Source organism: Chthonobacter albigriseus (assembly GCF_013839445.1).
Classification (GTDB): domain Bacteria; phylum Pseudomonadota; class Alphaproteobacteria; order Rhizobiales; family Pleomorphomonadaceae; genus Chthonobacter; species Chthonobacter albigriseus.
In genome coordinates this window covers 1,337,641-1,446,237 of sequence record NZ_JACDIT010000001.1, presented here as the reverse complement: position 1 = coordinate 1,446,237, position 108,597 = coordinate 1,337,641, and the positions used below count along the sequence as shown (strand labels likewise).

At 68.1% G+C, this 108,597-nt stretch carries 114 protein-coding genes (2 of these 114 cut by a window edge); 54 read left to right on the top strand and 60 right to left on the bottom strand.

The window, feature by feature from the left end; genetic code table 11:
- Together gloB and HZ321_RS06525 are read left to right on the top strand one after the other, a co-directional pair.
- Positions 1-335, top strand: partial view of a hydroxyacylglutathione hydrolase gene (gene gloB / locus HZ321_RS06530; RefSeq protein WP_181701344.1) — the 3' portion only. Its footprint begins 436 nt before the window's first position; 335 of the gene's 771 nt are visible here — the last part of the coding sequence; its start codon lies beyond the left edge, outside the window; its stop codon occupies positions 333-335.
- Positions 332-778 (top strand): cupin domain-containing protein, encoded by a 447-nt coding sequence (locus HZ321_RS06525; RefSeq protein WP_181701342.1) that lies wholly within the window; start codon positions 332-334, stop codon positions 776-778. Before gloB ends, HZ321_RS06525 begins: the two co-directional genes overlap by 4 nt.
- A 3-nt stretch (positions 779-781) precedes the next feature.
- Here HZ321_RS06525 and yddG read toward each other — a convergent pair whose 3' ends face one another.
- Positions 782-1,678: an aromatic amino acid exporter YddG gene (yddG, locus tag HZ321_RS06520; protein ID WP_342343815.1), complete on the bottom strand. Its 897-nt coding sequence runs from the start codon at positions 1,676-1,678 to the stop codon at positions 782-784.
- 139 nt (positions 1,679-1,817) lie between these two features.
- Between yddG and HZ321_RS06515 the strand changes: the two genes are divergently transcribed.
- Positions 1,818-3,989 carry a bifunctional diguanylate cyclase/phosphodiesterase gene (locus HZ321_RS06515; RefSeq protein ID WP_181701340.1) on the top strand — a complete coding sequence of 724 codons (2,172 nt, stop codon included), beginning with the start codon at positions 1,818-1,820 and terminating at the stop codon, positions 3,987-3,989.
- Positions 3,990-4,004: 15 nt separating this feature from the next.
- Here the strand turns inward: HZ321_RS06515 and HZ321_RS06510 are convergent, their stop codons facing one another.
- From HZ321_RS06510 to argH, 5 genes are all read right to left on the bottom strand, one after another.
- On the bottom strand, positions 4,005-4,562 hold the full coding sequence (locus tag HZ321_RS06510; RefSeq protein ID WP_181701338.1) for an HNH endonuclease: 558 nt from the start codon (positions 4,560-4,562) through the stop codon (positions 4,005-4,007).
- Between the two features lie 131 nt (positions 4,563-4,693).
- The gene (locus HZ321_RS06505; protein WP_206682727.1) at positions 4,694-5,548 is read right to left on the bottom strand and encodes an SDR family NAD(P)-dependent oxidoreductase; all 855 of its coding nucleotides are present in this window, start codon (positions 5,546-5,548) and stop codon (positions 4,694-4,696) included.
- A 16-nt stretch (positions 5,549-5,564) separates the two neighbouring features.
- The gene (gene lysA, locus HZ321_RS06500; protein ID WP_181701336.1) at positions 5,565-6,833 is read right to left on the bottom strand and encodes a diaminopimelate decarboxylase; all 1,269 of its coding nucleotides are present in this window, start codon (positions 6,831-6,833) and stop codon (positions 5,565-5,567) included.
- Between the two features lie 52 nt (positions 6,834-6,885).
- Positions 6,886-7,104, bottom strand: a complete 219-nt coding sequence (gene lptM / locus HZ321_RS06495) for an LPS translocon maturation chaperone LptM (RefSeq protein WP_181701334.1) — start codon at positions 7,102-7,104, stop codon at positions 6,886-6,888.
- Between the two features lie 78 nt (positions 7,105-7,182).
- Positions 7,183-8,568 (bottom strand): argininosuccinate lyase, encoded by a 1,386-nt coding sequence (argH, locus tag HZ321_RS06490; protein ID WP_181701332.1) that lies wholly within the window; start codon positions 8,566-8,568, stop codon positions 7,183-7,185.
- Positions 8,569-8,596: 28 nt separating this feature from the next.
- On the opposite strand from argH, the gene tlpA reads away from it, so the two are divergent.
- Positions 8,597-9,232, top strand: coding sequence for a thiol:disulfide interchange protein TlpA (tlpA, locus tag HZ321_RS06485; RefSeq protein WP_244635596.1), 636 nt, complete (start codon positions 8,597-8,599; stop codon positions 9,230-9,232).
- A 31-nt stretch (positions 9,233-9,263) separates the two neighbouring features.
- Here tlpA and HZ321_RS06480 read toward each other — a convergent pair whose 3' ends face one another.
- The 4 genes from HZ321_RS06480 to HZ321_RS06465 form a co-directional block, all read right to left on the bottom strand.
- Positions 9,264-9,509 carry a hypothetical protein gene (locus HZ321_RS06480; RefSeq protein WP_181701328.1) on the bottom strand — a complete coding sequence of 82 codons (246 nt, stop codon included), beginning with the start codon at positions 9,507-9,509 and terminating at the stop codon, positions 9,264-9,266.
- Between the two features lie 241 nt (positions 9,510-9,750).
- Complete coding sequence (locus tag HZ321_RS06475) at positions 9,751-9,954, bottom strand: hypothetical protein (RefSeq protein ID WP_181701326.1); 204 nt, start codon at positions 9,952-9,954, stop codon at positions 9,751-9,753.
- A gap of 83 nt (positions 9,955-10,037) precedes the next feature.
- Positions 10,038-11,285, bottom strand: a complete 1,248-nt coding sequence (locus HZ321_RS06470) for a CobW family GTP-binding protein (RefSeq protein ID WP_181701324.1) — start codon at positions 11,283-11,285, stop codon at positions 10,038-10,040.
- Between the two features lie 57 nt (positions 11,286-11,342).
- Complete coding sequence (locus HZ321_RS06465; protein ID WP_181701322.1) at positions 11,343-12,614, bottom strand: serine hydrolase; 1,272 nt, start codon at positions 12,612-12,614, stop codon at positions 11,343-11,345.
- A 343-nt stretch (positions 12,615-12,957) separates the two neighbouring features.
- Here HZ321_RS06465 and HZ321_RS06460 point away from each other — a divergent pair, with 343 nt between their 5' ends.
- The 8 genes from HZ321_RS06460 (at position 12,958) to ureG (ending at position 18,853) form a co-directional block, all read left to right on the top strand.
- Positions 12,958-13,812, top strand: coding sequence for an urease accessory protein UreD (locus tag HZ321_RS06460; protein WP_206682726.1), 855 nt, complete (start codon positions 12,958-12,960; stop codon positions 13,810-13,812).
- Positions 13,813-13,845: 33 nt separating this feature from the next.
- Entirely contained in the window at positions 13,846-14,148 is a 303-nt protein-coding gene (locus HZ321_RS06455; protein WP_181701320.1) for an urease subunit gamma, read from the top strand.
- Between the two features lie 10 nt (positions 14,149-14,158).
- Positions 14,159-14,464 carry an urease subunit beta gene (locus HZ321_RS06450; protein ID WP_181701318.1) on the top strand — a complete coding sequence of 102 codons (306 nt, stop codon included), beginning with the start codon at positions 14,159-14,161 and terminating at the stop codon, positions 14,462-14,464.
- A 59-nt stretch (positions 14,465-14,523) separates the two neighbouring features.
- A complete protein-coding gene (gene ureC, locus HZ321_RS06445; RefSeq protein ID WP_181701316.1) occupies positions 14,524-16,260 on the top strand; it encodes an urease subunit alpha in 1,737 nt (578 codons plus the stop codon).
- An 87-nt stretch (positions 16,261-16,347) separates the two neighbouring features.
- Complete coding sequence (locus tag HZ321_RS06440) at positions 16,348-16,803, top strand: DUF29 domain-containing protein (RefSeq protein ID WP_206682725.1); 456 nt, start codon at positions 16,348-16,350, stop codon at positions 16,801-16,803.
- A gap of 40 nt (positions 16,804-16,843) precedes the next feature.
- A complete protein-coding gene (locus tag HZ321_RS06435; RefSeq protein ID WP_181701314.1) occupies positions 16,844-17,533 on the top strand; it encodes an urease accessory protein UreE in 690 nt (229 codons plus the stop codon).
- Complete coding sequence (locus HZ321_RS06430) at positions 17,454-18,236, top strand: urease accessory protein UreF (RefSeq protein WP_244635595.1); 783 nt, start codon at positions 17,454-17,456, stop codon at positions 18,234-18,236. The genes HZ321_RS06435 and HZ321_RS06430 overlap by 80 nt, the downstream gene beginning before the upstream one ends.
- Positions 18,233-18,853, top strand: a complete 621-nt coding sequence (gene ureG / locus HZ321_RS06425; RefSeq protein ID WP_181701312.1) for an urease accessory protein UreG — start codon at positions 18,233-18,235, stop codon at positions 18,851-18,853. Before HZ321_RS06430 ends, ureG begins: the two co-directional genes overlap by 4 nt.
- On the opposite strand, the gene HZ321_RS06420 is transcribed toward ureG, so the two are convergent.
- Positions 18,843-19,712, bottom strand: coding sequence for a LysR family transcriptional regulator (locus tag HZ321_RS06420; RefSeq protein WP_181701310.1), 870 nt, complete (start codon positions 19,710-19,712; stop codon positions 18,843-18,845). The genes ureG and HZ321_RS06420 overlap by 11 nt on opposite strands.
- Positions 19,713-19,808: 96 nt before the next feature.
- On the opposite strand from HZ321_RS06420, the gene HZ321_RS06415 reads away from it, so the two are divergent.
- The 3 genes from HZ321_RS06415 to HZ321_RS06405 all read left to right on the top strand — a co-directional run bounded on the left by HZ321_RS06415 (position 19,809) and on the right by HZ321_RS06405 (position 22,808).
- Entirely contained in the window at positions 19,809-20,267 is a 459-nt protein-coding gene (locus HZ321_RS06415) for a tautomerase family protein (protein WP_181701309.1), read from the top strand.
- 129 nt (positions 20,268-20,396) lie between these two features.
- On the top strand, positions 20,397-21,344 hold the full coding sequence (locus HZ321_RS06410; protein WP_181701307.1) for an AEC family transporter: 948 nt from the start codon (positions 20,397-20,399) through the stop codon (positions 21,342-21,344).
- Between the two features lie 87 nt (positions 21,345-21,431).
- Positions 21,432-22,808 (top strand): MFS transporter, encoded by a 1,377-nt coding sequence (locus tag HZ321_RS06405; RefSeq protein WP_181701305.1) that lies wholly within the window; start codon positions 21,432-21,434, stop codon positions 22,806-22,808.
- 5 nt (positions 22,809-22,813) lie between these two features.
- Here the strand turns inward: HZ321_RS06405 and HZ321_RS06400 are convergent, their stop codons facing one another.
- From HZ321_RS06400 to HZ321_RS06380, 5 genes are all read right to left on the bottom strand, one after another.
- Complete coding sequence (locus tag HZ321_RS06400; RefSeq protein ID WP_181701303.1) at positions 22,814-23,083, bottom strand: sulfurtransferase TusA family protein; 270 nt, start codon at positions 23,081-23,083, stop codon at positions 22,814-22,816.
- Entirely contained in the window at positions 23,083-23,256 is a 174-nt protein-coding gene (locus tag HZ321_RS06395; RefSeq protein ID WP_181701301.1) for a hypothetical protein, read from the bottom strand. Before HZ321_RS06395 ends, HZ321_RS06400 begins: the two co-directional genes overlap by 1 nt.
- A gap of 10 nt (positions 23,257-23,266) precedes the next feature.
- Positions 23,267-23,413, bottom strand: a complete 147-nt coding sequence (locus tag HZ321_RS06390) for a hypothetical protein (RefSeq protein WP_181701299.1) — start codon at positions 23,411-23,413, stop codon at positions 23,267-23,269.
- A 96-nt stretch (positions 23,414-23,509) separates the two neighbouring features.
- Entirely contained in the window at positions 23,510-24,118 is a 609-nt protein-coding gene (locus HZ321_RS06385) for an SCO family protein (RefSeq protein ID WP_181701297.1), read from the bottom strand.
- Positions 24,115-24,624 (bottom strand): copper chaperone PCu(A)C, encoded by a 510-nt coding sequence (locus HZ321_RS06380; protein WP_181701295.1) that lies wholly within the window; start codon positions 24,622-24,624, stop codon positions 24,115-24,117. Before HZ321_RS06380 ends, HZ321_RS06385 begins: the two co-directional genes overlap by 4 nt.
- Before the next feature lie 210 nt (positions 24,625-24,834).
- Here HZ321_RS06380 and HZ321_RS06375 point away from each other — a divergent pair, with 210 nt between their 5' ends.
- Positions 24,835-26,631, top strand: a complete 1,797-nt coding sequence (locus HZ321_RS06375; RefSeq protein ID WP_181701293.1) for a long-chain-acyl-CoA synthetase — start codon at positions 24,835-24,837, stop codon at positions 26,629-26,631.
- A 23-nt stretch (positions 26,632-26,654) separates the two neighbouring features.
- Positions 26,655-27,197 carry a DUF924 family protein gene (locus HZ321_RS06370; protein WP_181701291.1) on the top strand — a complete coding sequence of 181 codons (543 nt, stop codon included), beginning with the start codon at positions 26,655-26,657 and terminating at the stop codon, positions 27,195-27,197.
- A 2-nt stretch (positions 27,198-27,199) separates the two neighbouring features.
- Here the strand turns inward: HZ321_RS06370 and HZ321_RS06365 are convergent, their stop codons facing one another.
- The 3 genes from HZ321_RS06365 to HZ321_RS06355 form a co-directional block, all read right to left on the bottom strand.
- Positions 27,200-27,721 (bottom strand): disulfide bond formation protein B, encoded by a 522-nt coding sequence (locus HZ321_RS06365; RefSeq protein WP_181701289.1) that lies wholly within the window; start codon positions 27,719-27,721, stop codon positions 27,200-27,202.
- Between the two features lie 376 nt (positions 27,722-28,097).
- Positions 28,098-29,351 carry a vWA domain-containing protein gene (locus HZ321_RS06360; RefSeq protein WP_181701287.1) on the bottom strand — a complete coding sequence of 418 codons (1,254 nt, stop codon included), beginning with the start codon at positions 29,349-29,351 and terminating at the stop codon, positions 28,098-28,100.
- Between the two features lie 296 nt (positions 29,352-29,647).
- Entirely contained in the window at positions 29,648-29,863 is a 216-nt protein-coding gene (locus HZ321_RS06355) for a DUF1674 domain-containing protein (protein WP_181701285.1), read from the bottom strand.
- 150 nt (positions 29,864-30,013) lie between these two features.
- On the opposite strand from HZ321_RS06355, the gene htpX reads away from it, so the two are divergent.
- From htpX to purH, 4 genes are all read left to right on the top strand, one after another.
- On the top strand, positions 30,014-30,982 hold the full coding sequence (gene htpX / locus HZ321_RS06350) for a zinc metalloprotease HtpX (protein WP_181701283.1): 969 nt from the start codon (positions 30,014-30,016) through the stop codon (positions 30,980-30,982).
- A 374-nt stretch (positions 30,983-31,356) separates the two neighbouring features.
- Positions 31,357-32,655, top strand: coding sequence for an RsmB/NOP family class I SAM-dependent RNA methyltransferase (locus HZ321_RS06345; protein WP_181701281.1), 1,299 nt, complete (start codon positions 31,357-31,359; stop codon positions 32,653-32,655).
- Positions 32,656-32,900: 245 nt separating this feature from the next.
- Positions 32,901-34,640, top strand: coding sequence for a heparinase II/III family protein (locus HZ321_RS06340; protein WP_181701279.1), 1,740 nt, complete (start codon positions 32,901-32,903; stop codon positions 34,638-34,640).
- A gap of 85 nt (positions 34,641-34,725) precedes the next feature.
- Positions 34,726-36,315, top strand: a complete 1,590-nt coding sequence (gene purH, locus HZ321_RS06335) for a bifunctional phosphoribosylaminoimidazolecarboxamide formyltransferase/IMP cyclohydrolase (RefSeq protein ID WP_181701277.1) — start codon at positions 34,726-34,728, stop codon at positions 36,313-36,315.
- Positions 36,316-36,604: 289 nt separating this feature from the next.
- On the opposite strand, the gene HZ321_RS06330 is transcribed toward purH, so the two are convergent.
- From HZ321_RS06330 to HZ321_RS06290, 9 genes are all read right to left on the bottom strand, one after another.
- Positions 36,605-37,483, bottom strand: coding sequence for a 3-hydroxybutyryl-CoA dehydrogenase (locus HZ321_RS06330; protein ID WP_181701275.1), 879 nt, complete (start codon positions 37,481-37,483; stop codon positions 36,605-36,607).
- A gap of 81 nt (positions 37,484-37,564) precedes the next feature.
- Positions 37,565-38,494 carry an electron transfer flavoprotein subunit alpha/FixB family protein gene (locus tag HZ321_RS06325; RefSeq protein ID WP_181701273.1) on the bottom strand — a complete coding sequence of 310 codons (930 nt, stop codon included), beginning with the start codon at positions 38,492-38,494 and terminating at the stop codon, positions 37,565-37,567.
- 14 nt (positions 38,495-38,508) lie between these two features.
- Positions 38,509-39,258, bottom strand: a complete 750-nt coding sequence (locus HZ321_RS06320; RefSeq protein WP_181701271.1) for an electron transfer flavoprotein subunit beta/FixA family protein — start codon at positions 39,256-39,258, stop codon at positions 38,509-38,511.
- 172 nt (positions 39,259-39,430) lie between these two features.
- Positions 39,431-40,132, bottom strand: coding sequence for a rhomboid family intramembrane serine protease (locus HZ321_RS06315; RefSeq protein ID WP_181701269.1), 702 nt, complete (start codon positions 40,130-40,132; stop codon positions 39,431-39,433).
- 26 nt (positions 40,133-40,158) lie between these two features.
- Positions 40,159-40,737, bottom strand: coding sequence for a cob(I)yrinic acid a,c-diamide adenosyltransferase (locus HZ321_RS06310; RefSeq protein WP_181701267.1), 579 nt, complete (start codon positions 40,735-40,737; stop codon positions 40,159-40,161).
- 97 nt (positions 40,738-40,834) lie between these two features.
- Positions 40,835-41,419, bottom strand: a complete 585-nt coding sequence (locus HZ321_RS06305) for an acyloxyacyl hydrolase (protein ID WP_181701265.1) — start codon at positions 41,417-41,419, stop codon at positions 40,835-40,837.
- A 139-nt stretch (positions 41,420-41,558) separates the two neighbouring features.
- The gene (locus HZ321_RS06300) at positions 41,559-41,750 is read right to left on the bottom strand and encodes a twin transmembrane helix small protein (protein ID WP_181701263.1); all 192 of its coding nucleotides are present in this window, start codon (positions 41,748-41,750) and stop codon (positions 41,559-41,561) included.
- A 59-nt stretch (positions 41,751-41,809) separates the two neighbouring features.
- A complete protein-coding gene (locus tag HZ321_RS06295; RefSeq protein WP_181701261.1) occupies positions 41,810-42,463 on the bottom strand; it encodes an alpha/beta hydrolase in 654 nt (217 codons plus the stop codon).
- Positions 42,464-42,493: 30 nt separating this feature from the next.
- Positions 42,494-43,138 carry a DNA-3-methyladenine glycosylase family protein gene (locus HZ321_RS06290; protein ID WP_181701259.1) on the bottom strand — a complete coding sequence of 215 codons (645 nt, stop codon included), beginning with the start codon at positions 43,136-43,138 and terminating at the stop codon, positions 42,494-42,496.
- Between the two features lie 128 nt (positions 43,139-43,266).
- Between HZ321_RS06290 and gluQRS the strand changes: the two genes are divergently transcribed.
- Positions 43,267-44,148 (top strand): tRNA glutamyl-Q(34) synthetase GluQRS, encoded by an 882-nt coding sequence (gene gluQRS, locus HZ321_RS06285; RefSeq protein ID WP_181701257.1) that lies wholly within the window; start codon positions 43,267-43,269, stop codon positions 44,146-44,148.
- Here the strand turns inward: gluQRS and HZ321_RS06280 are convergent.
- Positions 44,145-48,974, bottom strand: a complete 4,830-nt coding sequence (locus tag HZ321_RS06280) for an NAD-glutamate dehydrogenase (RefSeq protein WP_181701255.1) — start codon at positions 48,972-48,974, stop codon at positions 44,145-44,147. The two genes, gluQRS and HZ321_RS06280, sit on opposite strands and share 4 nt — an antisense overlap.
- A gap of 124 nt (positions 48,975-49,098) precedes the next feature.
- On the bottom strand, positions 49,099-49,584 hold the full coding sequence (locus HZ321_RS06275; RefSeq protein ID WP_181701253.1) for a MarR family winged helix-turn-helix transcriptional regulator: 486 nt from the start codon (positions 49,582-49,584) through the stop codon (positions 49,099-49,101).
- Positions 49,585-49,717: 133 nt separating this feature from the next.
- Between HZ321_RS06275 and HZ321_RS06270 the strand changes: the two genes are divergently transcribed.
- A complete protein-coding gene (locus HZ321_RS06270; RefSeq protein ID WP_181701251.1) occupies positions 49,718-50,644 on the top strand; it encodes a DMT family transporter in 927 nt (308 codons plus the stop codon).
- Between the two features lie 65 nt (positions 50,645-50,709).
- Here HZ321_RS06270 and ppa read toward each other — a convergent pair whose 3' ends face one another.
- Entirely contained in the window at positions 50,710-51,252 is a 543-nt protein-coding gene (gene ppa / locus HZ321_RS06265) for an inorganic diphosphatase (protein WP_181701249.1), read from the bottom strand.
- A gap of 283 nt (positions 51,253-51,535) precedes the next feature.
- Between ppa and HZ321_RS21625 the strand changes: the two genes are divergently transcribed.
- Entirely contained in the window at positions 51,536-52,540 is a 1,005-nt protein-coding gene (locus tag HZ321_RS21625) for an ImuA family protein (RefSeq protein WP_244635593.1), read from the top strand.
- On the top strand, positions 52,482-54,005 hold the full coding sequence (locus HZ321_RS06260) for a Y-family DNA polymerase (RefSeq protein ID WP_244635698.1): 1,524 nt from the start codon (positions 52,482-52,484) through the stop codon (positions 54,003-54,005). Before HZ321_RS21625 ends, HZ321_RS06260 begins: the two co-directional genes overlap by 59 nt.
- A gap of 33 nt (positions 54,006-54,038) precedes the next feature.
- Here the strand turns inward: HZ321_RS06260 and HZ321_RS06255 are convergent, their stop codons facing one another.
- From HZ321_RS06255 to HZ321_RS21915, 5 genes are all read right to left on the bottom strand, one after another.
- Positions 54,039-54,551: a GNAT family N-acetyltransferase gene (locus HZ321_RS06255; RefSeq protein WP_181701245.1), complete on the bottom strand. Its 513-nt coding sequence runs from the start codon at positions 54,549-54,551 to the stop codon at positions 54,039-54,041.
- Between the two features lie 133 nt (positions 54,552-54,684).
- A complete protein-coding gene (locus HZ321_RS06250) occupies positions 54,685-56,094 on the bottom strand; it encodes a L,D-transpeptidase family protein (protein WP_181701243.1) in 1,410 nt (469 codons plus the stop codon).
- Between the two features lie 280 nt (positions 56,095-56,374).
- The gene (locus tag HZ321_RS06245) at positions 56,375-57,334 is read right to left on the bottom strand and encodes an acetyl-CoA carboxylase carboxyltransferase subunit alpha (protein ID WP_181701241.1); all 960 of its coding nucleotides are present in this window, start codon (positions 57,332-57,334) and stop codon (positions 56,375-56,377) included.
- Between the two features lie 139 nt (positions 57,335-57,473).
- Complete coding sequence (locus HZ321_RS06240; protein ID WP_181701240.1) at positions 57,474-58,415, bottom strand: site-specific tyrosine recombinase XerD; 942 nt, start codon at positions 58,413-58,415, stop codon at positions 57,474-57,476.
- On the bottom strand, positions 58,408-58,623 hold the full coding sequence (locus HZ321_RS21915; RefSeq protein WP_342343814.1) for a histidine kinase: 216 nt from the start codon (positions 58,621-58,623) through the stop codon (positions 58,408-58,410). The genes HZ321_RS06240 and HZ321_RS21915 overlap by 8 nt, the downstream gene beginning before the upstream one ends.
- A gap of 151 nt (positions 58,624-58,774) precedes the next feature.
- Here HZ321_RS21915 and HZ321_RS06230 point away from each other — a divergent pair, with 151 nt between their 5' ends.
- Together HZ321_RS06230 and aroB are read left to right on the top strand one after the other, a co-directional pair.
- Positions 58,775-59,398, top strand: coding sequence for a shikimate kinase (locus tag HZ321_RS06230; protein ID WP_181701238.1), 624 nt, complete (start codon positions 58,775-58,777; stop codon positions 59,396-59,398).
- Complete coding sequence (gene aroB / locus HZ321_RS06225; protein WP_181701235.1) at positions 59,395-60,525, top strand: 3-dehydroquinate synthase; 1,131 nt, start codon at positions 59,395-59,397, stop codon at positions 60,523-60,525. Before HZ321_RS06230 ends, aroB begins: the two co-directional genes overlap by 4 nt.
- 77 nt (positions 60,526-60,602) lie before the next feature.
- Here aroB and HZ321_RS06220 read toward each other — a convergent pair whose 3' ends face one another.
- Positions 60,603-60,872: a BolA family protein gene (locus tag HZ321_RS06220; RefSeq protein ID WP_342343813.1), complete on the bottom strand. Its 270-nt coding sequence runs from the start codon at positions 60,870-60,872 to the stop codon at positions 60,603-60,605.
- A 126-nt stretch (positions 60,873-60,998) separates the two neighbouring features.
- Between HZ321_RS06220 and HZ321_RS06215 the strand changes: the two genes are divergently transcribed.
- The 4 genes from HZ321_RS06215 (at position 60,999) to HZ321_RS06200 (ending at position 65,771) form a co-directional block, all read left to right on the top strand.
- Entirely contained in the window at positions 60,999-61,625 is a 627-nt protein-coding gene (locus HZ321_RS06215) for a J domain-containing protein (protein WP_181701232.1), read from the top strand.
- Positions 61,626-61,719: 94 nt separating this feature from the next.
- Positions 61,720-62,706, top strand: coding sequence for a cobaltochelatase subunit CobS (gene cobS / locus HZ321_RS06210; protein ID WP_181701229.1), 987 nt, complete (start codon positions 61,720-61,722; stop codon positions 62,704-62,706).
- Positions 62,707-62,784: 78 nt separating this feature from the next.
- Positions 62,785-64,737, top strand: coding sequence for a cobaltochelatase subunit CobT (gene cobT / locus HZ321_RS06205; RefSeq protein WP_181701226.1), 1,953 nt, complete (start codon positions 62,785-62,787; stop codon positions 64,735-64,737).
- 8 nt (positions 64,738-64,745) lie between these two features.
- Positions 64,746-65,771, top strand: a complete 1,026-nt coding sequence (locus HZ321_RS06200; RefSeq protein ID WP_181701223.1) for an esterase-like activity of phytase family protein — start codon at positions 64,746-64,748, stop codon at positions 65,769-65,771.
- A 10-nt stretch (positions 65,772-65,781) separates the two neighbouring features.
- Here the strand turns inward: HZ321_RS06200 and HZ321_RS06195 are convergent, their stop codons facing one another.
- Together HZ321_RS06195 and rpmB are read right to left on the bottom strand one after the other, a co-directional pair.
- Positions 65,782-66,339, bottom strand: coding sequence for a queuosine precursor transporter (locus tag HZ321_RS06195; protein WP_181701220.1), 558 nt, complete (start codon positions 66,337-66,339; stop codon positions 65,782-65,784).
- A 32-nt stretch (positions 66,340-66,371) separates the two neighbouring features.
- Positions 66,372-66,668 (bottom strand): 50S ribosomal protein L28, encoded by a 297-nt coding sequence (rpmB, locus tag HZ321_RS06190; protein ID WP_181701763.1) that lies wholly within the window; start codon positions 66,666-66,668, stop codon positions 66,372-66,374.
- A gap of 456 nt (positions 66,669-67,124) precedes the next feature.
- Here rpmB and HZ321_RS06185 point away from each other — a divergent pair, with 456 nt between their 5' ends.
- From HZ321_RS06185 to HZ321_RS06155, 7 genes are all read left to right on the top strand, one after another.
- Positions 67,125-67,967 carry a DUF3108 domain-containing protein gene (locus HZ321_RS06185; protein ID WP_181701217.1) on the top strand — a complete coding sequence of 281 codons (843 nt, stop codon included), beginning with the start codon at positions 67,125-67,127 and terminating at the stop codon, positions 67,965-67,967.
- A gap of 675 nt (positions 67,968-68,642) precedes the next feature.
- The gene (locus HZ321_RS06180) at positions 68,643-71,834 is read left to right on the top strand and encodes a helicase-related protein (protein WP_181701214.1); all 3,192 of its coding nucleotides are present in this window, start codon (positions 68,643-68,645) and stop codon (positions 71,832-71,834) included.
- Between the two features lie 10 nt (positions 71,835-71,844).
- Entirely contained in the window at positions 71,845-72,276 is a 432-nt protein-coding gene (locus HZ321_RS06175) for an RNA-binding S4 domain-containing protein (protein WP_342343812.1), read from the top strand.
- Positions 72,277-72,445: 169 nt separating this feature from the next.
- Positions 72,446-72,784: a ferredoxin FdxA gene (gene fdxA / locus HZ321_RS06170; protein ID WP_181701212.1), complete on the top strand. Its 339-nt coding sequence runs from the start codon at positions 72,446-72,448 to the stop codon at positions 72,782-72,784.
- Positions 72,785-73,219: 435 nt separating this feature from the next.
- Complete coding sequence (locus HZ321_RS06165; RefSeq protein ID WP_181701210.1) at positions 73,220-73,813, top strand: CarD family transcriptional regulator; 594 nt, start codon at positions 73,220-73,222, stop codon at positions 73,811-73,813.
- A 155-nt stretch (positions 73,814-73,968) separates the two neighbouring features.
- Entirely contained in the window at positions 73,969-74,427 is a 459-nt protein-coding gene (locus HZ321_RS06160; RefSeq protein WP_181701208.1) for a hypothetical protein, read from the top strand.
- A gap of 141 nt (positions 74,428-74,568) precedes the next feature.
- The gene (locus HZ321_RS06155) at positions 74,569-75,438 is read left to right on the top strand and encodes an RNA polymerase factor sigma-32 (protein ID WP_181701206.1); all 870 of its coding nucleotides are present in this window, start codon (positions 74,569-74,571) and stop codon (positions 75,436-75,438) included.
- An 11-nt stretch (positions 75,439-75,449) separates the two neighbouring features.
- Here HZ321_RS06155 and HZ321_RS06150 read toward each other — a convergent pair whose 3' ends face one another.
- Both HZ321_RS06150 and HZ321_RS06145 read right to left on the bottom strand, forming a co-directional pair.
- The gene (locus HZ321_RS06150) at positions 75,450-76,970 is read right to left on the bottom strand and encodes a M48 family metalloprotease (protein ID WP_206682724.1); all 1,521 of its coding nucleotides are present in this window, start codon (positions 76,968-76,970) and stop codon (positions 75,450-75,452) included.
- Between the two features lie 20 nt (positions 76,971-76,990).
- On the bottom strand, positions 76,991-77,566 hold the full coding sequence (locus HZ321_RS06145) for a thermonuclease family protein (RefSeq protein WP_181701204.1): 576 nt from the start codon (positions 77,564-77,566) through the stop codon (positions 76,991-76,993).
- 816 nt (positions 77,567-78,382) lie between these two features.
- On the opposite strand from HZ321_RS06145, the gene HZ321_RS06140 reads away from it, so the two are divergent.
- The 5 genes from HZ321_RS06140 (at position 78,383) to HZ321_RS06120 (ending at position 84,901) form a co-directional block, all read left to right on the top strand.
- Positions 78,383-78,895: a GNAT family N-acetyltransferase gene (locus HZ321_RS06140; protein ID WP_342343811.1), complete on the top strand. Its 513-nt coding sequence runs from the start codon at positions 78,383-78,385 to the stop codon at positions 78,893-78,895.
- A 177-nt stretch (positions 78,896-79,072) separates the two neighbouring features.
- Positions 79,073-79,375, top strand: coding sequence for a hypothetical protein (locus HZ321_RS06135; protein ID WP_181701200.1), 303 nt, complete (start codon positions 79,073-79,075; stop codon positions 79,373-79,375).
- Between the two features lie 146 nt (positions 79,376-79,521).
- Positions 79,522-82,218, top strand: coding sequence for a bifunctional diguanylate cyclase/phosphodiesterase (locus tag HZ321_RS06130; protein WP_181701198.1), 2,697 nt, complete (start codon positions 79,522-79,524; stop codon positions 82,216-82,218).
- A gap of 103 nt (positions 82,219-82,321) precedes the next feature.
- Positions 82,322-84,205 (top strand): molecular chaperone HtpG, encoded by a 1,884-nt coding sequence (gene htpG, locus HZ321_RS06125; protein ID WP_181701196.1) that lies wholly within the window; start codon positions 82,322-82,324, stop codon positions 84,203-84,205.
- Between the two features lie 93 nt (positions 84,206-84,298).
- Complete coding sequence (locus HZ321_RS06120) at positions 84,299-84,901, top strand: flavodoxin family protein (protein WP_181701194.1); 603 nt, start codon at positions 84,299-84,301, stop codon at positions 84,899-84,901.
- A gap of 19 nt (positions 84,902-84,920) precedes the next feature.
- Here HZ321_RS06120 and HZ321_RS06115 read toward each other — a convergent pair whose 3' ends face one another.
- The 7 genes from HZ321_RS06115 to HZ321_RS21820 all read right to left on the bottom strand — a co-directional run bounded on the left by HZ321_RS06115 (position 84,921) and on the right by HZ321_RS21820 (position 89,300).
- On the bottom strand, positions 84,921-85,697 hold the full coding sequence (locus tag HZ321_RS06115; protein ID WP_181701192.1) for a DUF1223 domain-containing protein: 777 nt from the start codon (positions 85,695-85,697) through the stop codon (positions 84,921-84,923).
- 124 nt (positions 85,698-85,821) lie between these two features.
- A complete protein-coding gene (locus tag HZ321_RS06110) occupies positions 85,822-86,226 on the bottom strand; it encodes a RidA family protein (protein ID WP_181701190.1) in 405 nt (134 codons plus the stop codon).
- Positions 86,227-86,239: 13 nt separating this feature from the next.
- Entirely contained in the window at positions 86,240-86,872 is a 633-nt protein-coding gene (locus HZ321_RS06105) for a LysE family translocator (protein WP_181701189.1), read from the bottom strand.
- A 93-nt stretch (positions 86,873-86,965) separates the two neighbouring features.
- Positions 86,966-87,571, bottom strand: a complete 606-nt coding sequence (leuD, locus tag HZ321_RS06100) for a 3-isopropylmalate dehydratase small subunit (protein WP_181701187.1) — start codon at positions 87,569-87,571, stop codon at positions 86,966-86,968.
- A gap of 99 nt (positions 87,572-87,670) precedes the next feature.
- Complete coding sequence (gene argC / locus HZ321_RS06095) at positions 87,671-88,621, bottom strand: N-acetyl-gamma-glutamyl-phosphate reductase (protein ID WP_181701185.1); 951 nt, start codon at positions 88,619-88,621, stop codon at positions 87,671-87,673.
- A gap of 100 nt (positions 88,622-88,721) precedes the next feature.
- On the bottom strand, positions 88,722-89,147 hold the full coding sequence (locus HZ321_RS06090; RefSeq protein ID WP_181701760.1) for a metallopeptidase family protein: 426 nt from the start codon (positions 89,145-89,147) through the stop codon (positions 88,722-88,724).
- Between the two features lie 30 nt (positions 89,148-89,177).
- A complete protein-coding gene (locus tag HZ321_RS21820; protein WP_280514456.1) occupies positions 89,178-89,300 on the bottom strand; it encodes a hypothetical protein in 123 nt (40 codons plus the stop codon).
- 123 nt (positions 89,301-89,423) lie between these two features.
- Here HZ321_RS21820 and thpR point away from each other — a divergent pair, with 123 nt between their 5' ends.
- Positions 89,424-89,963, top strand: a complete 540-nt coding sequence (gene thpR, locus HZ321_RS06085) for an RNA 2',3'-cyclic phosphodiesterase (protein WP_181701184.1) — start codon at positions 89,424-89,426, stop codon at positions 89,961-89,963.
- Between the two features lie 140 nt (positions 89,964-90,103).
- A complete protein-coding gene (locus tag HZ321_RS06080) occupies positions 90,104-90,811 on the top strand; it encodes a DUF1013 domain-containing protein (RefSeq protein ID WP_181701182.1) in 708 nt (235 codons plus the stop codon).
- A gap of 99 nt (positions 90,812-90,910) precedes the next feature.
- Here HZ321_RS06080 and HZ321_RS06075 read toward each other — a convergent pair whose 3' ends face one another.
- Positions 90,911-92,806 (bottom strand): propionyl-CoA synthetase, encoded by a 1,896-nt coding sequence (locus tag HZ321_RS06075; RefSeq protein WP_181701181.1) that lies wholly within the window; start codon positions 92,804-92,806, stop codon positions 90,911-90,913.
- Between the two features lie 182 nt (positions 92,807-92,988).
- Here HZ321_RS06075 and HZ321_RS06070 point away from each other — a divergent pair, with 182 nt between their 5' ends.
- On the top strand, positions 92,989-93,780 hold the full coding sequence (locus HZ321_RS06070; protein WP_181701180.1) for a sulfite exporter TauE/SafE family protein: 792 nt from the start codon (positions 92,989-92,991) through the stop codon (positions 93,778-93,780).
- Between the two features lie 53 nt (positions 93,781-93,833).
- Positions 93,834-95,012 carry an OpgC family protein gene (locus tag HZ321_RS06065; RefSeq protein ID WP_181701178.1) on the top strand — a complete coding sequence of 393 codons (1,179 nt, stop codon included), beginning with the start codon at positions 93,834-93,836 and terminating at the stop codon, positions 95,010-95,012.
- A 149-nt stretch (positions 95,013-95,161) separates the two neighbouring features.
- On the opposite strand, the gene HZ321_RS06060 is transcribed toward HZ321_RS06065, so the two are convergent.
- Together HZ321_RS06060 and HZ321_RS06055 are read right to left on the bottom strand one after the other, a co-directional pair.
- Positions 95,162-95,347, bottom strand: coding sequence for a YdcH family protein (locus HZ321_RS06060; RefSeq protein ID WP_181701175.1), 186 nt, complete (start codon positions 95,345-95,347; stop codon positions 95,162-95,164).
- 709 nt (positions 95,348-96,056) lie between these two features.
- On the bottom strand, positions 96,057-96,773 hold the full coding sequence (locus HZ321_RS06055) for a hypothetical protein (protein WP_181701174.1): 717 nt from the start codon (positions 96,771-96,773) through the stop codon (positions 96,057-96,059).
- 427 nt (positions 96,774-97,200) lie between these two features.
- Between HZ321_RS06055 and HZ321_RS06050 the strand changes: the two genes are divergently transcribed.
- The 6 genes from HZ321_RS06050 to HZ321_RS06025 all read left to right on the top strand — a co-directional run bounded on the left by HZ321_RS06050 (position 97,201) and on the right by HZ321_RS06025 (position 101,284).
- Positions 97,201-97,407 carry a YdcH family protein gene (locus tag HZ321_RS06050; RefSeq protein WP_181701172.1) on the top strand — a complete coding sequence of 69 codons (207 nt, stop codon included), beginning with the start codon at positions 97,201-97,203 and terminating at the stop codon, positions 97,405-97,407.
- Positions 97,408-97,521: 114 nt separating this feature from the next.
- Positions 97,522-98,028 carry a 5-(carboxyamino)imidazole ribonucleotide mutase gene (gene purE / locus HZ321_RS06045; RefSeq protein ID WP_181701170.1) on the top strand — a complete coding sequence of 169 codons (507 nt, stop codon included), beginning with the start codon at positions 97,522-97,524 and terminating at the stop codon, positions 98,026-98,028.
- Complete coding sequence (locus HZ321_RS06040; protein WP_181701168.1) at positions 98,018-99,106, top strand: 5-(carboxyamino)imidazole ribonucleotide synthase; 1,089 nt, start codon at positions 98,018-98,020, stop codon at positions 99,104-99,106. The genes purE and HZ321_RS06040 overlap by 11 nt, the downstream gene beginning before the upstream one ends.
- Before the next feature lie 231 nt (positions 99,107-99,337).
- On the top strand, positions 99,338-99,565 hold the full coding sequence (gene rpsU / locus HZ321_RS06035) for a 30S ribosomal protein S21 (RefSeq protein ID WP_181701166.1): 228 nt from the start codon (positions 99,338-99,340) through the stop codon (positions 99,563-99,565).
- 198 nt (positions 99,566-99,763) lie between these two features.
- On the top strand, positions 99,764-100,609 hold the full coding sequence (locus tag HZ321_RS06030; RefSeq protein WP_181701164.1) for a tetratricopeptide repeat protein: 846 nt from the start codon (positions 99,764-99,766) through the stop codon (positions 100,607-100,609).
- Between the two features lie 264 nt (positions 100,610-100,873).
- Positions 100,874-101,284, top strand: a complete 411-nt coding sequence (locus HZ321_RS06025) for a hypothetical protein (protein ID WP_181701162.1) — start codon at positions 100,874-100,876, stop codon at positions 101,282-101,284.
- Between the two features lie 81 nt (positions 101,285-101,365).
- Here the strand turns inward: HZ321_RS06025 and HZ321_RS06020 are convergent, their stop codons facing one another.
- The 5 genes from HZ321_RS06020 to HZ321_RS06000 form a co-directional block, all read right to left on the bottom strand.
- Positions 101,366-102,763, bottom strand: a complete 1,398-nt coding sequence (locus HZ321_RS06020; protein WP_181701160.1) for an NAD(P)(+) transhydrogenase (Re/Si-specific) subunit beta — start codon at positions 102,761-102,763, stop codon at positions 101,366-101,368.
- Positions 102,764-102,776: 13 nt separating this feature from the next.
- Positions 102,777-103,256 (bottom strand): NAD(P) transhydrogenase subunit alpha part 2, encoded by a 480-nt coding sequence (locus tag HZ321_RS06015; protein WP_181701158.1) that lies wholly within the window; start codon positions 103,254-103,256, stop codon positions 102,777-102,779.
- Positions 103,257-103,268: 12 nt separating this feature from the next.
- On the bottom strand, positions 103,269-104,402 hold the full coding sequence (locus HZ321_RS06010) for a Re/Si-specific NAD(P)(+) transhydrogenase subunit alpha (RefSeq protein WP_181701156.1): 1,134 nt from the start codon (positions 104,400-104,402) through the stop codon (positions 103,269-103,271).
- Positions 104,403-104,549: 147 nt separating this feature from the next.
- A complete protein-coding gene (locus tag HZ321_RS06005) occupies positions 104,550-104,681 on the bottom strand; it encodes an aa3-type cytochrome c oxidase subunit IV (RefSeq protein WP_425305374.1) in 132 nt (43 codons plus the stop codon).
- A gap of 105 nt (positions 104,682-104,786) precedes the next feature.
- The gene (locus HZ321_RS06000) at positions 104,787-106,148 is read right to left on the bottom strand and encodes an ABC1 kinase family protein (protein ID WP_181701154.1); all 1,362 of its coding nucleotides are present in this window, start codon (positions 106,146-106,148) and stop codon (positions 104,787-104,789) included.
- Between the two features lie 197 nt (positions 106,149-106,345).
- On the opposite strand from HZ321_RS06000, the gene HZ321_RS05995 reads away from it, so the two are divergent.
- Positions 106,346-106,756, top strand: a complete 411-nt coding sequence (locus HZ321_RS05995) for a DUF4440 domain-containing protein (protein ID WP_181701152.1) — start codon at positions 106,346-106,348, stop codon at positions 106,754-106,756.
- A gap of 14 nt (positions 106,757-106,770) precedes the next feature.
- Here the strand turns inward: HZ321_RS05995 and HZ321_RS05990 are convergent, their stop codons facing one another.
- From HZ321_RS05990 to HZ321_RS05975, 4 genes are all read right to left on the bottom strand, one after another.
- Entirely contained in the window at positions 106,771-107,175 is a 405-nt protein-coding gene (locus HZ321_RS05990) for a type II toxin-antitoxin system death-on-curing family toxin (protein ID WP_181701150.1), read from the bottom strand.
- Complete coding sequence (locus HZ321_RS05985) at positions 107,172-107,396, bottom strand: AbrB/MazE/SpoVT family DNA-binding domain-containing protein (protein WP_181701148.1); 225 nt, start codon at positions 107,394-107,396, stop codon at positions 107,172-107,174. The genes HZ321_RS05990 and HZ321_RS05985 overlap by 4 nt, the downstream gene beginning before the upstream one ends.
- A gap of 99 nt (positions 107,397-107,495) precedes the next feature.
- Positions 107,496-108,377: a heme-dependent oxidative N-demethylase family protein gene (locus HZ321_RS05980; protein WP_181701146.1), complete on the bottom strand. Its 882-nt coding sequence runs from the start codon at positions 108,375-108,377 to the stop codon at positions 107,496-107,498.
- Positions 108,378-108,457: 80 nt separating this feature from the next.
- A protein-coding gene (locus tag HZ321_RS05975) for a M3 family oligoendopeptidase (protein ID WP_181701144.1) crosses the window boundary here: on the bottom strand, positions 108,458-108,597 show its end. Its footprint extends 1,708 nt past the window's final position; only the last 140 of its 1,848 coding nucleotides appear in the window; the start codon falls outside the window, past its right edge; the stop codon is at positions 108,458-108,460.

The following is a 108,597-nucleotide window of genomic DNA, read 5'->3' as shown; positions in this document are numbered from 1 at the left end:
AGGGAACGCCGGAGGCGATGTGGCAATCACTGTCGACACTTGCCGGACTGGCCGATGAGACGGCGGTCTACTGCGGGCACGAATACACGCTTTCCAATGCGCGGTTCGCGCTGACGATCGAGCCGGGCAACGCGGCCCTGATCAAGCGGGCGGAGGCGATCGCCGCCGCACGCGAGGCGGGCCGGCCGACGATCCCGACGACGATCGGACTGGAGCGGGCAACCAATCCGTTCCTTCGGGCGGGGCAACCTGCCGTGAAGGCTGCGGCCGGTCTGCCGAACGGATCGGACGCCGACGTGTTCGCCGCGCTTCGGCGGATGAAGGACCGGGCATGAACCGGCTCGGGGCGAAAGAGATCATCCGGCTGTTGAAGATGGAGCCGCACCCGGAAGGCGGCTGGTACGTCCAGACGTTCCGGGACGAGCCGCCCGGCGGCGGGCGGCCGTTCTCGACGGCGATCTACTTCCTGCTCGACGTGGGCGACGTCTCTGCCTGGCACCGGGTCGATGCCGCCGAGGTCTGGCATTGGTATGCCGGCGGGCCGCTGGCGCTGACGATCTCGCCCAACGGGCACGATGCGACCTCGCTGCGGCTCGGGCCGGACCTCCTTTCCGGGGAGCGTCCGCAGGCGGTGGTTCCGGCGGGCCACTGGCAGACCGCGACCAGCCTCGGGGCCTGGACGCTGGTCGGGTGCACGGTCTCGCCGGGGTTCACCTTCGACGGTTTCGAGATGGCTCCGCCCGACTGGCGGCCGACGCCAAGGCCTGCGAGAGGCTGATGGTCAGGCCGGTTGCCGGTCGGCGCGGCCCCTCAGGAAGAGGTCCTTGGCCGCGAGCAGCGCACCGCCGGTGACCAAGAGGCAGGCGATGCCGGAGACGAGCGTCAGCCGGCCGTAGCCGGTGGCTACGAGCATCAGCGTGGAAAGGACCGGGGCGGCATAGGCTGCGGCGCCGAGCACCTGGATGTCGCCCCGCTTGACACCAAAATCCCAGACGAAGAAGGCGAGGCCGACCGGGAAGACGGCGAGCAGCCCGACCATGGTCCACTGGAAGGCGCCAACGGGCCAGACAGTTGTCTCCAGGAACACGTGGCAGACGAGGCTGAGCGCCGCCGTCGCGAGGCAGAAGCCCGCGACGGCCTCGGTCGGCACCGACGCCATGCGCCGGGAGACCACGGAGTAGATCGACCAGGTCAGGGCGGAGGCGATTGCCGCGGCATAGCCGAGCCCGTGCTCCGGTCCGAGGTCGAAGCCGCCGCCACCGCCGACCAGGAGCGCCGCCCCGACGAAGCCGATCGCGACACCCGCGACGTGATGGGCCTTCAAATGCTCTCCGGGAAGCAGCCCGGAGAAGAGCACGATCAAGAGCGGCCAGAGGTAGTTGATGAGGTTGGCCTCGACCGGTGGGGCGTTCCGGAGCGCTGTGAAATAGAGGGCGTGGAATCCGAACAGGCCGCCGACGCCCACGATCCAGACCGATAGCGGCTGCCGCAGTGCACCGAAACCGCGGCCGCGCAGGCCCATGGCGATGATGGCCGCCAGCCCGGAAATGCCGAAGCAGATCCCGTTCAGGAGAAAGGGAGGCACCTCGCCGGATCCGGCCGTGAAGACTCCCAGCATCGACCACATCAGCACAGCGGTCAGCCCGACCAAGGTGGCACGCGTTCGATCCAGCGACACTGAAAAGCCTCTCCGCTCACCCAGCCGAAAGGCCCGACGGCCCCGGCGAACCCGGTTCCATCAAACGCTGCCGCGGGCATGCGTCAAGCGTTAAGGGCTTCGGTCCTATGATCGCGGTCATCGCAACTTGATGACGACCATGCAAGTCCGACGAACAGACCCGCACAGTCTCGCGCATTTCCTGGTCCGGATCGCCGTTCCGGTGTTCCTGACCCTTGGCCTGACGATCGGGATCGTCTTCCTGGCGCTGCATCGTATGGGCGACGCCGTCACGCGGATCGACACGGAGTACACGGCGCGGACCGTTTCGCAATCGCTCGCGACGCTTCTCGATCGGTTGCGGACCACACAACAGGATTACGCCATCTGGGACGACGCCGCGGAGAACCTCTACGGCACGCCAGACGCCGATTTCGTCAACGAGAACATCCGCGATTCCACCGCAAACGAGAATATGTTCGATACCTCGCTGCTGTTCGACGAAAACGGTCGGACGCTGTTCGTCTTCCACAAGGGCGTGAAGGTCGAGGCGCAGGCCGAGCAGCTTCTCGGGCCGGCCTTCGGGCCACATCTGAAGCGCGTGCTCGCCAACAAGGAAGTGCTGCCAACCGCGCACTTCGGTGGGTCGCACTGGGGGCTGATCGGCTACTCCGTCGGACCGGTTCTTCCCTACGACCAATCGGTCGAGCTGCCCGAGGGCGAGAAGCGCTTTCTGCTCGTCGGCAAGCTCCTTTCTCCGGAGGCCATCAGCGAACTGGGCCGGACCTACTCGGTGGACGACCTCCACGCTGTCCCCGACCGGGCGGAAGCCCAACCCGGCTACGGCGTGGTCGATGCCGATGGGAAGGTGCTGACCCATCTCGTCTGGACGCCGCGCGAGCCCGGCACGGTCGCCTTTGCCGAAGCGAGCACGCTGGCACTCAGCGTCACGGCCGTACTCTTCGTCCTCGTCGGTTTCCTTCTCGCCGGCATCTACCGGATGCTCCGCGCGATCCGGGTGGGTGAAGAGAAGGCGCGCAAGGATTCGTTGCACGACGCTCTCACCGGGCTTGCCAACCGGGCGGCATTCCACGCCGACATCGACGTGCGGCACCTCGGAACGGCGAAGGCCCAGCCCACGATCGTTCTCTTCATCGACCTCGACGGCTTCAAGGAAGTCAACGACATCTACGGCCACGAGATCGGCGATCGGCTCCTGAAAGCCGTTGCGTCGGGCTTCAGCCGCATCATCGGCGCCGGCGGATTTCTCGCCCGCCTGGGCGGCGACGAGTTCGCCGTCATCCTTCCGGGCACGCTCAGCGACGGGGAAGCCGAGCGGGTCGGCGCGCAGCTGATCGCGTTCCTCGCGCACCCCATGGAGTTCGACGGGCGTATCATCCAGGTCGGCGCCTCGATCGGCATGGCCGGGGTGCGGGACGGGTCTATCAATGCCGTTGAACTCGTGCGCCGGGCTGACGTTGCGATGTATGCGGCCAAGGAGGGCGGCAAGAACCGGCTGGAGCGCTATGATCCGGTCCTCGACGAGGAGCGGACCGAACAGCACGCGATCGCTGTCGCGCTGAGGCAGAGCCTGGAGGATGACGCGTTCGACCTGGTCTACCAGCCCGTGATCGATGCGCGGTCCGGCCTGGCGACGTCCGTGGAGGCGTTGCTGCGATGGACGCGCCCGGGTGTCGGACCGGTTCCCCCGCGCGACTTCATTCCGATCGCCGAGGAAACCGGCGTGATCGGCCAGATCGGCGAGTGGGTGCTCAGGCGGGCCTGCCGCGACGCGCGCAACTGGCCGGATCTCAACGTGTCGGTCAACGTCTCTCCGGCCCAGTTCAGCGACCCCTCCTTCGACCGTCAGGTTGCCCGGATCCTGCAGGAGGAGCGCTTCGATCCGAAGCGGTTGGAGCTGGAGATCACCGAAACGTATCTTGTGGCCCACCCCGACCGGGCGCAGCGAACCATCGAGGCGTTGCGGGCACTGGGGATCTCCGTGTCGCTCGACGATTTCGGTACCGGCTTCTCGTCGATCGGATATCTGCGGCGCTTCGCCTTCGACAAGCTGAAACTGGACCGTTCCCTGATCACCGGCGTAGCGACGAGCGACACCTCTCAGAGGCTCGTGCATGCCACCGTGGCGGTCGCCGATGCGCTCGGGATCCGGGTGACGGCCGAAGGGATCGAGGGAGAGGACGAGGCGATGCTGCTCCGGATCGCCGGATGCCAGGAGCTGCAGGGCTTCCATTTCGCCCGGCCCAAGCCGGCGCGGGAAATCGACGCCATGGTGCAGCAGCGCGGCGGGATGTCGTTCATGGTCGCCTGAGGCGGCGAGGGACGATCACGGATCGAGTTCGGTATCCCAGTAGAGAAAATCGAGCCAACTGTCGTGCAGGTAGTTCGGCGGGAAGAACCGGCCGTTGTTGTGGAGATCCTGCACCGATGGCGCAAAGGGATGGAGGTGCAACTCCATCCCGGCCTCCTGAACCGTCTTGTTGGCCTTGCGCAGGTTGCAGGGCGAGCAGGCGGTGACGACGTTCTCCCAGGTGGTCTGTCCACCCTTGGAGCGCGGCAGCAGGTGGTCGAAGGTCAGGTCTTCCTTCGACGCGCAGTACTGGCATTGAAAACGGTCGCGCAGGAAGACGTTGAACCGCGTGAAGGCGGGGTGACGCGACGGCCGGACGAAGGTCTTCAGCGACACGACGGACGGCAGCCGGAACTCGAAGCTCGGGCTGCGGACGACCAGATCGTATTCGGAGACTATGTTCACGCGGTCCAGGAACACAGCCTTGATGGCGTCCTGCCACGACCAGAGTGACAAGGGATAGTAGCTGAGCGGACGGTAGTCCGCGTTGAGGACCAGCGCCGGATGGGCGTCCGGCGAGACGGCAATCGTCACCTACGCTCTCCTCGACAGAATCCCGATGCGGGTCACCGGGATCGCGTCGCGGATAATGTATAGCGTCTGTGTCAGGCCTGTGAAGCGGCTCCGGCAGGATTTAACAACACCTTGCACCGAATCGTGAACGGCTACTGCTCCGCGTCGGACGCCTTGGCCAGGAAGGCGTGGAAGGCCCGTGTGGGCAACAGGCGCTTCAGGATCCACAGCGCCTTGGTGGGAGTTGTCACCCGGTAGGCGGGGCGTGGGTTGGGGTTTTCGCAGGCTTGGATCAAGCAGGCCACAACCGCCTCGGGCGGCAGCTTGAAGCGGTTGGCGCCACCGCGCTTCATGCGCTCCAGCCGGCGCAAGTAGACCTCGCGGTGGGGCGAGCCGTCTATGTCTATGTTTTCGTGGAACTTCTTCATCGATGATGGGACGAAAGCCGTGGCGATCGGGCCCGGCTGGATCGAGATCACGTCGATCCCGGTACCCCTCAGCTCCAACCTGAGCGTGTCGGTGAGGCCTTCCAGAGCATGTTTCGAGGCGTTGTAGGCGCCGCGGTACTTCATGGCGATGAAACCGAGAATCGACGAGCATTGGACGATCCGACCGTGACCGCGGGCCCGCATGGCGGGGATCAGGCGGACGGTGAGGTCGTGCCAGCCGAAGACGTTGACCTGGAACTGGGCGCGCAGGACATCCGGGCGCAGATCCTCCACGGCCCCGGGCTGGCCGTAGGCGCCGTTGTTGAAGAGGGCGTCGATCCGGCCCCCCGTCGCCTGGAGAACGGTGTCGGCACAGGCGGCGATCGAGGCAGGATCGGCGTAGTCGAGATAGACCGGCGTGACGCCCGGGACTGCGGCAAGGCGCGCGAAATCCGTTTCATTCCGGACAGTTGCGAACACCCTCCAGCCGCGCGCGGCCATGTCCCGGGCAGCGGCGAAGCCGATCCCGGTGGAGGTGCCGGTGATCAGGATGACACGCTGGTCCGCCAAGTCGGCCATCCGTTCACCTCTGCGGTCAGTCGAGCCAGGGCGGCAGGCGGTCGAGGCCGATCAGGTCGTCGTAGGTCGGCCTGGGTCGGACCACGTGGAAGCAGTCGCCGTCGACCAGGACCTCCGGGGCAAGCAGGCGCGAGTTGTAGGTCGAGCCCTGGACGGCGCCGTAGGCACCGGCGGAGAAGATGGCCAGCATTTCACCCGCGTGAACATTTGTCAGGCTACGTCCGAGAGCCATGTAGTCGCCCGTTTCGCAGACCGGACCGACTACGTCGCCTACAAATCTCTCCGAGCCGGGGAGCGGCTCGATCACCGGCCGGATCTCGTGCCAGGCCTCGTAGAGGGTCGGGCGGATGAGATCGTTCATGCCCGCGTCGATGATGACGAAGGTGCGCTCGCCGCCCTTCTTCAGGTACTCGATCGTGGAAACGAGGATGCCGGCATTGCCGACGATGAGGCGGCCCGGCTCGAACAGCACCTCGCAGTCGAGTTCCTCGACGTGGCGGCGGACAACATCGGCGTAGGCGCGGGGATCGGGCGGCGGGGCATTGTCGTCGCGGTAGGGAATGCCGAGGCCGCCGCCGAGGTCGACATGGTCGATGGCGTGTCCGTCGGCCCGCAAGCGCCTGATCAGGTCGCCCAGGCGGCCGAAGGCACTGTCGAAGGGACCGAGTTCGGTGATCTGCGAGCCGATGTGCATGTCGATGCCGGTCACCCGGATCCCCGGCAGGGCAGCGGCGCGGGCGTAGACCCTCGGTGCGTCGAGGAAGGGGATGCCGAACTTGTTCTCCGACTTGCCCGTGGAGATCTTGGCGTGGGTCTTGGCGTCCACGTCGGGATTGATGCGGAAGGAGACCGGCGCTTCGAGGCCCTTTCCGGTCGCCACGGCGGAGATGCGCTCCAGTTCCGGCTCGCTCTCCACGTTGAAGCACTTGATGTCGACGTCGAGCGCGAAGGCGATCTCGGCGGCCGTCTTGCCGACGCCTGAGAACACCACCTTGGATGCGGGGATGCCGGCGGCAAGGGCGCGCCGCAGTTCGCCTTCCGACACGATGTCGGCTCCCGCGCCGAGCCGGGCAAGGGTGCGGATCACGGCCTGGTTTGAGTTCGCCTTCATGGCATAGAAGACATGCGCCTTCATGCCGGAGAAGGCTTCGGAGAAGACGCGGTAGTGCCGGACGAGGGTGGCGGTGGAGTAGACGTAGAAGGGCGTACCGACGGCCTCGGCGATCGCCGGGACCGGAACGTCCTCGGCGTGGAGGACGCCGCCTCGATAGTGGAAGTGGTGCACCGGTCGGGCTCCTGGATCGTCCGCAGGGACGATCGATCAAGGGATCTGACGATCAGATCAAGGGATCGAGGACGAAAGGCTTGTCCGGCTTGGGGGCAGCCTCCTCCTCGCTGGAGGCGGGCGTCGCGATGACGCCGATCAGCGAGCTCGGCGGATTGGCGGCCTCCGGCGCGCCGCCGGGGGGCTCCAGCGCGCCCTTGCGGCCGCAACCTGCCGCGGCGAAAGCCACGCAGGTGAGGATGAGGACGCTTTTCAAAGCCGAACTCGACATCAGGGCCGTCCGATTCTTCTCCGGTGCGGGGCGATCATACCCAAAGGGCAAGCGTCGTCACGCAAAAGTCGCTGCTATTCAGCTGGAAGCGAGTTCCCGCCGCCAGCGGGCGACCTCGCGGCGGACGTTCTCGGGCGCGGTGCCGCCGTGACTGACGCGACTGGCGACGGATTTCTCCACCGAGAGCACGTCGAACACCGCATCGGTGATGCCCGAATGGACCGCCTGCATATCGGCCAGCGGCACCTCATCCAGCGTGATCCCGCGCTCGGCCGCGATGGCCACGATGCGGCCGGTAACGTGATGGGCGTCGCGGAAGGGAATGCCGAGAACGCGAACCAGCCAGTCGGCGAGATCCGTGGCCGTCGCGAAGCCGCCACCGGCGGAGGCGCGCATGCGCTCCACATCAGGCTTCATGTCCCGGACCATGCCCGTGGTCGCGGCGAGCACGAGGGACAGCGTCTCCAGGCTGTCGAAGATCGCTTCCTTATCCTCCTGCATGTCCTTCTGGTAGGTCAGGGGCAGGCCCTTCATGACCACGAGGAGAGCGTTCAGGTCGCCGATCACCCGGCCGGTCTTGGCGCGCACCAGTTCGGCCGCGTCGGGATTGCGCTTCTGCGGCATGATCGAGGAGCCGGTGGAGAAGGCGTCCGACAAGCGGATGAAGCCGAACTGCACGGTCGACCAGATCACGATCTCCTCGGCGAAGCGAGACAGGTGAACCGCGCAGATCGCCGCCGCCGACATGGCCTCCAGGGCGAAGTCGCGGTCGGAGACGCTGTCGAGCGAGTTGGCCGTGGGTCGGGCGAAGCCGAGAGCCTCGGCCGTCCTGTGGCGGTCGATCGGGAAAGAGGTGCCGGCGAGCGCCGCCGCACCGAGCGGGCACTCGTTGAGCCGGGCGCGGGCATCGCGAATGCGGCCGCGATCGCGGGAAAGCATCTCGACATAGGCCATCAGATGGTGGCCGAAGGTGACCGGCTGGGCCGACTGAAGATGGGTGAACCCCGGCATCACCGTGGCAATATGAGCCTCGGCCTTGTCGACCAGCGCCACCATGAGTTCGGTCAGTTGCCCCTCGATGTGGTCGAGGGTGTCCCGGACCCACAGCTTGATGTCGACGGCAACCTGGTCGTTGCGCGAGCGGGCGGTGTGGAGACGGCCGGCGGCCGGGCCGATCAGCTCGCGAAGGCGCGCCTCGATGTTCATGTGAACATCTTCCAGGGATCGCGAGAACGTGAAGGTGCCCGCGTCGATCTCGGCCTTGATGGCGTCGAGGCCTTCAGCGATCTTCGCGGCGTCGTCGGCGGAGATCACGCCTTTTTCCGCCAGCATGGCGGCATGGGCCTTGGAGCCTCGGATGTCCTGGGCGTAGAGCTTCCGATCGAAGTCGATGGAGGCGTTGATCTCCTCCATGATCGCGGCGGGACCGGTCTCGAAACGGCCGCCCCACATGCGGTTGCTCATCAGGGTACTCCAGAGGTCGGGCAGTTCAATGGTGCAGAAGCAGGGACTCGGGCTGATCGCTGCAGCGGCAGTCGCGGGGTTGGCCGCGGGTCTTGCAGGCGTATACGTGACGGGGTGGGGTCAAGGCAACGACGAAGCCGGGATCTGCGCGCCTTCGACGGCACAAGCCGCGGCGCTGAAACCGTTTGCCAGCGGCGATCTAGCCGCATTCCTTCCCGCCGAGACCCCCGTTCCGCTCGGCAGCCTGGCGTTCATGAGCCCGGATGGCGCGCCGATGACGTTGGCCGACCTGGAGGGCCGGACCGTGCTCCTCAATCTTTGGGCGACCTGGTGCGGCCCATGCCGCAAGGAGATGCCTGCACTCGACCGCCTGCAGGCCGAACTCGGCAGCGAGCGCTTCGAGGTGGTGGCGGTCAACGTCGATCTCGGCGGGCCGGAGAAGCCGGACGCCTTTCTGGAGGAGACGGGGATCAAAGCGCTGGCGCGCTATCGCGATCCGACCATGAAGATCTTCAACGACCTGAAGACCCGGGGCCTTGCCTTTGGGATGCCGACGACGCTGCTGATCGATGCGAAAGGCTGCCAGATCGGTGCGCTGCACGGTCCGGCGGAGTGGGATTCCCCGGCTGCCAAGGCCCTGATCGGAGCGGGGCTCGGCTCCTGATCCTTGCAGCCAAGCTCCCCAGAGACGTGGATCAGGCCCGGTTGCGGGCGCCGCGACGGAAGAAGGACGACAGCCACTTGCCGAGTTCGGTGACGTGGTCGCGCTCGCGGGTGGACATGCGCACCACAACGCTTGCCCGCTTCTGCCGCAGGGTCATCGCGTCGAAAGTCGCCTTGGCGTCGTCGTAGGAGGATCCGGGAATGCGGACGGCAAAGGTGTCGCCGTTGATCGTGATCGAGAACAGATAGGTCTCGGGCTTCGACAGGTCGATTGGCACGAACGAGCATCCCTCGGTTCGCCGGACTGGGCATCAGTTCGCGGTTGCGAACGCCCCTGTCTTAAGCCGTCGCAGTGTGGCGAAACATGGTTAACGAGGGGTTAAAACGGCGGCATGGTCGATTAAGGGGCGCTGTGTTGCATGAGGGGTACAGGTCGTCACTGCCGCATACCCGGATTCGGACCAGTTGACGACAGGGCCCGGCAAGACCGCGGTGCGGATTCGTCGGTTCGGGTGAGGATCAGACCGTAACGTCGAGCGCGCCGCCCATTCCGGGAGGCGCGGCGGCCTGGATCGACTGGGCGTTGGAGGTGGCGGCAGCGAGCAGATCCACGACCGCTGCGTCCGCGGAGGCCTGCTGCTTCATGACGGCCACGCTCAGCGCCTGGCGGGTGGTCTCCGCCTGAGAGGCGACAAAAGCGGCTGCGATGCTGGCGGCGTCCATCGGTGCTGATCCCCGGCCCCTCGGAATGGGCCGCCTCGTGAGACTGACCGGAGCACTCTGCCGTCTGCAGGATGAGGAAAGGCTTAACGCCGGGCGGACGGTGCGGTGAACCCGGACAGGGCGAGCGGGTTCTCGGTCATCGACTGCCGGTCCGGCGTGTCCGGACGGAGCACCCCGGCGAAGGCGTCGAACAGGCGACGGACAAAGCCCTCGGGAAGGTCGCGGGTGATGAAGACGAGCCGGGTGCGGCGGTCGCCATCTGGCCAGCGCTCCAGCCGGACGGGCGGGTGAAAGACCTCCTGGACGCCGTGGATGACCAGCGGACGCTCGGGATCCTCGGCGATGCGGACGATGCCTTTCATTCGCAATACCTTGGGGCCGTGCGCCGAGCGCAGCAGGTCGAGAAACATCTCCAGGCTGCCGGCCGGCAGGGCCTGATCGGCCGCCAGGGTGAAGGACCGGATGTGCGCGTCGTGGCGGTTCACGTCGTGCGCATGATCGTGGCCATGATGGTGGCTCTGGCCGTGATTGTGATGGTGGTGGTGACCGTGGTCGTGGTCGTGGTCGTCAGGGCCGTGGGATGTGGCGGGGCGCCGGTCCAGATAGGCCTCCTCGTTGAGCCAGCGGGCGACGTCGGCGGACTTGGTGTCCGGGTTCCAGAGGCCGGTGTCGGTCAATGCGCGGCCCTCGGCCTCGCCCTTTGCGGCATCCAGGATCGGGGCTGCCGGGTTGAGGGCGCGAAGGCGGGCGATCAGCGCGGGCGCCCGGGCCGCGCCCGCGGCAAGGTCGGTCTTGGTCAGGACGATGCGGTCGGCGACGGCCGCCTGCTTCACTGCTTCGGCCTGGGCGTCGAGGGTCGCGTCGCCATTGACGGCGTCGACGACGGTGATGACGCCGTCCAGGCGGTAGCGCATCACCAGGTAGGGATGGGCCATGATGGTGTGGAGCACCGGGGCAGGATCGGCGAGACCTGTGGTTTCGATCACCACGCGGTCGATGCGCTCCAGGCGGCCGTTGTCGAGCCCGCGCAGGAAGTTCTCCAGGGTGGCGACGAGATCGCCGCGGATGGTGCAGCAGAGGCAGCCGGAGGCGAGTTCGACGATGCCGTCGTCCTTGGCTTCGACGAAGAGATGGTCGAGGCCGATCTCGCCGAACTCGTTGATCACGAAGGCGGCGTGCTGGAAGGCCCGGTCCTGGACAAGGCGATTGAGCAGGGACGTCTTGCCGGCGCCGAGGAAGCCGGTGAGCACGGTGACGGGAATGGGCGCTTTCGGCTGACGGGTGGGCTCGGCGCTGGAGACCGATGCCTGGTTGTCGTGGGGCGCGCTCATCAAGGCCATCCATTCTCGCCGGCCGGGAACGGCCGGCGGTCGATGGCCGGATATGGATCAGCCGCTGTTGCCGCGCAAGCCCAGGATCTCGATCGGGGGCGGGGCGGGCGGCAGCACGCCGACGGTGGCGCCGGATGGCGCAACGGTCGTCGGGGCCGGGGCGGCGGTGGGCGCGAGCTGGCTGCGGCGGGCCGGGTTGGGCAGCGGCAGCGGCGGCAGGTCGGCATCGAGCGGGACGCCGGATCCCGCGGGGGACGGCACGAGGTCGACCGTGCCGCCAAGCGCCACGGGGACCGGGTCCATCAGCTTGAATGGCGGCACCAGGTAGGAGCGCGCCTCGCCCTTGCCGACGCCGGCGGTGGCCACCGACTGGTCGTCGGCATCCTCGCCTGCGTTGCGGTTCTTGCCGCAGACGAAGTCCCGCATGTCGGTGGGCAGGGATGGCGGCGCCACGTCCGGGCGGAGCGTGTCGAGCTTGACCTTGCGGCTGAAGAAGCCGCCGGTGGCGCGGAAGCCAGCCTCCAGGAGCTGGGCCGCCTTTTCGGCACGGACGCGGGCGTTGCGCTCGCCGAGCACGACCGCGACCAGCCGGCGGCCGCCGCGGGTGGCGCTTGCCACGACATTGTATCCGGAAGCGCAGATGAAGCCGGTCTTCATGCCGTCGGTTCCGGGGTAGCGCTCCAGCAGGTGATTGTGGGACTTGATCACCTTGGCGCCCAGGGAGAGCGCCGTGATGCGGAAGAGCTCGGAATACTGCGGGTATTCGGCGATGATGGCGCGGGAAAGGACCGCGAAGTCGCGCGCGGTGGACCACTGGCGCGGGTCGGGCAGGCCATTGGGGTTAACGAAGCGGGTGCCGTCCATGCCGAGGCGGCGCGCCTCCGCGTTCATCAGGGCGACGAACTCGGCCTCGCCGCCGCCGACCGTCTCGGCGAGCGCGACGGCGATGTCGTTGGCCGACTTGACGATGAGCATCTTGAGGGCGGTGTCGACGGAGAGCGCCGTGCCGGGCTTGAAGCCCATCTTGGACGGCGGTTCCTTGGATGCGTTGGCGGTCATCACCACAAGCGAATCCGGCCTGAGGCGGCCCTGCTCGATGGCGCGGAAGGTGACGTAGGCCGTCATCATCTTGGTGAGGGAGGCGGGGTACCACGGATCGAAGGCCTGGCTCTCGGCAAGGACCTCGCCGGTGCGCGCGTCGAACACGAGGTAGGGTCCGGCGGCCGCGGGCAGGGCGGCGGCGATCGCGAGGGTGCCGGCCAAGGCGGCGGCGGTGACGCGGCGGGACAATCGGCGGAAGGCGGCGGCGGTCTTGGTGCGAACGGTCACGGGCGGATCGGGCTCTTCTTCAAGGAGGGGCGCGGAGGCGGCCTGGTCGCGCCGCTGCCGGCGAAGTGCGGGATGGGCGAATCCGGTCCGAGCGGCTCACGCCCCTTTTAACGCAAGGCGAGGGTGCTTCGCAAAGGCGCCGCGAGTCCAACGATGGATGCGCGGTCGGGTTTCGGCTAAAGCCGGAAAGTGGCGGGAGTGTGGGCGGGTTGCACAGGAAATAGGCAGCGCTTGCGCTGACGGTTGCAGCGGTCTGCCTGCTTTCGGCGAGGCGTATGTGGCCCCGGCCTTGCACGGTGATGGTGAGACAAGAATGTCCATGCGGGGAAGCGTCCGAGAGCCGATGAATGCCGTCCTGCCGATCGCGGCCGAGGTGCCGATGCCGATCGTCCGCATGCAGCGGGCGCGCGGGATTGCGCGCGTGTCGTTCAAGCAGGCGGCAGGCCGGACGCGGCTCGACGGGCTGTTCCAGGAAGGGTCGTGCAAGGTTCGCCTGCCGCGCGTCCACGACGGGCGCGGGCCGATGGCGGTGTTCATCAACACGGCCGGCGGGATCACCGGCGGTGACGAGATCACGCTGGAGGCGGCGTGGGGCGAAGGCACCCGCGCGACGGTGACCAGCCAGGCAGCCGAGCGGATCTACAAGCGATCGGACGGTGCCGGGACGATCCTCAACAGGCTGACGGTGGGCGCCGGCGCCGACGCGCTCTGGCTGCCGCAGGAGACGATCGTGTTCGACCGCGCCGCGCTGTCGCGCCGGCTGGAGGTGGATCTCGCGTCGACGGCGCGGTTCACCGGGGTGGAAGCGATCGTGCTCGGTCGGACGGCGATGGGCGAGGACGTGCTTGCGACCGAGGTCGCCGACCACTGGCGGGTGCGCCGGGGCGGGCGGCTCGTCTATGCGGACTCGCTGCGGCTCGTTGGCGATACGCGTGCGATCCTGTCCGGCGGCGCCACGGGCCGCGGCGCGCGCGCCTTCGCCACGGTGCTCCACGTGGCGGACGACGCGGAAGCGCGGGTGGAGACGCTGCGCGACCTGCTCGACGGCGCCGAGGGCGTGGAGGCGGGCGTCAGCGGCTTCGACGGGATGGCCGTCGTCCGGCTCATCGCCGACGACGGACGCCGCTTGCGGACGGCGCTGGAAACCGTGATCGTCGACCTTTCCGGCGGCCCCGTGCCGCGGGTCTGGTCCATCTGAAATCACTCACGAAACGGCAGGGCAACTGACCCCATGAACCTGACGCCTCGAGAAAAGGACAAGCTCCTGATCGCCATGGCCGCGGTCGTCGCCCGTCGGCGGCTGGAGCGCGGCGTGAAGCTGAACCATCCGGAAGCGATCGCCTTGATCACCGACTTCGTGGTGGAAGGCGCGCGCGACGGCAAGACCGTAGCGCAGCTTATGGCGGAAGGCGCGACGGTGCTCTCGCGCGACCAGGTGATGCCGGGCGTGCCGGAGATGATCCACGACGTGCAGGTCGAGGCGACGTTCCCGGACGGGACGAAGCTCGTCACCGTCCACGAACCGATCCGCTGAGGAGGCTGCCATGATCCCGGGTGAAGTCATCGCTGCCGACGGCGAGATCGAGCTGAACGCAGGGCTGCCGACGGTGACGCTGGAGGTGTCCAACACCGGCGACCGGCCGATCCAGGTCGGGAGCCACTATCATTTCGCCGAAACCAATCCGGCGCTTGCTTTCGATCGCGACGCGGCGCGCGGATGCCGGCTGGATATCCCCGCCGGCACTGCCGTCCGCTTCGAGCCGGGGCAGACGCGGAACGTGACCCTGGTGCCGTTCGGCGGCAAGCGCGAGGTCTACGGCTTCCGCCAAGAGGTTATGGGAGCGCTCTAGCCCCGCCGAGGCGCAGTCTCCGACAGCTTCGTATCAAAGATCCCTGCCAGGAAGATCCCATGTCCTATCGCATCTCCCGAGCCGCCTATGCCGACATGTATGGACCGACCGTGGGCGACAAGGTTCGCCTGGCGGACACCGAACTCCTGATCGCGGTGGAGAAGGATTTCACCACCTATGGCGAGGAGGTGAAGTTCGGCGGCGGCAAGGTGATCCGTGACGGCATGGGCCAGAGCCAGGCGACGCGGGCGCAGGGCGCGGTGGATACGGTGATCACCAACGCGCTGATCGTGGACCACTGGGGCATCGTGAAGGCCGACGTCGGGATCCGGGACGGGCGGATCGTCGGCATCGGCAAGGCCGGCAACCCGGACGTCCAGGCGGGGTTCGGCAACATGGACCCGGCCATCGCCATCGTGGTCGGGCCGGGCACCGAGGTGATCGCGGGCGAGGGCAAGATCCTGACGGCGGGTGCCCTCGACACCCACATCCACTTCATCGCGCCGCAGCAGATCGACGAAGCGCTCTATTCCGGCGTGACGACGATGCTCGGCGGCGGCACGGGGCCGGCGACGGGCACCGCCGCCACCACCTGCACGCCGGGGCCGTGGCATCTCTCCCGTATGATCCAGGCGGCCGACAGCTTCCCGATGAACTTGGCCTTCTCCGGCAAGGGCAACGCGGCGCTGCCGGCCGGGCTCGTCGAGCAGATCGAGGCGGGGGCCTGCGCCCTCAAGCTGCACGAGGACTGGGGCACCACGCCGGCGACCATCGACAACTGCCTTTCGGTCGCTGACGACTACGACGTGCAGGTGATGATCCACACGGACACGCTGAACGAGTCCGGCTTTGTGGAGGACACGGTGAAGGCCATGAAGGGCCGCACCATCCATGCCTTCCACACCGAGGGCGCGGGTGGCGGGCATGCGCCCGACATCATCAAGGTCGCGGGGCTCGCCAACGTGCTGCCCTCGTCGACCAACCCGACGCGGCCCTACACGCGGAACACGCTCGACGAACACCTCGACATGCTGATGGTCTGCCATCACCTGGATTCGTCGATCCCGGAGGATGTCGCCTTCGCCGAGAGCCGGATCCGCAAGGAGACGATCGCGGCGGAAGACATCCTGCACGACATGGGCGCCTTCTCCATCATCGCCTCCGACAGCCAGGCGATGGGGCGCGTGGGCGAGGTGATCATCCGCACCTTCCAGACCGCCCACAAGATGAAGGTCCAGCGCGGGACTCTGGCGGAGGATGTCGGCACAGGCGCCGACAATTTCCGCGTCAAGCGCTACATCGCCAAGGTGACGATCAACCCGGCGATCGCGCACGGTCTCGACAGACACGTGGGGTCGGTCGAAGTCGGCAAGCTCGCCGACCTGGTGCTCTGGTCGCCGGCCTTCTTCGGCGTGAAACCCGACCTGGTGCTGAAGCTCGGCACCATCGCCGCGGCGCCGATGGGCGACCCGAACGCCTCGATCCCGACGCCGCAGCCGGTGCACTACCGGCCGATGTTCGGCGCCTTCGGCAAGGCGATGACCGCCTCGCGGATCACCTTCGTGTCCAAGGCCGCCTACGAGAACGGCATCAAGGACCGGCTGGAACTCGACAGCCTGGTGCTGCCGGTGGAGAACGTGCGCGGCGGCATCTCAAAGGCCTCAATGGTGCACAACGCAGCGACGCCCCATATCGAGGTGGATCCGGAGACCTACGAGGTGCGGGCAGACGGGGAACTGCTCACCTGCGAGCCGGCCGAGGTGCTGCCGATGGCGCAGCGGTATTTCCTGTTCTGAGTTCGGGAGGCTCGGGGCAAACACCGTTCGATGGCGGTTCGACGGGCGCCCATGGCGCATTATCGTCTGCTGATCTAGATTGGTTCCATGGCCAAGCTGCTCGACCGTCCGACTATGCCGGACACCTATGAGGAAGATTTCTACGCCTGGACGCAGGAACAGGCGGCGAAACTGCGCGCCCGTTCCCACAACGACATCGATTGGGAGAATCTGGCGGAGGAGATCGACAGCGTGGGGGGGCAGCAGAAGCAGGAAATCGAGAACCGGCTGGATCAACTGCTGATGCACCTCCTAAAGGCCCGTTTCCAACCTGAGCAATGGAAAGGCGGTTGGCAGGCGACCATCAAGGTTCAACGGCTCGGCATCCAGAAGGTTATCCGCAGGAATCCTAGTCTGAAGAAGTATCCGGCCGATGTGCTCGCGGAGGAGTACGAGACCGCTCGCCTGCTGGCGATCGCCGAGACCGGACTTCCGGAGTCCACGTTCCCCGAAACTTGCCCGTTCACGATCGAGGAGATCATGGACGACGGGTTCTTCGGCTGATACGGCAGCCGCACGTCCATCGCTGACCAACGAGAGTTTCATGATCACCGCCACACGCATCCTTCCCGCGGGAACCTGGACCGGCGCGCCGGCCGATACGCTGGTTCTCGAGCGCGACGACCGGCACCGGCGGCGGCTGGTGATGCGCTGCGTGGGCAAGACGATCTTCCTGCTCAACCTGCCGGAGGCGCAGGTGATGAAGGAAGGCGACGCCTTGGAGCTGGAGGACGGCCGGCTGATCGCCGTGAAGGCCCAGGCGGAACGGCTTCTGGAGGTGACGGCGCGCGACCCGCTGCACCTTGTGCGGATCGCCTGGCACCTCGGCAACCGCCACCTGCCGACACAGATCCTGGGCGACCGGCTGCGGATCCGCGAGGATCACGTGATCGAGGACATGCTGGTGAAGCTCGGGGCGGAGGTCCGGCACGTCGCCCACGGGTTCGACCCGGAGGGCGGTGCCTACGGCCTCGGCACGGTGCATGGTCATGCGCATGACGACGATCATGCCCACGGGCACGAGCACGGTGCGGACTGCGGTTGCGGGCACGACCATGACCATGGACACGGTCACGACCATGGACATGATCACTCGGCCGAACACGCCCATCCTGGCCACGAGCACGCGCATGGCAAGCAGGCCGGACATGCCCATGACCACCGTGGACATGCGCACCATGAGCACGGTCCCGACTGCGGCTGCGGGAATGACCACGGCCATCGACATGGCTGATGCGATGACGGGTGAGGCCGCCACGGGAGAAGCGATCGTCAAGCTGATGACGTGGCTGTCGCCGGCCTTTCCTGTCGGCGCGTTCACCTACAGCCACGGGCTGGAGTGGGCGATCGAGGACGGCACCGTCACGTCGGCCGACGATCTCCGGGCCTGGCTGTCGGACATCCTCAGGCATGGGGCCGGCCGGTCGGATGCGATCCTTTTCGCCCATGCCTACCGCGCCTCGGCCTCAGGCGACATTGGCGCGATGCGCTCCGTCGCCGAGCTTGCCTATGCGTTGCAGCCCTCGCGCGAACGGCGCCTGGAAGCCGGGGCGCAGGGCAAGGCCTTCGTCACCGCCATCGGTGCGACCTGGGATGCGCCCTCGCTTGCTTTGCTGGCTAAGGATCTGGCGCCGACGCCTGTCGCCTATTCCGTGGCGGTGGCGGTTGCCGCGTCGGATCATCGGCTCGGGCTGCCGCTTGCGCTGGAGAGCTTCGTCAGCGCCTTCGTTGCGAACCTCGTCTCGGCGGCGGTGCGCGCGGTGCCGCTCGGGCAGACTGACGGGCAGCGGGTGATCCGCGACATGGCGCCGATCGCCTCGGCCGTCGCAGGGGAAGCGCTCGCGGCTACACTCGACGACGTGGGCGGAGCGGTGCTTAGAGCCGACATCGCATCGATGAAACACGAAACCCAGTACACGAGACTGTTCCGGTCATGACAGCCAAGTCCCACGGTCCTCTTCGCGTCGGTATCGGCGGCCCGGTCGGGTCGGGAAAGACGGCGCTGATGGACGCGCTCTGCAAGGTGCTGCGCGAGCGCTACGACATCGCCGCCATCACCAACGACATCTACACCAAGGAGGACGCGGAGTTCCTGACGCGTTCCGGGGCGCTGCCGCCGGAGCGGATCGCCGGCGTGGAGACGGGCGGGTGCCCGCATACCGCCATCCGCGAGGACGCCTCGATCAACCTCGCGGCCGTTGCCGAGTTCAACGAGCGCTTTCCGGACCTCGACGTGATCCTGATCGAGAGCGGCGGCGACAACCTCGCGGCGACCTTCTCGCCCGAGCTCGCCGACATCACGATCTACGTCATCGACGTGTCGGCCGGCGACAAGATCCCCCGCAAGGGCGGTCCGGGCATCACACGGTCGGACCTCCTCGTGATCAACAAGATCGACCTCGCGCCCTACGTCGGGGCGTCGCTGGAGGTGATGGACCGGGATTCCAGGCGGATGCGCGGCCAGCGGCCGTTCGTCTTCACCAACGTGCGGGCCGGCCACAACGTGGACCAGGTGGTGGCCTTCATCGAGGAAGCCGGCGGCCTCAAGGGGTGAGGGGAGAGGGCGACGCGGCGGACAGCACGTCGCCCAAACGATCGAGGGCGAAGGCTGCGGCCTTGTCCTTCAGCCTGTGGTGGAGCACCACCTCGCTCAACGGGAGCGGCGGCAGGCCGTGTTCCTCGCCAAGACGGCTGGTGCCATCCGGCCGGTGCCGGGCACCCAGGCAGGCGATCCCGAGGCCGGCGGACGTCGCGGCTTGGATTGCGGCCACCCCGCGTGACAGGAAGGCCTCGAGGTAGGCCAGTCCCGCGCCTTCCAGGGCCCCAATCGCGGCCATGCGTGCGTTGCAGGGACTTTCCAGAGTGACCAGGGGAACCGGTTCGCCGGGCCGCCAGCCGAGGCTCGGGGCGGCGAACCAGCAGAGATCGTCGCGGTAGAGGACGCGGCCATCGGTGGGGCCAGTGTTGCGCCGGATGACGACCGCGTCGTGGCGGCCGTTCTGGAAAGCGGCGAGCAGGTCGTCGGAAAGGCCGAGGAAGATCCGCAGTTGCAGGTTGGGTACGAGGCGGCGGAGTTCGGCCAAGGCCGGCGCCAGCGAGAGACCGCCGGCGTGCTCGCTGATCCCGACCGAGAGCGTGATCGCGGGCTCGCCGACCAGGGCGCGTCGGAGGGCGTCGTCGTGGGCGGCCAGGATGCGACGGGCGTCGGCGAGAAATGTTTCGCCGAAGGGCGTCAGCATCACCGATCGCGGCGTCCGTTCCAGGAGGGTCCGGCCGATCCGCTCCTCCAACTTCTTGAGGCGAACGCTCACGGCGGACTGAGTGGCGCCGATGCGCGTTCCGGCGGCGGTGAAGCTGCGGGTGTCGGCAATCGCGGCAAAGCTGCGGAGGAGGTCGATATCGAGATCCATCATCATTCTATTTCAGCATTTCTGATATTCTGTCAATTCGTTTTCCGAATGACTCACACGGTTCTAGGCTCCTGGGGTGTTCAATCGATGGAGATCGCCATGCCCCTCGTCAGCGTCACTTTTTCGACCCCTGCCAGCGAGACCGATCAGCGGGCCCGGGTCGCCCGACTTATGACACGCCTTGCGGCCCGGGTTCTGAAGAAGCGGGAGGATCTGACGGCCGTGATCGTCGAACAGGTCGACGCCAGTGGCTGGACCATTGCGGGCCGGTCGCTCGCAACCTTGGGGCTGGCGAGCTATGCGGTCGAGATCAAGGTCACCGAGGGGACCAATACTGCCGCTGAGAAGGCCTCGTTCCTGGCGGAAGTGCATGCCGGGATGGGTGAGATCCTTGGCGCGCTGCATCCGGAAAGCTATGTCCACGTGCTGGAGGCGCGCGGCGACGCGTATGGCTACGGCGGGCTGACGCAGGCGTTCCGGGCCGACGAGGCCGCCATCGAGCGCAAGCGGCGTGACGACCTCGCGACAGCTGCGATCGCGCGGTACGGTGTCCGGTGAGGGTTGTCCGATGACTGGTCAATCATCGGACAACTTCGATCTTGCCGCGGCGTTGACGGGGATCTAGGAAGGGATGTCGGCGTGCCGCGGAACGGTTCGCCCCTCCCGCCGAAGCGAAGCCCGTCCGCCTTGTCCCAGATCGTCGACAACGTCATCCCCATCTTCGCGCTGATCGCGATCGGCTGGGCGGCCGTCGCGCTCCGCCTTCTCAAGGCGGAGGTGGGCGATGCGCTCGGCGACTTCGTGTTCAAGCTCGCGGTGCCGGTGCTGCTGTTTCGCACGATCGCGGAGGCCGACCTCGACGGATCGTCGCCATGGACCCTGTGGGCCGCCTACTTCTCCGGCGTCGCGGTGACCTGGACTGTGGGTCATCTCCTGGCGACGCGGGTGTTCAAGCGTGATGCGCGGCTCGGCGTGGTTGCGGGGGTGTCGTCGGCCTTCGCCAACAACGTCTTCATCGGCCTGCCGCTGGTGGGGCGGATGCTGAGCGACCAGGGCGTCGCGGCTCTTTCGATCCTGCTCTCGGTGCACCTGCCGGTGATGATGATCGCGGGGACGCTGATGATGGAGCGGGCCGAGCGGGCCGTCGAGGGGAAGGCCGGGCAGGGGATCGGCGCCATCCTGCGGCAGGTCGCGCGGAACCTCGTCCGCAATCCGCTGGTGATCGGCCTTGTCGCCGGATCGCTGTTCCGGCTGACGGGGCTGCCGATCGGCGGCATTCCGGAGGTGGTGATGGATCAGATCGCCGGGCTCGCCGGGCCGGCGGCGCTGCTGTCGATGGGCATGGCGGTGCGCAAATACGGCGTGCGCGGCCATCTCGGGCCGGCCGTGACGATGAGCGCATTGAAGCTCTTCCTGCTGCCGGCCTCCGTCTACGTGGCGGCGCATCTGCTCGAGCTCTCGCCGGTCTGGACGGCGGCAATGGTACTGACCTCCTCGGTGCCGACCGGCGTCAACGCCTACCTGATCGCCAACCACTTCGGCGTCGGCCATGGCCTCGCGTCCTCGACGATCACGCTGACGACGGCGCTCGGCGTGTTCACCGTGTCGATCTGGGCGGTGATCCTCGGCGTCTGACGCGCCCGGCGGGGTTGCCGGCCTATCGGTTTTGACGCCTGATTGGCGCGCCGTGCGAATCGACGGCGCCTGCCCGCCGGAGATGTCATGGCCACTGTCGCATCCCGACCCCAGGACGTGCCGCGGGCCGGCATCCTCGGCTGGCTGCTGTTCGATTGCTCGACCCAGCCGTTCTACACGCTTGTCACCACCTTCGTGTTCGCGCCCTTCTTCGCGGCGGCGGTGGCGTCGAGTCCCGTCGAGGGCCAAGCCCTCTGGGGCTATGCGACGGCTGCCGCGGGGCTGGTCATCGCGCTGACGGCGCCGCTCCTCGGCGCCGTGGCGGACGCGGCGGGCCGACGCAAGCCCTTCGTCGCCCTGTTCGGGTTCATGATGGCGGCGGCGTCCGCCGGCCTCTGGTTCGTGGTGCCGGGGGCGCCGATGGCCGTGCCGCTGGCGCTGCTGCTGTTCGCGATCGGGACGATCGGCGTGGAATATGCGGCCGTGTTCAACAACGCGATGATCCCGAGCCTCGTGCCGCCGGAGCGGATCGGTCGGCTGTCCGGAACGGGTTGGGCGGTCGGCTACATCGGCGGGCTGGTGAGCCTGGCGCTGACGCTCGCGCTCATGGCCGGCGACCCGGTCACCGGCAAGACCCTCGCGGGGCTGGACCCGATCTTCGGGCTCGACCCGGCCCTGCGGGAGGGCGACCGGGCGGTCGGGCCGCTTTCGGCGCTCTGGTTCGCCGTGTTCGTCACGCCGCTGCTGTTGTTCACGCCGGACACGCCGGGTCGGATGCGGGTGGGGGAGGCGGTCCGGGCGGGCGCAGGATCGCTCCTGGAAACGCTCAGGTCGTTGCGCCAGATGAAGGATGCGGCCTTCTTCCTCGCCGCGAACATGATCTACACGGACGGCCTGATCGCCCTGTTCGCCTTCGGCGGGGTCTATGCCGCGGGCGTGCTCGGTTGGGGAACGATCGAGATCGGGATCTTCGGCATCCTCCTTACGATCACCGGCACCATCGGAGCCTTCGTCGGCGGGCGGCTCGACGATCGCTTCGGCTCCAAACCGGTGGTGCTCGGCGCGCTCGGCCTGCTCACCGCGGCGGCGGTCGGGATCCTCTCCATCGATCCCGCGCATGTGCTGTTCGTGGTGCCGGTGACCCCTCCCGCCCCGGGCGACGGCCTCTACGCCTCGTGGCCGGAAAAGCTCTACCTGGTGCTCGGCGGACTGATCGGGCTTGCCGCCGGGCCGGTGCAGGCGGCCTCGCGCACGCTGCTCTGCCGGGTGGCCCCGGCGGACAGGATCGGCCAGTTCTTCGGGCTGTTCGCCCTGACGGGCAAGATCACCAGCTTCATGGGGCCGCTGCTGGTGGGTCTGACCACGCAGTTGTCCGGCAGCCAGCGTTTCGGGGTGGTGCCGCTGATCGGTCTGTTCCTGGTCGGGGGAGTGCTGCTGCTGAAGGTCCGGGTGCGCCGGCCCTGACCCGGTCAGCGACCGCGTTCGATCAGGAAGCGGATGAGGTCCCCGTCGCGCTCGGTCGCGAGCAGCGTGTGACCGTTCTCGTTGCAGAAATGGGGAACGTCGATCGCGGCCATCGGGTCGGTGGCCTCGACGAGAAGGCGACCGCCGAGAGGCAGCCGCCCGATCGCCTTGCGGGCCTTCAGGACCGGGAGCGGGCAAAGGAGACCACGGACGTCGAGGATCTCGGCGTTTGCCGCGTCGAAAGCTTCCGAAGCGGACGGCTTTCCGGCTGACATCAGCGGATGACGGACAGGCAGATGTCGACGAGGGCGTTCAGGCCGCCGCTCGCCTCGGCCGACAGGGCGACGCCGAGACCCATGACCGCAAGTGGGAGAACCACCGATGCGACCAGATCCATGCGCGAAGCTTGCGTCCGGCTCGGCTTGGCGGAGTGCGGGTCGGTGTCCATGCCCATCTCGTCAGAGGCAGCCGGCGAGGCCGGCGAGGAGGCGCGCCGCGAAGACGGACTCGCCCTGCAGGATCTGCAGCGCAAAAGCGAGCACGCCGGCAGCCAGGATGAGACCACCCCCGCCCCACGTCACCACCGTCGCCAAGCGCGCGTTCATACCGAATTCCATTTCCCGGACGGTGGGACCGTCCACTGACGAACTATACGCCCGGTCGCCAGGGCTTTCCATTGCCATGGATCAAACGCCTCGCTCTCAGCCGGCGACCAGACGCTGGAGCTTGGCGAGCGCGTCGGCCTGCGCCTCGCCGTAGGAGATGGTCCCGCGGAACCGTCCGTCGGCGCCCATCAGGAAGACGGCCGCCGTGTGGTCCATGGTGTAGTCGCCGCCTTCGGTTGGAACCTTGCGGCGGTAGACCCTGTACTTGGCAACGACGTCGGCGACCTGATCCTCGGTGCCGGAAAGGCCGATCACCTTGTCCGAAAAAGATGACAGGTAGCTCTTCAGGCTTTCCGGGGTGTCCCGTTCCGGATCGACCGTGACGAACACCACGTTGAGCTTCTCGGCGTCGGCCCCCATCTCGCCCATCAGCACGCTGAGTTCCGCCAGCGTGGTGGGGCAGACGTCGGGGCAGTGGGTGAAACCGAAGAAGATGGCGTAGGGCTTGCCGGCGAGATCCTTCTCCGTGATCGTCCGGCCATTGGTGTCCACCAGCGTGAACGGCCCGCCCACCGCAGCCTCGCCGCTGCCGACCACGTCTTGCGGTCCTGCCTGCCGGCCTTGCCAGACGATGTAGCCGGTCACGCCGGCCAGCACCACGACAAGGGCCCAGGTGAGCAGGCGGACCACTCTCAAGGCGTTCATTGCTTCATCACCCGGACCATGCCGACGTCCCAGACGGCCGCCTTCAGGGCGGCTTCGGTGCCGTCGGAGAACTTGAGCGTCACGTCGTAGGCCTTACCGATGCTCAACATCGTGTTCAAGCCCAGGAGCATCAGATGGTAGCTGCCGGGCTGGAATTCGACTTCGCTCTTGGGCGGTATCTCGATCGCGTCAATCGCCGTCATCTGCGGAAAGCCGTTCGGCGCCTTCATTGTATGGAGCACAACGGATCCGGCGACGGGCGAGGAGGCCCCGATGAGCGAAATGGGTTTGTCGGACTTGTTGCGGATCAGGAAGTAGACGGCGCTCACCTTCTGGCCGGGCGGCGTCGCGCGGGCCCAGGGAGCAGCGATCTCCAGGTCTCCCACGGTCACCATGGGAACCTCGACCTCGGCCTCGGTCATCGCCTGCGCCAGAGCGGGGGGAGCGGCGAACGGTGGGATAATGAGAGCAGCCAGGAGAGCAGCGGCCGAAAGGATGGTTTTCATCTGGGGCGTTCCTCACACTTCTTGTGCTTTTCTGCGGTTGGCCGATCATCACATAGGCGGACGGAGGAAAGGTTTAATCCCGCCTATGGTCGCAGGCCAGCAGAAGCAGCGGCGGCAGACCGTTTCCGGTTGACGCTTACGTTCACGTAACATATGAGCCAATGCAGGGGGCCGTCAGAGCAACCCAGTCCGGGAGGAGGACACGCAGGCATGAGCTTCGGCGAGCGAGCACGCAGCGAGTGGGCGTATCTGAGCGGCGCGGTCCGCATGTTGAAGCGGGTGACGCGGATCGCGAGGACGCCCGACCTGACCTGGCCGCGGGTCGTGGAGGATCTGGCCGCCCGGTTCGGCGAGCGTACCGCGCTGATGGGTGAAGGCGAGCATCTCACCTATGCGCAGTTCCATAAGCGCGGCAACCGATACGCACGCTGGGCGATCGCCAACGGCATCCGCAAGGGCGACGTGGTGGCGCTCATGATGTCGAACCGGCCGGAGTACCTGGCGGTTTGGCTGGGGATCACACGCGCCGGCGGCGTCGTCGCGCTGCTCAACACCAACTTGGCCGGGGTATCGCTTGCTCATTGCGTCGGGATCGCGAAGGCCCGTCATGTGATCGTGTCCGGCGACCTGATCGAAGCCTGGCAAAGCGCCGAGGGTTTCGTGCCGTCAGCGCCCAAGGTGTGGACGATCGGTGCCGATACGGTGGGGACGCCGCTGGAACCCGTGCTGGACGGCCTGTCGGACGCCGATCTTGCGCCGGGCGAGGTTCCGGCGCTCACCTCCAACGACCGTTGCCTCTTCATCTACACGTCCGGTACCACGGGCCTGCCCAAGGCCGCGAACATCAACCACTACCGGGTGCTCGCCATCATGAACGGCTTCTCGGCCGCGATGAAGGCGACCGCCGAGGACCGGATGTATGTCTGCCTGCCGCTCTACCACACGTCGGGCGGCGTGCTCGCCGTCGGCACCGTCCTGACCGTGGGGGGATCGGTGATGATCGCCAAACGGTTCTCGGCCCGGCAGTTCTGGGACGACATCGTCGACAACAACTGCAGCATGGCCCAGTACATCGGCGAGCTCTGCCGCTACCTGCTCAACTCGCCGCGGCATCCACGGGAGCGCGCCCACCGGCTGAGGATCATGAGCGGAAACGGCCTTCGGCCCGACGTATGGTTGCCGTTCAAGGAGCGGTTCGCGATCCCGCAGATCCTGGAGTGGTACGCCTCGACGGAAGGCAACGCCGTGCTGTTCAACCTCGACGGCAAGGCAGGCTCGATCGGGCGGGTGCCGAAGTATCTGGAGCGCAAGTTCCTGCTCAAGGTGATCAAGTACGATGTCACCGCCGACCGGGAGGTGCGCGACATGGACGGGCGCTGCGTGGAATGCGCGCCGGACGAAGTGGGCGAACTCGTCTCCGAGATCGTCAACGACCCGAAGAAGCCGAGCCAGCGCTTCGAGGGATACGCGGACCAGGCGGCGACGGAGAAGAAGATCCTCACCGACGTGTTCAAGACGGGCGACCGGTGGTTCCGGACCGGCGACCTCGTGCGCAAGGACAGCCTCGGCTATTACTTCTTCATCGACCGCATCGGCGATACCTTCCGCTGGAAGGGCGAGAACGTCGCGACCTCCGAAGTGGCGGAGGCGCTCGGCGTGTTTCCCGGCGTGATGACGCCCAACGTCTACGGCGTGCAGGTGCCCGGGAGCGAGGGACGCGCGGGCATGGCGGCCATCGTGGCGGCCGACGACATCGACCTGAAGGCGCTCTCCCGCCACCTGGACCAGCAGCTGCCTGCCTATGCCAAGCCCCTGTTCCTGAGGCTCAAGAGCGAGATCGAGACCACCGGAACGTTCAAGCTGAAGAAGGTGGACCTCGCCTCCGAGGGCTTCGATCCACACCGAATCGAGGATCCGCTCTTCTTCCTCGACCCGCGCGAACAGTGCTACGTGAGGCTCGATGCCGCCGGCTACGATGCGATCGCGCGGGGAGACGTGCGGCTCTGAGGCAACCTGCCGGAGGATCTGAGATGACCGACGCTGCGATCGACGTTCTGAGCTTCTGGTGGGACGCCGGACCGGCGGCCTGGTTCGCGGGCGGCGCGGACTTCGACGCGCGCTGCGCGGAGGCGCTCGGCGCGCTGCACGAGCAGGCGGCCGCCGGCGATCTCGACGATTGGGAGGCGACGCCGCACGGAACGTTGGCCCTCCTGATCCTGCTGGACCAGATCCCGCGCAACATCTTCCGGCGGACGCCGCGGGCGTTCGCAACAGACGCCAAGGCTCTCAAGATCGCGGAGCGGGCGGTGGAGAAGCGCTTCCCGGAGGCCTTTCCGGTGGATGTGCGGGCCTTCTTCTACCTGCCGTTCGAGCACGCGGAGGACATCGCGGCCCAGACGCGGTCGGTCGACCTCTTCCGCGCGCTGAAGAACCGCGAACTCGACTACTACGCGCTCGTGCACATGGACGCGATCCGCCGGTTCGGGCGGTTTCCCCATCGCAACGAGATCCTGGGGAGGACCTCGACGCCGGAGGAGATCGCCTACCTCCAATCCGGCGGCTTCCGCGCCTGAGATCAGAGAACGGCCTTTTCCGAGGCGAAGGCGCCCCGCAGGGCCAGCAGCGCCACAGCGAGCGATGCGACGACGTTCCACCCGGCGAAGGACAGGCCGAACAGGTCGACCGAGGCCTCCGAACACGAGACGAGGCGGGTGTTCTTCATCTGCGACAGCAGATCGGCCGCGTCGGTGACGGGCGCGACGCCGCCGCCGCAGTCGGACGGGCCGAGCCAGAAATCGTATTCGGCGCCGGCATGGTAGCCGCCGAGGCCGACGCCGGCGAGGAAGACCAGTCCGGCCAGGAGCGAGAGAAGGCGCGCCGCCCGCGGCATCCAGCGGCGAAGCAGGATCGCGAGCAGCAGCAGCGGCAGGCCGGCATAGTAGAAGAGCCGCTCCTGAAGGCAGAGCTTGCAGGGCACGTAGCCGCCGATGATCTGGAACCCCCAGGCGCCGAGGATTGCGGCCAAGCCGATGAGCAGGGCGAGCAACGGCGCGCGCAGCGGAGCGGGCTGGATCGACGGGCTTACGGGGGCGGTCATCGGGACGGTCTCGGCGGCGAATGGGGCTTGCGAGTAGCATTCCCCGCAGACGCGGGCAACGCACCTTCGTGGCGATCCGTCAACGAGGGGAAGGAGGTTGTCTCGGAACGCGGGGGGTGAAGCCCGCGATGCCCTTTCGAACGCGACCCCGGGGGGCTGGGGGGCTGGAAAAGCCGGGATCAGAAGAAGGGATCCCGAGACAACCGAGGCTTAAGCTGCCAGCGTCGCATGGTCCCGGATGGGCGAGACCGTGGCGAAAACAAGGATTCTCGTATCAGGATGTGTCCGCCTCCCGCGATGGTGGCGCTACGCGAAACCCCCGCCGTCGTGATGACGGCGGGGGCCTGCCCGTCCGGGGTGGTGGACGGCCGGGGTCTCAGACCGAGAGGCGGAGGCGCTGGATCTGGTTGGCGATCGCCTTGTAGGCGGCGAGCAGTTCGGCGCCGTTCTTGGCGTCGAAGAAGAGCGGGGCGCCTCCCTCGACAGAGGCACAGTCCTTCAGCGTCTTCTTGGCGTCGGCGTCGGCGAGTTCGAAGCCAACGGCGTAGACGGTGATGCCGGCGCTCTTCATCGCGGTGCAGGTGGCGACAGCCTCGGCCATCGACTTGGCGACGTTGGCGCCGCTCATGGTGCCGCCCCAGGTGTTGTAGAGGCCGTCCGTCATCAGGATGGCGATCTTCTTGACGTCCTTGTCGCCGTAGGAAGCCGGCTCGCTGCCGACGAGCACGTCGCTCCAGACCGGGGAGAGGAGGCCGAAGGCCCAAGCCGTGCCGAGGTGGCCGGCGGTGGTGCCGCCGGTGGTCAGCTTGTCGAGGCGGGTCAGCAGCGCGGCGCGGTCGTCGGTCAGCGGCATGACGGCGCGGGTGGGGCAGCCGCTGCCCTTCTTGAAGGGCGAGGCGATCGGCGAGGCATCGGTGGCGGTGGTGCCGGAGGCGCGCTCCAGGACGCAGGAGGCGCTCTTGCCGCCGGAGACCTTGGCAGCGAGCGAGCCGGCGTTGACGCCGGCGCTGAAGGGCGCGAGGCTGATCCGAACGTCCTGCGTCGGCTTGCCGGTCGCGGGCAGCAGCGTCTTGACGAGGTCCTTGGCGGCCGCCTCCAGGACGGTGATCTTCTTGCCCTTCTTGTCGGCGGTGATCTCCTCCATGGAGCCGGTCAGGTCCAGCATCATGGAGATCTCGATGACGCTGCCGTCGATCTGCGAGGTCGAGGCGATATTGATCGGCAGGGTCTTGATGCCGGCAAGGCCCATGAAGGCGGTCGGCATGGTGCCGCCGGCAGTGACCTTGACCGCGTTGGTGGTGAAGTCCGGGACGGCGTCGAAGGTCTCGGTCTTGAAGCCGCGGTTGGTCTCGATCAGGAAATTGGCGTCATAGGCGTCGCGCGCGGCCTTCTTGATCGTCGCGGTGTTGGTCTCGCCGGAGGCGACCAGCTTGGCGGCGACCAGGGAGGCCGCGTCGGCGGCGCCGGTCATCGTCGCCTGGATCTTCAGCGACTGGCCGAAGTCGACGGAAGCGCCAACGGTGAGAAACACACCGGCGCTGGCGATGGCGAACAGGCTCGCCATGGAACCGCGGGCGTCGGAGCGGAAACGGGTGATCGAGGACTTCAGCTTGGAAACGGTGGTGCGCATCGTGGCCTCCGGTGCGTGAACCCGCCGTGCCGCCGGCGGGGTGTCGTGCCCGGAGTTCCGCAGGAGACGTGCCGAAGCGCGCCAAAGCGCCTCCGCGAGCCCTGTCGCGGATGCCAAGTGATTGATTCAAAATGAAGGGATTGTCTGCCAGGGTTACCGGCCAACGGGCCGTCCAGGGGCTTGTTCACCGCTCGTTTACGGTGGGCCGTCCGGTTCGCTACAGATCGGGATGCGGGGTCGCGCCTGCGGGACGACCCTCGGTCCCGGATCGGGACACGTCCCGTTTCAGGACACCCTCAGAAATCGGCCGTCAGTCCCTTGATCTCCCAGTCGCCGTAGCGGACCGGTTCCAGGCCGCCGCGGCCTTGGATCTCGCGCGGGGCCTGCTCCGCCGCCGCGGCGGCGGCCCGGCGCTCCTCGGCCTCCCGAAGGGCGCGCTGTGCCGCCGGGGGCAGGTCTTCCAGACGGCGCTGTTCGGAGGCGGGCTGGTGGGTCGTCTCGTCAGGTGTCATCGTGCGATCCGGTTCAAGGTCCCGCTGGTGCTTGCTTGATGGCGGGCATCCAGATCCCCATCATATAGTCAATCTGCGGGCGTCTTGTCCCGCGCCGGGACATGACGACCTCCCCGGCTTTGGTCGAGGTCGGGAAGGCCTGAAAGCGCGATGAACATCCTGAAGACCGCCATGCTGCTCGCCGCCCTGACGGCGTTGTTCATGGGCGTCGGCTACCTGATCGGCGGCAACCAGGGCATGGTGATCGCCTTCGTGGTGGCGGCGGCCATGAACCTGTTCAGCTATTGGAACGCGGACAAGATGGTGCTGCGCATGCATCGCGCCCGCGAGGTGGACGCACGCACCGCACCGGAGTTCTTCAGGCTCGTGCAGGGGCTGGCGGCGAACGCCAACCTGCCCATGCCGCGGGTCTACGTGATCGACAATCCGCAGCCGAACGCGTTCGCTACGGGACGCAATCCGCAGAACGCGGCCGTCGCGGCCACCACCGGCCTGCTGGAGATGCTGACGCCTGAAGAAGTGGCCGGCGTGATGGCGCACGAACTTGCCCACGTGCGCAACCGCGACACGCTGATCATGACCGTCACGGCGACCATCGCCGGCGCGATCTCGATGCTGGCCAACTTCGGCCTGTTCTTCGGCGGTTCGTCGCGCGAGAACAACGGCAATCCGCTCGGCTTTATCGGCGTGATCATCGCGGTGTTCGTGGCGCCGCTGGCGGCCGCCCTGGTCCAGATGGCAATCTCGCGCACTCGGGAATACTCGGCGGACAGGCTGGGCGCGGAAATCTGCGGCCATCCGGAGTGGCTGGCCTCGGCGCTCGGCAAGATCGCGGGCGGTGCGGCGCACATTCCCAACATGACGGCCGAGGCGAATCCTGCTACGGCCCACCTGTTCATCATCAATCCCCTGTCGGGCCAGCGCATGGACAATCTGTTCTCGACCCACCCGGCGACCGAAAACCGGATCGCCGCGCTGATGGAGTTCGCCCGCGGTGGCCTGGCTTCGGCCGGTAGCTTCGTGGAAAGCGCGCCGTCGGCCGGGCCCGCACCGCGCGGACCGTGGGGACGGCGCAGCGGCGCACCCGGACCGGGCCAGCGACGCGGACCTTGGGGATGAAGCCTCCGACAAGACAGGGACCAGGAAACGGAAGCGGCGGCGGCAAGGGCGGGCCCACGGGTCCGCGCAAGCCGTCGCGGCCGTTCGGCGGCGGCAAGCCCGGCGGTGCACCGCGTGGGGAACGCCCGGCTTCCGGAGGGGCGCCGCGTGGCGAGGGCCGGCCGGACCGGAACGTCGAGGCTCGCGGGGATCGCCCGCAGCGCAGCGGCGACGCCCGGCCTCAAGGCGGGGGTGATGCTCGCGCCGATCGCGGCGGGGGCAAGCCCGGCAGCTTCAAGGCTGGGCCGAAACGGCCCGGCGGCGGTGGCGGCTATGGCTCCGGGCGGCCTGGCGGTGGAGGCCGGAAGGGCCCGCCCGCGGCGGCCATCGTGGGCATGCCGGCGCGTGCGCTCGCGGCGGATCTCGCCGCGGCGGTATTCAAGGGCAAGATCCTCGACCAGTTGCTCGACACGGGAAAGCTCGCCGATCGCTACCAGCTCCTGGAGCCACGCGACCGTGCGCTCGCACGGGCGATCGTGGCGACCACGCTTCGCCGCAACGGCCAGATCTCGGATGCGATCGGCCGTTTCCTGGAGCGTCCGCTGCCGGAAGACCTGCTGCAGCTGAAGGCCATCATGCACGTGGCTGCGGCGCAGGTGCTGTTCATGGGGATCGCCGACCACGCGTCCGTCGCCATCGCGGTGGAGCAGGTGGACGCGGACCGCGACTGCCGGCCGTTCAAGGGCGTCGCCAATGCGATCCTGCGCCGGGTCGCACGCGAGAAGGACCTGATCCTCGCCGACCAGGATGCGGTCAAGCTCAACACGCCGGAGTGGCTGCTGAGCCGCTGGACCGAAACCTACGGCGAGGAGACCGCACGCGCGATTGCCGCGGCGCATATGGTCGAGCCGAGCCTGGACCTCACCGTGAAGAGCGATCCGGAAGGCTGGGCGGCTCGGCTCGGTGGCATCGTGCTGCCGACAGGCTCGGTGCGCGTCGTCGTCCAGGGCGCCGTGGAGAAGATCGACGGCTACGACGAAGGCGCGTGGTGGGTGCAGGACGCGGCGGCCACCTTGCCGGTGCGGCTGCTCGGCGACGTCAAGGACAAGAAGGTCGGCGATCTCTGCGCGGCCCCGGGCGGGAAGACCGCGCTGCTCGCCCATCTCGGCGCCAAGGTGACCTCGGTGGACAGCTCGGGTCATCGCCTGCAGCGGCTTCGGCGCAATCTCTTCCGGCTGGAGCTTCCGGCCGACACGGTGATGGCGGATGCCACGGAGTGGATGGGCTCCACCTTCGACATGATCCTCTTGGATGCACCGTGCACGGCGACCGGAACGATGCGGCGGCATCCGGACGGCGCGTTCCTGAAGGGGCCGGAAAGCATCGCCACGCTCGCGGGGCTGCAGCGGAGACTGCTGGACCATGCGATCCGCATGCTGCGGCCGGGCGGTCTTCTCGTCTATTCCACCTGCTCGCTGGAGCCCGAGGAGGGACCGGACCAGATCCGCCGGCTCCTGCTGATCGACGCACCGGTCGAACGGGTGCCGGTTTCGGCCGACGAGGTGTTCGGGCTTTCCGAACTCATCACGCCGGACGGCGACGTGCGCACGCTGCCGATCCACCTTCCGAACCCGGACCCGCGGCTTGCCGGCATGGATGGGTTCTTCGCGGCGCGGCTGCGCCGCAAGGCGTGAGGCGAACCGCCCGCGCGATACGAGAGTAAGGTCAGGCGTTTGGTGTTTGTTGCCCGGCGGCAACGTTGCTGCCTTTTTCCTTGTCGCACTCACTCTTTGGTAACCAAGGCGCGCGTCCCATGGGGTGCAGCGTGGGTGCTTCTGTCCCGCGTCCGACGGCATTCCGCACAACACTCCGACAGGAGGTCGGGGTGAGGCGGATGGCGCCGAGATCGGGGCCAGCGGGCGAGGAGGCGCAAGGAACCATGGCGTGGGAGTCGGTCAGCGGGATCGCCCGGCTCTCCTCCTATGCGGTGGGCGTGCTCACGCGCCGCGCCATCGTTCGCCTGGAAAGCGGCCCGTTCGGACGCTGGCGCTGGCCAGGGCCTACGCCGGAGCGGCTGGTGATCGCGCCGCAGGATATCCGCACCGCCGATCCAACGCTCGCAGCCGATATCTATGCGGGGCTGTTCCCTTTCGCCGGCCAAGTGGTCGACACCGGCGGCCGATCGCCGTTCGAGGTCAAGCCGGCCTCCGACGCCTGGGCGCGCGAGCTTCACGGCTTTTCCTGGCTGCGGCACCTGCGCGCCGCGGACAGCGCGCTGAACCGGCAGAACGCGAGGGCGCTGGTGGCGGACTGGATCGCGCAGGAGGCCAAGGCCCCGCCGCTCGCTTTCGAACCCGATGTGCTCGCCCACAGGGTGCTCGCCTGGATCACCCAGTCGCCGCTGATCCTGGAGGACGCGGACCGGACCTTCTACCGGCGGTTCCTGAAATCCCTGGTCCGCCAGGTACGACGCCTGCGGATGCGGTTCCTGGATGCACCCGGGGGCTACCCACGTCTGCTTTCGGCCGTGGCGGTGGCGGAGGCGGCTCTCTCCATGGACGGTCAGCAGCGGTTGGTGCGCCAGGCGACCCAACGCCTGGACCAGGAACTGAAGGAGCAGGTGCTGCCGGACGGCGGGCATGTCAGCCGGAACCCGGGCGTTCTCCTGGAACTCCTCGCCGAGCTGCTGCCGCTGCGCCAGGCCTACACGGCCCGGGGGATGTCGCCCTCGCAGGAGCTGATCGGCGCTATCGACCGGATGATGCCGATGCTGCGCTTCTTCCGGCACTCCGACGGGACCTTCGCGCACTTCAACGGCATGGGCTCGACCCCGGCGGACTTGCTTGCCACGGTGCTCGCCTACGACGACATCCGCGGTACGCCCGTGAAGAACGCCAGCCATTCCGGCTACCAGCGGATCGATCACGGCGGCACGGTGGTGCTGATGGACACCGGCGGCGTCCCGCCGCTCGGGATGAGCCGGACCGCGCACGCCGGGTGCCTGGCCTTCGAACTGAGCGGTGGGGCGCATCGGGTGATCGTCAACTGCGGAGCGGCCGATGACGAGCGTTGGCGGCAGGTTTCGCGGGCGACGGCGGCCCATTCGACGTTGACACTGGAGGACACCTCGTCGGCCCGATTCGTCACCTCGCCCGTGCTCCGGCGGCGGATCGGCAACCTCATCCTTTCGGGGCCGAGCGCGGTCTCGGTAGACCGGCGCGATATGGCGGAAGGCACCATCGTCACCGCCAGCCACGACGGCTACCTGAGGGGGTTCGGGCTGGTGCACGAGCGTACGCTCAGGATCGCCGCCGACGGCGGGACGATCCAGGGCCTGGATCGGCTGACCGGCAAGGCGTCCGGCACGCGGGACCGGTTCACGATCCGCTTCCACCTGCATCCGGCGATCCGGGCCAACCGCACCACCGGCGGCGACATCCTGCTTGTCGCGCCCGACGGGGAGGCCTGGATGTTCTCCTGCCCCCTGATCGAGCCGGAACTGGCGGAGAGCATCTACCTGTCCGATGTGCATGGTCGGCGGCGGACGGCGCAGGTGGTGATTTCCGGGCGGGCAACGATCACGCCCGACATCGGCTGGACGCTGACCCGGACCGCGCCGGGCAACCGGGCCCGCATGCCGCGGGTGCGGGGAACGCTCGGCGGCAGCCTGTTCGATTAAGCTCCGGGATAGTGCTGCCAGCGGGTTCCGGCGACGGGAAAAGCGTGCTATCGGCGCGACGTCCCGCCCGACCGGAGGTTTCCCCATGACTGGCCATCCCGACCGCATCATCCCGAAGCGGGCGCTGATCTCCGTTTCCGACAAGTCCGGTCTGGTCGCCTTCGCCAGGGCGCTGACGGAGCGGGGCATCACGGTGCTGACGACGGGCGGCTCCAAGAAGGAGCTGGCGGAGGCCGGGGTGCCGGTGACCGAAGTCGCCGATGTGACCGGTTTCCCGGAGATCATGGACGGGCGCGTGAAAACGCTGCATCCGAAGATCCACGGCGGCCTGCTCGCGGTGCGCGACGAGCCGACCCACGCGGCGGCTATGGCGGAGCACGGGATCGAGGGCATCGACCTCCTGGTGGTCAACCTCTATCCCTTCGAGGCGACGGTGGCGCGCGGGGCGGGGCTCGACGAGACGATCGAGAACATCGACATCGGCGGGCCGGCGATGATCCGCGCAGCGGCGAAGAACCACGGCTACGTGGCTGTGGTGGTGGAGCCGGGCGACTACCAGGCGGTGCTGGAGGGAATCGATGCCGGTGGCATCGCCTTCGACACGCGGCGGCGGCTGGCGGCCAAGGCGTATGCCCGGACTGCGGCCTACGACGCGGCGATCTCGACGTGGTTCGCAGGCGTCCTCGGGGGCGAGACGGGTGACTACGTGGGCATCGGCGGGCGTCTTCAGGAGGCGCTCCGCTACGGCGAGAATCCACACCAGTGGGCGCGGTTCTACCGCACGGGGGAAGCGCGGCCCGGCGTCTCGACGGCGCGCCAGCTGCAGGGCAAGCAGCTTTCCTACAACAACATCAACGATACGGACGCCGCCTACGAGCTCGTGGCGGAGTTCGACCGCGAAACGCCGACGGTCGCCATCATCAAGCACGCGAACCCGTGCGGTGTTGCGATCGGGGACAGCCTGGCTGCGGCCTACACCAAGGCGCTCGCCTGTGATCCGGTCTCAGCCTTCGGCGGCATCGTGGCGCTCAACCGGACGCTGGATGCCGAGGCGGCCGCGCGGATCGTGGAGATCTTCACCGAGGTGATCATCGCGCCGGACGCGACCGAGGAGGCCGTGGCTATCGTGGCGGCAAAGAAGAACCTCCGCCTGCTCACCGCCGGCGGGCTGCCAGAGCCGCGCGCGCCGGGCCTCACCGTGCGGACGGTGGCCGGCGGGCTGCTGGTCCAGTCGCGCGACAACGGCGTGGTCACGGCCGGCGATCTCCGGGTGGTGACGAAGCGGCGGCCGAGCGAGGCGGAGCTTGCCGACATGCTGTTCGCCTTCAAGGTCGCCAAGCACGTGAAGTCGAACGCGATCGTCTATGTGAAGAACGGGGCGACCGTCGGGATCGGGGCCGGGCAGATGAGCCGGGTGGACTCCTCGCGCATTGCGGCCCGCAAGGCGGAAGACGCTGCCGCCGCGGCCGGCCTTACCGGGCGCCTCACGGAGGGCGCGGTGGTGGCCTCCGACGCCTTCTTCCCGTTCGCGGACGGGCTGCAGGCTGCCGTGGAGGCAGGTGCGACGGCGGTGATCCAGCCGGGCGGCTCGATGCGCGACGACGAGGTGATCGCGGCCGCGGATGCGGCGGGGCTTGCGATGGTGTTCACCGGGATGCGGCACTTCCGCCATTGAGGGGCAGGGCGGCAGGAAGTCGAATGCGGTGATGAGCCGACGGCCGCCGAGATTCTTCTTTTCCACCATCCAGCGTCATGGTCCGCGAAGGCGGACCAGCCACGCATTTTTCCGAAAGGGTGCATCTGCGGGACGCGTAGCGGCGCGGCGCTCACAAAGTCGTGGGTGGTCCGCCTGCGCGGACCATGACGGTCGATGAGGAGATATTCGATGGCTATGCCGCGAGCGAGCAGGCGTCACCTTCGCCCACTGCCCAACGTCGCAATCCAACTACCGACAGCCAGCTGCCTCACCGCGTCGGGACGGGGTTCTCGCCGCGATAGTCGTAGAAGCCGCGCTGGGTCTTGCGGCCGAGCCAGCCAGCCTCGACGTATTTCACCAGCAGCGGGCAGGGGCGGTACTTGCTGTCGGCGAGCCCCTCATAGAGCACCTGCATGATGGAGAGGCAGGTGTCGAGGCCGATGAAATCGGCGAGTTGGAGCGGTCCCATCGGGTGGTTGGCGCCGAGCCGCATCGCGGTGTCGATGGCATCGACGGTGCCGACGCCCTCGTAGAGCGTGTAGATCGCCTCGTTGATCATCGGCAGCAGGATGCGATTGACCATGAAGGCCGGAAAGTCCTCGCTGACAGCGATGGTCTTGCCGAGCTTGGCGACGAACACCTTGGCGGCGTCGAAGGTCTCATCCTCGGTGGCGATGCCGCGGACCAGCTCGACGAGCTGCATCACCGGCACCGGGTTCATGAAGTGGATGCCGATGAAGCGCTCCGGCCGGTCGGTGGAGGCGGCGAGGCGGGTGATCGAGATCGAGGAGGTGTTGGTGCCGACCATCGCCTCGGGCTTCAGCACGGGGCAGAGCGCCGACAGGATCTTGCGTTTGACCGTCTCGTTCTCGGTGGCGGCCTCGATGACGAGGTCGTGGTCGGCGAAGCCTTCGACCGAGAGCACAGGCTTGATCCTGTCGAGGGCGGCGGTGCGCACCTCCTCGCTGATCTTCTTGCCGGCGACCTGCCGGGCGAGGTTGCCGTGGATGGTCGCAAGACCCGCTTCGATCCGCTCCATGGACACGTCATGTATCCCGACGGTGAAGCCGGCGATGGCGCAGACGTGCGCAATCCCGCTCCCCATCTGCCCGGCACCGATCACGCCGACCGACTTGATCTCGACCATCCTATCCTCGGAAATGTTGGCCCACGCGACTGATCCGTTGCCAGCCGCCGGCAGCATAGACCACCGGCGGCCCGCCGTCAGCTACAGGGCTTTCGTAAGTTCGGGTACGATCTCGAAAATGTCGCCGACGAGGCCGTAGTCGGCGACCTGGAAGATCGGCGCCTCCTCGTCCTTGTTGATGGCGACGATCACCTTGGAATCCTTCATGCCGGCCAGGTGCTGGATCGCTCCGGAGATGCCGAGCGCGACATAGAGGTCGGGCGCGACGACCTTGCCGGTCTGGCCGACCTGCCAGTCGTTAGGGGCATAGCCCGCGTCGACCGCCGCGCGGGATGCGCCGACGGCAGCGCCGAGCTTGTCAGCGAGCGGGATCACCACGTCCTTGAACTTCTCGGCCGAGCCGAGCGCGCGTCCGCCGGAGACGATGATCTTGGCGGAGGTGAGCTCGGGACGGTCGCTTTCGGAGAGCGCTTCGCCGACGAAGGTGGAGAGCGCGGGATCGGCGGCGGCGGAGACGGTCTCCACTGGGGCCGAGCCGGATGCGCCTGCAGACTTGAACGAGGCGGTGCGGACGGTGATGACCTTCTTGGCATCGCCCGACTTCACCGTCTGGATGGCGTTGCCGGCGTAGATCGGCCGCTCGAAGGTATCGGGCGCCACCACGGCGGTGATGTCGGAGATCTGCATCACGTCGAGGAGGGCGGCGACGCGGGGCAGCACGTTCTTGCCGGAGGAGGTGGAGGGCGCGACGATCGCATCGTAGGGCCCGGCGAGCGCCACGATGACGGCCGCGAGCGGCTCGGCGAGGCCGTGCTCCAGCGCGGGCGCGTCGACGTGGAGCACCTTGGCGACGCCATCGAGCTTGGCGGCCTCGGCGGCGGCCGCAGCCGCGTTCGATCCGGCGACGAGCACGTGGATCTCGCCGCCGATGGCGGCGGCGGCGGTCAGCGCCTTGTTGGTGGCGTCCTTGACGGAGGCGTTGTCGTGCTCGGCGATGAGGAGAGTGGTCATGGGTTTGAACTCCTTCAGAGCACGCCGGCTTCGGTCTTCAGCTTCATGACGAGGTCGGCCACCGAGGCGACCTTGACGCCCGCGGTGCGGCCCTTCGGCTCGGCCGTCTTCACGACCGTGAGGCGGGGCGTGACGTCGACGCCGTAGTCGGCCGGCGACTTGACGTCGAGCGGCTTTTTCTTCGCCTTCATGATGTTGGGCAGCGAAGCGTAGCGCGGCTCGTTGAGGCGCAGATCGGTGGTGACGATCGCCGGAAGCTTCAACGACACCGTCTGCAGGCCACCGTCCACCTCACGGGTGACGTCGACGGTGCCCTCGGCGAGCGCAACCTTGGAGGCGAAGGTGCCCTGCGGCCAGCCCAAGAGTGCAGCGAGCATCTGGCCGGTCTGGTTGCAGTCGTCATCGATCGCCTGCTTGCCGAGGACCACGAGGCCGGGGGCCTCCTCGGCGACGATGCCCTTCAGGATCTTGGCGACGGCGAGCGGCTCCACGGTGCCGTCCACCTGGACCAGGATGCCGCGGTCGGCGCCCATGGCAAGGGCGGTGCGCAGCGTCTCCTGAGCCTGCGCAGGCCCGATCGAGACGGCGACGACCTCCGTCGCCTTGCCGGCTTCCTTCAGGCGCAGCGCCTCCTCGACGGCGATTTCGTCGAAAGGGTTCATCGACATCTTGACGTTGGCGAGATCGACGCCCGAGCCGTCCGGCTTCACGCGGATCTTCACGTTGTAGTCGACCACCCGCTTCACGGGCACGAGGATCTTCATCTCTCAGACCTCCCGACCCCGGTTCTCCACGACCGGTGTCTTCTTCTATATTGCAGCGCAACAGGGTTCGGACCCTAGTGTCGGAGCCTTTCGCCTGTCAACGGAGACGGTGGTCGCATCACTAACGTGGTTGACGTTCGCGTCAAGCTTCCGACGTTGCGGCATCCGGCCCTCACCCCCCGACGGGCAGGTCGCGATCGAACAGGGCGACGCCCGGCCGGCGCATCACGAAGACCAGGATGATGCCTGCGGCCAGGCCGCCGACATGGGCCCACCATGCGGTCTCACCCTCCTCCTGGAGGAGAATCGAGCCGAACTGGATGGCGACCCAGGCGAGCAACGGCCAGCGCGCGGTCAGGCGCAGCGGAATGCGCCCGAGCACAAGGATCCACAGCTTGGTGCGCGGATGAAGGATGAGGTAGGCGCCAATGACGCCGGCCACCGCTCCGGAGGCGCCGACCAGCGGCATGTCGCTGTCGGCGAGCATCCAGGCGTGGGCGAGGCCTCCTGCCGCGGCGGTGAGCGCGTAGAAGGCGGCATAACGGACATGGCCGAGCGCGTCCTCGACGTTGTCGCCGAAGACCCACAGGAAGATCATGTTGCCGAGGAGATGCCAGAGATCGCCGTGGACGAGGGCGTAGGTGACCAGCGTCGCCCATTCCGGCACCAGGGACATATCCGGCGGGGGCGGCAGGCCATCGAAGAGGTAGACCGGCGACAGGCCCAGGCCGAGGATGGAAGCGTTGTAGGCAGGGACCACGAAGTCGGATTGAAACACCAGCCAGATCAAGGACGTGAGGAGGATGATCGTCCAGTTCACGTAGGGTCGCGGGATGTGTTCCAGCGGGTTGTGGTCGTAGAGCGGAACGAACATGCCGATGGCCCCCTCGCCGCCCGGCGTCAGCGGTTCTGGCCGGGTACCCAGAGGACGTCCGTGGCGCCCTTGTCGTTCACCCAGCGGCTCGCCACGAAGAAGAAATCGGACAGGCGGTTGAGATACTTCACCGCATCGGCGCTGACCGGCTCTCCCTCGGTCATGGAAAGCTCCACCACGAGCCGCTCGGCGCGTCGGCACACGGTGCGGGCCTGATGCAGGAAGGCGGCGGCGGGCGAACCGCCCGGCAGCACGAAGGAACGGAGCGGCGACAGGTCCTTGTTGAGAAGGTCGATCTCGGTCTCCAGGCGCGTCACCTGCGCGGCGGAGATGCGGATCGGCGTCCAGGCGAGCGGCTCGCCGGTCTCAGGGGTGGCTAGGTCGGCGCCTAAGTCGAATAGGTCGTTCTGGATGCGGGCGAGCATCGCGTCGACGTCCGGCAAGGCGCCGGTGTGGAGGCGGACCAGACCGACCGCCGCATTGGTCTCGTCCACCGTGCCGTAGCTTGCGACGCGCAGGTCGAACTTCGGACGGCGCTCTCCGGTGGAAAGGGCGGTGGTGCCGCCGTCGCCGGTGCGGGTGTAGATCCTGTTGAGAACGACCATCGCAGCCTCGTGTCAACCTCGTGTCCGATGTCCGGGCTGTATCTAGAACGGATAGCCCGGTTCGTCACGCGAGGACGGCACAATGCCACGGCCCGGATCAGAAGCGATAGCCGACCGTGGCGCTGACGCTGGTGATGCCCGGGTTCGAATCGCCGCAGAGGCCTGCATGCGACAGGTGCTCCACACCGGCGAGGATGCGCCAGTTGGCGTCGAGCGCCATGCCGATGGCGGCCGATTCGCGGAAGCTCCAGTCGCAGCGGACCGGGCCATCCTCGCCGCCGTCGTTGAGGGAGACGCCGAGCGCGCCCTCGACGAAGAAGGTGTCGCCGAGCGGCACGGTCCAGGTGAAGCCGGTGTAGACGTAGTTCGGCTCGGCATCGACCGCCGCGACGCCACCGAAGTGGATCCGCGGTCCGAAGATCGCGTCCACGAGCATGTTGCCGCTGTTGATCGGAATGTTGGACGTCAGCAGTTCGCCGCCGATGCCCACGCCGGTGTCGTTGCCGAAGGCGTCATGGCCGAGGACGGAGGCGCGCACCTCGTCGAACAAGCGGAAGCCGCCAGCCGTCGTTCCCGCATCCGGCGCGATCGCTTCCGGGGAGAGTAGATCGGCGGCCGAAGCCGGCGTGAGCACGAGAGCCATCATCAACGCGCCGGCCCCAGCGCGGATCCCCACGGACATGTCCCCGATCTCCAGCGAATCGCCCCTTTCATGCAAAGTGTCGCGTCAGGTCACGCTCCACAATTGCGATACGGCGGGTTGGTTGATGAATTCGCTCGGCGTTGCAGAGAAGCCGCATCTGCCGCTGTGCGGGGACGGATCAGCGGCCCAACAGCCAGAGCGTCACCATGATGATGAGAACGGCGATGAACTGGAGGCCGATACGCCAGCGCATCAGTTTCTGCGACAGGTTGGCGTCGCCACCGCGGGCCATGTTGCGCAGTCCCATGAGGAGGACGACGGCCACCGCGGCGACCGCGACGGGTACGAGAAACTGGAAGACGGTCAACATCGGGGGTCCTTGGCGAGGCTTGCGTCGGATATGGGTCGGTCGGACTGGCTGGCAACGGCTCAGCGCAGGCCAAGCGCGGTGCGAATCGCCGTGAGGCCGAGCATCAGGCCGCGCTGGTCGATGCCGTGGGCGGTGCCCGGACAGACGTGGAACTCCACCGGGATGCTCTTCTCGGCCAGGACGTTGGCCGCCTGGAACATCATCTGCACCGGGATCACGTCGTCGCGGTCGCCGTGGATGAGGGTGACAGGCGGACGGGCGATCGCCTCGCCCAGATGCTCGGGGCCGGCCAGCATGCCGGAGTAGCCAACGATAGCGCCCGGCGCAGTGGCCCGGCGCAGGCCGACGTGGAGCGCCATCATGGTGCCCTGGCTGAACCCGACGAGCACGATCCGGTCGTCGGTGATCTGCAGGCGGTTGCGCTCCGCATCCAGGAACGCGTCGAGCGCCGGGGCCGCGTACTGGACGCCGCGCCAGTATTCCGTCGGGTCGCGAAAGCTGATCGGGAACCACTCGCGGCCCATCGGCGACATGCCGCAGGGGTCCGGCGCGTGGGGGCTCACGAAGGCGACGCTCGGCAGATGGGGCGCGAAGCTGCGGCCGATGTCGATCAGGTCGTTGCCGTCGGCTCCGTAGCCGTGCAGGAAGACCACCAGGGCATCGGGCGCGGCCCCGGAGGCGGGCGCGAGGCGGGGTCCGTCGATGAGCGTCATGAGCGGCAGGCTCCGGGCAGTCGGGATCTGTCAGACCGGGACGGCGTTGCGGCCTTCCCGGCAGGCCTTGTGGTAGGCCCAGAAGAGCTTGGCTGCAACGCCCCGCCACGGCGCCCAGTCCTCGGCCATCGCTCGCAGCGCCTTTTCGCTCGGCCGCTCCGGGAGCCCGAGGCCTTCGGCCGCGGCCACCTGGAGGGCGAGGTCGCCTGCGGGGAAGACGTCCGCGTGGCGGGCGCAGAAGAGCAGGAAGATCTCCGCCGTCCAGCGGCCGATGCCGGGCAGGGCAGTCAAGGCGGCGACCGCCTCGTCGGCGGGAGCCGTGGCGAGGCCGGCAAGGTCGAGGCCGTCGATGGAGGCTTCGGCCACCGCGGTCAGGGTGCGGATCTTGCCGCCGGACAGGCCGGCCCGGCGCAGCGTGGGCTCGTCCGCGGCCAGAAAGGTCTGCGGGGTGACGGTTCCGAGTTCCCGCTCCAGCTTGGTCCAGATGGCGTTGGCGCTGGCTACGGACAGCATCTGGGCGACAACGATTCGGGCGACGCCCTCGAAGCCGGGGGCGCGGTAGCGGATCTCGACCGTGCCGCCGCAGGTCTGCCGGATCAGAGCCAGGCGCGGATCGGCGGCGACCAGGGCGTCCAGGCCTTCGTCGATGTCGGCGGGGGATAGAAGGAGGCGCATGGCTCAGACCTTGCCTGACAGGCCGCGGGGCGTCCAGCACCCGGGCCGAGGCGAGCGGATTTCCTGGACCTTGGAAAGCCGGAGCCCGGCGTTTGTCTTCGACGCGGGCATGCCGTTGAATGGCGGGCATGTCCCGCCCGGTCTTCCGCTTCGCGCCTTCGCCCAACGGCGATCTCCACCTCGGTCATGCGCTGTCCGCCATGCTCAATGCCGAAGCGGCCCGTACGGCCGGCGGACGGATGCTGGTGCGGATCGAGGATATCGACCTGGACCGGGCCCGGCCGGCCTTCGTGCAGCGGATCCTCGACGATCTCGACTGGCTGGGAATCGACTACGAGCGACCGGTGCGAAGGCAGTCGGAGCATCTGGCGGACTATCGCGCGGCGCTCGACCGGTTGGCCGGCATGGGGCTCACCTATCCGGCCTTCGCCAGCCGGGCGGAAATCCGGGCGGCGGTGGCGTCGCGGGAAGCCGAGGACGGGCGGGCTTGGCCGCGCGATCCGGACGGTGCGCCGATCTATCCGGGCCTTGATCGGGACCTTCCGGTCGAAACCGCAGCGACGCGAATCGCGGCGGGCGAACCGCATGCCATCCGGCTTCGGATGGACGCGGCGGTGGAGCGGACCGGGCCGCTCTCCTGGACGGAGGAGGGCGAGGGGCCGGCGGGCGAGACGGGACTGGTGCGGGGCGATCCGGCCGCGTGGGGCGATGTCGTCCTCTTCCGGAAGGATGCCCCGGCAAGCTACCATCTCGCCGTGGTCGTGGACGACGCGGCGCAGGGTGTCAGCCACGTGATCCGGGGGCGCGATCTCTTCCACGCCACAGCCGTCCACCGGCTGCTTCAATCGCTGCTGGACCTGCCTGCGCCGGTCTACCGGCACCACCGGCTGATCCTCGGGCCGGACGGGCGCAAGCTGTCGAAGTCGGTCGCCTCGACGAGCCTGCGCGCGCTGCGGGCGGAGGGTGCGACGGCGGAGGACATCCGCCGTCTGGTCGGGCTCAGCGGCTAGCTCTTGGCGAGATCCTGCAGCAGACCCGCCGCAACCGTGAAGCGGGCCACGGTGGGCGTGCCGGAGAGCAGGCTTTCGATGGTGGCGACGGTGCGGTCGACCTCCTCGCGACGGGCGGCGTGCCAGGCGTCCAGGCCGTCTCCGCGGGCGGTGCGTTCCGCGACGCCGGCGGCCATCGCCCGGTGGGCCTCGGCCAGGGCGCGGCGGGCGCGGTCGAGCGCGAGACCCTCGTAGTAGTCGGCGGGGGTCAACTGGCGGGCGAGATTGTCGATGGTGGCGATCCTGAACAGCCCGGCGATGCCTTCCGCGGCGGCAGCGGCGATCTCGATCGGCTGGCGAGCGATCCCGGCGATCTCGATGACGTCGAGGGCGTCGAGCAGCCGCCGCAGCCAGGCGCACTCCGCGGCCAGGGAGGCGGGCACGCCGGCCTTCTCCAGCCGCTCGCGCTCGGCGGCAACGGCGTCCGCCCCGCCTTCGGCGCCGGACCAGGATCTGAAGCGGGCGATCCCTTCCCGGTAACGGGCGGCGGTCGACGGGATGTCGCCGGCGATGTCGGCGTTGCGCACGAACCAGAGCGTGGCGGCGGTCAGAACGTCCTGCACCCGGGCGTAGAGTTCGAGCTGCACGGCGCCGGATACACGGTTGTCGAGCTCGTCGATCGCGGCCTCCAGGTCGGCGAGACCGAAGCTCTCGCTCGCCATCAGGAAGCCGCGCACCACCTCGGCCATGGAAACGCCGGTCTGGTCGGCGATGCGGATCGGGAAGGTCGGCCCACCGCGGTTGACGACGGCGTTGGCGAGCACTGTCGCGATGATCTCGCGGCGCAGGCGATGGGCGCGGATGTCGTCCGGGAAGGACGCCTGCATCTCCGCCGGGAAGTAGGCGAGCAGGTCGGCCTCGAGGGCGGCGTCGTCCGGCAGCGTGCTTTCCAGCAGGTCGTCATAGAGCACGATCTTGGCGTAGGCCATGAGCACGCCGATCTCCGAGCGGGTCAGCGGCTGAGCGGCCTTCTCGCGCCGGGCGAGGGCGGCGTCGTCGGGCAAGGTCTCCACCACGCGGTCGAGACGGCGGCGGCCTTCCAGCCACTGCATGAGCCGACGCTGGTAGCCGAGGTCGCCGAGGCCGCGGCGCTCGGCCAGCGAGACGCAGAGGGACTGGCGGTAGTTGTTGGCGAGGACCAGGCGCGCGACCTCGGGCGTCATCGCGGCGAGCAGGGTGTTCCGGTCGGCGATCGCCAGGCGCCCTTCGCGGACGGGCCGGCCGAGCGCGATCTTGATGTTGACCTCCACGTCGGAGGAGTTCACGCCGGCTGAGTTGTCGACGGCGTCGGAGTTGCAGCGGCCGCCCTTCAGGCCGTAGGCGATGCGCGCCTTCTGCGTCATGCCAAGGTTTGCGCCTTCGCCGATGACCTTGGCGTGGATGTCGGTCGCCACCACGCGGATGGCGTCGTTGGCGCGATCGCCGACCTCGGCGTCGGTCTCGTCGGGGCCGCGGACGTAGGTACCGATGCCGCCGAACCAGAGCAGGTCCACGGGAGCCTTCAGGATGGCCGTCATCACCTCGTGCGGGGTGGCGCGTGCCTTCGGCAGCTGGAGCAGGGCCTGCGCCTCGGGCGACAGGGTGATCGCCTTGGCCTGACGCGAGAAGACGCCGCCGCCGGCGGAGATCTTCGCCGCGTCGTAGTCCTGCCAGCTGGACCGGGGCAGGGCGAACAGCCGCTCGCGCTCTGCGAAGGAGACTTCCTCGTCGGGTGTGGGGTCGATGAAGATGTCGCGGTGATCGAAGGCGGCCACCAGCCGGATCTTGCGGGACAGCAGCATGCCGTTGCCGAACACGTCGCCGGACATGTCGCCGACGCCGGCCACGGTGAAGGGCGTCGCCTGGATGTCGATGTCCTGCTCGCGGAAATGCCGCTTCACGGCCTCCCATGCGCCGCGGGCGGTGATGCCCATCTTCTTGTGGTCGTAGCCGACCGAGCCGCCGGAGGCGAAGGCGTCGGAAAGCCAGAAACGGCGGGCGTCGGCAAGGCCGTTCGCGGTGTCGGAGAAGGTCGCGGTGCCCTTGTCGGCGGCAACCACGAGATAGGGATCGTCGGCGTCGTGGCGGACCGTCGCCGCCGGCGGCACGATGCGCTCGCCGTCGATGTCGTCGGTGAGATCGAGGAGCGTGGAGACGAAGAGCTTGTAGGCCTCGGTGCCCTCCTGGAACACGGCGTCGCGGCTGCCGCCGGCCGGCAGCTTCTTGGGAAAGAAGCCGCCCTTGGCGCCGACGGGGACGATCACGGCGTTCTTGACCTGCTGGGCCTTGACCAGGCCTAGCACCTCGGTGCGGAAATCCTGCGGGCGGTCGGACCACCTGAGCCCGCCGCGGGCGACCTTCCCGAAGCGCAGGTGGACGCCCTCCACGCGGGGCGAGTAGACCCAGATCTCGGCGAAGGGCCGCGGCTCGGGCAGACCTTCCACCCTGTGCGGGTCGAACTTGAAGGCGATCACCGGGCGCGGCCGTCCGTCCGGCCCCAGCTGGAAGAAGGTGGTGCGGACCGCGGCCTGCACCAGATTGGTGAAGCGCCGCAGGATGACGTCGTCGTCAAGGCTGGTGACGGCTTCGAGCGCCTGCTCGATCTCGTTGGCGGCTCGGGCTTCGGCAAGCGCGCGGTCGCCGTGGAGCGTCGGGTCGAAGCGGGCCGTGAAAAGCGCGACGATCGCGGTCGCGACATCCGGATTGCGGTTGAGCGTGTCGGCGACGTAGCCCTGCTCGTAGGGAATGCGGGCCTGCTGGAGATAGCGGGACAGGCCGCGCAAAAGCGCGATCTCGCGCCACGCCAGGCCGCCCTTGACGAGCAGCGCGTTGAGCCGGTCGCTCTCGGCCTCGCCGAGCCACACGGCCATGAAGAGGGCGCGAAGGGCTTCGCCGGATGCGGCGAGGTCGATGGCTCCGCCGTCGGCCCTGAGCAGCCGCATGTCGTGCAGCGAAACCAACTGGCCGTCGACGATCAGGTCGAAGGACTGCTCCTCGATGACGCGAAAGCCCATGGCCTCCAGCACCGGCACGCGCTCGGAGAGCGGCACCGCGCCGCCTCGGTGGTAGAGCTTCAACGCGATCTCGCCAGGCGCCGTGGCATCCTTGGGCACGCGGAAGGCGATCACCGTGGGGCGTTCGGTGGACAGCCGGTCGATCGGGCCGGTGTCGTCGAGGGCCTCGTCGGGCGCGTAGCTGTCGCGATAGGCCGGCGAGAAGATCGCCGCCCAGCGCGTCGCCGTCGCCCGAGCCTTCTCCAGCGGCAGCCGCGCACGGGCGACCTCCTGAAAGGCGTCGCCCCAGGTGCGGACGATTGCGGTGACCGCCGCTTCGAGCTCGGCGCGCGAGGGGTCGGGGGTGGCGCCCTCGTCGCGGCCGATGATGAAGTGGATGCGGGTCAGGCTGCCTTCGGGGAAGGACGGGTAGAAGGCCGAGACTCGTCCCTCGAAGACGGTGCGCAGGTAGTCGCCGATGCGCAGGCGAACCTCCGTGGAGAAACGGTCGCGCGGCACGAAGACCAGCACGGAGACGAAGCGGTCGAACTTGTCGCGGCGGGCCAGAACGCGGATGCGCGGGCGCTCGTCCAGCTCCAGGATGGCGATGGCGAAGTCGTAGAGCGTTTCGAAGTCGATCTGGAAGAGATCGTCGCGCGGGTAGCTCTCCAGCACGTTGAGGAGCGTCTTTCCGGAGTGGCTTTCCGGATCGAAGCCGGCGCGGGTCATCACCCGGTCCACCTTGTGGCGAAGGTAGGGGATGGCCTTGGTCGAGCGGGTGTAGGCGGAGGCCGTGAAGAGGCCGACGAGCCGGACCTCGCCGACGAGACGGCCGTCGGGGTCGTAGCGCTTGATGCCCACGTAGTCCATGTAGGCGCGGCGGTGGACGCGGCTCTTGACGTTGGCCTTGGCGACGATCAGCGGCTCGGGCCGCATCATGAACTCGCGGATCTCCGGCGTGACCTGGACGAGTTCCTTGCCACGGCGAAGGACGCGGACGTCCGGGTCGGCGAGGAGGCCGAGGCCGCTTTCCGGCTTCAAGGCAATGCGGTCGGCGTCGCCGTTCGCCATGGTGACGTCGTAGTCGCGCAGACCGAGAAAGGTGAAGTTGTCCTCGGCCAGCCAGGACAGGAACTCGATCGCCTCGGCCAGCGCGTCGACGGGCAGCGGCGGCGGGTTGTCGCGGTAGTCGCTGATGATCTCGGTCAGGCGCGCGCGCATCGCCGGCCAGTCCGACACGGCGTTGCGGACATCGTTCAGCACCCGCTCCAGCCGGGCGCCGAGGTCGTTGCGCTGGCCGGCGTCCGGCAGGCGGGCGACGTGGACGTGGATCAGGCTCTCGCGGATCGAGCCCGGCGCGTCCGGCTCGGCGAAGCCGGTGAGGGCGCCATCGGCATCGCGGGTGACGCTGAGGATGGGATGGACCAGAAGGCGGACGTCGACGCCGGCCTCGGTCAACTCGTGCATCACCGAGTCGACCAGGAAGGGCATGTTGTCGTTGAGGATTTCGATGACCGTGACGGACCGGTGGGCTTCGCCGGCCACCGGCTGGTCGGGATCGTAGACGCTGACGCGGTGGCGGCCGACGGTACGGCGGGCGAGGTCGGCCATTGCCGTCTCGGCGAGGGCGAGCAGTTCGCCGCTCGTGGAGGCGGCCAGGTCCTCGGCGGCGCCTCGGGCGAAGAAGACGCGCAGGAAATCGCCGAGCTCGGGGTTGCCGCGAGTCGCGGCTGCAGCTGCGGCCTCCTCGATGCGCGCCTCCTTCAGGACGTCCTGCCGCTGAAGGCTGTACTTGGCCAGGGGCGCGTCGTGCATTCTTTCCGTCCTCTGCTCGCTCGCGTCCGATCGGCGCGTCGGCGGCCTCCTTGTAGCGCGCGAGGGGGCGGTGCGGAAAATGCCGAGATCGGATGGGGCTTCGAAATTTGGAATGAGACCGCGCTCAAGCCTCGAGCGTGGCGATGAGCCTGGCCAGGAGGTCGGCCAGGGCCGTCCGATCGGATGGAGAGAGGCCGCCCAACATGCGGTGCTCGTTGTCGACGTGCGCGGTGACGGCCTCGTCGATGAGCGCCAATCCCTTGGGGGTGAGGCGGACGACGGTGCCGCGCCGGTCTTCCGGGTGGGGGGAGCGGGCGACCAGTCCGGCCGCCTCCAGGCGATCGATCCGCCCGGTCATCGCGCCGGAGGTGACCATCGTCGCCTCGTAGAGGGCGGTGGGTGTGAGCGCATGGGGCTGGCCTGATCGACGCAGCGTCGCCAGCACGTCGAACTCGCCCGGCTGCAGGCCGAAGCGGGCGAAGACGGCGGCCTGCTGCTCACGGGCAAGGGTCGCGGCTTCGCTGAGGCGGCCCAGCACGGCCATCGGGCTGGGGTCGAGGTCGGGCCTCTCGGCCTGCCACTGCATGATCGCCCGGGCGGCGCGGTCCATGGTTCTCGCCTTCATGTATCTTGACGCTAAGATTCTTTATGCTAAATCATAGCCTGCGCGATGGGGGTCGCCAAGCCGGAAATGCCGCTGCCTGCGGGCTGAGAGCATGGCCGCCGATCGATCGAGACGCATGATGACCCGCCTCTGGCATTCCACTTTCGGCCTCCTCCTCGTCACCGGCATCCTGCTCGGGGCGACACCGCCGTTCGGCAAGCTGGCGACGGCTGCGGGCATCCCGGCGCTGCTCTGGGCCCTGGTGATCTCGGGCGGCGTCGGCGGGGTGCTCGTCCTCGTTCTGGCGGTCCGCAAGATCCGACCGGCGCTGACGGTGCGGGTGGTACGCTATGCCCTGATCGCGGGTGCGATATCCTTTGCCATTCCGAACGTGCTGATGTTCGCCGTGGTGCCCCATCTCGGCGCGGGCTACACCGGGATCATGTTCACCCTCTCGCCGGTGATCACGCTCGGCCTGTCGATCCTGTTCGGGGTGCGGCGGCCGAATGCGCTGGGGATCGCCGGGATCGCAGTGGGGTTCGCGGGCGCGGCCACGGTGGCGCTGACGCGGGGCGAAGCCGGGCAGCCTGCGGAGGCCGGCTGGGTCCTTCTCGGCCTTCTCATCCCGGTGTTCCTGGCTTCCGGCAACATCTACCGGACGGTGGACTGGCCGACGGAGGCGGGATCGGTGGAACTGGCGGCCGGCAGCCACCTGGCGTCGGCAGCCCTGCTTCTGTCGGCTCTCATCGCCACGGGAGATATGGAAGCAGCCGAGCTCCTTGCGGGATCGCCGCTCCTGGTGCTCGGACAGGTCGCGACGGCGTCGGCGATGTTCGCGTTCTTCTTCCGCCTGCAGGCGGTGGGCGGCCCGGTCTACCTCAGCCAGATCGGCTATGTGGGCGCGGCGGTGGGGCTGCTGATCGGCGTGGCGGTTCTCGGCGAGCGCTACGCGCCGCTCACCTGGATCGGGGCGGCGGTGATCACCGTCGGCGTTCTGATGACGACGCGCGCCCAGGGGCGAGCCTCGACCGCGGCGGCCGGCACGCCGGCTCCCGCGGGGCGCTGAGGCAGCGGGCGATCAACAAGAAAGGCCCGGTCGCCCGGGCCTTTCGTCAGGCGGACCGCAAGGCCTCAGGCCTTGGTCTTCTCGGCCTTGGCGGCTTCGATGGCGGCCTGGATCATCTGCTTGGCTTCTTCCGCATCGCCCCAGCCGATGACCTTCACCCACTTGCCGGGCTCCAGGTCCTTGTAGTGCTCGAAGAAGTGCTCGATCTGGTGCAGCGTGATGTCGGGCAGGTCGGTGTGGCTCTGCACCTTGTCGTAGCGCTTGGTGAGCTTGGAGGAGGGAACCGCGATGATCTTCTCGTCGTGGCCGCTCTCGTCCTGCATCTTCAGGACACCGATCGGACGGCAGTTGATGATGGCGCCCGGAATGATCGCGCGGGTGTTGATCACCACCACGTCGATCGGGTCGCCGTCGTCGGAAAGGGTGTGGGGGACGAAGCCGTAGTTCCCGGGGTAGCGCATCGAGGTGTAGAGGAAGCGGTCGACGTACATCGCGCCGGCCTCCTTATCCATCTCGTACTTGATGGGCTCGCCGCCGATCGGCACCTCGATGATGACGTTGACGTCTTCGGGCGGGTTCTTGCCGATGGGAACGGCGTCGATGCGCATGGCTTGTCTCTCCGGTCTGGTCCCGCCACGGGCCGGGCCGCATGGCGTCGCCCGCGTGTTTAGCGGGTTCGGGCGGGCTCGCCAAGTCATCCGTTTGTGCGATGCAGCAAAAGGGTGAACGGGCGAGGGTGCCGGAGGTCACCGGCGGGTGCTTTCTTCGCCGGGCTCCGGCGGCCGGCCGGCTACGCTGTTTTCCCATTCGCCATCCCCGGCCTTGACTCTTGGCGCGGGTTTCGGAATCCATAGGAACATAAGTAGAACATCAGTTCGGGTTTTCAGTGTGATGCAGCCGCGCGTCCGTCCTTCGGATGCGGGACGGGTCCGTGCGTTCCTGCGCAGGCCCCGACCGCCCCTCGCCGCCCTTTCGGCGGAAGCCGTTCCGCCTGGCGGAACGGGGGAGAGCGCACGGGCTCCGGCCGGCGGGGAGGGATGCCTGTCGCTGGCCGATCTTCGCCAGGTGGTGGCGGCGATGGAAGGCCGGATCGAGGCTGCCGCGCGGTTGGAGAAGGCGGGGGGAGCCGGGCCGGGGCGGCTGACCCTCGGCGTGCCGGCCTTCGACGGGCTGTTCTCCAAGGGCGGGCTGCCACTCGCCGCCCTCACCGAGATCCGGACGGCCGAGACGCGGGCGGCCGGGGCGCTGGCGGGCTTCCTCGCCGGGCTGGCGGTAGCGGTCGGGGCGCGGCGGCGCGGGCCGGTGCTCTGGGTGCGCGAGGCGCGGGTCGCCTACGAGGCCGGGCGGCCGGCGCCGCTCGGGCTGGTCCACCTCGGTTTCGACCCGGCCCGGCTGCTCCAGGTGGAGGCGCGCGATGCGGCGGACGTGCTCTGGGCGGTGGAGGAGGGGCTCGGTTGCGCCGGGCTCTCGGCGGTGGTGGGCGAGGTGCAGGGGCTGCCCAAGGCGCTCGACCTCACGGCCTCGCGGCGGCTGGCGCTGCGGGCGCGGGAGAGCGGGGTGCCGGTGTTCCTGGCCGCCCTCGGCGCGGCGGAGGCGGCGTCGGCGGCAGCGACGCGGCTTTCGGTGCGGCCCAGCCTGTCGATGCCGATCGAGGGCTACGGGAGCGGTCCGGGGCTGCCAGCCTTCAGCGTGACGGTGGAGAAGAACCGCGACGGCCGCACCGGCGTCGCTGAAATGGAGTGGAGCCATGACGACCGCTGCTTCCGTGCCGCCGCGCCGCGCCTTCCGCTTCCTCAGCCTGTGGTTGCCGCGGCTGGCGACCGACCGGCTGGCGCGGATGCGATGGGGGCGGTCGTGGCGTTCGCAGGCGGGAGGCGGCGGACGGCCGGCGGATGAACCGCCGCATGCGGTGGTGGTCAAGGCGGGCGGGGCTGTGCGCGTCTCGGCTGTGGACGAGGCGGCGCGCGGGCTCGGCATCAAGGTGGGCATGGGTCTTGCCGATGCCCGGGCCATGGTGCCCTCGCTCGCGGTCGACGAGGCCGACGAGGCGGCCGACGCGGGTCTGCTCGCCGCCGTGGCGGACTGGGCCGACCGCTACACGCCGCTGGTCGGGCTCGATCCGCCGGACGGCCTCATCCTCGACATCACCGGCTGCGCCCATCTCTTCGGTGGGGAGGCGGCGCTGCTGGCCGACTGCCTGGAGCGTCTGGAGGGGCAGGGCTTCGCCGCGCGTGGGGCGGTGGCCGGCACGGTGGGGGCGGCCTGGGCGGCCGCCCGCTTCGATCGCGGCGGCGTGGTGGCAGAGGGATTGGAGGCGGAACGGCTGATGCCGCTGCCGATCGCCGCGCTCCGGCTGTCGGCGGAAACGGTCGCCGCGCTCGCCCGGGTGGGGCTGAAGACCGTCGCCGACGTCGCCGGCCAGCCGCGGGCGCCGCTCACCGCCCGGTTCGGGCCCGACCTCGTCCGTCGTCTCGACCAGGCGCTCGGCCGGCTCGGCGAATCGATCACGCCGCGGCTGCCGGCGCCGCTGGCGATCGCCGAGCGCCGCTTCGCCGAGCCGGTGTCCCGGCTCGACGACGTGGAGGCGGCGGTGGTCTCGCTGGCGGCCTCGCTCGCCGCCGGGCTGGACGGACGCGGGGAGGGCGCGCGGCTCCTGGAGCTTTCGCTGTTCCGGGCCGACGGCCACGTGACGCGCGTGGAGGTGGGAACGGCGCGGCCGATCCGCGACCCCTCGAGCATGGTGTCGCTGATCGGCGAGCGGCTGGCGACGCGGGTCGGGGGCGGGCTCGACCCGGGCTACGGCTACGACCTGGTGCGGCTGTCCGTTCTCCTTGCCGCCCGGCTCGACGGGGCTCAGATGGACCTTTCCGGCGAGACCGACCGGACCGCCGACGTGGAGCGGCTGGTCGACCGGCTCGGGGCGCGTTTCGGGCTTGCGGCGGTGACACGGGCGCTGCCGCTCGACAGCCATGTGCCGGAACTCACCGCCGCCCTGGTGCCGGCGGCCGCGGCGGCGGAGAAGGCGCTCTCCTGGGCCGCCGCGCCGCGGCCGGACTTCGGCGAGCCGCCGCGCTTTCCCGCCCGGCTGCTGGCCGAGCCGGAGCCGGTGGAGACGGTGGCCGGCGTGCCGGACGGGCCGCCGCTGCGCTTCCGATGGCGGCGGGTGCTCTACGACGTGATGCGGGCGGAGGGGCCGGAGCGGATCGCGCCGGAGTGGTGGAAGACCGGCGAGCCCGGCTTCACGCGCGACTATTTCCGCGTGGAGGACGCGGAAGGCCGGCGCTTCTGGATGTTCCGCGATGGTCTCTACGGGCGGGAGGTGGACCAACCGCGCTGGTACCTGCACGGGCTGTTCGCGTGAACCGCGCCGCGCGACGATGCTCCGCCGCGGGCCTCAGCCTGCCTGCCAGCCGAACACCAGCACCGGAAGGATGGTGTCGCCGATGCGCTCGCCGGTCTCCACCACCGTGTGGCCGCCGAGCCGGCGATAGAAGCCGACCGCGCCGTCGTTGGACCGCAGCGCACGCACCGCGAGGCCGTCGAACTTGAGGTCGGCGAGCATGCGGCGGGCCGACTGGAACAGGCGACGGCCGAGGCCGATGCCCTGGTACTCCGGCAGGACGTAGATTTCGTAGATCTCGCCCTTGTAGGGCAGCGTGCGCATCCGGCTGGGGCCGAGCGTGGCGTAGCCGACCACGCGGCGATCGACCTCCAGGACCAGCACGATCACATGCCGGCGGATGGCCTTGGTCCACCATGCCGGACCGCGCCGCTCCACCATGCGCTCCAGGTCAAGGCCGGGAAGGATGCCGCGGTAGGCGAGGCGCCAAGCGGCATCGTGAACGGCCGCGATCCCGGCCGCATCCTCCACCCGAGCCCTGCGAACATCGATCGACAACGTGCTCATGAGGCAAGCTTAACCCGACCCGTCCCTGTTATGGAAGGCCGAAACGGCTTCGGTTCCCGCCTGCGACGAACGCGAAAACGTGAGCGGGCGCCGCAACGGGCGCCCGCATCGCCAAAGCTTGTGCGTCAGCGCTTCAGAAGAGGCCGCGGAGCGGCCACCAGCCGGTGTCTTCGCCATCGTGCCGCTCGACCACGGGCGCTTCCGGTGCGCTGGCGGACTGGACCTCCGGCGGCGGCAGCGCCACCGGATCGGACTTCTGTGCGGATGCGGTCGTGCCAGCCACCGGGGCGGCGGGCAGCGCGGGAACCGTGGTGGTGACCGACGCCGTCGCGGCCTCGGAGCCGGCCGTCGGTGCGGCAACGGCCGTCGCCGCAGTCGGCGCGGGGAGAACCGGCGTCTCGTCACCGAAGGAGAACAGGCGGGTGAACATCGAGCGGCTGCCGCGGGACTGACCGGCCTCCGCCGGGGCCATCGCCAAGGCCGTGCCGTCGCCGGCCGCAGCCGGCAGCGAAGCGGTGGTGGCGGTCGGATCGGCGCCCCAAACCGAGGCGATCAGGCCGTCTCCGGCGCCAGTCGCGGCCTTCTGCTGGCGCTCCAGTTCGGCGACGCGCAGCTGCTCCGTGCGTTGGGCAAGCATCAGCTTGTGCTCGTCGTTCGCCTTTTCCTCGGTTTCCAGCCGGGCGGCCACAACGATGGCCTTCTGCTCGTCTTCTGTCGCCTTCTTGCGCAGAGCCATCAGGAGATCGGCAGGCTGCTCCAGCGCCGGGCAGGCGTCGACGGGGCTCAGCGGCTCCTTGGTGCCGGCGTTGAACACATACTGGCGGCCGCAGACGTCGACCTTGGGTTCCTGGCGCGTCAGCTCGAAGGTGTCGTAGCCCTCCTTCAGCATCTTCCAGAAGCCCATGTGCGGGCTCTTCCAGTGGCGGCCCATGTTCTCGGCCGTCATGCGGAAGGGATAGGCCTGCAGCTGGAAGGAGCGCTGGCCGCCGCGGAAGGCGTCGCGGGCGAGCGCGTAGATCTCCTGGATCTGCGCGTCGGTCATCGCGTAGCAGCCGCGCGAGGAACAGGCGCCATGGACCATCAGCGCGGTGCCGGTGCGGGCGTTGGCGCGGTCGTAGGCGTTGGGGAAGCCGGTGTTGAAGGCCAGGTGGTACTGCGAGTTCGGGTTCATCAGGCCCGGTGTGATCGTGTAGTAGCCTTCCGGGGCCTGCCGGTCGCCTTCCTTGATCTTGGGTCCGAGGTTGCCCGACCACTTGCAGATGTCGTAGCTCTTCAGGAGCGCGTAGCGGCCCGTGCGGTCCTTCTTCCAGACCTCGAACTTGCTCTCCTCCTTGAAGATCCGCATCAGGACCGGAGAGGTCTCGCTCATGCCGAGCTCCGACATCTTCTCCCTGGTCGCCGCGGAAACCTCGCGCAGGTGCTTGGGGCCGTAGCCGAGCTCGTCGGCGGCCTGGCAGCCGACAAGGGCAAGGCCGAGCACCGCGGCGCCGGCGATGCGGACGACGGTCCGCTTGAAGGAGGTGGTACGCTTCAGTTCGCGCATGGTCGACGTATCGCCGTTCTGAAGGCCGTGGCCGCTCCGGTCGAACCGGAGTCCAGCCCATCTGGCCGCCCTGATCAAGCCTGCCGTCGCAAGGCGGCCGGAGAGGCAGCGCGCCGTCCGGCCATGCTTTGCAGGCGCCCCCGCCCGCACGGGACCGGCGCAGCGCCGCTCCTCGTGACCATATCCTTGACGAGTAGAGTTACCGATTGGTTACCGCAACGCAGACAAATCATGGAAAAACAGGGGGCAATGGGCAAGGGCGAGCAAAGCTGTTGCCTGCTCAGAGCTTGAGTTCGCGGCCGATCGCCAGGAATTTCTGCCGGCGGGCCAGCTTGATCTCGGCGGGCGACTTGCCGTCGAACTCGGCGAGCGCAGCGGCAATCACGTCGCCGGCGGCCTTGAGCACGACGTCCGGATCGCGGTGGGCGCCGCCGACCGGTTCCTTGATGATGGCGTCGATGATGCCGATACGGGCCAGGTCCTGCGCCGTGATGCGCATGTTGCCGGCGGCATCCTGCGCGCGGGCGGAATCCTTCCAGAGGATCGAGGCGGCGCCTTCCGGCGAGATCACGCTGTAGATCGAGTGCTCCAGCATGTAGACGCGGTTGGCGGTGGCAATGGCGATGGCGCCGCCGGAGCCGCCTTCGCCGATCACCAGGGCCACGTTGGGCACGGAAAGCTTCAGGCAGGCCTCGGTGGAGCGGGCGATCGCCTCGGCCTGGCCGCGTTCCTCGGCGCCGATGCCGGGATAGGCGCCCGCGGTGTCGACGAAGGAGATCACCGGCAGGCCGAAACGGTCGGCCATGTCCATCAGGCGGACGGCCTTGCGGTAGCCCTCGGGCTTGGCCATGCCGAAGTTGTGCTTCAGCCGCGTCTGGGTGTCGTGGCCCTTCTCCTGGCCGAGCACGGCGACGGGACGGCCCCGGAAACGGCCTAGGCCGGCCAGGATGGCGGCGTCCTCGCCGAAGTTGCGGTCGCCGGCAAGGGGCGTCCATTCCTCGATCAGGGCGGCGATGTAGTGGATCGCGTGCGGCCGGTCCGGGTGACGGGCGACCTGCGTCTTCTGCCAGGGCGTCAGCTTGGTGTAGATGTCGGCGAGCGCCTGGGCGGCCTTGGCCTCCAGCTTGGCGATGTCGTCGCCGATCGAGACGGCGTCGCCGTTCTGGCCCAGCGCCTTCAACTCCTGGACCTTGCCTTCCAGGTCGGCGACCGGCTTCTCGAACTCCAGGTAGCTGCGCATCCGTCTCTCAAGGGCTCTCGCGGGGCGCCACCCTGCGCGCCGGAGGCGCTTGCAAAGGGTGGTCCGCGAAGGGGGATCGCGATCGCGCGGCACACTGGCGACTGGGCCTCGCCCTGTCAAGCAGGGCCGGAAACCCGCGTCAATGGCCGGAAGCGACCTTGGACAGGGGGTGATGGTCGACGACGAGCGCCGTCAGCCGGTCGCCCTGCACATGGGTGTAGATCTCGGTGGTGGCAATATCGGCGTGGCCGAGAAGTTCCTGGACCACGCGCAAATCCGCGCCGCCCGCCAGCAGGTGGCTGGCGAAGGCGTGGCGCAGCACATGCGGGGTGACCTGGAAGGCGGTGATGCCGTGGTCGCGCGCGAAGTCGGCCAGGGCCCGGGCGAAGGACTGGCGGGTGACGTGGCCGGTCTCGCTCGACGCCGGAAAGGCGAAGGCGCTGCCGGCGTGGCGTCCACTCTCCTTCAGGACGCGGCGGTAGTGGAGCATCGCCCCTCGGGCCTTGGCCCCCAGCGGCACGATGCGCTCCTTGTCGCCTTTGCCGCGGACGAGCAGCGTGCGGGTGTCCGGCCGGACAGCCGAGGCCGGCAGCGACACCAGTTCGGAGACACGCAGGCCGGAGGCGTAGAGCACCTCAAGCATGGCGCAGAAGCGGGCGGCCCGGACCGCTTCGGCCGCGTCCTCGTAGACGCCGTGGGCGAGGGCGTGCGCCGTTTCAAGCAGGCGCTCGACCTCGTCGAGCGTGAGCACCTTGGGGAGCGGGCGGTGCGAACGCGGGCTTTCCACGGTGGTGGTCGGGTCGTCGCCGCGCAGCCCTTCGGCGTAGAGGAACTTGTGCAGCTGGCGCACCGCCGACAGGCGCCTGGCCTGCGTGGAGCGGGCGTTGCCGCGGGCGGCGAGTGCCGCCATGAAGCCGGCGACGTCCTCGCGGCTCGCGGTTCCGACGTCGCGGCCGCGGGCGAGCAGATAGCCGCGGTAGTCCTCCAGGTCGCGCGTGTAGGAGACGAGCGTGTTCTCCGCGGCAGCGTGTTCCACGCTCATCGCTTCGAGGAAGCTCTCCACCCAGTGTCCGTCAGCCATTGGTGCGTCCCCCGGGCCGGGCGCCCGGCTCGGCCGCGCCGACCGGGACGGCGGGCTGGCGGCCGGCGTCGCGCAGGATGCGGCTCTCGATCGGCTCGCTCATCGGCCGGATGCGCGGCTCGACGAGGTTGGCGAGCGACCACAGCACCGCATAGACCAGCGCCGCGGCAAGCGCGACGGTTCGGACGAAGCGGAAGAGCGTGGGCATGGAGCGGACGATGCATCGGCAAGGGTTAACGAAGCACTGGACCAGCGTGCCTTTCCGGGCCGGCAATGCCAAGGATTTTCGGGGCGGCAGCATCGATCCGGACCGTGCCCTCGCTTGACAGGGCACCGGCTCGGCCGCAAGACATCGGGAAATGACGGAGAACGAGCCCGCCCTTGTCGCCGAGCCGCAGCAGGTCCAGGACCTGAAGCGCGCCCAGGCCATCAACGCCGCCCTCAGGGACCGGTCGATCGTTCTCGTCGGCATGATGGGCGCGGGCAAGACCAGCGTCGGCAAGCGCCTCGCGGCGCGCCTGTCGCTGCCCTTCGTCGACGCCGACCACGCCATCGAGGAAGCCGCCAACAAGACGATCCCGGAGATCTTCGCCGAACATGGCGAAGCCTACTTCCGGGACGGCGAAAGGCGGGTGATCGCGCGCCTCCTGAAAGAACGCCGGCAGGTCATCGCCACGGGCGGAGGGGCCTTCATGAACCCGGAAACGCGCGCCGCCATCGCGGAGCGCGGCGTGTCGATCTGGCTGAAGGCCGACGTGGAGGTCCTGTTCGACCGGGTCCGGCGCCGCTCCAACCGGCCGCTCCTCCATACGGAGGATCCGGAGGGCACGCTGCGCCGGCTTGTGGAAGCGCGCTACCCGATCTACGCGGCCGCCGACATCACGGTGATGAGCCGCGACGTTCCGCACGAGCACGTGGTGGAGGACGTGATCTCCACGCTGGAACGCTGGCTGGCGCTCCCGCAGCCCGAGGACCCTCAATGACATCCGACCAGACTGGTGACGTTGTCCGCGTGCCCGTGGCGCTCGGCGAGCGGTCCTACGACATCCTGATCGGGTCGGGGCTGCTCGCCCGGGCCGGCTCGCTGATCCGGGAGGTGCTGCCGAAGGCGAAGGCCGCGGTGGTGACGGACGCGACGGTGGCCGACCTGCATCTCGCAACGCTGAATGCGTCGCTCGCCTCGGCGGGCGTTGAGACCAGCGCGTCGGTGATCCCGCCGGGCGAGTCCTCCAAGAGCTTCCCCGTCTTCGAGCAGGTGGTGGACCAGGTGATCGGCGGGCGGTACGAGCGCGGCGACGCGGTGGTGGCGCTCGGCGGCGGCGTGGTGGGCGATCTCTCCGGCTTCGTCGCCGGGGTGGTCCGGCGCGGCATGCGCTTCGTGCAGATCCCGACGTCGCTGCTCGCCCAGGTGGACAGCTCCGTCGGCGGCAAGACCGGCATCAACGTCAGCCACGGCAAGAACCTCGTCGGCGTGTTCCACCAGCCGGACCTCGTCATCGCCGACACGGACGTGCTGGACACACTGTCGGAGCGCCATTTCCGCGCCGGCTATGCCGAGGTCGCCAAGTACGGGCTGATCGACGACGCCGGCTTCTTCACCTGGCTGGAGGCGAACTGGCAGGCGGTGTTCGCCGGCGGTGCTGCGCGGACCCACGCGATCGCGACGTCCTGCCGGTCCAAGGCGGCGATCGTCGCGCGCGACGAGCGGGAGACCGGCGACCGGGCGCTGCTCAACCTCGGGCACACCTTCGGCCATGCGCTGGAAGCGGCGACCGGCTATTCCGACAAGCTGGTGCACGGCGAGGCGATCGCCATCGGCATGGTGCTGGCTCACGATTTTTCCGTTCACATGAACCTGATGGGGCCGGACGACGCGACCCGCGTCCGCCGCCATTTCGAGGCGGTCGGCCTGCCGACGCGTCTCGACCAGGTGCCCGGCGACCTGCCCGACGCTGACGGCTTGCTGGCGCTGATCGCGCAGGACAAGAAGGTCGTGCGCGGCACGCTGACCTTCATCCTGACGCACGGCATCGGGCAGAGCTTCATCGCCAAGGACGTCCCGGGCGAAGCGGTGAAGGGGTTCCTGGCGGGGGCGTCGGAGCGGGGCTGAGACGCGGCGGACTGTCACCTGTCAATGGCGGCGGGGGTGAACCTCCGCCCCAACATCTCAATCCAACAGGCGCGCCCTCAATCCAGAGGCGCCCGCGCTTCGATGGCCAGGGCGTGCATGCCGTCGTCGAACTCTCCCTTAAGGGCGTCCGTCACGAGGCGGTGGCGGGCGACGCGAGTCTTGCCGACGAAGGCTTCCGACACGATTTTGATGCGGTAGTGGGTCTGGCCGCCGTCGCGGTATCCGGCATGGCCGTGGTGGCGTTCCGATTCGTCCTCGATCTCCAGAACCACCGGCGACAGAGCCTCGGTCAGGGCGAGGGCGATCCGGTCCTTGCGCGTCGTCACTGGCGTTTTCTCCGTTCCGGGGACCGATCGCCGTCGAAACCGGCCGTCAATCCGTTCTGCTGCACATCTCATCCGCGCGGTCAACGCCTTGCCGCCGCACGGCCCGAACCCCATACTCGCTCGACGATGAAGCCGAATTCGAAACTCTTCGACAAGATCCGGATCCGTCCCGACGCGGAGGACGAACTGCGCGAGCAGTTTCCGCCCTGCGAATGGGAGGGGTGCGACCAGCCGGGTCCCTACAAGGCACCGAAGGGCCGGGGGCGCGAGGGGCAGTACCACCAGTTCTGCATGGACCACGTGCGGCACTACAACAAGTCCTACAACTACTTCGCCGGCATGGGCGACGAGGCGGTCGCGGCCTATCAGAAGGACGCGCTGACCGGCCACCGGCCGACCTGGTCTGTGGGCGTCAACCGGTGGGGCCAGGCGCAGCCACAGGCGGCGCGGCGCAAGGGCGAGGCTTGGACGGAGACGGTGCACGACCCGTTCGGCATGTTCCACGGCGCGCGCGCAGCCAGCGCCCAGACGCGGATCGAGGAGCCGAAACGCAAGGTCTCCTCCGCCACGCAGAAGGCGCTCGACACGCTCGGCCTCGACATCGAAGCGACCAAGGTGGAGATCAAGGCGCGCTTCAAGATGCTGGTGAAGCGGCACCATCCGGATGCGAACGGCGGCGATCGTTCGACCGAGGAACGGTTGCGGCAAATCATCCAAGCCTATAACTACCTGAAGACGGCGGGCTTCTGCTAAGCTCGGAACCCGCCCTTCCCCAAGCGCTTTCCGTCGGATGTTCGGACGCGCGCGTATCCAACGCGAATTGCAAGGCGCGTCTTCTGGAGGTTCCATGGTTCAGACTGCGATCGAGGCCGCGCCGCTGCCGGACATGAAGATCTCGGTCCGTCAGGTGTTCGGCATCGACAGCGATATCGAGGTTCCCGCCTATTCCGAGCCGAGCGAATACGTGCCGGACTACGACCCCGACTATCTCTTCGACCGCAACACGACGCTCGCGATCCTCGCTGGCTTCGCCCACAACCGCCGCGTCATGGTGTCCGGCTATCACGGCACGGGCAAGTCGACGCACATCGAACAGGTGGCCGCGCGGCTGAACTGGCCGCTGGTGCGCGTCAACCTCGACAGCCACATCAGCCGCATCGATCTCGTCGGCAAGGACGCGATCGTGATCCGCGACGGCCGCCAGATCACCGAGTTCCGCGACGGCATCCTGCCCTGGGCGCTGCAGACGAACACCGCGCTGGTGTTCGACGAGTATGACGCCGGCCGGCCTGACGTGATGTTCGTAATCCAGCGCGTGCTGGAGGTGGCCGGCAAGCTGACGCTGCTGGACCAGAACCGCGTGATCCGCCCGCACCCGGCCTTCCGCCTGTTCGCGACGGCGAACACGGTCGGCCTCGGCGACACGTCGGGCCTCTACCACGGCACGCAGCAGATCAACCAGGGCCAGATGGACCGCTGGTCGATCGTCACCACGCTTAACTACCTGCCGCACGACAAGGAAGTGGACATCGTCCTTGCCAAGGCGAAGGAGTACAAGGGCGAGGAGGGCCGGGCCACGGTCTCCAAGATGGTGCGCGTCGCCGACATGACCCGCTCAGCCTTCGTCAACGGCGACCTGTCCACCGTGATGAGCCCGCGCACGGTGATCACCTGGGCGGAGAACGCCGCGATCTTCGGCGACATCGGCTTCGGCTTCCGCGTCACCTTCCTCAACAAGTGCGACGAACTGGAGCGCCCGCTGGTGGCGGAGTTCTACCAGCGCTGCTTCGGCAAGGAACTGCCGGAGAGCGCCGCGAACATGGTGTTGGGATGACCTGAGGACCGGACACCGGGTGTCGGGCGACTGCAATCCCCGCCCGCCCCCGACCGGGACTTCTGAAGCAGAACAGAGATGGCACGCGAACCCTCCTCCCCGACCAAGACCCAGCCGCCGACCGAGCCCTTCAAGAAGGCGGTCGGCGTCGCCATGCGGGCGATCTCGGGTGATCCGGAGCTGGAGATCGTCTACGCCACGGACAGGCCGTCGCTGGCCGGCCATCGCGCCCGGCTGCCGGAGCCGCCGCGCAAGCCGACGGCCTACGACCTGGCGGTCACGCGCGGACTCGGCGATTCCATCGCGCTGCGGCTCGCCTGCCACGATGCGGGCGTCCACCGCGACCTGGTGCCGGAGGGCAAGACGGCGCGCGCGGTGTTCGAGGCGGTGGAGCAGGCGCGCTGCGAGGCGCTCGGCGCCCGGGCCATGCCGGGCGTGTCGGAGAACCTCTCCGCCATGCTGGAGGACCGCTACTTCCGAGGCAACTTCCACGAAGTCACGGACAAGTCGGACGCGCCGCTGGAAGATGCGGTGGCGCTGATGGTTCGCGAGAAGCTGACCGGGGCCAAGCCCCCGAAGAGCGCCGAACCCGTCGTCGAGATATGGCGGGAGTGGATCGAGGAGAAGGCGGGCCGCGACCTCGCAGGCCTCGAAAACGTCATCGGCAAGCAGCGCGACTTCGCCCGCGCGGTGCGGCATCTCCTTGCTTCCCTCGACATGGCCGAGGAACTCGGCGGCGAGCCGGAGGAGCCCGAGGACGACGGCGACGGCGACCGCAACGACACCTCCGACGACCAGTCGTCCGGCGAGACCGACGACAGCGAGGCCGCCGATCAGGCAGCGCCGCAGGAGCAGGAGGCGACGGGCGAGGAGCAGGAGGCCGGCGAGACCGAGGTCGATGCGGAAGCCTCCGAGGAGACGCTCGACGAGGACGCGTCGGACCAGTCGCGGGAGGCGGGCGAGAGCAAGCGGCCGGACCTGCCATTCAGCAACCAGCCGCCGCAGAACGACTACAAGGTGTTCACCACCCGTTTCGACGAGGTGACCCGTCCGGAAGACCTCTGCGACGCGGCGGAACTGGACCGGCTGCGCGCCTATCTCGACAAGCAGCTGGTGCATCTGCAGGGCGCGGTGTCGCGCCTCGCCAACCGGCTGCAGCGGCGGCTGATGGCGCAGCAGAACCGCGGCTGGGATTTCGACATGGAGGAGGGGCTGCTGGACACGGCGCGCCTCACCCGCGTGATCACCGATCCGATGCAGCCGCTCGCCTTCAAGGTGGAGCGCGACACCAACTTCCGCGACACGGTGGTGACGCTCGTCATCGACAACTCCGGTTCGATGCGCGGCAGGCCGATCACGGTGGCGGCGGCCTGCGCCGACATCCTGGCGCGGACGCTGGAGCGGTGCGGGGTCAAGGTTGAACTCCTGGGCTTCACCACGAAGGCGTGGAAGGGCGGCCAGTCGCGCGAGGCGTGGCTGGCGGCCGGCAAGCCCGCGCAGCCGGGCCGGCTCAACGATCTTCGCCATATCGTGTACAAGGCCGCCGACGCGCCGTGGCGGCGGGCGCGCCGCAACCTCGGCCTAATGATGCGCGAGGGCCTCCTGAAGGAGAATATCGACGGCGAGGCGTTGGACTGGGCGCACCAGCGGATCCTGGCGCGGCCGGAGAACCGCAAGATCCTGATGATGATCTCCGATGGCGCGCCGGTCGACGACTCCACGCTTTCGGTGAACCCGGGCAACTACCTGGAACGGCATCTCCGGGCCGTGATCGAGGACATCGAGACGCGTTCCCCGGTCGAGCTGATCGCCATCGGCATCGGTCACGACGTGACGCGCTACTACCGGCGCGCGGTGACGATCGTGGATGCGGAAGAGCTCGCCGGCGCGATGACGGAGCAGCTCGCCTCCCTGTTCGAGGAGGAAAGCCGCCGTCGTGCCGCCGCGAGCGCCCAGCCTGCCAAACGGCCGGCACCGAAGAGCCCGGCGACTGGGCCAACCCGTGCGCCGGCGCGGATGGGCCTTCAGTGAGACGGCGGATGGCGGGTCTGCAGCGGGGCATCCTTGCGGCGGTGGCCACGGTTCTGTTGGCCAGCAGTTCGGCCTCCGCCGATCGCACGCCGAGTACGGTCGCGTTCGAAACCCACGTCATCGATCATTTCCAGATCGCCGATCCCAGCGTGGTGCGGTTTCAGGACCTCGTCTTCCGAGGCGGGCTGGAGGTGGAGAGCGCGAGCCGGGCCGTCGGCGGGCTATCCGGACTCGTCATGCGCAACGGTGGCGCCTCGTTCATCGCCATTTCGGACGACGGGTTGGTGCTGCAGGCGGATGTCCTGCGCGACGGCGCGGGCCGGCCCGTCGGGCTGTCCAACGGCCGAATGGAGCCGCTGACCGCATCGAACGGCGAACCCGTCCGCAGCAAGATCGGATCGGATACGGAATCGCTCGACATCGTGGAACGGGACGGCAAGGAGATCGCCCGGCTCAGCCTGGAAGGGTTTCCGCGGGTGATCGAGGGTGAGGTGCGGCAGGATGGCTTCTTTGGGCGGATGCACGAAGTGCGGATCCACCCGGGCGCCCGCAACCTTCGCGCTTCGAAAGGACTGGAATCGCTGGCGCTCGGACGTCCGGGCGGCCCCTTCGAGGGATCGACAGTGGTGATCGCGGAGCGGCCGCCGCGGACGCTGACCGTTGAGGCGCGGCCGGGCTGGTTGTTCGGAGGTCGGGTCGAAGGGCGGTTCCTGCTCACCGACGACGACTTCGACATCACCGACGCCAAGTTCGGACCCGGCGACGACCTGTTCGTGCTGGAGCGGGCGTTCACGATCGGAGACGGCGTGCGGGCGCGGATCCGACGGGTGGCGGCGGCCGAACTGGTGCCGGGGGCCTTGATCAATGGCCGGACGATCTTCGAGGCTTCGCTCGCCCACCAGATCGACAACATGGAAGGCCTGGCGATCTGGACCGAGCCGTCGTCCGGCAAGACGATGATCTCGCTGATCTCGGACGACAACAGGTCGTTCCTGCAGCGGACGCTCTACCTTGAGTTCGAGCTCATCCCGTGACGGCCACCGGTCAGGTGGCGCGGGCGGCGCCGTAGGGCTTCACCCGGTTCATCAGTTGCGCATAGGGCAGCAACGATAGAACGGCGATCGCCATTTTCACCGCGAAGTCGCCGAGCGCCCAGGTATCCCAGGGAAGCCCGGTTCCGGCGAAGGCGATCGAGAAGAAGAGGGCCGTATCGACCGCCGAACCGACGGAGGAGGAGACGAGCGGAGCCCGCCACCAGGACCCGGCGCGAAGCCGGTTGAACAGCGTGACATCGAGGAGCTGAGCCGCCAGGAAGGCCGTGCCGGAGGCGACCGCGATGCGCGGATCGGCGAGGGCGAGCGACAGGAGGACGGCGAGGGCGAAGCCGACGTAGACAACCAGCCGGGTGCGGGCGGGGCCGAACCAGCGGTTGGTGAGGTCGGTCACCAGGAAGGCGAAGGGATAGGTGAAGGCGCCCCAGGTCAGAACCTCGGCCAGGCCGAAGGGCTCGAAGGGGTACTGGACCAGGATGTTGCTGGCCACCACGATCGCCGCCATGGCGGCGATCGATGGAATCAGGCGTCGGTCGAGAACGGTCATCATCCCGGGCTCCCGCCGAGGCGCGGAACGTCTGCTCAGGCGGACGCCGCTTCTGCCTGCTTGGCCGCGACCTGCTTCTTGATCAGGCGAGCGCGCGGGGAGAGTTCCTCGTCGTGCGCCTTCTTCAGGAAGGCGTCGAGGCCGCCGCGGTGCTCGACCGAACGCAGGGCGTTGGCGGAGACGCGCAGACGAACGCTCTGGCCGAGCGCGTCGCTGAGCAGCGTCACGTTCAGCAGGTTCGGGAGGAACCGGCGCTTGGTCTTGTTGTTGGCATGGCTCACGTTGTTTCCGTACAACACGCCCTTGCCGGTCAGTTCGCACCGCCGAGCCATCGTGGTCATCCTTCTCTCATCTGACCGGAGCCGATCGACGCCTCGCAGCGGACCGAACCCCCTAAACCATGCGAAAGCGCCGCCCGGCATCCGAACGGCGCGCCTCGAAAAGTGGCCTTGCTATACTGAGAGGGCCTCGCCACGTCAACCCTTCGCGGCATTCGACGGCCCTGCAAAGCGCGCGCGACGCGGGCCGGACCGACGCGATCGTGACGCTCGTCGACCGTTGCGGCCGGGACACAATCGATTTCCGGCTGACGCGCGTTAACGATGCGGTTACCATATCGGCAAATGATTGGTGCGTGGCAGGTGGGCGAACAGCAGGTGGCCCGCGTTTCCCGGCCGACATCGTTTCTCGACGACTGGACCATCGCCGACCGCGGGCGCATGCTCGCGGGCCATGGCGGACTCCAGCTCGAGGCGGTCGTCCGTGCGGCGGCGTCTGGAGGCAATGAAGTGTCCGTTTTCGGTTTCCGTGTTCTCTCCAAGGCGGTCCGGCCCCTGGTCGCCACATCGCTGATGGCGGCGCTGCCCGCCATCTCCTTCGCCGAGGCCGCAGCCCCGGCCGCAGAGACCAAGGCGGTCTATGACGTCTCCTTCATGGGATTCGGCATCGCCAAGGGCTCGCTGGCGGTCCGGATCGACCGCGGGGCCTATGCGGCCAAGCTCCATATCTCCACCTCGGGCCTTGCGCGCATCATCTCCTCGGAGGAGAGCATCGCGACGGTGAAGGGGCGGATCGGCAGCAATCTTTCGCCCGCAAGCTACGAGCTGATGAGCCGCGGCGACAAGGTCACGCAGGTGACCATGGGCCTTTCCGGCGGCCGTATCGGCAAGCTGCGGGCGGTTCCTGAACTCTCGCAGGCCGACGACCGGGTGCCGATCACTGCCGCGTCGAAGCGCAATGTCATCGACCCGCTCTCCGCGGCGCTGGTGCCGACCGAGGGAGGCACGGGCGCCGATGTGTGCGACCGGACGCTGCCGATCTTCGACGGCTGGACCCGCTACGACATCCGCCTCACCTACAAGTCGACCGAGACCATCAAGGTGCCGGGCTACCAGGGCGATGCGATCGTCTGCGGCGCGCGCTGGGTGCCGGTGGCAGGTCACCGCGAGGGGCGGGAATCGACCAAGTTCATGCGGGACAACAAGGACCTTGAGGCCTGGTTCGTGCCGGCCGGCGACGGGCGCCTGATGCTCCCCTACAAGATCTCCGTGCGGACCATGAAGGGCATGCTGGTGGTCAAGGCGCGGCAGTTCGACGATGGATCCGACATCGCCGAGGCCGCCGCCAACTGATCGCCAACCGCGTCCCCTGAAAGGCCGTCCGGAGCTTCAGGCTCCGGGCGGCCTTTTGCCGTTCGGCCCCCATCCCCGCGATCGTCCCGACCCAATTCGGGACGAAGGGCTTAACGCGATCCTCATCCCGATCCCTGCATGATCGATTCACCGGCCCAGAGCTGGTGGGTGCCCCGCGTCGCCTACCACATGTGGCCGTGATCAAAATCAGAACATCGCCCCATCAGCGATTCGTCCGTTCTTCGTTCCCGCTTCGTCGAATTCGTTAACGCCACCCGCTTCTACTTGGCCCGGGCAAGTCATGGTGCGTTAACCTTTACGCGCAACCGAGTCGCGCCTCAGAATAACGCTTGACAGCGATTCGGGTGTGGAGTCGATGACTCCGGGCTCCGAGTCTAGAGATTCAAGATCGAGCGCTCGAGACTCCGAACGGCACCATATTTTGTGAGAACGAATCCAGAATCTCTTGTCATCACCGATTCGACCTTGTTTCGTTCCCGTTTGATTCCTATGTGCCGGTCTGCCGCGCGGCAGCGGCCGTTGCGGCGGCAGAAAAGGGGAGCGCGGGCCTGCCGGGCGTGCTAGAGACGGGGCGCGGATGGAAGCGCACCCGTTGCGATGCCGGATGCCCTACGCGATCTCGAGACGACGTTTCCCAAGCGCCGGCCGAACTTGATGAATGAAGCTTCCTTCCTGCCGCCGGTGTCGGTCCGCTCTCGCAACGTGACGGCGGTCCTCGGGCCAACGAACACCGGCAAGACGCACCTGGCGATCGAGCGGTTGCTCGGCCACGACAGCGGTGCGATCGGCCTGCCTCTGCGTCTGCTGGCCCGCGAGGTCTACACCCGCATCTGCGCCCGGGCCGGGGTCAACCAGGTCGCGCTGGTCACCGGCGAAGAGAAGATCGTCCCGCCCGGCGCGCGCTACTGGGTCTCCACCGTCGAGGCGATGCCGCGCGACCTGATCGTCTCCTTCGTCGCCATCGACGAGGTGCAGCTCGCCGGGGATCTAGAACGCGGCCATGTGTTCACCGACCGCATCCTCAACGTGCGCGGCCGCGCCGAGACGCTGCTGCTCGGATCGGCCACCGCGCGGCCGCTGATCGAGAAACTCCTGCCGGGCGTCAGCGTCACCAGCCGGCCGCGGCTCAGCCAGCTCGTCTACACCGGCTCCAAAAAGATCACCCGGCTGCCCCGCCGCTCGGCTGTCGTCGCCTTTTCCGCCGACGAGGTCTACGCGATCGCCGAGCTGATCCGCCGCCAGCGCGGCGGCGCCGCGGTGGTGATGGGCGCCCTCAGCCCGCGGACGCGGAACGCGCAAGTGGCGCTTTTCCAGAACGGCGACGTGGAGTTCCTGGTCGCGACCGATGCGATCGGCATGGGGCTCAACCTCGACGTCGACCACGTGGCCTTCGCCCAGGCGCGCAAGTTCGACGGCTTCCAGTACCGCAACCTCAACCCGTCCGAACTCGGACAGATCGCCGGCCGCGCGGGCCGCCATCTCAACGACGGCACCTTCGGCGTGACCGGCCAGGTGCAGCCGTTCGACGAGGACGTGGTGCAGGCGATCGAGAGCCACGACTTCGATCCGGTGCTGACGTTCCAGTGGCGCAACACCGCGCTCGACTTCTCGTCGGTCGACACGCTCCGCCGTTCGCTGGAGCGTCCGCCCGGGCTCGACGGGCTGTCCCGCGCGCTGCCATCGGACGACGTGCGGGCGCTCGAATACGCGCTCCGCGATCCGGCCGTGCAGGACGCGGCGGATCGTCACGAGCGGGTGTCGCTGCTCTGGGACACTTGCATGGTTCCGGACTTCCGCAAGATCTCGCCGTCCCACCATGGCGATCTCGTTGTCTCGCTGTACCGGTTCCTGACCGCCCGCGGGGTCATTCCGGACGATTGGTTTGCAAGACAGGTCGCCAACTGCGACGGTACGGACGGGGACATCGACGCCCTCTCCAACCGTCTCGCGGACATCCGAACCTGGACCTATGTCGCCAACCGTCCGAACTGGCTTTTCGATCCTGTCCATTGGCAGGAGCGCGCGCGCGATATAGAGGACCGTTTGTCCGATGCTCTTCATGAACGGTTGACGCAGCGCTTCGTCGACCGTCGTACTTCCGTCCTGATGAAACGCCTGAGAGAGAACGCCATGCTCGAAGCCGAAATCACAGAGACCGGCGCCGTGCTCGTCGAGGGGCAGCACGTCGGCGAGCTCCACGGCTTCCGCTTCGTGCCAGACCAGTCGGCCAGTGCCGAAGGCCCGGACGGAAAAGCCGTGCGGACCGCCGCCGCCAAGTCGCTGGCCGGCGAGTTCGACAAACGCGCCGAACGGATCACCAAGGCCGGCAACGAGGAGATCGTGCTGTCCTCCGACGGCGCGATGCGCTGGCTGGGGCAGCCGGTGGCCAAGCTCGTCGCCGGCGACGATCCGCTGACGCCCCGCGTGATGCTGCTGGCCGACGAACAGCTGACCGGCGCTGCCCGCGACAAGGTCCAGGGCCGGCTGGATCTGTGGATCGGCGCGCATATCGCCACCCTTTTGAAGCCGCTGCTCGACCTGAAGACCGCCGCCGACCTGGAGGGCATCGCCCGCGGGGTGGCCTTCCGGCTGGTCGAGGCGCTGGGGACGCTTGAGCGGGCGGAGGTTGCCGAGGACGTCAAGGCGCTCGACCAGGCGCAGAGGGCTGTGATGCGCAAGTATGGCGTCCGCTTCGGCGCCTACCACATCTACGTGCCGGCGCTCCTGAAGCCGGCGCCGGCCAGCCTCGTAGCTCTGCTGTGGGCGCTGAAGCATGGCACTCTCGACATGCCCGGCCTCGTCGAACTGCCGCAGCTCTCCTCCTCCGGCCGCACCTCGATCAAGGTCGATCCGGCCTTCGACAAGACGCTCTATCGTCTCGTCGGCTTCCGCGTCGCCGGCGAGCGGGCGGTCCGCCTGGACATCCTGGAGCGGCTCGCCGACATCATCCGCCCGCTGATCGCCTGGAAGCCGACCGGCGACGGGGCGCAGCATCCGGACGGCGCGATCCCGCAGGGCGGTGGCTTCACCGTCACCGTGTCGATGACGTCGCTGCTCGGCTGCTCCGGCGAGGACTTCGCCTCGATCCTGAAGGCGCTCGGCTATCGCGTGGAGAAGCGGAAGATCCGGGTTCCGCTCAAGCCGGCTGCTGCGGCGCCCGCCGACGCCGCCCTTGCGGCGCCGGAAGTGGATACTGTCGTTGCCGAAGCCGAGGCACCGACCGCCGATGCACCGAGCACCGACGTGGAGGCGCCGGTCGCCGCTGCGGTCGAGGCCGCTGGGGAGCCTGTCGTCGCCGATGCCCCGGAGGCTCCGGTGGAGATCCCGTCGGACTCCCCCGCCGAAGTGGAGGTCACCGAGCCGCCCGCCGAAGTGGAGGTCGTGGACGCGGACAGCGCCGAATCTCCGGCCGAACCGGAGCCCGTCGCCGAAGGCGAAGCCGCGGTTGCCGCTCCGGCGAGTGCCGAGGTTGCGACCGAGGAGCGCGAGATCGACGTCTGGCGTCCGGGACGGTTCGACCGTGGTCGGCGCCCCGAGCATGGCCGATCCGACCAGCGAGGCCAGCGGGACAACCGATCGGGCCAGGGCCAGGGCGCGCCGCGCCCGCAGGGCGAAGGCCGCCAGGGCGGTGGTCCGCGCGGTGACCGGCCGGGCGGCGAACGCCAGGGTCAAGGTCACGGCGGCCCACGCCGCGACGACCGGGGGCCGCGCCCGGAGCGCCGCGACGATCGCCGTCCCCAGCGCGACGAACGTCCGCGCCGGCCGGAGAAGCCGGTCGATCCCGATTCGCCGTTCGCCGCCTTGCTCGCCCTGAAGGCGAACATGGAGCAGAACAAGAAGAAGTGACGGGATCCGCGTGGCCGAAGACCGCCAGCGCATCGACAAGTGGCTGTGGTTCGCCCGCGTGGTGAAGACGCGGCCGCTGGCCCAGGCTCTGGCCGAAGGCGGCAAGGTGCGCGTCAACGGCCGCAAGGTCGACACCGCGCACCACCCTGTCCGCCGCGGCGACGTGCTGACCATTGGCGTCGGCAGCCGTGTACTCGTGCTGGAGATCGTCGACTTTGCGGAACGGCGGGGCTCCTACCCCGATGCCGTGAAGCTCTACATCGATCGTGCGCCGCGGGAGATGCCCCCGGATGCGGGGGAGGAGCCGGCGGGCAGTGCCCCGCCCGTCGAGGAGGCGCCGGCCCCTCCATCCGGGCGACCCACGGTCCATCGGGGTGAGGGCCGCCCTAGCAAGCGCGACCGCCGCCGGTTCGACCGTATCGGCGGCGCGGGGGAGGACTGACGCCGTAGCAGCGCACGAGCGCTGTCGTCGTTGCGCTCCCTCGGGGCCAGAACGACGCTCGCCCGCCGACGGTCGCGTTGTTCCCCCTCTTGCACGGGCCGGCGAACTCCGCTACGCAGCGCTCGAGAACCAAACGGAGACCAGCCGGCGTTCGGTCCGGAGCACCGCCATGACCTATGTCGTCACCGACAACTGCATTCGCTGCAAGTACATGGACTGCGTGGAAGTCTGTCCGGTGGACTGCTTCTACGAGGGCGAGAACATGCTCGTCATCCACCCGGACGAGTGCATCGACTGCGGCGTGTGCGAACCGGAGTGTCCTGCCGAAGCCATCAAGCCGGATACCGAGCCGGGGCTCGACAGCTGGCTGAAGCTCAACGCCGAGTATGCGGACAAGTGGCCGAACATCACCGCCAAGCGCGATGCGCCGTCGGACGCCAAGGAGATGGACGGGGTGGCGAACAAGCTGGACAAGTTCTTCTCGCCCGAGCCCGGGCAGGGGGACTGAACCGCAGGCCCGACGGTTCGACGGGCTGTCGCCGGGATGCGAAAATTGCAGAGCTGCCATGACGGACGACGCACCTCACGGGGGTGCGGCGGCCGATCGGGGCTTTGATCTTTCGCCGAGGTGTGCTATACAAATCCTCGACAGTCGACATATCGTCCCGATCGCGCGGAAGTCCCCTCTGGGGGCTTTTTTATGGCCGGTAGCGAGCCCTCCTGCTCCTTTCGCCATCTGTACCGGATCCCCTCCGGCTCAAGTCCGCAGCATCGGGTCATCACCCAGATCGGCTGAAACAACGCGAGAGCGTGTCGGCATTCTCGGGCCGAAAGGCCCGGCGACCCTGCGTACCCTCCGCCCGTGCGGCATCGGTCATCCGACCGTGCGGCCGAGGCGGCGTCCGCATGGCCTCCGTGCCGGCACCGGGAGTGGATGGACCGAATGGCCACTACGAAGAAATCCGCCGTCCGCAATGGGTTCAAGACCAACGAACACATCGTCTATCCGGCCCACGGCGTGGGCCAGATCGTCGCGATCGAAGAGCAAGAGATCGCCGGGCTGAAGCTCGACCTGTTCGTGATCGTATTCGAAAAAGACAAGATGACGCTGCGTGTCCCGACCGCGAAAGCGGAAACCGTCGGCATGCGCAAGCTCGCCGAGACGGAGACGGTGGATAAGGCTCTCGAGATCATCAAGGGTCGTGCCCGCGTGAAGCGCACCATGTGGAGCCGCCGCGCGCAGGAATACGAAGCCAAGATCAATTCCGGCGACCTGATCGCGATTTCCGAGGTGGTGCGCGACCTGCACCGCGCGTCATCGCAGCCGGAGCAGTCCTATTCGGAGCGGCAGCTCTATGAAGCCGCCCTGGACCGGATGGCGCGCGAGATCTCGGCGGTGAACCGCACCACCGAGACCGAGGCGATCCGCAAGATAGAGGACAGCCTGAACAAGAGCCCGCGCCGGGTTGCCGCCCGCGGCGACGCCGAAGGCGCGGAGGCCGAAGAGATCGACGAAGACGAAGCCGAAGCCGCCTGATCGCCTTCCGCTTCGACCGTTGCACCTGAACACCGCCCGGATGCCTCCATCCGGGCGGTTTTTCTTCGCCCGGCTGCCGCAAGTCGGCCCGGGGCGCGCCATGATCGACTGTCATGCTGTTTCGGCTGCTTCACGGATCAGGTCGCGGTTCTTCGATGGTACATTCCTCTCGCCGGTCCGACGCGGCCGGTGTCGCCTCTCTCAGGACCGCCGCGATCGCGACGGTCCTCTTCGCCATGTCGACAGGGCTTGTCGCCGGCGAACCGGTCGCGCCGCCGGTCGATCCCCTGCCTGCGCCGGCCGAAACGAACTCCGCCGAGCCGCCGCTGACGCCTGCCACCTGCCCCGACCTGAGGGATCTCGTCGCCGCCTGGCGCGACCGGCCGCCGTCGCGTCCCGGCATCCGCCTGGAGGGCACCGTCGCCAAGGTCGAGCACCAGGGCCCGCTCGCCTTCACCTATATATGCGAGCAGCCGGACGCGGTTCTCGTCTGCTTCGAGTACGAGCGGCGGGAGCTGAGGCCTGGCGACCGCGTGGTGGTGGAGGGGATCGTGGCGGGAACCTGGGACAAGGGACCCGTGTTGGACCCTTGCGGGACGACGCGTCTGGAGTAGCGGCGACAGCTTGTCGTCCGGCGTTCCCCTGATCACGATCGCGTGCGGGTGGCCGTGCCGGCGCGGAAAAGCAAATCCGGACGCCGGCTCGTCCCGTATTCTCCCCAGAAGGAGACGGACGAGGCCCGAGGGAGCTGCCCGATGTCGAGGACACCGACTGCCAACCGCTCTTTTGTACGAGCCGCGATGAAAGCTCCCTACCTGGAACGGGAAGAGGAGCACGATCTCGCGGTGCGCTGGCGGCAAGACCGCGACCAGCAGGCGCTCCATCTGCTCACCCAGGCCCACATGCGGCTGGTGATCGCGGTCGCCGCGCGTTTCCGCAACTTCGGCCTGCCGATGCAGGACCTGATCCAGGAAGGGCACGTGGGCCTGCTGGAGGCGGCCGCCCGGTTCGAGCCGGAACGGCAGGTGCGCTTCTCCACCTACGCCACGTGGTGGATCCGGGCGTCGATCCAGGACTACATCCTTCGCAACTGGTCGATCGTGCGGGGCGGTACCTCGTCGGCGCAAAAGGCGCTGTTCTTCAATCTGCGTCGCCTGCGGGCCAAGCTGGCGCAAAGCGGGACCACGCGGTCCGACGAGGAGATGCACCGCGAGATCGCGTTGGCGATCGGCGTCTCCAGCAACGATGTCGCGCTGATGGCCGCGCGGTTGGCCGGGCCGGACACCTCGCTCAACGTGCCGGTCGGCGAGGCGGAGACGGGCGGCGGATCCGACCGGATGGACTTTCTGGTCGACAGCCAGCCGCTGCCGGACGAAGCGGTCGGCGAGTCCATCGACAGCGAGCGGCGCCTGAAGTGGTTGCGCCAGGCGATGGGCGTGCTGTCCGAGCGCGAGATGCGGATCCTGAAGGAGCGCCGGCTCAAGGAGAACGGCGCGACTCTCGAAGCGATCGGCGAACGCCTGGGCATCTCCAAGGAGCGGGTCCGCCAGATCGAGAACCGGGCGCTCGAGAAGCTCAAGATCGCGCTCATCCGCGAGCATCCGGAGATGGCCGCCTCGGTGTGACCGGGGCGGGGTCAGCCGTCCGTGACGATCTTGACCTTGGATCCGACCACCGGCTGCTGGCCTGGACCGAGCCCGTTGAAAACCCTGAAGAGATCCACGGGCCGTTCCAGCGGCGGCATGCGGCTGGCGAGCACTTCGGCAGTTTCGCCGGGGCGCACGGTCACAACGCGGATACGCATGGGCTTCAGCCCGGTCTTCTCGTCGGCCGACAGCGAGCGGAACGACCCCACCGTGTCGACGAAGGCCTGGTCGAAGGCCGGTGTCGGGGCCTTGGTGGCGAACAGGAACCGGAAAGTCTGCTCCCCGAGCCGCACCACCGCGATCCGGTAGGCGTAGCCGCGGGCGGATGCGGAGGCCACCGCGGCAGGCAGGCCGTTCAGCGAGATCGTACGGACGCTGGCGGGGTCCAGGCCGTTGATCCATCCCGACGTGAGATAGCCGACCAGGTCGCCGCCGGCCTTCACCTCGGCCCCGTCGAAGCGCATGGCGGTACCGCCACGATCGGTGGCGAGCACTGCGCGCGCGGTGTTCTCCAGCTGGAAGCCGGCCGGCACGGTGAAGCCCAGGCCCAGCTTGGCGTGCAGGAACTCGCGGCCGCGTACGTAGCCCTCCACCGGATCATCGCCGAACATCAGCCCGTCGACGCGGGCGAGATAGGCCTCCTTGTCGCGAACGCCCTCGGTCGGCCCGGCCGCCTCCGCCACCGCCGAAGCCTGAACGATGCGCTCGGGCGTGGACGGATGGGAGGACAGGAAATCGGCGCCGGCGTCATCGCGGGCAGCCGTCTTGTAGCTCGCATAGCGCTGCATGGAGGTCAGGAAGCGCGCAGCTGCGAAAGGATCATAGCCGGCGCGGACGAGGGTTGCGATGCCGACCGCGTCGGCCTGCAACTCCTGGACCTGGGAGAAGCGCGCCAGGGACATCTGCGTGGAGGCGAGCGCCATGCGGGCCACCGCCGGATCCTGGACGATGTCCTGGACGACGCGCGTCGCGACGGCGGCCGCTTCCGCGCGCTCGGCACGAGCGAAGGCATGGCGTGCGGTGACGTGCGCCATCTCGTGGGCGATCACCGCTGCGACCTCCGAGGTGTCGTTGGCCAGCGCGAGAAGGCCGCGGGTGACGTAGACGTAGCCTCCTGGCAGCGCAAAGGCGTTGATCGCGGGCGAGTTCAGGATGGTGACGCGGTAGCTGCGACCGGGCGAGTCGGAGGCGGCGACGAGCCGGCCGACGGCGCGGGCGATCGCGATCTCCGCCTCGGGATCCTCGTAGGTGCCGCCGAAGCTCGCCAGGATCTTGGGATGCTCGCGCTCGGCGATTGCGACTTCGCGCGGATCCGGCTTCGGCACCGCGGAGTCGACCGCGGGCGTCGCCATCAGCTGGTTCGCCGTAACGTTCTCGTCGGCGCTGCCCCACATGGACGCACTGCAGCCGGACAGGAACACGGCCGCGATCAGGGCCGTCACGACCCTGCCGACCCGCGCACGGCTGACCTCAGCCGATCCGCTCATCCGAATGCCCGTCTTCTCGCCCATGATGCCAGCGGTCTCCCCGCCTACTCCTTGATCACATCCAATGCCGCCTGGTCTTCCAGGCGAATGTCAGCGCCGGCCCGGACCTCGGCCCATCCGCGCACGCGTACGGTCCGGCCCTGCAGATCCGCCACCGACTTGTCGGGCGGAAAGCCGGCCAAAATTCGACCACCGATCGACACCGTCAGGTCGGACGAGAAATCCCGCCCGAAATTCAGATAGGTCGTCGTCCCCGAACTTCCCACCGAAAAAACGTCGGATTCGACAACAACGAAGTCCGGCAGGTCCACGTGCGCCGCTACATGCGTCGCCGACATCGGTCGCGCCGCCGCCCAGATGCCCCGCCGAGCGGCCCGGGCGCGGTCTTCGGCGGCCGCCAGCGCTGCGGCGCAAGGCCCGCCGGATCCGTCAAAGACGACCAGACCATCCTCCAGCAGCCTCTGCTGGATCCATGTGCCACCCGCCTCCGCCTGCCCCACACTGCGTCCGCGCCGGTCAAGCGCGGGGTCACTGGCGTGGACGCGGATCTCACCGCCGGCGTGGCGCGAAACCGCCGCATCCAGTCGGGTGCGCACCGCGGCGGGGCTCCAGGACGGCACCAGGACGCTCTCCAGGCGGACACGCGACGTCCGGCTTTCGCCGAAACGCACGTCCACCCGTGCAGCGCCTGTATCCGGAACCGCGGATCCAGCCTCTCCGACGATCCCGCTCGCAACCACCGGCCCGCCGCATGACGCGTCCGTCGCCATGGCCGGCGACGGGGCGGCCAGGCTTGCGTACAGCGCAACGCTCATCCGGAACCGTCGACGAGCCATGTGTTCTCCGGATCAGAGCGACGCTCTTTTCTGATCGGGAACCATACCACGGGCAAGCACTGATGTGCACTGCGAAGAATTGGCGAAACCCACGTCGGCCGGTCCGGCAGCGGCAGAACGCCGGCTTTCGGGGCCGAGGCAAGATCCGTTCTTGCGAAGCGGGGGCGGTCCGGTTAAACGCTTGAGCTGTTGGTTTGTCCGCGTAGCTCAGCAGGATAGAGCACAGGATTCCTTGTAATTGGGCGCTGCGCTCGGAAACGGCGCAGTGGATCCGCTCAAAGTCGGGGAAAGCTCCGCCTCTCTCGCGGCGGCTGCCGATCCCGAGCCAAGCCCTCTTCGGAGGGAAGGTGTAGAGACTGGACGGGCGGCGCCTACCGGTCCTTTCGGGGACCCACGGTGAAGGGACAGTCCAGACCACGAACGCCCCGGTCGCATCGGCCCGGGCGGCGGCGAAAGCCGAAGTGGTATGAATCCTGGGGTCGTGGGTTCGAATCCCGCCGCGGACACCAACATCGGCCTGTCCATGCCGGACACATGGGTGACGGCTCGACGCCGCAGCGGGTGCGGGCGTGCCGCCCGGCCGCAAACCTGGAGGTCCGCGTGGCCGCTTCCGTCGAAATCCGCGAAGAGGCACCCGGCGACCGGGCGGCGATCTCCAGCCTCACCACGGCCGCCTTCAAGGATGCACAGCACAAGTCGGGAACCGAGGCCCGGATTGTCGACGACCTGCGCGCGGCGGGTGCGCTGTCGCTGTCGCTCGTGGCGGTCGACAAGGCGGGCGAGATCCTCGGACACGTCGCCTTCTCGCCGGTGCTGATCGACGGCCGCGACATCGGCTGGTACGGGCTGGGGCCGCTGTCGGTCGCGCCGGCGCGGCAACGCACGGGTATCGGTTCAGCCCTCGTCGAAGCCGGCCTTTCCCGCCTCACCGCCAGGGCTGCGGCCGGGTGCGTGCTGGTCGGCGACCCCGCCTACTACAGCCGGTTCGGATTCTCCTCCGAGGGAGCGCCGACCATGGCGGGTGTCCCGTCGCAGTACGTCCTCGCGCGCCGGCTGACAGGCAGCGGGCGCGTCGAAGGGGCCGTCCGGTTCCACGAGGCGTTCGGCGTCTGACGCGGGATGCGGTCCGACTTTCCACCCAAAGAGGCCGCGGTCGACTTTCCGGGCGGCCGATCGGCGCAGGGTTAACCCCGCGCTAACCATAACGGAGGAGATTTTTAGTCGATTGCCAGCGACCCGCGAACGGACTGCACGGCAAGCCGTTTTGTTTGCATGAGCGGGGTCGAGACCATGTCCTATCTGAACCTACAGCCTGCAGTGATCCGTCTGGCGCCCGTGGTGGCCGAGATGGATCGGTCCATCGGCCGCCTGATCGAGCGGTGCATCGCCGAGGCCGTCGCCTTCGATGTCGCCCGCACCTCCTTCGCGGCAGCGATGCGGACCTATGCCGACCAGCGAACCGCCGACGATCTCAAGGCGTGGGCCCGTGCCCAGGGCTTCGAGGCAGCGGACGACGTCGACTATGCGCGCCACGCGCTGGTCGCCTACGCCCAGGCGCGAATGGCCCGGGCGTTGCGGATGATCATGTCCTGACGACCGGAGAGGGCGGAGCGTCGTTTCAGACCCGTCCGCTGAACCACCTGCTTTTTGTGATGGTCTTTTCGCTCCTATAAATTCAAGTTTAAGCATGTGCCGGCTAGATTTCTCAGACTAATGTCAAGTCCAACGCCGGTTTGCCGATGGCGCGTCCCGTTTCGTCCGTGTTTTCCTCCTTGCGCATGACGCTGTCGCGGACGAGAGGGATTGCGAACGTCCCTGCGCTCCTGGCGCTGATGGTCATCGTGCTGCTCGGGTTCTTTGCCGACTACCAGAACCGCGTTCTGTTCGAGCAGCGGCTGAGATCCGATGTGCTGCAGCAGGTCAGCCTGATCCGCGCCAAGCTGGAAGGCGAGATCAGCAGCAGCATCCAGCTTGTCCGCGGCCTGGTCGCCACGCTCGCCACCGAACCCCAGATGTCGCAGCAGCGCTTCTCCGAACTGGCGGAATCCTTGTTCGCTGAGCGTTCGCTGCTTCGCAACGTCGCCGCCGCGCCCAACCTCGTCGTGCGCCTCATCCATCCCCTGCAGGGCAATGAGAAGGCCATCGGCCTGGACTACCGGCGCTCGCCGACGCAGCGCGACGCGGCATTGCGGGCGAGGTCCAGCGGTGAACTGGTGCTGGCAGGACCAGTGGACCTGGTGCAGGGCGGGCAGGGACTGATCGGACGCTATCCGGTCTATACGCGAGAGGCCTTCGGCGGGCGCACCTTCTGGGGCATCGTTTCCGCCGTCCTGGAACTGGAGCGACTCTACCAGGCCAGCGGTCTGCGCGATCCCGACCTGCCGCTCGATATCGCGATCGTCGGCAAGGACGCGCTCGGTGCGGACGGCGTCCGCTTCTTCGGGACGGACGACATCGCCGCACGCGATCCGATCACCGCCGAGGTGGTGCTGCCGTCCGGTCGGTGGCTGATCCAGGCGGTGCCGAAAGGCGGTTGGGACGTCACGCCGGACGGCGCCTGGCTGCTGCGCTTCCTGATCGCCGTCGCCGGCGCGCTGGTGGTGGTCCCGACCTTTCTCGCCGGCCGCCTTCTGACCGAGCGGCAGGCGCATGTCAGTGAACTCCACCGCCGCGAAAGCGAGCTCGCCCGTATCTCCCGCCGCCTCAAGCTGGCGCTGGACACCTCGGAGGTGGGCGTTTGGGAGATGGACATCGTCACCGAGGATCTCGCATGGGACGACCGGATGAACGAGCTCTACGGCTATCCGACCGACGGCGGAGAACGGTGGTACGAGCACTGGTCGTCGCGGCTCCATCCCGACGACCTGGACCGCGCCTCCGCCGATTTTCGCCAAGCCTTCTCGTCCGGTTCATACCATTCCGAGTACCGCCTGTTCCTGCCGGACGGCTCGATCCGACACATCCGGGCGATCGGCTCGGTCTACGAGGAGCCCGGGCGGAATGCGCGCATCGTCGGCGTCAACTGGGATGTGACGGCGGACGTGGAACTGGCCGACACGCTCAGGCGGACACAGGCCCTCACGGAGGCGCGGAACGCCGAATTGGAAGCGGCCAAGGCGCGGATCGAATACACCTCGCTGCACGATTTCCTGACCGGGCTGCCCAACCGGCGCTATCTCGACGACCTCCTGGAGCGGGTGGCCCGGCGCTGCGCGCGCACCGGGGAGAGCGCGTCGCTGCTTCACATCGACCTCGACCGGTTCAAACAGATTAACGACACCCTCGGCCACGCCGCCGGCGACGCCATCCTGGTGGAGGCGTCGCGGCTGATGCGGGCGATCGCCCGGCCGGAGGATTTCGTCGCGCGGATCGGCGGCGACGAGTTCGTCGTGGTCTGCGTCCACGATGCCAAGCCGTCGCCTGCCCAGTCGCTTGCCGAACGGCTCGTGGAAGCGATGCGGCAGCCGTTCCGATACGAGAACAGCCTCTGCCGCACCGGCGTCAGCATCGGCATCGCCGAGGCCAAGGGCGCTGCGGTCGGCCGCAGCCGCCTGATGGTGGACGCGGACATCGCCCTCTACCGCGCCAAGAGCCTCGGCCGCGACTGCTTCGCCGTGTTCACCGAGGCGCTGCAGGCGGAGATTGTCACCTCCAAGCGGATCGCCGACGAGATCCTCGCGGGGCTGGAGGAGCACCAGTTCGTGCCCTACTACCAGATCCAGGTCGACGCCCGGACGCTCGAGCTCGCAGGTGTCGAAGCGCTCGTGCGCTGGAGGCACCCGACCGAGGGGGTGCTGTCGCCGGACCGTTTCCTGCAGATCGCCGAGGAGATCAACGCGGTCGGGGCCATCGACCGTCTCATGCTGGAAGCCGTGCTGAAGGACCGGTCGCGCTGGATCGCCGCCGGCTACACGGTGCCGCGGATCAGCGTCAACGTGTCGGCGCGCCGGCTGCACGACGACGCGCTGATCCAGCACCTGCGGTCGCTCGACATCCGTCCGGGCAGCATCGGCTTCGAACTGGTGGAGTCGATCTACCTCGACGAGAGCGACGATATCGTCACCTGGAACCTCGACCAGATCAAGGACCTCGGCATCGAGGTTGAGATCGATGATTTCGGGTCCGGCTACGCCTCGATGATCAGCCTGATGAAGCTGAAGCCGCATCGCCTGAAGATCGACAAGCAGCTGGTCCTGCCGGTGCTGCAGTCGAGCGCCCAACGCCAGCTGCTGCAATCGATCGTGGAGATCGGACGGGCGCTCGGCATCGGGGTCGTGGCGGAGGGCGTGGAGACCATGGAGCATGCCCGGCTGCTCGCCGAGATCGGCTGCGACTACCTGCAGGGCTACGCCTTCTCCAAGCCGGTGTCGGCCCGGGATCTGGTTCCGCTGCTCGCCGCTTCGGACCGCCCGCTGAAGAAGCCTGCCGGTTTCTGACGATGTTCACAAACGCTTGAATCGCGGCGTGGGCTGTCCGATATCAGCGGCGCGGGCGCTGCCGCGCCCAAGCCCCTTTGCATTCAACGAGAGCTGAACGGCCATGACCACGACCGAAGAGCCCGCCGTGCGGAGCCACGCGTTCGAGGCGGAGGTGTCCCGTCTTCTGCACCTGATGGTGCACGCGGTCTACTCCGACAAGGACATCTTCCTACGCGAGCTGATCTCCAACGCGGCGGACGCGTGCGAGAAGCTTCGCTATCTGGCGATCGCCGAACCCGCGCTTCTTTCCGGCGACGCGGAGTTCGCGATCACCGTCGCTGGCGATCCGACCGCCCGGCGGTTGACGGTGTCCGACAACGGCGTCGGCATGACCGCTGACGAGCTGAAGGACAATCTTGGCACAATCGCGCGCTCCGGCACCCGCGCCTTCCTCGACAGCCTGGAGCAGGCCAAGGCCGGGCAGCAGCTGATCGGCCAGTTCGGCGTCGGCTTCTACTCCGCCTTCATGGTGGCGGAGAAGGTCCGCGTGGTCTCGCGCAAGGCCGGAACCGACGAAGCGCACGCCTGGACCTCCGACGGAAAGGGCACCTTCACCATCGAGCCGGTGGCGCTGGAGGAGGCTCCGGCGCGGGGCACGCGGGTAGAGCTGTCGCTGCTGGAGGACGCGACTGCCTATGCCGAAGAGGACACGGTGGAGCGGATCGTGCGGGCCTATTCGGCGCACGTGCCGGTTCCGATCCGCTGGGTAGGGACGGACGGCGACGAGACGCGCCAGCTCGCCGACGGCTCGGCGCTCTGGGTGAAGCCCAAGGCGTCGGTGACCGCGGAGGAATACAAGGAGTTCTACGGCACGCTCGGCGGGGTGTTCGGCGACCCGGCCGTCACGCTGCACTACCGGGCGGAAGGGCGGCACGAGTATTCCGTGCTCCTCTTCGTGCCGGACATGAAGCCGTTCGACCTGTTCGATCCCGCCCGCAAGGGCCGTGTGAAGCTCTACGTCCGCCGGGTGTTCATCACAGACGAGGCGGAGATTCTGCCGGCCTGGCTGCGCTTCGTGCGCGGCGTCATCGATTCGGAAGACCTGCCGCTCAACATCTCGCGCGAGATGCTGCAGAAGAACCCGGTGCTCGGGTCCATCGGCAAGGGCGTCACCAGCCGGGTGGTCACCGAACTCGCCAAACTGGCCGAAGGCGACGCGGAAGCGTTCGGCAAGGTCTGGGACGCGTTCGGCGCGGTCATCAAGGAAGGTCTCTACGAGGCCCCCGACCGGCGCGACGAGCTGTTCAAGATCGCCCGCTTCCGGACCTCCACCTCGGGGGACGGCTGGCGCACGCTCGCCGAGGTCGCCAAGGACCTCAGGGAGAACCAGACGGCACTCTACTACGCACTGGGAGAGAGCCGCGAGCAGGTGCTCGCCTCGCCGCACCTTGAAGGCTATCGGGCGCGCGGCATCGAGGTGCTGCTCCTGACCGATCCGGTGGACGCGTTCTGGGTGCAGACCGCGCTCGGCTACGACGGCAAGCCGTTCAAGTCGGTGACGCAGGGTGCCGCCGACCTCGACGCCGTGCCGCTCACCGAGGCGCCTGCCCACGACGGAGCCGCCGCGGGCGACGTCGTCGTGCTCGCCGCGCAGCTGAAGGAGGCGCTGGAGGGCAAGGTGTCGGACGTCCGGGCCTCGGCGCGCCTCGCCACCAGTCCCGTCTGCCTCGTCGCATCGGACTTCGGGCTCGACAAGCTGACGGAAAAGCTCCTGTCCCGCCACGAGGGCCGCCGTTCCGGCGCGGCGCCGATCCTGGAGATCAACCCGCGGCATCCGCTCGTCAAGGCGCTCGCCGCCACGGCGACGGCCGGCGGCGCGGACCGGGTTCGCGAGGCGGCGCTGCTGCTGCACGGACAGGCGAAGATCCTCGACGGCGAGGCGCCGGACGATCCCGCGGCTTTCGCCAACGCGGTCGCGAGCCTGATGGAGAAGGCGCTCGGCTGACGGGGTCTTCACGTTCGGGAGAGCGGTGCAACGGTCCGGGCGATCCGCGGGTTGCGGGTGCGGGGGCTCGTCCACCACTCTCCCGGAGCACCCATGTCGCTTTCCGTCACCGCGCTCAACTGCACCCTGAAATCTTCCGGTCCGTCCTCGACGGATCGTCTCCTCGATCTCGTCATGGACGCCTTAGCCGCGGAGCAGGCGACCGGTTCCCGCTTCCGTGTCGCCGCCGAGGCGGTGAAGCCGGGCGTCAGTTCGGACGAAGGGGACGGCGACGGCTGGCCGCGGATCCGCCAGTCGATCGTCGCCTCCGACATCCTCCTGATCGGCACGCCGATCTGGATGGGACAGCCGGCGAGCGTGTCCAAGCTGGTGCTGGAGAGGCTGGACGCCTTCCTCGGCGAGACCGACCAGAACAACCGGACGCCGGGCTACGGCAAGGTCGCGGCGGTGGTCGTCGTCGGCAACGAGGACGGGGCACACCACGTCTCGGCCGAGCTCTTCCAGGCGCTCGCCGACGTTGGCTTCAGCATCCCGGCCGGTGGACCGGCCTACTGGGTGGGCGAGGCGATGGGCTCCACCGACTTCAAAGATCTTCCCGCCGTGCCGGACAAGGTGTCGGCCACCGTGCGGATGCTCGCGCGCAACACGGCCCACCTCGCGCGGCTTCTGAAGGCATCGCCCTATCCGGGGTATTGATGAGGGTCGCGCGCCGCCGTCAACTGCCGCTGAGGTCGATCTTGGTCGCGCCGAGGATGGCGCCAGGCTTGCGGTCGCGCTTGGACTGGAGGATCACCGCGCAGCCGGCGGTGTCCTCCTGGACGATGTCGGCGAGCGGCAGTTCGACCGTCATCGCCTGACCGTCCCACATGCCGAGCACCTGCCAGCGCTCCACCACGTTGGTGTAGGTCACCTTGCGTCCGGAGTTCTCGCCTTGGCCGATCTCGACGCTTTCCGGCGCGCGATAGGCGGCGATCCAGACGGCGGAGACCCCCTGCGCGGGTGGGGTGCCCGCCGGGATCTCGACGATGATCCGGTCGCCGGCCACACGGGCCTTGACGTCGACCGTCAACCCGCCGCCGCTCGCCTTCAGGCTGGCGATCGTCTTGCGGATCTTGTCGCCGTCGGAGCCCACCACGTCCGCCTGACCGTTGATCACGGCCTGGGGCGTATAGACCGCGCTGTCGCCGCGGGCGGCGGCGTACTGGCGCTGACGCTTGGAGAACTCGGGTCGGGCGAAGGTATCCTTCCAGCCAAGATAGTCCCAGTAGTCGACGGCGAAGGTGAGGGCGAGGACCTTTGGATCGCGGGCGAGTTCGGCCATCGTGCTGTCGGCCGGCGGGCAGGACGAGCAGCCCTGGCTGGTGAAGAGTTCGACGACCGCCTCGGTCTCGCCGGCAAGGGCGACGGGGCCGGAGAAGACCAGGGCGGCGCAGCATAGGGACACGGCCCTTGTGCAGGTCGTCACGGTCCTCGGCAGGTCCTCGATCATCATCCCTTGTCCATGGCGTTCCACGAGCCCCGATCTCGTGCGTTTCGGTCGTCCATGCATACGGGAAAAGATCAATGACGCGCCACTCACATGTCGTTGAGACTGCCGATGGCGGGGGGTGCGCCGGTCATGCCTCGTCGAAGGCGGAGATCGGGCGTCGCTTGGCGGTCACCTCGATCTCGATCTTCATCTCCGGCTTGACCAGGCCGCAGACGACCATGGTCGCGGCGGGCCGGATATCGGCGAAATAGCTGCCGACGATGGGGAAGACGGTGTCCATCATATCCGCGTCGGTGATGTAGTAGACGACCCGCACCACGTCGGAGATGTCGAAGCCGCCCTCGGCGAGCGCCTTGCGGATGGTGTTCATGGCGTTGCGGGTCTGGTCCGACACACTGTCCGGCATCTTCATGGCGGCGTAGTCGTAGCCGGTGGTGCCGGAGACCCAGCACCAGTCGCCGTCGATCACCGCGCGGGAATAGCCGGCGACTTTTTCGAAAGGGGAGCCGGTGGAGATCAGGTGACGAGCCATGAAAGGGTTTTCCTCAGGTTGAGCCGAGCGCCGGCCGGCGGGCGAAGGCGAGCATCACGCCGGCCATCACCAGGGCGCCGCCGGACAGCCGGTTGACCAGTGTGAGGCCGCGGGGGCTTTTCGTGAAGCGGCCGATACGGGCGCCGGCGAAAGCGTAGACGGCGACGGCGATCACCTCCAGCACCAGCGCAACGCCGCCAAGCAGCAGGATCTGCCCGAAGGCGGGGCTGGCTGGGTCGACGAAGGGGGCGAAGAAGGCGGTGAAGACCAGCATGGCCTTCGGATTGGTGATGGCGGTCAGGAACTCGCGCCGCACGAGCACGGCGCGGGGCACGGTTCCGTCCTCCACCTTCAGGTCGGCGGCGCCGGACATCATCATGCGAATGCCGAGGTAGAGGAGATAGACCGCGCCGACGAGCTTCAGCACGGTGAAGAGCTCGGCGGAGGCGGCGAGAATGGTGCCGAGGCCGACGGCGGCGCCGAGGACGAAGGAGCCGAAGGCGGGAAAGCGGCCTGAGGAGGCCAGCATCGCGGTGCCGAATCCGTAACGCGCACCGTGCGTCATGGCGAGCAGGTTGTTCGGCCCCGGATAGAGCGTCAGGGCGAAGGCGGCGGGCAGGAAGATCGCCCATGTTTCCAGGGTCATCGCAGGGTTCCGCGGACGCTTCGGCTTCTCAGGGATGGCCCCCGCAGGAGCAGAGGGCAGGGCCGACGGGGCGACGCACGGCCGCCCGCAAATTCAGGCCCAGGGGCGCTCGGTGCCCAGCTTCTGCTCGAAGCCGGCGATCGCCGGGGCCTTTTCCATGGTGAGGCCGATGTCGTCGAGGCCGTTCAGCAGGCAGTGCTTCTTGAACGGGTCGATCTCGAAATGAATGGTGCCGCCGTCCGGACCCTTGATGGTCTGGCTTTCCAGGTCCACCGTCAGCGTAGCGTTGGCGCCGCGCTCGGCGTCCTCCATCAGCAGCTTCAGCTCTTCAGGCTTCACCACGATCGGCAGGATGCCGTTCTTGAAGCTGTTGTTGTAGAAGATGTCGGCGAAGGACGTGGAGATCACGCAGCGGATGCCGAAGTCGAGCAGGGCCCAAGGGGCGTGCTCGCGCGAGGAACCGCAGCCGAAGTTGTCGCCGGCCACCAGCACCTGCGCGTTGCGATAGGCCGGCTTGTTGAGCACGAAGTCCGGGTTTTCCGAGCCGTCGTCGTTGTAGCGCATCTCGGAGAAGAGCCCGACGCCGAGGCCGGTGCGCTTGATGGTCTTCAGGTACTGCTTGGGGATGATCATGTCGGTGTCGATGTTGATGATCGGCAGCGGAGCCGCGACACCGGTGAGCGTGGTGAACTTCTGCATGGCAATCCCCAAGGTCGTCCGACGGCGCCTGTCGAGCGGCACCGAAATCCGCTGAAGTCCTTCCGACTTTGCGCGCCAAAGGTCAAGAGAGAAGGGCGATCAGGCCGCCATCACCAGCCCGGTCGTCTCGTCCCGACCGAGCATCAGGTTGAGGTTCTGCACCGCCGCGCCGGACGCGCCCTTGCCGAGGTTGTCATAGACGGCCACCAGCAACGCCTGCTCACGGTCGTCGTTGCCGAAGACGTGGATGCGCATGCGGTTGGTGTCGTTGAAGATGCGCGGGTCGAGAGTCGGGATGCGGTCCACTGTCTCGTAGGGCGCGACCGAGAGGAAGGTTTCGCCGTCGTAGCGGTCGGCGAGCACGTCGAAGAGCTGCTTGGCCTTCGGCCGACCGGGCAGGCTCCAGAGCTGCAACGGAACGAAGGTCAACATGCCTTGCGCGAAGGCGCCGACGGCCGGCTGGAACAGCGGATCGTGGTCCAGCTTGGCGTAAGCACGCATTTCCGGCAGATGCTTGTGCTTCAGGGTAAGCGCGTAGGGCATGAACGGCGCCGGATCCTCGGCGGCCTCGTAGTCCTCGATCATCTTCCGGCCGCCGCCGGAATAGCCGGAGAGGGCGTTGAGCGTCACCGGGGTGCCGGCGGGGAGCAGGCCGGTTTCGACCAGCGGGCGGACGGTGGCGATCAGGCCCTGCGGATAGCAGCCCGGATTGGCCACGAACCGCGCCTCGGCGATGGCTGAGCTCTGGGTGCGCGTCATCTCGGGAAAGCCGTAGGCCCAGCCCTCCTTCACCCGATGGGCGGAGGAGGCGTCGATGACGCGCGTCTGCGGGTTCTCGATCAGCGAGACGGCTTCGATCGCCGCCTCGTCCGGCAGGCAGAGGATGGCGACGTCGGCGTCGTTGAGCAGGCGGCGGCGCTCGGCGGCATCCTTGCGCTTCTCCGGCGCGATGGAGAGCAGCTCCACGTCGGAACGGCCTTCCAGCCGCTCACGGATCTGCAAGCCGGTGGTGCCGGCTTCGCCGTCGATGAAGATCCTGGCCGTGGTCATGCGTCGATCCTGCCGGAAGCGGGGCGCGATCGGCCCCGAAGTCGCGCGCTCATAGCACCAACGCACGGCGCTGTCATGAAGCTCCCGCGCTGTTGATCGCTCAGCCGGCGGCCGCCTCGATCGCGTCGATGTCCTCGTCGGAGAGGCCGAAGTGATGGCCGATCTCGTGCACCAGCACGTGGGTCACCACGTCGCCCAGCGTCTCCTCGTGCTCGGCCCAGTAGTCCAGGATCGGGCGGCGGTAGAGCCAGATCCGGTTGGGCATCCGCCCCGTCTGCGGCACGGCGAGGTCGTGGGCGAGGCCGACGCCCTGGAACAGGCCGAGAAGGTCGAAGGGACTTTCGAGTTCCAGCTCATCAAGGGCGCGATCCTCCGGGAAGTCGTCGACGCGGATCTCGATCGTGCCGGTGAGGTCGCGGAAGGCCTGCGGAAGCTCGGCGTAGGCCTTGGCAGCTAGCGCCTCGAAATCCTCCAGGTCCGGGGCCCTGGTGCGGTGCCAGCGATCGATGCGGGTGGTGTCGGGCATGTCCATGGCGACGTTCCGGCTCCTGTTTCGTCAGAAATAGGTGACGCCGAGCCAGACGAGAAGCCCGGCTACCGCGATCAGCGACAGGACGCGGGCGATCCGCCGTCCGGCGATCTCGATCGGATCCTTGGCATCGTTCTCGTCGTTCACCATCCAACCACTCCCGGTCGTTGTCCCCAGCCGCGCGACGGCCAGGCGTTGGCGAGGGACTTGCATCGGTTTCCGGCAGCGCCCAAACTTCCCCTCGACGGCCACTCGCGAATCCGGAGGTCGCCCATGACGAGACTGTTCACCGCGCTCGAGATCCCCTCCAACGTGGCCATGCATCTCTCGCTGCTCAAGGGCGGTCTGCCCGGAGCTCGCTGGATCGATCCCGAAAACTATCACGTCACGCTGCGCTTCATCGGCGATATCGACGGCCGAACGGCCGACGAGGTCGCCCATGCGCTCGACCGGGTCTACCGGCCGCCGTTCAAGCTGACGCTGTCGGGGCTGGACTGCTTTGTTTCCGGCAAGACGCCGCATTCGCTCTACGCCCGGGTGGAGCCGACGCCGTCGGTGCTGGAGCTCCAGGCCGAGCACGAGCGCATCCTGCAGCGGATCGGCCTGCCGGCGGAGGGGCGGCGCTACATCCCGCACGTGACGATCGCCCGGCTGCGCGGCGCCTCGTCCGCCGACGTGGCCCGTTGGCTCGCCATGCACGGGGATTTCCGGGGCCCCTCCTTCGAGGTGGACCGCTTCGTGCTGTTCTCGTCGCGCAACTCCGTCGGCGGCGGGCCCTACCTGGTGGAGGAGGCCTATCCGCTGGCGGCGTGAAGCGGTGCCGATTCCGGGCCACTTCCCGAATTGCGCAGCGGTCAGCAAATCTGTATAAGCGCGCCATCCCCAGGATCGCCGGAGCGAGACGAGGGCCGCGGACCTGAACCCCCGCGGACCAGACGAAGAGGATTTGCGAAATGTCCACCACGCCGCTGATGCCCAAGGCGACCGCCGTGTGGCTCGTGGAGAACACGGCCCTGTCGTTCGAGCAGATCGCACAGTTCTGCCGGCTTCACCCGCTCGAGGTGAAGGCGATCGCGGACGGCGAGTCCGCGCAGGGCATCAAGGGCCTCGATCCGATCCTCACCGGCCAGCTGACCCGCGAGGAGATCGAGAAGGCCGAGAAGAACCTGGAGCACCGGCTGAAGCTCGCCGACCCCAAGGTGCGGGTGCCCGAGGCCAAGCGCCGGGGGCCGCGCTACACGCCGGTGTCGCGCCGCCAGGATCGTCCCAATGCCATCCTCTGGCTGGTGCGCAACCATCCGGAACTGAAGGACGCGCAGATCATGCGGCTGGTCGGCACGACCAAGTCGACGATCGCGCAGATCCGCGACCGCACCCACTGGAACTCCAACAACCTGTCACCGATGGATCCCGTGACCCTCGGCCTCTGCTCGCAGATCGAGCTGGACATGGAAGTGGAGAAGGCCGCCAAGGCCAATCCGGAGAAGGTGCTGGAGCCGGCGCCGACGCTCATCCCCGTGGAAGAGACGACCTCGGAGGACGCGCTCGCCACCTTCCGCGCCCCGCGCAAGGAAGAGGAAGAGCGGATCGACGCGGACAGCGTCTTCGCCAACTTCTCCTCGAAGCGCTCCCAGGACGACGACGAGGACGACGGCCGCTGAGCGGCCGCCCGTCCGCGTTCCGTCGCGACCCGGGCTGCCCGGCCGTCATGCACGGTGCGAGGGAGCCGGACAGGCGTCCGGCTCGTCTCGGCAGCAGGATCACCCGACGACCCGTCCCGTCACCGCCGTCCTGATTTCGTCCAGGATGGACGGATCGTCGATGGTCGCCGGCATGCGGAAGTCCTCGCCGTCGGCGATCTGGCGCATGGTGCCGCGCAGGATCTTGCCGGAGCGGGTCTTCGGCAAGCGGTCGACCACCACCGCGGTCTTGAAGGCGGCGACGGGGCCGATCTTGTCGCGGACGAGCGTGACCAGCTCCTTCTCGATCGCCGCGGCCTCCTTGGTCACTCCCGCCTTCAGCACCACGAAGCCGCATGGCGCCTGGCCCTTCAGCGCGTCGACGACACCGATGACGGCGCATTCCGCCACGTCGGGGTGGCTCGCCAGCACCTCCTCCATCGCGCCTGTCGAGAGGCGATGGCCGGCGACATTGATGATGTCGTCGGTGCGGCTCATGATGAAGAGATAACCGTCGTCGTCCATCATGCCGGCGTCGGCCGTCTTGTAGTAGCCGGGGAACTCCTCCAGGTAGGCCTTGCGGAAGCGGTCGTCGGCGTTCCAGAGCGTCGGCAGGCAGGATGGCGGCAGCGGCAACTTGACCACGATATTGCCGAGCTTTCCGTTGGGCACGGGGTGTCCGGCGTCGTCCAGCACCTGGACGTCGTAGCCGGGCATCGGCACCGTCGGCGAGCCGTGCTTGATCGGCAGGAGGCCGAGGCCGACCGGATTACCGGCGATCGCCCAGCCCGTTTCCGTCTGCCACCAGTGGTCGACCACGGGCACGCCGAGCTTTTCCTCCGCCCACTTCACGGTATCCGGGTCGGCGCGCTCGCCGGCCAGGAACAGCGTGCGCAGGCTGGAGCGATCGTATTTCGCCAGGAAGGTGCCGTTCGGGTCCTCCTTCTTGATGGCGCGGAAGGCGGTCGGGGCGGTGAAGAGCGCGGCGATCCTGTATTCCTCCACCATGCGCCAGAAGGCGCCGGCGTCGGGCGTTCCGACCGGCTTGCCCTCGTAGACGACCGTGGTCGCGCCGATCAGCAGCGGGGCGTAGACGATGTAGCTGTGGCCGACCACCCAGCCGACGTCGGAGGCCGCCCAGAACACCTCGCCCGGCTTGATGTCGTAGATCGCCGACATCGACCAGCGCAGCGCTACCATGTGCCCGCCGGTGTCGCGGAAGACGCCTTTGGGCTGGCCCGTGGTGCCGGAGGTGTAGAGGATGTAGGCGGGATCGGTGGCGGCCACCTCTTCGCAGGGGACGTGCCGGCCGGCGGCTGCGTCGGCCGCCGCGCCGAGGTCGACGTCGCGGCCCGGCTGGAGGGCGGCCGTCACCTGCGGGCGCTGGAACACCAGCACCTTGTCCGGCTTGTGGGCGGAGAAGCCGATCGCCTCGTCGAGCAGCGGCTTGTAGGCGATGATGCGGTTGGGTTCGATGCCGCAGGAGGCGGCGATCACGGCCGTCGGCTTGGCGTCCTCGATGCGGGTGGCGAGCTCGCGGGAGGCGAAGCCGCCGAAGACCACCGAATGGATTGCGCCGATGCGGGCGCAGGCGAGCATGGCCATCACCGATTCCGGGATCATCGGCATGTAGACGATCACCCGGTCGCCCTTCTTCACCCCCTCGTCCTTGAGGACGGCCGCAATGGCCTCGACCCGGGCGAGCAGCTCGGCATAGCTGTAGCGCGCCTTGGTGCCGGTCACCGGGCTGTCGTAGATCAGCGCGGTGCGGTCGCCGTGGCCGGCGACGACATGCCGGTCCAGGCAGTTCCAGGCGGTGTTGCAGGTGGCGCCGGAGAACCAGCGGCCGTAGACGCCTTCGTCGGGCGCGAAGACGCGGGACGCGGGCTTGATCCAATCGATGTCCCTGGCGGCGTCGGCCCAGAAGCCCTCCGGATTGGACTTCCAGCGTGCGTAGACCTCGCGGTAACGGCTCATCCTCGTCCTCCTCCCAGGAAACACGGATTTTGCCGGGAGTTTTCCGCCCCCGGACGCGGCAATGCAAGCGATCGGCGCTCACACTTTCGGTGTGAGACTTTCGGCGGTCAGGGAAACGGCGTAGGAAGGCGAGCCGGTCCCGCCGGTCCCGCCGCGTCTTCAGTCCAGGCCCTCAGCCCGTCATGCTCTCCGATCCCCTGTTCTATGCGGCCGCGATCCCCGCGGTGGCGCTGACTGGCCTGTCCAAGGGCGGCTTCGGCGGTGCGTTCGGCTTTGCGGCCGTGCCGCTGATGGCGCTCGTCATCTCGCCGGTGCAGGCGGCCGGGCTGATGCTGCCGATCCTCGTCATCATGGACGTAGTGGGCGTCACCGCCTACCGGCGCACCTTCGACCGGCGCACCGTCCTGCAGCTGCTGCCCGGCGGGCTGATCGGCACCGGGATCGGCTGGGCAACGGCGTCGCTCGTGTCCGACGACGCGGTGCGGCTCCTGGTGGGGCTGATCGCCTTCATCTTTCTCGCCCGGCTGTGGTGGTTCAACCTCAGGGCCCGGCGACGGGCTGCCGCGTCGCAGGCCGAGCCGCCGCCGGCCCGTCCCAATGCCGCGAGTGCCACCTTCTGGGGTACGCTGGCCGGCTACACCAGTTTCGTGGCGCACGCCGGAGGCCCGCCGTTTCAGACCTACGTGATCCCGCTTCGGCTTTCCCCGGTGCTCTATGCCGGCACGTCGGCGATCTTCTTTGCCATCATCAACGCCGTGAAGCTGATCCCCTACGCCGAACTCGGCCAGTTCGGCACGGAGACCCTGACCGCTGTGGCGTTGCTGGCGCCTGTTGCGATCGCCTCGACCTATGTCGGCGTGAAGCTTGTGCACATCATCGACGAGCGGCTCTTCTACCGGGTTCTATCCGTGTCGATTTTCCTTATTGCCGTCAAATTGATATACGACTCTGTCGTAAGCTTGACCGCGTCGTGACCTGAAGCCGCGCACGGCCAGAGACAAAAGACAAGAACACGGGGGGTCGCCCAATGGCGGTCAAGAGTCTCGGTGCGCGGGATCACCGCATCGATATCCTGCGCGGTCTCGCGCTGATCTCGATTTTCATCAACCACGTCCCGGGCAATGTCCTGGAGCCGATGACACACAAGAACTTCGGCCTCAGCGACTCCGCCGAAACCTTCGTGCTGCTGGCCGGGATCGCGGCCGCCTTCGCCTATTTTCCGCGGTTCGCGCAAGGGGCGCGCCTGCTTTCCATGGCCAAGGTGGTGAAGCGAGCCGGAACGCTCTATGTCGCCCATCTCGCCTCGATCGTGGTCGGGCTCGGGATCATGTCGTTCGGGGCTGTCCGGCTCGGCGCGCCGGATCTCCTGGAGACGATCAACATCGCCCCGCTGCTGGCCGAGCCCGCCAAGGGGCTGATCGGGCTTGCGACGATGACGCACCAGATCGGCTACCACAACATCCTGCCGATGTACGTGTGCCTGCTGCTGTTCCTGCCGGTGTTGATGTGGCTGGCCAGCCGAAGCCTCGGCCTGATGTTGGCCACCTCGGTCGTGATCTACTTCGCCACCAACGTCTACGGCTGGAACGTGCCGAACTACCCGACCGAGGGCGGCTGGTTCTTCAACCCGTTCGCCTGGCAGATCCTGTTCGCGATCGGCTTCTTCGTCGGCGCGCGCGTGCTGGCGGGGCAGACGCCGGTGCCCTATTCGCGCCCGCTGTTCTGGGTGGCCGTCGCCTATCTCATCGGCGCTGGCCTCTATCATCGCTACAATCTCTACGGCCTGATCCCGGAAGTGCCGCTGTTGCCGCACAACATCCAGATCAACGAGAAGCCCTGGGTGGCGCTTGGGCGGCTGACGCACGTCCTGTCGCTGGCCTACGTGGTCGGACACAGCCCGCTGATGGGGTGGCTGCGGTCGGTATCGACCGCCAACCCGCTGGCGCTGATCGGCCGCCACGCGCTGGTGGTGTTCTGGGTGGGGACGGCGTTGTCGATGACGGGGCAGGTGGTGATGCGGGTGTTCGCGCCCTCCGTCACCGCCCAGGTGGGGCTGCTCGCCGCGGGCATCCTGATCCAGGTCGCGATCGCGTGGGGGCTCGACTGGGCCGTCCGCGCCGAGAAGAGCCATCGCACCGGTATGGCGGCTCCCGCTCCCGCGGATCCGGTCCGCGAGGTCGCACCGACAACCGCGCCAGCCCTCTGAAGTCGCAGGGCGCGGCTCAAACGCAAGAACGCCCCGGGCGCGAGGTCCGAGGCGTTCGGTGATGTGCTTCCCTTTGAAAGCAGCACGTCGATCCGTGCCGGCATCCGCCGGCTACCCGCCGCCGTGGCGTTTGCGGGCCTCTCCGGTCGTCAGTGCAGTGAAGCGGGTTCTCCCACGACTAGGCGTGCGATCTCGTCCTTGAGATGAAGTTTCCGTCGCTTGAGCTCTTTGACCTGGATCGGGTCCACACTGGGGTGTTGCGACGCCTCTTCGAGTTGCCGCTCCAGTGCGGCATGACGACGTTCAAGCTCAGCTATGTGCGACTGGATCGACATCTGGAACCTCCTTCCGTTGATCGCATGTCCAACGTGACAATGATGTCACGGAAATGAGATGGAGTCGACACGGAAGGCGTTCAAGGCGCAACTTTCAAAATAATCCACAAGCAGCACGGTAAGAATATTTCAATAATTTGAGCAATCGCAGAAGGCTCCGGGCGGTGGATGCCGCCGGGCAGGAACGCGCTGCTACCTCCGGATCGGCTCCCCGCGGGCGCGGTGCGCACCTGGGCGCGTTGCGGGCGAAAGGGTAGCCGACACGGTCATGGTGCCATGCGGCCGACCGGTTTGGTAGCCTCCGTAAGCTGCAATCCCACGCAACAAGGACGGAGCATCGAGCGACCGGGCCGGTGCAAACAAATCGGCAACCCTGGAGCGCGATCGGCTTGAGACGGTGGTTCTACCTTCGCTACTTTGACGAGGCCTGCCGCAATCGAACGGCGTCACTGGCGCCTTTTCGTCTCCATGTCCTTCGATCGCCACGAACGCTTTGCTGGAGACCAGCGGGCAGGTCGTCTCGGCGGGGCGCGAGCGGCTCCGTGTGCTGGCGCCGGGAGCCGACGCGCAGTTCGGCGAGGCCATCGAGGCGCTCTTCATGGGGAGGCTGACGGCGGCGCGATCGGAGGCGATCCCGGGCCGGGAGGGGCTTGCGCCCGCTATCCCCGGCAAGTGGGTCGCCGGCGCGTCGGCCGAAGCCAGCCGAACGTCAGGCTCGGGCCGGATTTCTGCGCCGCCAGGCGAGGAAGCTCAGAAGGAGCGCTCCGACAGCTGATGCTCCCGTACCCATTTCAGGTCCTGGCACTGCAACCGGCTCGGCGACGCCGGCGAAACGGGCGATGCCCAGACCCCCGAACGGCTGACTGACGGTGAAGGAGGTCACCCCCGAGCCGCCGGACCAGCCGAAGAAGGTTCCCGAGCCCTGGGTCATCTGCGATGTCGCATTCGCTGTCAGGGCCTCGCCCGTTGAGAGCATGAGCTTCACAGGAGCCGTGTAGAACGTGAGTCCGCCGGGTACGCCCTGAGAGATCGGCGCGATCAGAAATGAGAAGGCCTTCATCGGCGCACTGAAGTTGAATGTGAAACTTTGCGGACTGGCGCCCCCGGACCCGAACTGGTTACTCCCTGTCGACCAAAGCTGCCAAACGCTGCCGGCGTATCCGCCGAGCCAACGATCGCTCGCCCAACCGTCGAACGGGACGGCAAAGATCCAACGTGGGATGTTCGACGACACCGTTCCGCCACCGGATAGCGTGACGGTCTGCTTTGCCGAGCCGATCGCTCCGAAACCGTTCGTGACCTGCGCCTGCGGATTGGCGGCTGTCCAAGCCGCCCTGTCGTTGGTGAGCGTCGCCGCGGCCCATGATCCTTGCGATCCGGAGAGCAAAACAGCTGCGGCAAGCAGTATTTGACAACGAGTTTTCATAAGGAGCCTCGAAGACCGCAAAGGGCTGAAATGAGAACTAAAGCGCAAGCCAAGCCTTTGCATGCCCAGTTCTCGGTATGGCTTCCCGTGTCGAGCCTCTTCGGGGGGCGGGCCCCGCGTCGCTCAGGTCTGACCGGCATCACCCGTTTGGGGGTTGCGGCCGCTCCAACCGCGTCGCAGCGTCGCCCCGTTCGGCCGACTGTCCTGCCTGCGGAACGGCTCCACCTTGCCGGCAGCCCGGACACCCGGCCGAACTCTCGACCGCCTCCTTGAAGCGACCTTGCTCCCATCGGGGGGAGGTCGCTTCTCTTCTTCCCCCATGAAAAGGGCCGCGGCTTCTGCTATAGAAGGGCGATTGACCACGGTCGGGAACGCGAGGCCGGCGGTTCCCGCGGGGGTAGGGCGTGTTCGCAGGGGTAGGCGGCGTATGACCGAGCACGATGAGCAGGCGGTGCGCGTGGAATTGGCGCGCCTCAGGCAGGAACACCGGGATCTCGACGCTGCGATCTCGGCCATGGTGACGCTCGGTACCAACGACACCATCCAGATCCAGCGGCTGAAGAAGCGCAAGCTGGTGCTGAAGGACCGCATCCAGTTCCTGGAAGACCAGATCGTCCCCGACATCATCGCCTGAGCGGCCGGGCCCTGCGGCCTGCGGGCTTGCCAAGCCGGCGTGCTGCGTCTAGGCACCGACCTGCGTGCCGTCGCGCCCGACGGCCCCCTCTCCTCACCGGGACCTGAAGCGCCCATGACCGCGACAGAGACACCGCCTCCGCCCGTCGCCATCATCATGGGGAGCCAGTCCGACTGGGCCACCATGAAACACGCCGCCGACACGCTCGACGCGCTCGGCGTCGCGCATGCCGCGCAGATCGTGTCGGCGCACCGGACGCCGGACCGACTGGTCGCCTTCGCCAAGGGCGCCAAGGCGGCCGGGTTCAAGGTGATCATCGCCGGCGCTGGCGGCGCGGCGCACCTGCCGGGCATGACGGCGGCGATGACGCCGCTGCCGGTGCTCGGCGTACCCGTGGAAAGCCACGCGCTCAAGGGCGTCGACAGCCTCCATTCCATCGTTCAGATGCCCGGCGGCATACCCGTCGGCACGCTGGCGATCGGCAAGGCGGGCGCGATCAACGCCGCGCTGCTGGCCGCGGCCGTGCTCGCCCTTTCCGACGAGGCGCTCGCTGGCCGGCTCGACGCCTGGCGCGCGGCGCAGACCGCCGCCGTCGCGGAGGTGCCCGTCGATGGCGCGTGATCCGCTGCCCCCCGGCTCCACCATCGGCATTCTCGGCGGCGGCCAACTCGGCCGCATGGTGGCGCTCGCCGCCGCGCGGCTGGGCTTCCACGTCCACGTTTACTGCCCGGACCCGTCGAGCCCGGCCTTCGAGGTCGCCGGCGCGCACACGATCGCGGCCTACGAGGATGCCGAGGCGCTCGACAGGTTCGCTGGTCTCGTCGACGTCGTCACCTACGAGTTCGAGAACGTGCCGGCCCGCACGGCCGAGATTCTCGGTCTGCGCCAGCCGCTCTACCCCGATGCGCGGGCGCTCTCCACCACGCAGGATCGCGTTTTCGAGAAGACCTTCCTCCGGGAGGCCGGTGTCGACGTCGCCCCGTTCGCCGCGGTCGACAGCGCGGACGATCTGGAAGCCGCGATCGCGGTGACCGGGCTGCCGGCGATCCTGAAGACGCGGCGCTTCGGCTACGACGGCAAGGGCCAGGCCAAGGTGGCGACGATCGAGGAGGCGCGCGCCGCCTTCAGGCACTTCGCCTCGCCCGCGATCCTGGAGGGGTTCGTGCCCTTCGCCGTAGAGGTCTCGGCCATTGTCGTGCGGGGGATCGGTAGGGAAACGCTGGTCTACGAGATCGGCGAGAACCGGCACGAGCACCACATCCTGAAGGAGACGACGATCCCGGCGGGCATCGGTGCGGAGACCCGCGCGGCGGCGCGCGATCTCGGCCGGCGGATTGCCGAGGCGCTCGACTACGTCGGGGTGCTCGGGGTGGAGATGTTCGTGGTGCGCGATGGGGCCGGCGAGCGGCTGGTCGTCAACGAACTGGCGCCGCGGGTGCACAATTCCGGGCACTGGACGGAGGACGGGGCGGTCACCTCGCAGTTCGAGAACCACGTCCGGGCGATCGCCGGCTGGCCGCTCGGCGCGGTTGACCGCATCGGCGACGTCAGCATGGTCAACCTGATCGGCGACGAGGCGCACGACTACGCCGCGATCGTTTCCGATCCGCAGGCTCGGCTGCATCTCTACGGGAAGGCGGCGGCGCGGCCGGGCCGCAAGATGGGGCACGTGAACCGGGTCACGCCCTTCGCGCGCTGAACGGCGGACTCCGGTCATGACAGGCGGATTTTCGTCCGCGTGCGGTGGACAGCGGCGCGGTCTTTTGCTAGACACCCACCACTCGTGCGGTGGCATCACCGCGGCGGAGGCTGAGGCGCCTCCCCAAGATCACAGTTTCGATTGTCGCTTCAGGTGATCGACCATCCGGACGGCCAAGCCGCCCCTGGACACGGACACCGCTTGAAGAGACGGGCTACGGGAAGATCACGCGTGCAGGTACTCGTTCGCGACAACAACGTCGACCAGGCTCTCAAGGCGCTCAAGAAGAAGATGCAGCGTGAGGGCATCTTCCGCGAGATGAAGCTTCGCGGCCACTATGAGAAGCCGTCCGAGAAGAAGGCGCGCGAAAAGGCGGAAGCCGTTCGCCGGTCGCGCAAGCTGGCCCGCAAGCGCGCCCAGCGCGAAGGCCTGCTGACCGTCAAGGGCCGCGCCCGCTGATCGCGGCGCCCCGACACGGCTTCGACACCACGCTTTCTGCGAGACGACGAGAGGCGGCCCCTGCGGTCGTCTCTTTTGTCGTGTCTGCACCTATGCGATGAATGCACCCTTTCGTAGCCGGCGGCGGTCGAATCATCTGCCGGTATTGGTCTGCACGCGTCGTGGGGCCGCGGCGCCTGGAACGAGGAGATGCTGGCAATGACGTCGACCCAGGTATCTGTGCGGGGCGCCGCCATCCGAACGGCCGCCCTCGCCGTTGCGCTCGGCCTGGCGGCCTGCCAGAGCGGCGGTTCGCCCTCCAGCCTCGACACGGTGCCCGCCGATCCGAGCGCGGGGTCGGAAGCCAACATCGGCTCGCTGACAGCGGTGATCCAGCGCAATCCGCAGGACGCGGGCGCCTACAACGTGCGCGGCACGGCGTTCGGTCAGGCCGGACGTCTGGAGGAGGCGGTCGCCGACTTCACCACGGCGATCCAGCTCAATCCCCAGTTCCATCAGGCCTACGCCAACCGGGCGCTGGTCTATCGGCGGCTGCAGCGGAACCAGCAGGCCCTCAACGACTACAACCAGGCGCTCCAGCTCAACCCGTCCTATGCACCTGCCTATCTCGGTCGCGGCACGCTCTACCGCCAGGCCGGCCAGCCGCAGGTGGCGCTGGAGGACTTCAACAGCGCGATCCGGCTCAACACGTCCGATCCGTTCGGCTACTACAACCGCGGCCTGATCTATCAGGCGCAAGGCGACCATGTCCGCGCCATCGCCGACTTCGACGTCGCCATCGCGCTCAATCCGAATGCCTCCGAGCCCTACTATTCGCGGGGCAACAGCCGGCTTGCGATCGGGTCGGACAATGATGCGCTGACCGATTTCGCCGCCGCGGTCAATCGCAACAAGAATTCCGCGCCGTTCTGGACGGGTCTCGGGATCGCGCAGATCCGCACCGGCGACGTGTCCAGCGGGCGCAACTCGATCACGCGCGCCACGGTGCTGGACCCCAGCTACCAGCCTGCGCGCGAGGCCCTCAGGACCACCCCGGTGAGCTGAAGACCAGGCAGGGATCGTCCGATACGATCGACTCCGGTTCGTTCGAAGTCGACGTCGTGGCCGTTCCGGGTCTGGAAATCGGCTTCGGCATCCCGGCCGTGCTCGTGTTCGGTTTCGGGTTCGGCCGCCTCTACACCCGCCGGCTCTCGATTGGCGCAGCGATGCAGCAGGGCCGCCCCTTCCCGCAGAATCTTCCGGTTCGCAACGTCGCCTTAACGCGCACGGCTCAGTATTTCCGGCAGAACCCTGTCCCGGAGCCCCGCCATGCTTGCCTATCTCGATATGGTAGTGCTTGCCGTGTTCATCACGGGCATCCTCGTCGGGTTCTTCCGTGAGACCACCGGGTTGGCGGCCGACTGCTTCTACCAGTCCTATCTCAGCACGCTGCGGCTACTGTTTGCCAGCGTGCTGGCCATCCCGCTGTTCGTCGGCGTAGGCCTGGTGCACGGCGCGGAAGACGGCTTTGGTCTGGCGGCGCTCTACTACTTCACGGCGGTCTACTGGCTCGTGGCCATCTCCGGGGGGCTCGTCGGCCGGCTCCTCAGGGTGGCGACCCTCACACAGCGGCCGCCTCAGCCGGTGACGCTGGCCGAAGCGCGGCGGAACAGCATGGGCTTGCGCGCGCCGCAAAGGCTGCCGGAGGATCGGGAGCCGATCCACCTGGAGCGGCGCTGACGGCGGGCGGCATGCAAAAGGCCCCGGTCTGCACCGGGGCCTTGCCTGATCAGTCGGCCTCGAGCGGCGGACAGCGTCCGTTCACTCCAGGTTCTTGACGATGCTCTCGACCATCTTCTTGGCGTCCGCGAACAGCATCATGGTGTTGTCGCGGAAGAACAGTTCGTTCTCCACGCCGGCGTAGCCGGAGCCCATGCCGCGCTTGATGAAGAGCACGGTGCCGGCCTTCTCCACGTCCAGGATCGGCATGCCGTAGATCGGCGAGGACTTGTCGGTCTTGGCCGCCGGGTTCGTCACGTCGTTGGCGCCGATCACGAAGGCGACGTCGGCCTGGGCGAACTCGGAGTTGATGTCCTCCAGTTCGAAGACCTCGTCGTAGGGCACGTTCGCCTCGGCCAAGAGCACGTTCATGTGGCCGGGCATGCGGCCCGCCACGGGGTGGATGGCGTATTTCACCTCCACGCCCTCGTGCTTCAGCTTGTCGGCCATCTCGCGGAGCGCGTGCTGGGCCTGCGCCACCGCCATGCCGTAGCCCGGCACGATGATGACCTTGGACGCGTTCTTCATGATGAAGGCCGCGTCCTCGGCCGAGCCCTGCTTCACCGGACGCTGCTCCACCGCCCCACCGCCGGGGCCGGCGGTCTCGCCGCCGAAGCCGCCGAGGATGACGGAGATGAAGCTCCGGTTCATGCCCTTGCACATGATGTAGGAGAGGATCGCGCCCGACGAGCCGACCAGCGCGCCGGTGACGATCAGCGCCGTGTTGCCGAGCGTGAAGCCGATGCCCGCAGCCGCCCAGCCGGAGTAGCTGTTCAGCATCGAGACGACCACCGGCATGTCCGCGCCGCCGATCGGGATGATGATCAGCCCGCCGAAAACCAGCGAGGCGATGACGATCAGCCAGAAGACGAAGTGGCTTTCGGTCTGCACCAGCACGATGATCAGGATCACGATCAGCGCTGCGAGGCCCGCGTTGATCGCATGCCGGAAGGGCAGCATGATCGGCTTGCCGCTCATGCGTCCGTCGAGCTTGGCGAAGGCGATGATAGAGCCGGTGAAGGTGATCGCGCCGATGGCGACGCCGAGGCTCATCTCGACGAGGGCCTGAGCGTGGATCTCGCCGGGGGCGCCGATGCCGAAAGCCGTGGGCGCATAGAGCGCGCCGGCCGCCACCAGAACCGCCGCAAGACCGACCAGCGAGTGGAAGGCGGCGACGAGCTGCGGCATCTGCGTCATCGCGATCTTGCGCGCGATGTAGGCGCCGATGCCGCCGCCGATGGCGAGGCCGATCAGAATCAGGGAATAGGCCCCGAAGGACGGCGTGATCGAGAACAGCGTGGTCAGGATGGCGATCGCCATGCCGGCCATGCCGAGGATGTTGCCGCGGCGCGACGTCACCGGGCTGGAAAGGCCGCGCAGCGCCATGATGAACAGGACGCCGGAGACCAGGTAGAGGACGGCAGCTAGGTTGGCAGACATGACCCGTCCTCCCTCACGATTTCTTCTTGTACATCGCGAGCATGCGGCTCGTGACGAGGAACCCGCCGAAGATATTGACGGAGGCGAGGATGACGGCCAGGAAGCCGAAGCCGCGGGCGACGCCCGTTCCGGGCGCCAGCAGCTCGACGCCGACGGCGAGCAGCGCGCCGACGATGATCACCGAGGAGATGGCGTTGGTGACGGCCATCAACGGCGTGTGCAAGGCGGGCGTCACCGACCAGACCACGTAGTAGCCGACGAAGATCGCCAGCACGAAGATGGAGAGGCGGAAGACGAAGGGGTCGATCACGCCGCCGGAGATGGCATGGGCGGCAGCTCCGGCGCCGTCGGCGACGGCGTCGAACTGCGACTGGTGGAGAGCGCCGGAGGCGGCGTTGACGGCCTCGCGAGCTTGGGTTGCGGAGTTCAGCGCGGCATCCGCCGCCTGCCGGGCCTGCTCGATGGCGAGTTCGGCCGGTGACTTGTCAGCCATGGGTCAGCCCCCTCAGCTCTGGAAAGCAGGATGAACGACGGCGCCGTCGCGGGTGAGCACGGTCGCCTTGACGAGTTCGTCGTCCCAGTTGACCGCGAGCGACTTCTCCTTCTTGTCGATCAGGGTCTCCAGGAAGGCGAAGAGGTTCTTGGCGTAGAGCTGGGACGCGGTGGCGGCGATGCGGCCGGCCGTGTTGCGATGGCCGACGATCTTGACGCCGCCGGCGGTCTCCACGACCTCGCCGGCCTTGGCGCCCTCCACGTTGCCGCCGCGCTCCACCGCGAGATCGACCAGCACTGAGCCGGGCTTCATCGACGCGACCATGTCGGCCGTGACGAGGCGCGGCGCGGGGCGGCCTGGGATCAGGGCCGTCGTGATGACGATGTCCTGCTTCTTGATGTGCTCGGCGACGAGGGCGGCCTGCTTGGCCTGGTATTCGGCCGACATCGGCTTGGCATAGCCCGCCGCGGTCTCGGCCTGCTTGAACTCGTCGTCCTCGACGGCGACGAACTTGGCGCCGAGGCTTTCCACCTGCTCCTTGGCGGCCGGGCGGACGTCGGTGGCGGTGACCACCGCGCCGAGGCGGCGTGCGGTCGCGATCGCCTGCAGGCCGGCGACGCCGGCGCCCATCACGAAGACGCGGGCGGCGGGAACCGTGCCGGCGGCGGTCATCATCATGGGCATGGCGCGGTCGTACTCGCCGGCGGCGTCGAGCACCGCCTGGTAGCCGGCCAGGTTGGCCTGGCTGGAGAGCACGTCCATCACCTGTGCACGGGTGATGCGCGGCATGAACTCCATGGCAACGGCCGTGATGCCGGCGTCGGCCAGCGCCTTCACCGCGTCGTTGTTGCCGTAGGGGTCGAGCGCACCGATCAGGATCGCGCCGCGCTTGATCGCGGGGATCTCGTCCGACGTCGGGCGACGGACCTTCAGCACGACATCGGCGCCGCCCACGGCCTCGGCCGCGGTCGGCACCACCGTTGCGCCGGCAGCGGCGTAGTCGGCGTCGGGGATACGGGATTTCAGGCCTGCGCCGGCTTCCACGAGCACGGTCGCGCCAAGGCCGACAAGCCGCTTGACCGTATCGGGCGTAGCAGCGACACGCCCCTCCTCCCCGTCGATCTCACGGGGGACAGCAATCTTCATGGGGTTCTCCTCTGGACGGCGGCATGGCCCGACGCGGCTCCCCGGGGGACGCGTCAAGGCGGTGCGGGCCAACACTCTTCGCGCTGGCTTGTCCGTCGCGCGGCGGTCATGGCCCCCGGGTGGGACTCTTGTCGACCGCCTGCGTGATCAGACGAGGAAGAGGGCCATGAGTGCGAGGAGGACGACGATCGAAATCGTCGAATACTTCACGAAGGCGAGGAAGCCGGTGTAGGTCCGCTCGTGCTCGTTATAGTCCATCGCGTTGTCGTGATCAGCCACGGGTATCCCTCCCAGACAGGACTAGTCTTCCGTCGAATGCGGCTTTAGCGCAATCGCGGCAACGCAGCAATGCGTCCGAAGGGAGCATCCGCCGAAAGTTCGCTTTCAGCGCAGTCCGACGGCCTTGAGGGCCTCGTCCTGGCGCATCGTGAGCGTGGAAAGGTCGAAGTCCTCGATCTCCGCCTCGAAAAGGCGATGGAAGTTGAGAGCTGCGTCGAGGTGGAGAAACACCCCCCCGAGGCCTATCGCGGCGCGGTCCATGAACACGAACTCGCGCGGCACGGTGACCGGTCCCTTCTCCTTCAGGGCGGTGTGAACCCGGAAGGCCTCGGCGCGGCCGTAACTCCCCGGGCTGACGCCGTCCGCCACCGTGCGGACCCGGTCATCGAGGAGGGGGCCGTAGATGAAGCGGGCCCAGATGTTGAGGGCTTCGATCAGGTCCTTGGTCAGGCCGCGGAAGCCCCAGGTCTCGTAGGCAGAGACGATGCGGTCCATGTCACCGGCCTTGAGGCCGCGGTAGAGTTCCACCACGCCCAGGACGAAGCTCGGCGGGAAGATGCGGATGCAGCCGTAGTCGAGCAGGTTGATACCCGCGGGCTCGCCATCGGCGTTCCGGAAGGCGGTGTAGTTGCCCAGGTGGGGGTCGCCGTGGATGATCCCGACATGGGCGAAGGGATGCCACCAGGCCTTGAACATGGCCGTCGCCAGCCGGTCGCGGACGTCCTGGCCGGCGGTCTTGAAGTCGAGCAGCTTTTCGCCTTCCAGCCAGTCGAGCGTGATCAGTCGGCGGGTCGACAAGTCGGCGTGGACGCCGGGTACGCGAACGAGGTCGCCCGAACCGAGTATCTGAGCGTAGAGCCGCGCGTGACGGGCCTCCCGCTCGTAGTCCAGCTCCTCGCGGATGCGGTCGGCGATTTCCTTGAAGATCTCGCGGGTGTCGATCGCCGGCCTGAAGCGGCGGTGCACCGAAAAGGCGATGTCGAGCTGCCGCAGGTCGGCTTCGACCGCCGACTGCATGTCCGGGTACTGCAGCTTGACCGCGACGTCCCGCCCGTCGTGCAGGCGCGCGCGGTGAACCTGGCCGAGCGAGGCCGCGGCGGCGGGCGTACGGTCGAAGGCGGCGAAGCGCTTCTCCCAGTCGGCGCCGAGCTCTGCCGCCATACGGCGCTTGACGAAGGCGGCGCCCATCGGGGGGGCGTTGGACTGGAGCTGGGACAGTTCCTCGGCGTATTCGGCGGGCAGCGCCTCCGGGATGGTGGCGAGCAGCTGCGCCACCTTCATGATCGGGCCCTTGAGATTGCCGAGCGCCGCGGTGAGGGCGGCGGCGGCGGCCCGGTCGTCGTCGGCGCCGAACAGGCGTTGGCCGGCCATGCGCAGTGCCGCGCCGCCGAGGTTGGTGCCCACACGGCCGTAGCGGCTGGCGCGGGCGGCAAAGCGGTTTCTTTCCGTGTCCGGGGTGTCCGACATGAAGCGTCCAGAAAATGCGTCCGCAAGGACGCGACCGAGGTTCTGCCTTTCATGTAGGGCGGCGGCGGCGGTTTGTCCTGCATCCGCCAAACGCATCGGCCGGATGAGGCGGACGCTAACCGTTTGGCGGTGTATTCTCGCCATGATGGACGGGGCGACTCAACGTCGAGATCGCTTCGCGGGGAGGGACGTGCGCGATGACCGAATTCGATCCTGAAACCGAGATCGAGGCCCTGGTCGAAACCTATGCAGCCGGGTTCGACGACTACGACAGCGAGGCGATCGCCGCCTGCTTCGCCTATCCGGCCGTGATCTGGCAGATGGGCAAGGGACACGTCTTCGCCGACGCGGAGGAGATGATCGAGAACACGTCCGCGCTCCTGAAAGCCTACGAGGAGGCCGGCATCGTGGCGTCCGCCTTCGACCTCGTCACGCTCACGGTGTCAGGCGACGCGGCGCTCGCGACCGTTACCTGGGAGATGGAGGACGGAGAGGGCGTGGTCGTCATGGAGACGGCCTGCCACTACCAGTTCCTGCGCCACGGCGGCGACTGGCGCATCGCCACGATCGTCAACGTCGACGAGGAGGACGAAGGCGACGAGGACTGAGGCGGGACGGGGCCTCAGCCGTCCTCATCCTCCAAAGGTTCGGCGATTCGATCTCGGATCCAGGCGGCGTAACCGTCCTCGTCTACTTCTCCGGCCGCCAACGCCAGCGTTATGACGACGACTTCGGCGTTGGGTGCCTGCAGGTCGATGCCGTTGATGCCCAGAAAGACATAAGCCGCCAAGAACGCGACCCGTTTGTTGCCGTCGACGAACGGGTGGTTCCGGGCGAGGCCGAAGGCATAAGCGGCGGCAAGCCCAGGGAGATTGCCGCCCCCGTAGGCAAATTTGTTCTGAGGTCTGCCGAGTGCCGACTCCAGCATTCCGGCGTCGCGGAGACCCGACGCTCCGCCGAAGAGACGGAGTTGCTCGTCATGGATGGCTTCAACGATGGTTCGGTCCAGCCACAGGGGCTCGTTCACTTGGCAAGTTCCCGAAGGGCTCTGGAATACCGCTTCATCCCCTTGCGGGCGATTTCCATGGCGTCTTCGAAATCCGGACTGGTCCGGGTGAGCTTGACGCCGCCGTCGGGCAACTCGCTCACGTAAAGCCAGTCGCCCTGGTCCAGGCTCAGGCGGGCGAGCAGTTCCTTGGGCAGGATCAGGCCGGTGGAGTTGCCGATCTTCTTGAGTTCAATCTTCATCGCAAGCACCTCATGTTATACGAACCGTATAACACATGGCGAACCCATCGATCAAGGCTGTTGTACATTCCGTCTAACGCATCAGCCAGCCATCGCGCCTCAACTGGCGAGGGTCGCGAGACGGTCGGCCATGACATCGCGATGGTTGGTCAGTGACTTGTAGGCCAACTGGTCCGGATCGAGCGCGAGCAACTGCTTGCGCAAACCAGCCGCGAGGGCAGGGCCGTCCGGATGCGCGGAGAAGGCTGCGACCGGGTCGACCATCACCTTGATCGTGAACAGGATGTCGCCGCTCTCCGGCATCCGCCGCAGGGTCTGCCGTTCCACCCGCACGAACAGGTCGCTGCCGGGCTGCTCGAACCATCCGCGCGGCAGTTGCTTCGGCTCGGGATGGTGCAGGTCGTCGTCCGGGTAGAGCGACCAGTTCAGCCGCCAGACCGGGATCTCGACCCGCAGGCTGTCGAAGATGCGGTTCATCCGCTCGGCCATCTTCGGATAGCCCGGCACCGGGGCGTGGATCTCCTCCATCGTCCGGCCGTACTTCTCCTTGAGCGACCAGGAGGAGGGGAAGCAGAGGGCGGCTGCGACCAGCCGCCACCCGGCGTCGGTCCGGCGCATGATCACCAGGTCCTCGGCGACAAGACGTGCGGCAGTCAGGAGCGGTGGCTCGCTTCCCCCCAGCGGTACGTCTAAGCCGGCCGAGTCCACCGCGATGCCCGCCGCGGTCCGGCGGTAGGTGCCTGGCTGCCGGCCAAGGACGTCCGCGACGATGGCGTCCAGCACCTCCGCCTGGGAGGCCTCGGTGCCGGCCTCCGCGGCAAAGACCGCGTCGCGGCTGCCGGCGAAAAGCCGCGCCTTGTAACCGAGGTAGTCGGCCAACCGGTCGTCCGGCTCGATCCAGGTCGCGGGATCGAGCGGAGCGAGGCCGATCGAGAAGGGTTGCTTGGATCCGTCGTAGGGCGTGTGGGCGAAGGCGGGCATGATCACTCGGGAGCGGGGATAAAGTCCGCCTTCTTACCACCCGCGCCCTGTCGCCAGAAGCCGTTCCAAAGACCCGGCGTTCACCCCTCCATCGCCTCCAGTTCGTCGATGAGTCGGGCGATGAGCCCGAGGCCCATCTGCCAGAAGCCGGGGTCGCTGGCATCGAGGCCGAAGGGGGCGAGAAGCTCGCCGTGGTGCTTGGTGCCGCCGGCCTCCAGCA

What these genes read in the sequence shown, in the direction of transcription:
- HZ321_RS06525 (WP_181701342.1), top strand. Translation starts at nt 332, where the DNA reads ATGAACCGGCTCGGGGCGAAAGAGATCATCCGGCTGTTGAAGATGGAG.
- HZ321_RS06515 (WP_181701340.1), top strand. Translation starts at nt 1,818, where the DNA reads ATGCAAGTCCGACGAACAGACCCGCACAGTCTCGCGCATTTCCTGGTC.
- HZ321_RS06505 (WP_206682727.1), bottom strand. Translation starts at nt 5,548, where the DNA reads ATGGCCGACTTGGCGGACCAGCGTGTCATCCTGATCACCGGCACCTCC.
- lptM (WP_181701334.1), bottom strand. Translation starts at nt 7,104, where the DNA reads ATGTCGAGTTCGGCTTTGAAAAGCGTCCTCATCCTCACCTGCGTGGCT.
- argH (WP_181701332.1), bottom strand. Translation starts at nt 8,568, where the DNA reads ATGAGCAACCGCATGTGGGGCGGCCGTTTCGAGACCGGTCCCGCCGCG.
- tlpA (WP_244635596.1), top strand. Translation starts at nt 8,597, where the DNA reads ATGGTGCAGAAGCAGGGACTCGGGCTGATCGCTGCAGCGGCAGTCGCG.
- HZ321_RS06475 (WP_181701326.1), bottom strand. Translation starts at nt 9,954, where the DNA reads ATGGACGCCGCCAGCATCGCAGCCGCTTTTGTCGCCTCTCAGGCGGAG.
- HZ321_RS06470 (WP_181701324.1), bottom strand. Translation starts at nt 11,285, where the DNA reads ATGAGCGCGCCCCACGACAACCAGGCATCGGTCTCCAGCGCCGAGCCC.
- HZ321_RS06460 (WP_206682726.1), top strand. Translation starts at nt 12,958, where the DNA reads ATGAATGCCGTCCTGCCGATCGCGGCCGAGGTGCCGATGCCGATCGTC.
- HZ321_RS06455 (WP_181701320.1), top strand. Translation starts at nt 13,846, where the DNA reads ATGAACCTGACGCCTCGAGAAAAGGACAAGCTCCTGATCGCCATGGCC.
- HZ321_RS06450 (WP_181701318.1), top strand. Translation starts at nt 14,159, where the DNA reads ATGATCCCGGGTGAAGTCATCGCTGCCGACGGCGAGATCGAGCTGAAC.
- ureC (WP_181701316.1), top strand. Translation starts at nt 14,524, where the DNA reads ATGTCCTATCGCATCTCCCGAGCCGCCTATGCCGACATGTATGGACCG.
- HZ321_RS06440 (WP_206682725.1), top strand. Translation starts at nt 16,348, where the DNA reads ATGGCCAAGCTGCTCGACCGTCCGACTATGCCGGACACCTATGAGGAA.
- HZ321_RS06435 (WP_181701314.1), top strand. Translation starts at nt 16,844, where the DNA reads ATGATCACCGCCACACGCATCCTTCCCGCGGGAACCTGGACCGGCGCG.
- HZ321_RS06430 (WP_244635595.1), top strand. Translation starts at nt 17,454, where the DNA reads ATGACCACCGTGGACATGCGCACCATGAGCACGGTCCCGACTGCGGCT.
- ureG (WP_181701312.1), top strand. Translation starts at nt 18,233, where the DNA reads ATGACAGCCAAGTCCCACGGTCCTCTTCGCGTCGGTATCGGCGGCCCG.
- HZ321_RS06420 (WP_181701310.1), bottom strand. Translation starts at nt 19,712, where the DNA reads ATGATGGATCTCGATATCGACCTCCTCCGCAGCTTTGCCGCGATTGCC.
- HZ321_RS06415 (WP_181701309.1), top strand. Translation starts at nt 19,809, where the DNA reads ATGCCCCTCGTCAGCGTCACTTTTTCGACCCCTGCCAGCGAGACCGAT.
- HZ321_RS06405 (WP_181701305.1), top strand. Translation starts at nt 21,432, where the DNA reads ATGGCCACTGTCGCATCCCGACCCCAGGACGTGCCGCGGGCCGGCATC.
- HZ321_RS06400 (WP_181701303.1), bottom strand. Translation starts at nt 23,083, where the DNA reads ATGTCAGCCGGAAAGCCGTCCGCTTCGGAAGCTTTCGACGCGGCAAAC.
- HZ321_RS06395 (WP_181701301.1), bottom strand. Translation starts at nt 23,256, where the DNA reads ATGGACACCGACCCGCACTCCGCCAAGCCGAGCCGGACGCAAGCTTCG.
- HZ321_RS06390 (WP_181701299.1), bottom strand. Translation starts at nt 23,413, where the DNA reads ATGAACGCGCGCTTGGCGACGGTGGTGACGTGGGGCGGGGGTGGTCTC.
- HZ321_RS06385 (WP_181701297.1), bottom strand. Translation starts at nt 24,118, where the DNA reads ATGAACGCCTTGAGAGTGGTCCGCCTGCTCACCTGGGCCCTTGTCGTG.
- HZ321_RS06380 (WP_181701295.1), bottom strand. Translation starts at nt 24,624, where the DNA reads ATGAAAACCATCCTTTCGGCCGCTGCTCTCCTGGCTGCTCTCATTATC.
- HZ321_RS06375 (WP_181701293.1), top strand. Translation starts at nt 24,835, where the DNA reads ATGAGCTTCGGCGAGCGAGCACGCAGCGAGTGGGCGTATCTGAGCGGC.
- HZ321_RS06370 (WP_181701291.1), top strand. Translation starts at nt 26,655, where the DNA reads ATGACCGACGCTGCGATCGACGTTCTGAGCTTCTGGTGGGACGCCGGA.
- HZ321_RS06365 (WP_181701289.1), bottom strand. Translation starts at nt 27,721, where the DNA reads ATGACCGCCCCCGTAAGCCCGTCGATCCAGCCCGCTCCGCTGCGCGCG.
- HZ321_RS06360 (WP_181701287.1), bottom strand. Translation starts at nt 29,351, where the DNA reads ATGCGCACCACCGTTTCCAAGCTGAAGTCCTCGATCACCCGTTTCCGC.
- HZ321_RS06355 (WP_181701285.1), bottom strand. Translation starts at nt 29,863, where the DNA reads ATGACACCTGACGAGACGACCCACCAGCCCGCCTCCGAACAGCGCCGT.
- htpX (WP_181701283.1), top strand. Translation starts at nt 30,014, where the DNA reads ATGAACATCCTGAAGACCGCCATGCTGCTCGCCGCCCTGACGGCGTTG.
- HZ321_RS06345 (WP_181701281.1), top strand. Translation starts at nt 31,357, where the DNA reads ATGCCGGCGCGTGCGCTCGCGGCGGATCTCGCCGCGGCGGTATTCAAG.
- HZ321_RS06340 (WP_181701279.1), top strand. Translation starts at nt 32,901, where the DNA reads ATGGCGTGGGAGTCGGTCAGCGGGATCGCCCGGCTCTCCTCCTATGCG.
- purH (WP_181701277.1), top strand. Translation starts at nt 34,726, where the DNA reads ATGACTGGCCATCCCGACCGCATCATCCCGAAGCGGGCGCTGATCTCC.
- HZ321_RS06330 (WP_181701275.1), bottom strand. Translation starts at nt 37,483, where the DNA reads ATGGTCGAGATCAAGTCGGTCGGCGTGATCGGTGCCGGGCAGATGGGG.
- HZ321_RS06325 (WP_181701273.1), bottom strand. Translation starts at nt 38,494, where the DNA reads ATGACCACTCTCCTCATCGCCGAGCACGACAACGCCTCCGTCAAGGAC.
- HZ321_RS06320 (WP_181701271.1), bottom strand. Translation starts at nt 39,258, where the DNA reads ATGAAGATCCTCGTGCCCGTGAAGCGGGTGGTCGACTACAACGTGAAG.
- HZ321_RS06315 (WP_181701269.1), bottom strand. Translation starts at nt 40,132, where the DNA reads ATGTTCGTTCCGCTCTACGACCACAACCCGCTGGAACACATCCCGCGA.
- HZ321_RS06310 (WP_181701267.1), bottom strand. Translation starts at nt 40,737, where the DNA reads ATGGTCGTTCTCAACAGGATCTACACCCGCACCGGCGACGGCGGCACC.
- HZ321_RS06305 (WP_181701265.1), bottom strand. Translation starts at nt 41,419, where the DNA reads ATGTCCGTGGGGATCCGCGCTGGGGCCGGCGCGTTGATGATGGCTCTC.
- HZ321_RS06300 (WP_181701263.1), bottom strand. Translation starts at nt 41,750, where the DNA reads ATGTTGACCGTCTTCCAGTTTCTCGTACCCGTCGCGGTCGCCGCGGTG.
- HZ321_RS06295 (WP_181701261.1), bottom strand. Translation starts at nt 42,463, where the DNA reads ATGACGCTCATCGACGGACCCCGCCTCGCGCCCGCCTCCGGGGCCGCG.
- HZ321_RS06290 (WP_181701259.1), bottom strand. Translation starts at nt 43,138, where the DNA reads ATGCGCCTCCTTCTATCCCCCGCCGACATCGACGAAGGCCTGGACGCC.
- gluQRS (WP_181701257.1), top strand. Translation starts at nt 43,267, where the DNA reads ATGTCCCGCCCGGTCTTCCGCTTCGCGCCTTCGCCCAACGGCGATCTC.
- HZ321_RS06280 (WP_181701255.1), bottom strand. Translation starts at nt 48,974, where the DNA reads ATGCACGACGCGCCCCTGGCCAAGTACAGCCTTCAGCGGCAGGACGTC.
- HZ321_RS06275 (WP_181701253.1), bottom strand. Translation starts at nt 49,584, where the DNA reads ATGGACCGCGCCGCCCGGGCGATCATGCAGTGGCAGGCCGAGAGGCCC.
- HZ321_RS06270 (WP_181701251.1), top strand. Translation starts at nt 49,718, where the DNA reads ATGACCCGCCTCTGGCATTCCACTTTCGGCCTCCTCCTCGTCACCGGC.
- ppa (WP_181701249.1), bottom strand. Translation starts at nt 51,252, where the DNA reads ATGCGCATCGACGCCGTTCCCATCGGCAAGAACCCGCCCGAAGACGTC.
- HZ321_RS21625 (WP_244635593.1), top strand. Translation starts at nt 51,536, where the DNA reads ATGCAGCCGCGCGTCCGTCCTTCGGATGCGGGACGGGTCCGTGCGTTC.
- HZ321_RS06260 (WP_244635698.1), top strand. Translation starts at nt 52,482, where the DNA reads ATGCGATGGGGGCGGTCGTGGCGTTCGCAGGCGGGAGGCGGCGGACGG.
- HZ321_RS06255 (WP_181701245.1), bottom strand. Translation starts at nt 54,551, where the DNA reads ATGAGCACGTTGTCGATCGATGTTCGCAGGGCTCGGGTGGAGGATGCG.
- HZ321_RS06250 (WP_181701243.1), bottom strand. Translation starts at nt 56,094, where the DNA reads ATGCGCGAACTGAAGCGTACCACCTCCTTCAAGCGGACCGTCGTCCGC.
- HZ321_RS06245 (WP_181701241.1), bottom strand. Translation starts at nt 57,334, where the DNA reads ATGCGCAGCTACCTGGAGTTCGAGAAGCCGGTCGCCGACCTGGAAGGC.
- HZ321_RS06240 (WP_181701240.1), bottom strand. Translation starts at nt 58,415, where the DNA reads ATGGCTGACGGACACTGGGTGGAGAGCTTCCTCGAAGCGATGAGCGTG.
- HZ321_RS21915 (WP_342343814.1), bottom strand. Translation starts at nt 58,623, where the DNA reads ATGCCCACGCTCTTCCGCTTCGTCCGAACCGTCGCGCTTGCCGCGGCG.
- HZ321_RS06230 (WP_181701238.1), top strand. Translation starts at nt 58,775, where the DNA reads ATGACGGAGAACGAGCCCGCCCTTGTCGCCGAGCCGCAGCAGGTCCAG.
- aroB (WP_181701235.1), top strand. Translation starts at nt 59,395, where the DNA reads ATGACATCCGACCAGACTGGTGACGTTGTCCGCGTGCCCGTGGCGCTC.
- HZ321_RS06215 (WP_181701232.1), top strand. Translation starts at nt 60,999, where the DNA reads ATGAAGCCGAATTCGAAACTCTTCGACAAGATCCGGATCCGTCCCGAC.
- cobS (WP_181701229.1), top strand. Translation starts at nt 61,720, where the DNA reads ATGGTTCAGACTGCGATCGAGGCCGCGCCGCTGCCGGACATGAAGATC.
- cobT (WP_181701226.1), top strand. Translation starts at nt 62,785, where the DNA reads ATGGCACGCGAACCCTCCTCCCCGACCAAGACCCAGCCGCCGACCGAG.
- HZ321_RS06200 (WP_181701223.1), top strand. Translation starts at nt 64,746, where the DNA reads ATGGCGGGTCTGCAGCGGGGCATCCTTGCGGCGGTGGCCACGGTTCTG.
- HZ321_RS06195 (WP_181701220.1), bottom strand. Translation starts at nt 66,339, where the DNA reads ATGATGACCGTTCTCGACCGACGCCTGATTCCATCGATCGCCGCCATG.
- rpmB (WP_181701763.1), bottom strand. Translation starts at nt 66,668, where the DNA reads ATGGCTCGGCGGTGCGAACTGACCGGCAAGGGCGTGTTGTACGGAAAC.
- HZ321_RS06180 (WP_181701214.1), top strand. Translation starts at nt 68,643, where the DNA reads ATGAATGAAGCTTCCTTCCTGCCGCCGGTGTCGGTCCGCTCTCGCAAC.
- fdxA (WP_181701212.1), top strand. Translation starts at nt 72,446, where the DNA reads ATGACCTATGTCGTCACCGACAACTGCATTCGCTGCAAGTACATGGAC.
- HZ321_RS06165 (WP_181701210.1), top strand. Translation starts at nt 73,220, where the DNA reads ATGGCCACTACGAAGAAATCCGCCGTCCGCAATGGGTTCAAGACCAAC.
- HZ321_RS06160 (WP_181701208.1), top strand. Translation starts at nt 73,969, where the DNA reads ATGGTACATTCCTCTCGCCGGTCCGACGCGGCCGGTGTCGCCTCTCTC.
- HZ321_RS06155 (WP_181701206.1), top strand. Translation starts at nt 74,569, where the DNA reads ATGTCGAGGACACCGACTGCCAACCGCTCTTTTGTACGAGCCGCGATG.
- HZ321_RS06150 (WP_206682724.1), bottom strand. Translation starts at nt 76,970, where the DNA reads ATGGGCGAGAAGACGGGCATTCGGATGAGCGGATCGGCTGAGGTCAGC.
- HZ321_RS06135 (WP_181701200.1), top strand. Translation starts at nt 79,073, where the DNA reads ATGTCCTATCTGAACCTACAGCCTGCAGTGATCCGTCTGGCGCCCGTG.
- HZ321_RS06130 (WP_181701198.1), top strand. Translation starts at nt 79,522, where the DNA reads ATGGCGCGTCCCGTTTCGTCCGTGTTTTCCTCCTTGCGCATGACGCTG.
- htpG (WP_181701196.1), top strand. Translation starts at nt 82,322, where the DNA reads ATGACCACGACCGAAGAGCCCGCCGTGCGGAGCCACGCGTTCGAGGCG.
- HZ321_RS06120 (WP_181701194.1), top strand. Translation starts at nt 84,299, where the DNA reads ATGTCGCTTTCCGTCACCGCGCTCAACTGCACCCTGAAATCTTCCGGT.
- HZ321_RS06115 (WP_181701192.1), bottom strand. Translation starts at nt 85,697, where the DNA reads ATGATGATCGAGGACCTGCCGAGGACCGTGACGACCTGCACAAGGGCC.
- HZ321_RS06110 (WP_181701190.1), bottom strand. Translation starts at nt 86,226, where the DNA reads ATGGCTCGTCACCTGATCTCCACCGGCTCCCCTTTCGAAAAAGTCGCC.
- HZ321_RS06105 (WP_181701189.1), bottom strand. Translation starts at nt 86,872, where the DNA reads ATGACCCTGGAAACATGGGCGATCTTCCTGCCCGCCGCCTTCGCCCTG.
- leuD (WP_181701187.1), bottom strand. Translation starts at nt 87,571, where the DNA reads ATGCAGAAGTTCACCACGCTCACCGGTGTCGCGGCTCCGCTGCCGATC.
- argC (WP_181701185.1), bottom strand. Translation starts at nt 88,621, where the DNA reads ATGACCACGGCCAGGATCTTCATCGACGGCGAAGCCGGCACCACCGGC.
- HZ321_RS06090 (WP_181701760.1), bottom strand. Translation starts at nt 89,147, where the DNA reads ATGCCCGACACCACCCGCATCGATCGCTGGCACCGCACCAGGGCCCCG.
- HZ321_RS21820 (WP_280514456.1), bottom strand. Translation starts at nt 89,300, where the DNA reads ATGGTGAACGACGAGAACGATGCCAAGGATCCGATCGAGATCGCCGGA.
- thpR (WP_181701184.1), top strand. Translation starts at nt 89,424, where the DNA reads ATGACGAGACTGTTCACCGCGCTCGAGATCCCCTCCAACGTGGCCATG.
- HZ321_RS06080 (WP_181701182.1), top strand. Translation starts at nt 90,104, where the DNA reads ATGTCCACCACGCCGCTGATGCCCAAGGCGACCGCCGTGTGGCTCGTG.
- HZ321_RS06075 (WP_181701181.1), bottom strand. Translation starts at nt 92,806, where the DNA reads ATGAGCCGTTACCGCGAGGTCTACGCACGCTGGAAGTCCAATCCGGAG.
- HZ321_RS06070 (WP_181701180.1), top strand. Translation starts at nt 92,989, where the DNA reads ATGCTCTCCGATCCCCTGTTCTATGCGGCCGCGATCCCCGCGGTGGCG.
- HZ321_RS06065 (WP_181701178.1), top strand. Translation starts at nt 93,834, where the DNA reads ATGGCGGTCAAGAGTCTCGGTGCGCGGGATCACCGCATCGATATCCTG.
- HZ321_RS06060 (WP_181701175.1), bottom strand. Translation starts at nt 95,347, where the DNA reads ATGTCGATCCAGTCGCACATAGCTGAGCTTGAACGTCGTCATGCCGCA.
- HZ321_RS06055 (WP_181701174.1), bottom strand. Translation starts at nt 96,773, where the DNA reads ATGAAAACTCGTTGTCAAATACTGCTTGCCGCAGCTGTTTTGCTCTCC.
- HZ321_RS06050 (WP_181701172.1), top strand. Translation starts at nt 97,201, where the DNA reads ATGACCGAGCACGATGAGCAGGCGGTGCGCGTGGAATTGGCGCGCCTC.
- purE (WP_181701170.1), top strand. Translation starts at nt 97,522, where the DNA reads ATGACCGCGACAGAGACACCGCCTCCGCCCGTCGCCATCATCATGGGG.
- HZ321_RS06040 (WP_181701168.1), top strand. Translation starts at nt 98,018, where the DNA reads ATGGCGCGTGATCCGCTGCCCCCCGGCTCCACCATCGGCATTCTCGGC.
- HZ321_RS06030 (WP_181701164.1), top strand. Translation starts at nt 99,764, where the DNA reads ATGACGTCGACCCAGGTATCTGTGCGGGGCGCCGCCATCCGAACGGCC.
- HZ321_RS06025 (WP_181701162.1), top strand. Translation starts at nt 100,874, where the DNA reads ATGCTTGCCTATCTCGATATGGTAGTGCTTGCCGTGTTCATCACGGGC.
- HZ321_RS06020 (WP_181701160.1), bottom strand. Translation starts at nt 102,763, where the DNA reads ATGTCTGCCAACCTAGCTGCCGTCCTCTACCTGGTCTCCGGCGTCCTG.
- HZ321_RS06015 (WP_181701158.1), bottom strand. Translation starts at nt 103,256, where the DNA reads ATGGCTGACAAGTCACCGGCCGAACTCGCCATCGAGCAGGCCCGGCAG.
- HZ321_RS06010 (WP_181701156.1), bottom strand. Translation starts at nt 104,402, where the DNA reads ATGAAGATTGCTGTCCCCCGTGAGATCGACGGGGAGGAGGGGCGTGTC.
- HZ321_RS06000 (WP_181701154.1), bottom strand. Translation starts at nt 106,148, where the DNA reads ATGTCGGACACCCCGGACACGGAAAGAAACCGCTTTGCCGCCCGCGCC.
- HZ321_RS05995 (WP_181701152.1), top strand. Translation starts at nt 106,346, where the DNA reads ATGACCGAATTCGATCCTGAAACCGAGATCGAGGCCCTGGTCGAAACC.
- HZ321_RS05985 (WP_181701148.1), bottom strand. Translation starts at nt 107,396, where the DNA reads ATGAAGATTGAACTCAAGAAGATCGGCAACTCCACCGGCCTGATCCTG.
- HZ321_RS05980 (WP_181701146.1), bottom strand. Translation starts at nt 108,377, where the DNA reads ATGCCCGCCTTCGCCCACACGCCCTACGACGGATCCAAGCAACCCTTC.